This is a genomic window from Pseudomonas sp. P5_109 (assembly GCF_034009455.1).
Classification (GTDB): Bacteria; Pseudomonadota; Gammaproteobacteria; order Pseudomonadales; family Pseudomonadaceae; genus Aquipseudomonas.
The window spans coordinates 6,872,626-6,956,178 of the sequence record NZ_CP125380.1 but is presented as its reverse complement, the minus strand read 5'-3'; the positions used below and the strand labels follow the sequence as shown (position 1 = coordinate 6,956,178).

The following is an 83,553-nucleotide window of genomic DNA, read 5'->3' as shown; positions in this document are numbered from 1 at the left end:
GGATATCCCCTAAGTTAAAAGCCGGTGAGGCAAAAACAAGCGGCCATTGTAGCGACCAGACGCCGACTTATCCACACGAAGGTGGTTCATCGACCAAGAAGAATCATCGTTTTATACGCAAAAAAGACGACCAGTGGTCTGTGCATAAGCTCTGTGGATAACCGGGGTTAAGGTCATTGCACAAGTGGGGGCGAAACTCGGTGGATAACCGGCCTGTGGATAAAGCGGCATTCCACACACAGGTTATCCGACAGTGCAGCACAGGCTGAACACGGTTTTCCACTGTAGTTGTCATTCTCTGTACATCAGGTAAAACAAGGGCTGAATCGACTTATCCACAGATGGAGGCGAGCCTAGCTTTTATAAGCTTTACAGAAAAGCTTTAAATACTTTCCTTTCTTATTTTTATATTTACCGGCGGTTCGATCAGCGCAAAACCTCTGGAGATCTATTTATAAGGAAACGCTGGTTGGAAATTGACCTGAAGGCTTGCTTTCTCTAGAATCCCCGGTCTCTTAAAACGGGGGCCATTCCGGCCCGTTGTGGACGAACCAGGTAACACGACAATGAAACGTACTTTCCAACCAAGCACTATCAAACGCGCTCGTACCCACGGTTTCCGTGCTCGCATGGCTACCAAGAACGGTCGTGCCGTTCTGTCGCGTCGTCGCGCCAAAGGTCGTGCGCGTCTGGCAGTTTGATAAGCCGGCACTGGAGGTGAGTCAGGACTTCAGTCGGGAAAAGCGTCTGCTTACTCCCCGGCATTTCAAGGCAGTCTTTGACTCCCCTACCGGCAAGGTTCCGGGGAAAAATCTCCTGCTCCTTGCGCGCAACAACGATCTTGATCACCCCCGTCTCGGGTTGGTTATCGGGAAAAAGAGCGTAAAGCTCTCCGTCGAGCGCAATCGCCTCAAACGTCTGATGCGCGAATCGTTTCGCCTGAACCAGGATTCTCTGGTCGGATGGGACATTGTTATCGTCGCGCGCAAAGGTTTGGGCGACGTAGAAAACCCCGAATTGATTCAGCATTTCGGCAAACTCTGGAAACGCCTGGCTCGCAGTTCGCCGGTACCAGCAGTCAAAACCGAAACTGTAGGGGTAGACAGTCCAGATGCGTAAACTGGCACTCGTTCCGATCCAGTTTTATCGCTATGCCATTAGTCCCCTGATGGCCAGTCACTGTCGTTTCTACCCCAGTTGTTCCTGCTACGCGTTAGAAGCCATCGAAAATCATGGCCTTCTTCGCGGTGGCTGGCTGACCTTTCGTCGTTTAGGTCGCTGTCATCCGTGGAATCCCGGTGGTTATGACCCGGTTCCACCTATCCCTACCTCCCGTTCTTCTTCGATGGCCGAGTAATCATGGATATCAAACGCACGATCCTGATCGTCGCCCTGGCAATCGTGTCCTACGTTATGGTTCTTAAATGGAACCAGGACTATGGCCAGGCTGCCCTGCCGACTCAGAATGTTGCCACCAATACGACTGCATCGGGCCTGCCGGATACGGCATCTGGCTCCAACGCTTCCGCCAGTGACGACATTCCACGTGCTGCAAGCGACACCAGCGCACCTGCCGAAACGCCGGTGGCTGTGAGCAAGGACCTCATCCAGATCAAAACGGATGTACTGGACCTGGCTATCGACCCACAAGGTGGCGATGTTGCCCAGCTGACCCTGCCGTTGTATCCGCGTCGTCAGGATCACCCGGAAATTCCGTTCCAGCTGTTTGATAACGGTGGCGAACGTACTTATCTGGCGCAAAGCGGTCTGATCGGCACCAACGGTCCGGACGCAAGCCCGGCCGGTCGTCCGGTTTATTCCTCGGAGAAGAAGGTTTATCAACTGGCTGACGGTCAGGACCAATTGGTCGTTGACCTGAAGTTCAGCAAGGACGGCGTCAACTACATCAAGCGTTTCACCCTGAAACGCGGCCTGTATGACGTAACCGTTTCCTACTTGATCGACAACCAGAGCGCCGAGCCCTGGACTGGTGCGATGTTCGCCCAGTTGAAGCGTGACGCCAGCGCCGATCCTTCGTCGACCACGGCTACCGGCACCGCTACTTACCTGGGCGCTGCCCTGTGGACAAGTTCGGAGCCGTACAAGAAAGTGTCCATGAAGGACATGGACAAGGCCGCGCTGAAAGAAACCGTTACTGGCGGTTGGGTTGCCTGGTTGCAGCACTACTTCGTAACGGCGTGGGTTGCACCGAAGGGCGAAAACAACGTCGTCCAGACCCGTAAAGACAGCAAAGGCAACTACATCATCGGCTACACCGGCCCATCGATGAGTGTTGCCCCGGGTGCCAAGGCCGAGACCAGCGCTGTCCTGTACGCCGGTCCGAAAAGCCAGGCCGTGCTGAAAGAGTTGTCCCCAGGTCTGGAACTGACGGTCGACTACGGCATCCTGTGGTTCATCGCCCAACCGATCTTCTGGTTGCTGCAACACATCCACGCCATTGTGGGTAACTGGGGCTGGTCGATCATCTTCCTGACCATGCTGATCAAAGGGATCTTCTTCCCGCTGTCGGCTGCCAGCTACAAATCCATGGCGCGCATGCGTGCAGTGGCACCAAAACTGGCTGCGCTGAAAGAGCAACATGGCGATGACCGGCAGAAAATGTCGCAAGCCATGATGGAGCTGTACAAGAAAGAGAAGATCAATCCGCTGGGTGGTTGCTTGCCAATCCTCGTGCAGATGCCGGTTTTCCTCTCGCTGTACTGGGTTCTGCTGGAAAGCGTCGAGATGCGCCAGGCTCCGTTCATGCTGTGGATTACCGACCTGTCGATCAAGGATCCGTTCTTCATTCTGCCGATCATCATGGGTGCCACCATGTTCATCCAGCAGCAGCTGAACCCGACTCCTCCGGATCCGATGCAGGCCAAGGTGATGAAGCTGATGCCAATCATCTTCACCTTCTTCTTCCTGTGGTTCCCGGCTGGTCTGGTGCTGTACTGGGTAGTGAACAACTGCCTGTCGATCGCCCAACAGTGGTACATCACTCGTAAGATCGAAGCGGCTACCAAAGCAGCTGCCTGATTTACACTGTGGATAACCACTCAAAACGCCCCCTAGTGGGGCGTTTTGCTATCTGTCACTTTTGTCTGGATACCGGTTTATGAGCGTTCCTCGTGAAACCATCGCCGCTGTCGCCACCGCTCAAGGTCGCGGCGGAGTAGGCATCGTGCGTATTTCCGGGCCGTTGGCCAGCGTTGCGGCCAAGGCCTTCAGTGGTCGCGAGCTCAAGCCGCGATTTGCCCACTACGGTCCGTTTTTCAGTGAAAATGACGAAGTATTGGACCAGGGCATCGCGCTGTATTTTCCAGGGCCAAACTCGTTTACCGGCGAAGATGTGCTGGAGCTGCAAGGTCATGGCGGCCCGATCGTTCTGGATATGCTGCTCAAGCGTTGCCTGGAACTGGGTTGCCGGCTCGCCCGACCGGGGGAATTCAGCGAACGCGCGTTCCTCAACGACAAACTGGACCTCGCCCAGGCCGAGGCCATTGCCGACCTGATTGAAGCCAGTTCTGCCCAGGCTGCGCGAAACGCGTTGCGCTCCTTGCAGGGGGCTTTCTCGTCACGTGTGCATAACCTCACCGAGCAACTGATCGGCCTGCGGATCTATGTCGAAGCGGCCATCGATTTCCCGGAAGAGGAAATCGACTTCCTCGCCGATGGCCACGTCCTGAGCATGCTCGACAAAGTGCGCGACGAGTTATCCACCGTCATCCGTGAAGCCGGGCAGGGTGCCTTGCTGCGCGATGGCATGACCGTAGTCATTGCCGGTCGTCCGAATGCCGGTAAATCCAGCCTGCTCAATGCACTGGCCGGGCGTGAAGCGGCAATCGTGACCGAAATTGCCGGCACTACCAGGGACGTCCTGCGTGAACATATCCACATCGATGGCATGCCGCTGCACGTAGTGGATACCGCCGGTCTGCGCGATACCGATGACCATGTGGAAAAAATCGGCGTCGAGCGTGCCTTGAAAGCCATCGGCGAAGCGGATCGGGTATTGCTGGTGGTCGATGCCACGGCACCGGAAGCCCTCGATCCGTTCGCACTCTGGCCGGAATTTCTGGAAATCCGTCCCGATCCGGCAAAAGTCACCCTGATCCGCAACAAGGCTGACCTTACGGGCGAAGCGATTGCCCTGGAAGTCAGCGAAGACGGTCACGTCACGATCAGCCTGAGCGCCAAGTCCGGAGGGGGTGGCCTGGAGCTGCTGCGTGATCACCTCAAGGCCTGCATGGGCTATGAACAAACGTCCGAAAGCAGCTTCAGCGCTCGCCGGCGACACCTTGAGGCGCTGCGGCATGCCAGTGCAGCCCTCGAGCATGGTCGTGCGCAATTGACCCTGGCCGGTGCTGGTGAGCTGCTGGCCGAGGATTTGCGTCAGGCTCAGCACTCGCTGGGAGAAATCACCGGCGCTTTCAGCTCTGACGATCTGTTGGGGCGAATTTTCTCCAGTTTCTGTATCGGTAAATAGCCCTCCTGCTCTTCACAGACAGGCCATTCGCGCCTGTCTGTTCCCTACTTCCTGAATAAACACACCAGTGCCGAGCGGATTTTGTCTGCTTGAGCGGAATTCTCCTGCCTGAATTTCGAGCGAACGGCACTTTTCTGTGGATTAAGCCCTGTGAATAACCGCGGCTAAGGTCAGTTGATAACAGGGCCTGAAAACTGAACATAACTGCCTCTGTGGATAACCAACCCTTTCATCCACAGGCTTACACCGGTTATCCAAGGGCCTCATTGGCACATGACCACAGGGTTTTGAATCTCTGTACACAGCGAATATAAAGGGCTGTGTAGATCTATCCACAGAAAGGCATGCGCATAGAAATAAACATAAAAACAAAGATTTAATAAATTTCTTTCTTTTTAATTTCTATAACTCGGACTTTTCCACAGCTGGTTAAATTTTGTGCAAAGGGTTCTTTAGGAAGGGCGAAGTCCCTATACTTGTCGACCAGGTCCAAAAACCTGAGCTCAAACTATTCCTGAATTACCTACTTAAGCAGGCACGAGGTGCGTGGTGGATTTCCCTTCCCGTTTTGAAGTGATCGTCATCGGCGGCGGTCATGCCGGTACCGAGGCAGCACTGGCCTCAGCACGTATGGGGGTTAAAACCCTGTTGCTGACGCATAACGTGGAAACCCTCGGTGCCATGAGTTGCAACCCTGCCATCGGCGGGATCGGCAAAAGCCACCTGGTCAAGGAAATCGACGCCCTCGGCGGCGCGATGGCCATGGCTACCGATAAAGGCGGCATCCAGTTTCGCGTGTTGAACAGCCGCAAAGGCCCGGCCGTGCGTGCAACCCGCGCTCAGGCAGACCGGGTTCTGTACAAGGCAGCTGTCCGCGAAATCCTGGAGAACCAGCCGAACCTGTGGATATTTCAACAAGCCGCTGACGATCTGATCGTCGAGCAGGAACAAGTCCGTGGTGTTGTCACGCAAATGGGTCTGCGGTTCTTCGCCGATTCCGTGGTGTTGACCACCGGTACGTTCCTCGGTGGACTTATCCACATCGGTTTGCAGAATTTTTCCGGCGGTCGCGCCGGTGATCCACCGTCAATTGCCCTCGCACATCGTTTGCGCGAACTGCCTTTGCGTGTTGGTCGCCTGAAAACCGGTACACCACCGCGCATCGATGGCCGTTCTGTGGATTTCTCGGTGATGTCCGAGCAACCGGGTGATACGCCGATCCCGGTGATGTCGTTCATGGGTTCCAAAGAGCAACATCCGAAGCAGGTCAGTTGCTGGATTACCCACACCAACGCCCGCACCCACGAAATCATTGCCGCGAACCTCGACCGTTCGCCGATGTATTCCGCTGTCGGTGAGATCGAAGGCATCGGCCCGCGCTATTGCCCGTCGATCGAAGACAAGATCCACCGGTTTGCCGACAAGGAAAGCCATCAGGTCTTCATCGAGCCGGAAGGTTTGACCACTCATGAGCTGTATCCGAACGGGATATCCACAAGCTTGCCGTTCGACGTGCAATTGCAGATCGTGCAATCGATCCGCGGCATGGAAAACGCGCATATCGTGCGTCCGGGCTACGCCATCGAATACGACTACTTCGACCCGCGTGACCTGAAGTACAGCCTGGAAACCAAAGTCATTGGCGGCCTGTTTTTCGCCGGACAAATCAACGGCACCACCGGTTACGAAGAAGCCGGCGCCCAGGGTTTGCTCGCCGGCACCAACGCGGCACTGCGCGCCCAAGGCAAAGAGGCCTGGTGTCCGCGTCGCGACGAGGCCTACATCGGTGTGTTGGTCGACGACCTGATTACCCTCGGTACCCAAGAGCCGTACCGGATGTTCACCTCCCGTGCCGAGTACCGTTTGATCCTGCGCGAAGACAACGCCGACCTGCGCTTGACCGAAAAAGGCCGTGAACTCGGCCTGGTCGATGACGTGCGCTGGGCAGCTTTCTGCAAAAAACGCGAAAGCATCGAATTGGAAGAGCAGCGCCTGAAAAGCACCTGGGTCCGCCCGGGCACCGAACAGGGCGATGCAATTGCCGAAAAATTCGGCACGCCGCTGACTCACGAATACAACCTGCTCAATCTCTTGAGCCGTCCGGAAATCGACTACGCTGGTCTGATCGAAGTGACCGGTGGCGGGGCAGAAGATCCACAAGTCGCCGAGCAGGTCGAAATCAAGACCAAATACGCCGGCTACATCGATCGTCAACAGGATGAAATCGCCCGCTTGCGAGCCAGCGAAGACACCAAACTGCCTGTGGATATCGATTACACGAATATTTCCGGTCTCTCCAAAGAGATCCAGAGCAAGCTCGGCGCGACCCGTCCGGAGACTTTGGGCCAGGCCTCGCGTATCCCGGGCGTAACGCCGGCAGCCATTTCGCTGTTGATGATTCATTTGAAAAAACGCGGCGCGGGCCGTCAGTTGGAGCAAAGCGCTTGAGTTCGTTGGTCACTTCGCAACACGCAGAAGAGTTATCCACAGGTGCCGGCCAGCTTGGCGTCACGCTGACCGAAACCCAGCACGCGCAATTGCTGGGTTATCTGGCCCTGTTGATAAAATGGAACAAGGCTTACAACCTCACTGCCGTACGTGATCCGGACGAAATGGTCTCCCGCCATCTGCTCGACAGTCTGAGCGTGATGTCATTCATCGAAAACGGACGCTGGCTTGATGTCGGCAGTGGCGGTGGCATGCCTGGCATTCCACTGGCCATCCTGTTTCCCGAGTCCCAGGTGACTTGCCTGGACAGCAACGGCAAGAAAACCCGCTTCCTGACCCAGGTCAAACTCGAACTCAAACTGGATAACCTGCAAGTTATCCACAGTCGCGTCGAAGCCTTCCAGCCTGCCCAACCGTTCAACGGGATCATTTCCCGGGCGTTCAGCAGCATGGAGAACTTCAGCAACTGGACTCGCCACCTCGGCGATAGCGAAACACGCTGGCTGGCAATGAAGGGCGTTCACCCCGCCGATGAACTGGTAGCATTGCCGGCAGACTTCCACCTCGATAGCGAACACGCCCTGGCCGTACCTGGTTGCCAAGGCCAACGCCATCTGCTGATACTGCGCCGCACGGCATGATTGGGAACACAAGCAAGAATGGCTAAGGTATTCGCGATAGCGAACCAAAAGGGCGGTGTGGGCAAGACCACCACCTGCATCAACCTCGCAGCATCCCTGGTCGCGACCAAGCGCCGGGTGCTGTTGATCGACCTCGATCCACAGGGCAACGCCACCATGGGTAGCGGTGTGGATAAACACGGCCTGGAAAACTCGGTCTACGACCTGCTGATCGGCGAATGTGATCTGGCCCAGGCCATGCACTTCTCCGAACACGGCGGTTACCAGTTGTTGCCGGCCAACCGCGACCTCACCGCGGCCGAAGTGGTGCTGCTGGAAATGCAGATGAAGGAAAGTCGCCTGCGCAGTGCGCTGGCGCCAATCCGGGAAAACTACGATTACATCCTGATCGACTGCCCGCCGTCGCTGTCGATGCTGACCTTGAACGCACTGGTTGCCGCCGACGGGGTCATTATCCCCATGCAGTGCGAGTACTTCGCACTCGAAGGCTTGAGCGACCTTGTGGATAACATCAAGCGCATCGCCGAACTGCTGAACCCGAACCTCAAGGTCGAAGGCCTGCTGCGTACGATGTACGACCCGCGCCTGAGCCTGATGAACGATGTCTCGGCGCAGCTCAAGGAACACTTCGGCGAACAGCTCTACGACACCGTCATTCCGCGCAACATCCGTCTGGCCGAAGCGCCAAGCTACGGCATGCCGGCGCTGGCGTACGACAAATCCTCGCGCGGTGCCGTTGCCTATCTGGCACTGGCGGGCGAAATGGTTCGTCGTCAGCGCAAAAACTCACGCATCGCCGCCGCTCAGGCAACTTAAGGAATCCCCATGGCCGTCAAGAAACGAGGTCTCGGACGAGGACTGGATGCACTGCTGAGTGGTCCGACCGTCAGCTCGCTGGAAGAACAAGCGGCGCAAGCCGATCACCGTGAGCTGCAACACTTGCCACTGGACTTGCTCCAGCGCGGCAAGTACCAGCCGCGTCGTGACATGGATCCGCAGGCGCTCGAAGAGCTGGCGCAGTCGATCAAGGCCCAGGGCGTCATGCAGCCCATCGTGGTTCGCCCGATCGGCGCTGGCCGCTTCGAAATCATTGCCGGCGAACGCCGCTGGCGTGCCAGCCAGCAGGCCGGTCAGGAAACCATCCCGGCGATGGTTCGCGATGTACCCGATGAAACCGCGATCGCCATCGCGCTGATCGAGAACATCCAGCGCGAAGACCTGAATCCGATTGAAGAAGCGGTGGCCCTGCAGCGTTTGCAGCAGGAATTCCAGCTGACCCAGCAACAGGTGGCCGAAGCTGTGGGCAAGTCCCGGGTAACCGTGGCTAACCTGCTGCGCCTGATTTCCTTGCCGGAAGTCATCAAGACCATGTTGTCCCACGGCGACCTGGAAATGGGTCATGCCCGTGCTTTGCTCGGTTTACCGGAAAATCAGCAGGTCGAAGGGGCGCGACATGTTGTCGCACGCGGGCTGACCGTGCGCCAAACCGAGGCACTGGTTCGCCAGTGGTTGAGTGGTAAACCTGAGCCTGTTGAACCGGCAAAACCGGACCCGGATATCGCCCGTCTCGAGCAGCGCCTGGCCGAGCGCCTAGGCTCTGCGGTGCAGATTCGCCACGGTAAGAAGGGTAAAGGGCAGTTGGTAATTGGTTACAACTCCCTGGATGAGCTTCAAGGCGTGCTCGCGCATATCCGCTGAAACATTTCCTCATGTAGCGCGCAGTCGGAAATCACTACCTGACAGTTGAATAGGGGCAGAACCGCCCCTATACTCTGCGCGCATTTTGTCGGCACAAATTATGCCAAGTTATTGAATTTCGGCAGCCGACCATTGGAGAGTAAAAGTGATGGAAACCCGCACGCCAAACCGCCTGCCCTTCCATCGCCTGGCAGTTTTTCCGGTGTTAATGGCTCAATTTGTCGTGTTGCTGATCGCCGCTTTGGCGCTCTGGTACCGATATGGAGTCGTTGCCGGGTACTCGGGACTCTGCGGAGGCCTGATAGCCTTGCTACCCAATGTTTATTTCGCTCACAGGGCATTTCGGTTTTCCGGCGCCCGGGCAGCTCAAGCCATCGTTCGGTCATTTTATGCCGGCGAGGCGGGCAAATTGATTTTGACGGCAGTGCTCTTTGCATTGACGTTTGCAGGTGTGAAGCCATTGGCGCCGCTAGCTGTATTCGGCGTCTTCGTGTTGACCCAACTGGTCAGCTGGTTCGCGCCCCTGCTGATGAGAACAAGACTTTCGAGACCTTAGGGCGTTTGAGGCAACCATGGCAGAAACAACCGCTTCGGGCTATATCCAGCACCACTTGCAGAACCTGACTTTCGGTCAGCTCCCTACCGGCGGCTGGGGCTTTGCCCACACCGCAGCAGAAGCCAAGGAAATGGGCTTCTGGGCTTTCCACGTCGATACTCTCGGCTGGTCGGTCGCATTGGGTCTGATCTTCGTTCTTCTTTTCCGCATGGCGGCAAAGAAGGCGACTTCCGGTCAGCCAGGTGCTTTGCAGAACTTCGTTGAAGTTTTGGTCGAATTCGTCGATGGCAGCGTGAAAGACAGCTTCCATGGCCGTAGCCCGGTGATTGCACCGCTGGCACTGACCATCTTCGTCTGGGTGTTCCTGATGAACGCCGTCGACCTGGTACCGGTCGACTGGATTCCTCAACTGGCCATCCTGATCTCCGGCGACCACCACATCCCGTTCCGTGCCGTGTCGACCACCGACCCGAACGCAACGCTGGGCATGGCGCTCTCGGTTTTCGCACTGATCATTTTCTACAGCATCAAGGTCAAGGGTATCGGCGGCTTCATCGGCGAACTGACCCTGCACCCGTTCGGCAGCAAGAACATCTTCGTTCAAGCGCTGCTGATCCCGGTGAACTTCCTGCTGGAATTCGTGACCCTGATCGCCAAGCCGATCTCCCTGGCTCTGCGTCTGTTCGGCAACATGTACGCCGGCGAGCTGGTCTTCATCCTGATTGCTGTGATGTTTGGCAGCGGTCTGCTCTGGCTTAGTGGCCTGGGCGTTGTTCTGCAGTGGGCGTGGGCTGTGTTCCACATCCTGATCATCACCCTGCAGGCGTTCATCTTCATGATGCTGACCATCGTCTACCTGTCGATGGCACACGAAGAAAACCATTAAGACCAGTCTCGACTAGTCTGATGTCCTTCCCGGTCAAACGGGAAGGGGCTCTTCGGGGCCTCTGAAACGATTTGTTTTACCGCTATAAATTAAAAAAACCTAAACCATACGACGTAAAAGTCGGGAGGAAAGATGGAAACTGTAGTTGGTCTAACCGCTATCGCTGTTGCACTGTTGATCGGCCTGGGCGCACTGGGTACCGCAATTGGTTTCGGCCTGCTGGGCGGCAAGTTCCTGGAAGGCGCAGCGCGTCAGCCAGAAATGGTTCCAATGCTGCAAGTTAAAATGTTCATCGTTGCCGGTCTGCTCGACGCCGTAACCATGATCGGTGTTGGTATCGCTCTGTTCTTCACCTTTGCGAACCCGTTCGTTGGTCAGATCGCTGGCTAATTACTCGGATCTTCCGGGTAATTTGGTGTGATGGACAACGTAACTGCGAGGTGTTGGCGTGAACATTAATGCGACCCTGATTGGCCAGTCCGTTGCGTTCCTGATTTTTGTACTGTTCTGCATGAAGTTCGTATGGCCTCCGGTCATCGCGGCACTGCACGAACGTCAAAAGAAGATCGCTGATGGTCTGGACGCTGCCAGCCGAGCAGCTCGCGACCTGGAGTTGGCCCAAGAGAAAGCGGGTCAACAACTGCGCGAAGCGAAAGCTCAGGCAGCTGAAATCATCGAGCAAGCCAAGAAACGCGGTAACCAGATCGTTGAAGAGGCTGTTGAAAAAGCCCGTATCGACGCTGACCGTGTGAAGGTTCAGGCTCAGGCCGAGATCGAACAGGAACTGAACAGTGTCAAAGACGCGCTGCGTGCCCAAGTGGGCTTGCTGGCAGTCGGCGGCGCCGAGAAGATCCTGGGTGCCACAATCGATCAAAACGCGCACGCAGAGCTGGTTAACCAACTGGCTGCTGAAATCTAAGCGAGGGCGATCATGGCAGAACTGACCACGTTGGCCCGACCTTACGCTAAGGCGGCCTTCGAGCACGCTCAGGCCCACCAGCAACTGGCCAATTGGTCAGCCATGCTCGGCCTGGCTGCAGCGGTGTCGGAAGACGACACCATGCAGCGCGTGCTCAAGGCCCCGCGACTGACGAGCGCAGAAAAGGCCGCCACGTTCATTGACGTGTGCGGCGACAAGTTTGATGCCAAGGCACAGAACTTCATCCACGTCGTTGCCGAAAACGACCGTCTCCCGCTGTTGCCGGAGATCGCCGCTCTGTTCGACCTGTACAAGGCCGAACAAGAGAAATCGGTAGACGTAGAAGTGACCAGTGCTTTTGCATTGAACCAAGAACAGCAAGACAAACTCGCCAAGGTTCTCAGTGCACGACTCAACCGGGAAGTGCGCCTGCAAGTTGCGGAGGACGCTGCCCTTATTGGTGGTGTCGTCATCCGCGCCGGCGACCTGGTTATCGATGGCTCGATTCGCGGCAAAATCGCGAAACTTGCCGAAGCATTGAAATCTTGAGTTTGAAGGGGCAGCAGAGCAATGCAGCAACTCAATCCTTCCGAAATAAGTGAAATTATCAAGGGCCGCATCGACAAGCTCGATGTGACCTCCCAAGCCCGTAACGAAGGCACTGTCGTCAGCGTATCTGACGGTATCGTGCGGATTCACGGTCTGGCCGACGTAATGTACGGCGAGATGATCGAGTTTCCGGGCGGCGTCTTCGGTATGGCCCTCAACCTGGAGCAAGACTCCGTAGGTGCCGTTGTATTGGGCGCATACCAGTCTCTGGCTGAAGGCATGAGCGCCAAGTGCACTGGCCGCATCCTGGAAGTTCCTGTTGGTAAGGAACTGCTGGGTCGCGTAGTCGACGCACTGGGTAACCCTGTTGACGGCAAAGGTCCACTGGGCAACACCGAGACCGACGCGGTCGAGAAAGTTGCTCCAGGCGTGATCTGGCGTAAGTCGGTAGACCAGCCTGTACAGACTGGCTACAAGGCTGTCGATGCCATGATCCCTGTCGGCCGTGGCCAGCGTGAGCTGATCATCGGTGACCGTCAGATCGGTAAAACCGCTCTGGCGATCGACGCGATCATCAACCAGAAGAACAGCGGCATTTTCTGCGTCTACGTAGCCATCGGTCAGAAACAATCGACCATCGCCAACGTTGTTCGCAAGCTGGAAGAAAACGGCGCCCTGGCCAACACGATCATCGTGGCTGCCAGTGCTTCGGAATCTCCTGCGCTGCAATTCCTGGCACCGTACTCCGGTTGCACCATGGGTGAATTCTTCCGCGACCGCGGTGAAGACGCGCTGATCGTTTATGACGATCTGTCCAAGCAAGCAGTGGCTTACCGCCAGATTTCCCTGCTGCTGCGCCGTCCACCAGGCCGTGAAGCTTACCCAGGCGATGTGTTCTATCTCCACTCCCGTCTGCTGGAGCGCGCATCCCGCGTTTCGGAAGAATACGTAGAGAAGTTCACCAACGGCGCAGTGACCGGCAAAACCGGTTCCCTGACTGCACTGCCGATCATCGAAACCCAGGCTGGCGACGTTTCCGCGTTCGTTCCGACCAACGTGATTTCCATCACCGACGGTCAGATCTTCCTGGAATCGGCCATGTTCAACTCGGGCATCCGCCCTGCAGTGAACGCCGGTGTTTCGGTATCCCGTGTGGGTGGTGCCGCTCAGACCAAGATCATCAAGAAGCTGTCCGGTGGCATCCGTACCGCTCTGGCTCAGTACCGTGAACTGGCGGCATTCGCCCAGTTCGCTTCTGACCTGGACGAAGCGACCCGTAAGCAACTTGAGCATGGTCAGCGCGTTACCGAGCTGATGAAGCAGAAGCAATACGCACCAATGTCGATCGCTGACATGGCGCTGTCGCTGTATGCCGCTGAGCGTGGGTTCCTGACTGACGTTGAAATCGCCAAGATCGGCAGCTTCGAGCAAGCGCTGATTGCTTTCTTCAACCGCGATCACGCCGATTTGATGGCGAAGATCAACGTGAAAGGTGACTTCAATGACGAAATCGACGCTGGCATGAAAGCCGGTATCGAGAAGTTCAAGGCCACCCAAACCTGGTAAGCCGCAGCGGGAGCCGCAAGGCTCCCGCTTGCTAACCTGATAGGTGTTACATGGCAGGCGCAAAAGAGATTCGCAGTAAGATTGCGAGCATCAAAAGCACGCAAAAGATTACCAGCGCCATGGAAAAAGTGGCGGTCAGCAAAATGCGCAAGGCACAAATGCGCATGGCTGCTAGCCGTCCTTATGCGGAGCGTATCCGCCAGGTAATTGGGCATCTGGCCAACGCCAACCCGGAATACCGCCACCCGTTCATGATCGACCGCGAAATCAAGCGTGTTGGTTATGTCGTAGTGAGCAGTGACCGTGGTCTGTGCGGCGGCTTGAACACCAACCTGTTCAAGGCCCTGGTCAAGGACATGGCGGTAAACCGCGAAAACGGCGTCGAGATCGATCTGTGTGTCGTTGGTAGCAAGGGTGCGGCCTTTTTCCGCAACTTCGGCGGTAACGTCGTTGCAGCTATCAGCCACCTGGGTGAAGAGCCGTCGATCAATGATCTGATCGGCAGCGTCAAGGTGATGCTGGATGCCTACCTGGACGGCCGTATTGACCGCCTGTCCGTGGTGTCCAACAAGTTCATCAACACCATGACGCAACAGCCTACCGTGGAGCAATTGATTCCACTGGTGGCAACCCCGGATCAAGACCTCAAGCACCACTGGGATTATCTGTACGAACCGGACGCCAAAGAGCTGCTAGACGGCTTGATGGTCCGTTACGTTGAGTCGCAGGTCTACCAGGCGGTGGTCGAGAACAACGCGGCTGAACAAGCTGCGCGGATGATCGCGATGAAGAACGCTACCGACAACGCCGGTGATTTGATCAGCGATTTGCAGCTGGTCTACAACAAGGCGCGTCAGGCTGCGATCACCCAAGAGATCTCGGAAATCGTCGGCGGCGCTGCCGCGGTTTAACGGTTCAAATATTCAGAGGATCCAGCTATGAGTAGCGGACGTATCGTTCAAATCATCGGCGCCGTTATCGACGTGGAATTTCCACGCGACAGCGTACCGAGCATCTACAACGCGCTGACTGTACAAAGCGCGGCCGGGACCACCCTGGAAGTTCAGCAGCAGCTGGGCGACGGCGTGGTTCGTACCATTGCGATGGGTTCCACCGAAGGCTTGAAGCGCGGTCTGGACGTTGTCGACTCTGGCGCAGCCATCTCCGTACCGGTCGGTAAAGCGACTCTGGGCCGGATCATGGACGTTCTGGGCAACCCGATCGACGAAGCAGGTCCAATCGACACCGACGAGCGTTGGGGCATTCACCGTCCAGCGCCTTCGTTCGCTGAACAAGCAGGCGGCAACGACCTGCTGGAAACCGGCATCAAGGTTATCGACCTGGTTTGCCCGTTTGCCAAAGGCGGTAAAGTCGGTCTGTTCGGTGGTGCCGGTGTAGGCAAAACCGTAAACATGATGGAACTGATCCGTAACATCGCCATCGAGCATAGCGGTTATTCCGTGTTCGCAGGTGTGGGTGAGCGTACTCGTGAGGGTAACGACTTCTACCACGAGATGAAGGATTCCAACGTTCTGGACAAAGTGGCACTGGTTTACGGTCAGATGAACGAGCCGCCGGGTAACCGTCTGCGCGTAGCACTGACCGGCCTGACCATGGCCGAGAAGTTCCGTGACGAAGGTAACGACGTTCTGCTGTTCGTCGACAACATCTATCGTTACACCCTGGCCGGTACTGAAGTATCCGCACTGCTGGGCCGTATGCCTTCGGCAGTAGGTTACCAGCCGACCCTGGCTGAAGAGATGGGCGTTCTGCAAGAACGTATCACTTCGACCAAGGAAGGTTCGATCACCTCGATCCAAGCGGTATACGTACCTGCGGACGACTTGACCGACCCGTCGCCAGCGACCACCTTCGCCCACTTGGACGCTACCGTCGTTCTGTCCCGTGACATCGCTTCCCTGGGTATCTACCCAGCGGTCGATCCACTCGACTCGACTTCGCGCCAGCTGGACCCGAACGTAATCGGCCAGGACCACTACGACACCGCTCGCGGCGTCCAGTACGTTCTGCAGCGTTACAAAGAACTGAAGGACATCATTGCGATCCTGGGTATGGACGAGCTGTCGGAAGCCGACAAGCAGTTGGTAAACCGTGCTCGTAAGATCCAGCGTTTCTTGTCGCAGCCGTTCTTCGTGGCTGAAGTCTTCACCGGTGCATCGGGTAAATACGTTTCCCTGAAAGACACCATTGCTGGCTTCAAAGGCATCCTCAACGGTGACTACGACCACCTGCCAGAACAAGCGTTCTACATGGTTGGCGGCATCGAAGAAGCGATCGAGAAAGCCAAGAAACTGTAATCCCGGCGCCCGGCAACGGGCGCTAATTTAGGTTGAGGCAATCAGATGGCTATGACAGTCCATTGCGATATCGTCAGCGCGGAAGGGGAAATCTTTTCCGGTCTGGTCGAGATGGTGATTGCGCACGGTGCACTGGGTGATCTTGGTATCGCTCTGGGTCACGCGCCGCTGATCACTAATCTGAAGCCAGGTCCGATCCGCCTGGTCAAGCAGGGCGGGGAAGAGGAGGTGTATTACATCTCCGGTGGTTTCCTCGAGGTTCAGCCGAACATGGTCAAGGTACTTGCCGACACCGTGCAACGTGCTGCCGACCTGGATGAAGCCTCCGCTCAGGAAGCCGTCAAGGCTGCCGAGAAGGCCTTGCATGAACGTGGCGCTGAATTCGATTACGGTTCCGCTGCCGCACGTCTGGCCGAGGCTGCAGCTCAGCTGCGCACCGTCCAGCAGATCCGCAAGAAGTTCGGCCACTAAGGCAGCGCTTGTTGTGTGATTGATTAAAAAGGGTAGCCTCGGCTACCCTTTTTTCTTTTCCGATTTTTACAACCTGGTCGCAGCCGCTGACCACCCAGGATTGGTAGCCAGTCATGTCTCTTGAAATCGTTATTCTCGCTGCTGGCCAAGGCACGCGCATGCGTTCCGCTTTGCCGAAAGTACTGCACCCGATTGCCGGCAACTCCATGCTCGGCCATGTTATCCACAGCGCCCGACAACTTGATCCGCAGCGCATTCACGTGGTGATCGGCCATGGCGCCGATGCCGTGCGTGAGCGCCTGGCCGCTGACGATCTGAATTTCGTCCTTCAGGACAAACAACTGGGCACCGGTCACGCCGTGGCCCAGGCTGTACCCTTCATCAAAGCCGACACCGTGCTGGTTCTTTACGGTGATGTGCCTTTGATTGAAACAGAAACCCTGCAGCGCCTGCTCAAGCTTGTCGTGCCTGGGCAAATGGGCCTGCTCACTGTCGAACTGGACGACGCGACCGGTTACGGTCGAATTGTTCGCGACACTGATGGCAAGGTCTGCGCGATCGTCGAGCACAAGGACGCCACCGAAGCTCAACGTGCCATCAACGAAGGCAATACCGGCATCCTCGCAGTCCCGGCGGATCGCCTGGCTGACTGGACCAGTCGCCTGTCGAACAACAACGTGCAGGGCGAGTATTACCTGACCGACGTGATCGAAATGGCGGTCAGCGATGGTCTGGTGGTAGCGACCGAACAACCCCACGACGCGATGGAAGTGCAGGGCGCCAACGATCGTAAACAGCTTTCCGAACTTGAGCGTCACTATCAATTGCGCGCGGGTCTGCGCTTGATGGCCCAAGGCGTGACGCTGCGCGACCCGGCGCGTTTCGATGTGCGCGGTGAAGTCACGGTTGGCCGCGACGTGCTGATCGACATCAACGTGATCCTCGAAGGCAAGGTCGTCATTGAAGATGACGTGGTGATCGGCCCGAACTGCGTGATCAAGGACAGCACCCTGCGCAAAGGCGTGGTCATCAAGGCCAACAGCCACATCGAAGGTGCCATTCTCGGTGAAGGCAGCGATGCCGGCCCGTTCGCACGCCTGCGTCCAGGCACCGTGCTGGAAGCCCGCGCACATGTGGGTAACTTCGTCGAGTTGAAAAACGCACACCTGGGCGAAGGCGCCAAGGCCGGTCACCTGGCCTATTTGGGCGATGCCGAGATCGGCGCGCGCACCAACATTGGCGCCGGCACCATCACCTGCAACTACGATGGTGTGAACAAGTGGAAAACCGTGCTGGGTGCGGATGTGTTCATCGGTTCCAACAACTCGTTGGTAGCGCCTGTGGATATCCTGGACGGTGCAACCACGGCAGCCGGATCGACCATTACCTCGACTGTGGATAAATCCCAGTTGGCCATCGGGCGTGCTCGCCAGAAGAACATCGACGGCTGGAAGCGCCCGGAGAAGGTCAAAAAGAGCTGAGTTATCCACAACTCCTTTGTAGGAGCGAGCTTGCTCGCGATGAATTCGAGAGCGGCGCATTTTTCCAGAAGGAATGCGTCATCGTTCACGCCCATCGCGAGCAAGCTCGCTCCTACAAGTTATCCACAGTTCTTTTTATCGCATGACGCTTGACGAAGTTTCGCCGATAGGTTTTGATTGCTTCCGTTATCTTTCGAAACGAAACTTACTAGCTCATGTCGAAGCGCAACACGCCTCAACGCCGCCACAACATCCTCGCCTTGCTCACCGAGCAGGGCGAAGTCAGTGTGGATGAGTTGGCCAAGCGTTTCGAAACGTCGGAAGTTACGATTCGCAAGGATCTGGCGGCACTTGAAAGCAATGGGCTGTTGCTGCGTCGTTATGGCGGAGCGATCACCATGCCTCAGGAGCTAGTGGCCGACCTTGGCCAGCCGGTTTCCAAGTACAAACAAGCCATCGCCCGTGCCGCCGTTGCGCGGATTCGCGAGCATGCGCGCATCATTATCGACAGTGGCAGTACCACCGCCTCGATGATCCCGGAACTCGGCCAGCAACCCGGCCTGGTGGTGATGACCAACTCGCTGCATGTCGCCAATGCCCTGAGCGAACTTGAGCACGAACCGGTGCTGTTGATGACCGGTGGCACCTGGGACCCGCATTCCGAGTCCTTTCAGGGGCAGGTGGCCGAGCAGGTACTACGCTCCTACGATTTCGACCAGCTGTTCATCGGTGCCGATGGCATCGATCTGGTCCGCGGTACAACCACCTTCAACGAACTGCTCGGGCTGAGCCGGGTCATGGCCGAAGTCGCCCGTGAAGTGGTGGTGATGGTGGAGGCCGACAAGATCGGCCGCAAGATTCCCAATCTGGAGCTGCCCTGGAGCAGTGTCCATACCCTTATTACCGATGAACGCCTGCCGCTTGAGGCTCGCGATCAGATTCAGGCCCGCGGCATCACTTTGATATGCGCGGCTGTCAGTCAGGAGAAATAGCATGTGTGGAATTGTCGGCGCAGTCGCAGAACGTAACATCACCGCCATCCTCGTCGAAGGCCTCAAGCGCCTTGAATACCGTGGGTACGACAGCGCTGGCGTGGCGGTCTACACCAACGATGAAAAACTCGAGCGCATGCGTCGTCCGGGCAAGGTCAGCGAGCTGGAACAGGCTCTGACCACCGAACCGCTGGTCGGTCGTCTGGGTATCGCCCACACCCGCTGGGCCACTCACGGTGCGCCGTGCGAGCGCAATGCCCACCCGCATTTCTCCGGCGACCTGGCGGTGGTGCACAACGGCATCATCGAAAACCACGAAGCCCTGCGTGAACAACTCAAGGCCCTGGGTTATGTGTTCACCTCGGACACCGACACCGAAGTCATCGCTCACCTGCTGAACCACAAACTCAAGGATCTGAGCGACCTGACCGTGGCCCTGAAGGCGACCGTCAAAGAGCTGCACGGTGCCTACGGTCTGGCGGTCATCAGTGCAAAGCAACCGGATCGCCTGGTCGCAGCCCGCAGCGGCAGCCCGCTGGTGATCGGCCTGGGCCTGGGGGAAAACTTCCTCGCGTCCGACCAATTGGCCCTGCGTCAGGTCACCGACCGCTTCATGTACCTGGAAGAAGGTGACATCGCCGAAATCCGCCGCGACAGCGTGCAGATCTGGGACGTTGACGGCCAGGCTGTCGAGCGTGAAGCCGTGCAATATCGCGATGGCGCCGAAGCCGCTGATAAAGGCGAGTTCCGCCACTTCATGCTCAAGGAAATCCACGAGCAACCGTCCGTGGTGCAGCGCACCCTGGAAGGTCGCCTGAGCCAGAACCAGGTGCTGGTACAGGCATTCGGTCCACAGGCAGCCGAACTGTTCGCCAAAGTGCGCAACGTACAGATCGTCGCGTGCGGCACCAGCTACCACGCCGGCATGGTCGCGCGTTACTGGCTCGAAGAGCTGGCCGGCATCCCTTGCCAGGTCGAAGTTGCCAGCGAATTCCGCTACCGCAAGGTGGTGGTGCAGCCGGACACCTTGTTCGTGACCATCTCCCAGTCCGGCGAAACCGCCGACACCCTGGCCGCGCTGCGCAACGCCAAGGAACTGGGCTTCCTCGCCAGCCTGGCGATCTGCAACGTCGGCATCAGCTCGCTGGTGCGTGAATCCGATCTGACCCTGCTGACCCAGGCCGGTCGTGAAATCGGTGTGGCTTCGACCAAAGCCTTCACCACGCAACTGGTTGGCCTGTTGTTGCTGACGCTGTCCCTGGGTCAGGTTCGTGGCACCCTGGCCAAAGGCGTCGAAGCGACCCTGGTCGAAGAACTGCGTCGTTTGCCAACCCGTCTGGGCGAAGCGCTGGCGATGGACAGCACCGTGGAAAAAATCTCCGAGCTGTTCGCCGAGAAGAACCACACCCTGTTCCTCGGCCGTGGCGCGCAGTTCCCGGTAGCGATGGAAGGGGCACTCAAGCTCAAGGAAATCTCCTACATCCACGCTGAAGCCTATCCGGCCGGCGAGCTGAAACACGGCCCGTTGGCGCTTGTGGACAACGACATGCCAGTAGTGACCGTTGCGCCGAACAACGAGCTGCTGGAGAAGTTGAAATCCAACCTCCAGGAAGTCCGCGCCCGTGGTGGCCAGTTGATCGTCTTCGCAGACGAGAAGGCCGGCATGACCAACGGTGAAGGCACTCACGTTGTGCACATGCCGCACATTCACGACATCCTGTCGCCGATCCTCTACACCATCCCGCTGCAACTGCTGTCGTACTACGTCGCCGTACTCAAGGGCACCGACGTTGACCAGCCGCGCAACCTGGCGAAATCGGTTACTGTGGAATAAGTTATCCACAGATGAAAAACCCCCTCTTCAGGGGGTTTTTCTGTTTCTAAGTGGTGGTAATTCGCCGCCGCCGCCGCGTATCCAGCAAATGCACCATCACACAGGCGTACAAGGTCACCAGAATGAACAACCCCATGCGGATGGCAAAGGCGGTGTAGACATCCTTCCCCGCTGCGCTGTCCTGCACCGATTGGCCGAGCAGGATGATCAGGGTCGCCAGGCTGTTGAGCCAGAAGCTCGGTGGTTGTCGGGTCTGGGCCAGGCCGTAGAGTTTTCTGGCGCCCAGCAGGCCGAACAGCAACATCCACAGAAAGAACATCCACAGGTTGACGAACAGGCTCAGCGCGCACCAGAACAGGATCGCCATCAGGCCGCCGAGCAGGGTCGAGCCGAGCAATTCCTGGCCGGCGTTGCGGGCGCTGGTTGCGCAGCTTTGTTGGCCGAGGCTGACGGCTTTCATAATGATCGGCAGGTAGCTGGCCGGGTCGACCATGGCCAGCAGGAACGTTGGCAGCACCACCAGCGTGGCACGAAGGGCCAGCCAACTGCTTTCGGTGGGAGACAGGCTAGGGGCAGGTTTGGCTGGTGGGGCGCTGGCGGGGTCGGGGAATAGCCAATGGCTGATGGTCAGTGTCGTGACGGCCAGGAACAGTCCCTTGACCAGGGCCACGATCACCTCCAGTGCCAGGGCGAATTCAGCGGTTCCGGCCGCACTGATCAAGGTCAGGCCCACCACCAGGAACGTCGCCACCAATGGGTTGCCGCCGCGCAGGCCGTAACCAAATGCCATGAACAGGCACAGTCCGACCAGCAGTACGCCACTGAGCGGGTAGTAACGCAGCAGGGGAATGAGCAGCAGGCCGGTCCCGGTGGTCAGCATAAGGATCAGGATCAGGCCCAGGCTGGCCTTGAACGGTAATGGCCGGTTCATCGCTGCCAGCATCATCAGCGCCAGCATCGGCGCGAGGAACGGGATGGGGAGAGCCAGACCGAAGCTCGCTGCCAGGCACAGCGCGGTACCGAAGCTCAGGCGCAGGGCGCGCTGAACCCGGGCCGGGCGCTCAATACGCATAGGACATCCAGCTCATCACGCGCAGGAACAGGCGGCCCAGGATATTCAGCGGGTTGCCTTCACTCGGGAACGCCATGACTTCGGCCTGGCCGCCGGACCGGATGCCTTGCGGGCTGCTCAGCTCACCGGGCTCGAACTCGATGATGACCGGAAAGCGCTGGGCAGGGCGTAGCCAATCGCGGCTGTTCTCCACTTTCGGCAGGCTGCCCGGCTGGGTGGTCTGGCCGATATCGACGCCATAGCCGACGCTGCGCACATGGCCTTGGTAAATTTTCCCTGGCAGGGCGTCGAGGACGATGGACACCGGCGTCCCGGGCTGGACACTGCCCAGGTTGTTTTCGGTCATGTCGGCGCTGATCCACACGTCGTGGATGGCGATCAGGGTCATCACCGGAGCACCGGCGGCGGCGAACTGGCCGACATCGGTGCGCAGATCGGTGATCAGGCCGGCCGAGCGCGCGTGGACCTTGGTATTGCTCAAGTCCAGCTCGGCTTTTTCAAGGTTGCTGGCGGCGCTGAGCAACTGGGCGTTTTCGTCTTCGTTACCGCCCTGTGTTTCCCGCGCACGTTGTACTTCAGCCTTGGCCGCGGCGACCTGGCTGATGGATTCTTGCACGGTGGCGCGGGATATCTCCAGGCGTCGCAGCGAGATGGTGCCCGGGTCTTCGCGGTACAGGCGCTCAAGCCGCTGGATGTCCTGGCGTGCCTTGAGCTCGTTGGCCTGGGCGGCGCGCAGGGAAGCTTGCTTGGAGTCGATGCCGGCGGTGTTGGCGCCCACCTGGCGCCGGGTCGATTCAAGGTCGGCGCGGGCGCGATCGACGGCGATCTGGTACTGCTCCGGGTTGACTTCAAACAGCAGTTCGCCGGCCTTCACGTCCTGGTTGTTGCGTATATGCACCTTGGTCACCCGGCCGGATACCTCGGCCGCCACCGGCACAATGAAGGCCTGCACCCGTGCCTGTTGCGTGTAGGGCGTATAACGGTCGGCCATCAGGTACCAGACCAGGCTCAGGATGATCAGCAGCACGACCCAGTTGATCGCTTTTCTGGCCGGGTCGGCGGCGGGGGCCGAGGCGTTCTCGGCGGCCGGTTGTTGGCTGTCAGTCATGGGCACTTTCCTTCGGTTCGTCGAGCAGATCGCCCCAATCGGTCCGTTCTTGCATTTGTTTGCGGGTGGCCGGGTCGACGATCGGCTGGTCGCTGTACCAGCCACCGCCCAGGGCCTTGTACAGGGCGATCAGGCTGTTGACCGCGGTGCCACGGTTGACCAGGTAGATATCCTGTTGGGCAAACAGGGCCCGCTGGGCATCCAGCACGCGCTGGAAATCCGAATAGCCTTCGCGGTATTGGGCATTGGCCAGGGTCACCGAGCGTTCGGCGGCTACCGAGGCTTCGCTGAGGATCTGGTCGCGCTCCAGCGCCTTGATCAAACCGGTCGCGGCATCGTCAGCCTCGCGTGCCGCCTGACGCACGCTGTCCTGGTAGATGACGATCAGCTGCTGCAGGCGGGCATCCTGCACGCGCACGTTGTTGGTGATCCGGCCGTGGTCGAAGATGTCCCAGCGCAGGCTGGGGCCGGCCACGAAGTCGAGGGTATTGGGCGCGGCGTTGAGCGAGCTGGCGGACCAGACGATGCTGCCCAGCAGGCTGATGGAGGGGTACAGGTCAGTCTCGGCCACACCGATCAATGCCGACTGCGCCGCCACTTGCAGCTCGGCAGCGCGAACATCGGGGCGCCGTACCAGCAGGTTGGCCGGCACATCCTGCAAAACCGCAGTATCGAGCAGCGGCACTAAACCAGTGTTGCGATTGAGGTCAGGGATCGAGCCGGGTGGCTGGCCGATCAGGGTGGACAACGCATTGCGCAAGCTCGCCACCTGGCTCTCGAAATCCGGGATGGTGCTCAGGGTGCCCAGGTACTGGGTCTTGGCTTGTTGCAGATCGAGTTCGGCTTCGGCGCCGCTGTTGAACAGGCGCTCGGTGATCTCGTAGCTGCGTTTTTGCAATTTTGCGTTACTGCGGGCGATGGCCAGGCGCGCCTCGGCGGTGCGCAAGGCGTAGTAGTTTTGCGCCAGCTGCGCGTGCAACAGCACCAAGGCATTTTCGTAGTTGGCCTGGGCGGCAAACCAGGACGCGTCCGCCGACTCGATGGCACGGCTGAAACGCCCCCAGAAATCCAGCTCCCAGCCGATATCGAAGCCGACGCTGTGTTGCCAGAAATTCGTGTCCTGAGGGTTGGCGCCGCCCGATTGCCGGCGGTTCAAGTACAGGCTGTCAGCGCTGGCCTGCTGCAATTGCGGGTAGCGGCCGGCCAGTGCGATGCCCAATTGTGCGCGGGACTCCATGACCCGCAGGCCAGCGACGTGCAGGTCAGGGTTGTGGGCATCGGCTTCGGCCATCAAATGGTCCAGTACCGGGTCGTTGAACACGCGCCACCATTGGCGGCTGTCAGGTTGCGCGTGTTGTCGGCCGGCGATCTCCAGGGCCGGACTGTTCCAGTGGTCGACCCATGGCTGGGCCGGCGACTGGAAATCCGGACCCAGTTGCACGCAGCCCCCCAGGACGACGGTGCCACAGAGCAGAAGCCGGCTGATGCGAGCAGGGCGAGGCATCAAGCGCAAACTCCTCAGAGGGGACGCTGATCGTTCATTGCCTCGATTTGCGGTGTCTCGTTCAACGCCTCGAGATGTGGTGTCTCGCTCAATATCTCGGCAGACGGTTGATCCTGGACCCACTGCCAGAACAGTTGGTAGCCCACCGCCAGTGCAACCGGCCCGATGAACAAACCAATGAAGCCGCCACTCACCATGCCGCCCAGGGCGCCAATCAGAATCACCGGCATGGGCACATCGACGCCGCGGCCAAGCATCAACGGTTTGAGGACGTTGTCGGCCATCCCGGCAATCAGGCTGTAGATGCCAAAAATAACAGTGGCCAGGCTGGTGCCTTCAGTGGCGAAGACATAAGCGATCACCGGAAGCGTCACCAGCAGCACGGGCAACTGCATGATCCCCATCAACAGCGCCACCATGGCCAGCAGGCCGGCACCGGGGACGCCCATGAGCACGAAGCCCACACCGACCAGCAACATCTGAATGAACGCGATACCCACCACACCCTGGGCAACTGCGCGGATGGTGGCAGTGCACAGCTCGGTGATGCGCGGGCCACGTTCTGGCCCGGAAAGGCGCGAGGTGATGGCCAGGGCACTTCTTTCGCCGTTTTCGCCGTAGGCCATGAGCACGCCGGCAATGATCAGGGCGCCGATGAACAACAGAAAGCCCACGCCAACGTCAGCCATTTTGCCCAACAAGGTCAGGCCGACGGACTTGATATAGGGCATCACCTTCATCAGCACGCTGCTCATGTCGGTGGCAGCCTGCATCCAGTAGCCGTAGAGCGGCTTGCCAATGAGCGGCAGGGAAGCGATTTTTTCGCTGGGGAGTGGAATCTGCAACGTATCGGACTTGAGGACCGCCAGGGTGCCCTGGATCGATTCACTGATCGAGGTGCCCAGCAGGTAGATCGGCACCATCAGCAAGGCCAGGGAGACCACCACGATCAGGGTGGCGGCACGACCGTCCTTGTTGACCAGTTTGCGCTTGATGAGCCCATGCAGTGGATACAGGGTGATGGCCAGAATCATTGCCCAGAGCATAAGGTTGAGGAACGGGTGGAAGATCTGGAAGCAGAACAGTACCAGCACCGCAATCAGCCCGGCGCGAATCAGTACGTCGAGCAAACCACCGGTCAGTGCTCTAGCGGAAATGTTAGTGCGCAACATTGTCGAACTCCTTGCTGTGTCACACAGGTTAGCCAGCCAGTGAAGTTGCACTTCCCCTACTAAGCGAATCCTCAAAGAAGGACAGGCACGCAAGCGTTAACAACCCGATAACGCTCTAATTCAACTAGGGAAAATTTCAACGTGGTACCTATCAAAAATCCAATAGGTAACAGGGTGGTTTGTAGTATAGGAGCAGTCGTATATTCCGCCTGTTTATACAGCGCGCAATTGTGCTGCCGTTGAGGGTGCCCGCCGCTGAGCCTTTACCACGCGATGGTTTTGACCCAGTGCGAATGGCTTGTTCTGCTGTCAGATATTAGCCATTGCGGCCGGCGGGTCCGGATAATTACGAACTGGAACACCTGTCGCAAGATAATAATCCTCATTAATTATCAATAATCTCCGGGGGGCTTTTTCGTGAGTCCGTCGGTGTGAGGCAGGTTGTAGTACCGTTCATTCAAGAGACAGGGCGAGCCATAAATAACCTGTGGCGAGGGAGCTTGCTCCCGTCGGGGCGCGAAGCGACCCCAAAAATGGAACGGCTACGGAGTTCAGCGGGAGCAAGCTCCCTCGCCACGGAAAGCGTTTGCGTCTTGCGACTTTAATTTATCCGAAAGAAGGACATGCCCATGGACCGCTTCCAGGAAATGCAGGTCTTCGCTGCCGTCGCCCAGGAACAGGGTTTTTCGGCGGCGGCGCGGCGTTTGGGCCTGTCGGCGGCCAGTGTTACCCGGGCAGTAGCGGCGCTGGAGCAGCGTATTGGCACGCAGTTGCTTACGCGGACCACGCGCAGCGTGCATTTGAGCGAGGCCGGTCAGCGCTATCTGGAGGACTGTCGGAGAATTCTCGCCGAGGTGCAGGAAGCCGAGGATTCGGCAGCGGGCAGCCATATCCATCCTCGTGGGCAACTGACCATCACCGCACCGGTTTTGTTTGGCGAGCTGTTTGTCACGCCGCTGATGGTCAGCTACCTGACGCAATACCCCGAGGTCTGCATCAATGCGCTGCTGGTCGACCGGGTGGTGAGCGTGGTCGAGGAAGGCGTCGATGTGGCCATTCGCATCGGCGAGTTGCCCGACAGCAATCAGCATGCGATCCGCGTGGGTGAGGTACGGCGGGTGATCTGCGCATCGCCACAGTATCTGGCCAGCCATGGTCGGCCCAGGCATCCACAGGAACTGGCTCAGGCGCCGATAATCGCGACCTCTGCTATCGGCCAGCTCAGGAGTTGGCCATTCATTGAGGACGGTGAAACCTTGAGTGTCCGGGCCGAGCCGCGACTGGTGGTGACCGCGAATCAGGCCGCCATTACGGCAGCTTGCCTTGGGTTGGGCTTCACGCGGGTGCTGTCTTATCAAGTGGCGAGCAAGGTGGCCGCCGGTGAGTTGGAGATCATTCTGGCCGACTTCGAACTGCCGCCGTTGCCCATCCATGTGGTCTACCAGGGCGGGCGCAAGGCACCGGCCCGGGTGCGCAGTTTTGTTGATTTCGCGGTGAAGACGCTGCGCGAGCATCCCGCGCTCGAGGGTTGAACTATTTCACCCACTGAAATAATGGATTGCGTTTGCTGGTGATTCTGTTGTTTTGGTTGTCGGTGGAAGATACGACCCATCGGCGCTGGTCACTCCTGAGCAGCACCACTGACCCAAGGTGTCGACCATGCAAGCGATCAAACTCTACAACTTCCCACGTTCCGGCCACGCTCATCGCGTCGAGTTGATGCTGTCCCTGCTGAAATTGCCGACCGAATTGATCTTCGTTGACCTCGCCAAGGGCGAACACAAGCAGCCGGCGTTCCTGGCGCTCAATGCGTTCGGTCAGGTGCCGGTGATTGATGACCAGGGCGTGGTGTTGGCCGACTCCAACGCGATTCTGGTTTATCTGGCGCAAAAGTACGGCAACGGCCGCTGGCTGCCGGCTGATCCGGTGGGGGCGGCCAAGGTTCAGCGCTGGTTGTCGGCGGCTGCGGGCCCGATTGCCTTCGGCCCTGCCCGGGCAAGATTGATCACCGTGTTTGGCGCGCCTTACAACGCTGACGACGTGATTGCCTACGCCCATTCCGTGCTCAAAGTGATCGATCACGAATTGGCCAGTACGCCCTATCTGGCAGGCACTGAACCGACGATTGCCGACGTCGCCGCCTACAGTTACATCGCCCATGCGCCCGAGGGCAATGTGTCGCTGGACGAGTACGCCAATATTCGCGCCTGGCTGTCCCGCATTGAAGCCCTGCCAGGTTTTGTCGGCATGCCGCGTACGGTCGCCGGTCTGCAAAAAACTGCCTGATGCTGGCGGCCCGGAGTTGCCGGGCCGCCCCGTTCTGCGCCACTGGCGCAGGGGAGAAACCCTATGGACCGTTCACCCTGGCATGCCGGCGAGAAACAACTGCAGGCGCATGTGGGCGTTGCCGAGCGCATGGAGGTGTTCGGTCGCAAGGTGATTCGCAGCGAGATGCCGGACCAGCACCGCACGTTCTATCAGCAATTGCCGTTCATGCTGTACGGGGCGGTGGATGCCGACGGTCATCCCTGGGCCAGCATCCTTGAAGGCCAGCCCGGTTTCGCCCACTCACCAGAACCTGGCCTGCTGCAATTTCGCAGCTTGCCTGCCCTTGATGATCCAGCGCAGTTGCACGACGACTCGGCCATCGGCCTGTTGGGCATCGAGTTGCATACCCGCCGTCGCAACCGCATCAATGGCCATGTCCGCGCCATGACGGCGGAGGGGTTCGCGGTGACGGTGGATCAGTCCTTCGGCAATTGCCCGCAGTACATTCAGTTGCGCCAGTTTCGCTCGGTGCCGCTGAGCGATCCTTCGACGCGTGCTGCCCAGCATTTCGCCGAACTGGATGACGCGGCCAAAGCCATGATCGCCGAGGCGGACACGTTCTTCGTTGCCAGTTATGTAGATGTCGACGGTGAGCGTTCGGTGGATGTGTCTCACCGTGGCGGCCAGGCCGGTTTCGTACAAGTGGAAGGCAATCGCCTGACCATTCCGGACTTCGCCGGCAACCTGCATTTCAACACCTTGGGCAACTTGCTGCTCAATCCCCGGGCCGGATTGTTGTTCATCGACTTCAATACCGGTGATTTGCTGCAGCTCAGCGGGCGCACCGAAATCATTCTGGAGGGCCCTCAGATCGACGCGTTCCAGGGCGCCGAGCGTCTGTGGACAATCGATGTCGAGCACGTCGTACGTCGCCCGGCCGCGCTGGCATTGCGCTGGCGCTTCGACGGCGTGTCGCCCACCAGTTTGCTCACCGGCACATGGGAGCAGGCCCAGGCGCGTTTGCAGGCCAAAGCCTTGGGCGATCAATGGCGACCGTTGCGGGTGGCGCGGATTGAAGCGCAAAGCCACAACATTCGCTCGATTTACCTGGAGCCCGCTGATGGAGCCGGGTTGCCACTGTTTCAGGCCGGGCAGCATTTGCCCCTGCGCTTCGACATTGACGGTGAAGTGCACATCCGCACGTACAGTTTATCGAGCGCACCGTCCGATGATTTTTTCCGCATCAGCGTGAAGCGTGACGGGCGGGTGTCGACGCATTTGCATGAGCAGATTCGTGTCGGCGATCTGCTGGAGGCGCGAGCGCCGCAAGGGCATTTCACCGTGGTGCCCCACGAGCGTCGGCCATTGGTGTTGCTGGCAGCCGGGGTGGGCATCACGCCGCTGTTGTCGATGGTGCGGGAGGTGGTTTACCAGGGGCTGCGCACCCGCCGTATCCGCCCGACTTTGTTTATCCAGAGTTCGCGCACGTTGGCCGACCAGCCGTTTCGCCAGGAACTGGACCGCTTGCTCGAAGTTGCCGGTGACGCGGTGCGGGTGGTGCGTTTGCTCAGCCAACCGGAAGCCGAGGCGATGCAAGGAGAGGACTTCGACCTTCAGGGCCGGATCGACGTCGCGCTGCTCAAGGATCTGCTGACCGTCGAGGACTACGACCAGCTGGACTTTGTCGTCTGTGGCCCGGGGAGTTTTACCCAGGCGCTGTACGACGGCTTGCGCGAACTGGACATTCGCGATTCGCGGATTCACGCCGAAACCTTCGGCCCGTCGACCTTGCGTCGACGTCCGGATCCCGATGCCGTGGTCATCGAACAACCGCCAGCCGCCACCACGTCCGTGCCCGTGGTGTTCCAGCGCTCGGCCAAGGAAGCGCGCTGGCAGCCGGAGGGCGGCAGTTTGCTGGAGTTGGCGGAAAGCCGTGGCCTGCGCCCTGAGTTCAGTTGTCGCGGCGGCTCCTGCGGCACCTGCAAGACGCGCTTGATCAGCGGCCAGGTGCATTACCCGTTGCCGCCAGCGGAGGTGCCGGATGACGGACAGGTGCTGATTTGCTGTGCGATTCCGGCGCAGGGAGCGCAGCCGCTGGTGCTCGATATCTGAAGGAAGATTGCAGGCCAACATTGCCCGCCGGTCGACGGCTGGGTAGGGTGGGGAGCCCAGGACCCTGTGGGAGCGGGCTTGCTCGCGAAAGCAATGTGTCAGCAACGTTGATGTCGACTGACACGACGCCTTCGCGAGCAAGCCCGCTCTCACAGGGTTTGTGGTAAAGCCTTTACTGCATTTCAGGAACAAGCGTTTCCATGGTTTTTTTCATTCGTTCCATTGTCTTGTTGATGGCGCTGGCGCTGACCGCCGGTTGCGAAAAACAGGAAGCACCGCCGCTGGATCAGCAACTTTACGTCTGGCAGCGGCAGTGGACGCCGGCCCACGACGCGGCCCTCAGCGACAGCCGTGCAGATTTTTCGACGTTGCGGGTACTGGCCTTGCAGGCCTTCCCCAACGCCGGCTGGAATCGGGCCCGGATTGACCTGGCACTGCTCACACGCGACGGCCGGCCGGTGATTGCGGTGGTGCGCCTGGACGGGCAGCTCAAGTCGCTGGATCAGGAAGAGGTCACCGCGCAAATCCGCCAAGTGATCAGCGATTGGCAGAAACAGGGGGTGAACCTCGCCGGGGTGGAAATCGACCACGATGCGGGTAATGCCCGGCTACCGGCGTACCGCGAATTTCTCGCGCATTTGCGCGAAGCGTTGCCGACTTCGCTGCCGTTGAGCATCACCGCGTTGCCGTCCTGGCTCGACAGTCGCGAACTGCCGGCGCTGTTATCCACAGTCGACAGCAGCGTGTTGCAGGTGCACGCCGTGAGCGATCCGCGTCGGGGCTTGTTCGATGCCGATCAGGCCCGGCAATGGGCAAAGGCCTGGAGCCGTATCACGCCGAAGCCTTTCTATCTGGCGCTGCCGGCCTACGGCGTGGCATTGCTGCCGTCGGCGGATGGCGCGCCGATCGTGGAAAGCGAAGTCACGCTGGAGCGCGAAGGCCTGCGCCGGGAATTACTCGCCGATCCGCAGTCATTGCGCACTCTCGGCACCGAGCTGCGCGCCGATCCACCGAAACATCTGGCGGGCCTGATCTGGTTTCGCCTGCCATTGGCCAACGACCGTCGCGCCTGGAGCTTGACCACCTTGCGCGCGGTGGCGCGGGGTGATGTCCTCGACAGTCAATTACAACTGAAACTATCGGCCGACGATGGCCTCTATGACATCGGCATCAGCAACCAGGGCAATCTCGACCGCGCCTGGCCCGAACGCCTGACCCTCGCGGTCAGCGGCTGTGAAGGGGCCGATGCCTTGGCCGGTTACGCGTTGCAACAGAGCCCGGATCTGCTTACCTTCACCCGCCTGCGTGATGGCCGACTACCGGCTGGCGGGCAGCGTGCCATTGGTTGGGCTCGCTGCGCACACATTGATCAAGGAGGTTCGAATGTTCACCCGTAACTGGCCGCGTCATTTGCTTTGCCTGAGCCTCAGCCTGCCGCTGGGTTCGGCGCTGGCCTGCGGCCCGGACTTCCCCATGCGCCTGCTGGATAACCGTGGCCAGTCGCTGGCGGAACTGCCCGAGGGCAACTTCAGCTTCGAAGTCAGCCGCCTCGGCCACGCCATCAACGGCTTGAAGAACGTCACCGCTGGCGCCGACTACAGCGATGAGCCCGACCTTGTAACGCTGCGGGATCAGGCTGAGCAGGCCGGACTTTCCGCTGAGCAACAGGTGTTGGTGAAACACCTGCGCAGCCTGACGGATGCCCGTCAGGTTGAAACCGAAGGCGCGCAACTGGCGCCCGAGCTCAGGTTGTACCTGGCCGGTGCCGTGGCATTTGGCGCGGGTGATCCTGCCTTGGCCGCCGGGTATTTCAAGAAAGTGCTGGCGTTGCCCGCTGAGCAACGGGCCTCGCGCAGCACCTGGGCGGCTTACTCGCTGGGGCGCGCGTTGTTCGCCATGAGCGCTGAAGCCAATGCAGCCCCGGATCTGCTCGAACAATCTGCCAAGGCTTTTGAGCAAACCCGGCAACTGAGCATCGACGGCTTCAGCGACCCGCTGGAACTGGGTGTTGCCAGCCTCGGCGAAGAAGCTCGTGTGGTGCGCACCGCTGGCGACTGGAACCGCGCCATCGAGCTGTACGCCACGCAAAATCTGCACGGCTCCGTGGTGGGCTACGAATCGCTGAAGTTGTTGATGGCGGACCTGATGACGCTGCCGGAGGATCAAGTGGCCGAATTGCTCAAGGGCCAGCCCGTGCAGCAGTTGGTGACGGCATCGCTGATCAGCCGCTTGGGCTGGTCGTTCGGTGATCAACCCGCCAACGAACAAAAAATGATCAAGCTCCTGCAAAACAGCACCCGTGGCAGTCTCGAAAACGCCGACCGCCTGGCAGCGATGAATTATCAACAGGGTGATTACGCCAGCGCCAAGGCCTTCCTCGAACATGCCGGCGATGGCGGTTTGGCCTGGTGGCTGCGGGCAAAACTGGCAGTGCGCGAGGGCGATAAAAAGGCAGCCGCCGCAGCCTACGCCAAAGCGGCCCAGGCCTTCCCGCAGAACGAATCCTGGGGCGAGCGCCGGACCCCGGACTACGATTACGAAACGCTCCAGCCCAAATGCCGGGTCGAGGGTGAAAGTGCGATCCTGGCGTTGCAACGCGGGGATTACCTGCAAGCCTTCGATCAGTTGTATCGCAGCCAAAGCATTTACTGGTTCGACGCCGCCACCGTTGCCGAGCGCGTGTTGACCCTCGAAGAACTCAAGCACTACGTCGACACACAAGTGCCAGCCCCGCCAGCGCTTACCCAGCAGGACCGCGACAACTACGTGCCCTTGCCGGTAGCGGCGAGCCTGCGCAATCTGCTGGGCCGGCGTTTGTTGCGCGAGGGGCATTACGAGGAGGCACCGGCATACTTCGATAATGACGGCTTGAGACACAAGGCGAAATTGTATGGCGAGCAACGTCTGGCGGCTGATTCAGCCTGGTGGCCAACCCGTCGCGCCGCTGCGCTGTTCAATGCGGCCTGGACGGCGCGCGAGTGGGGCATGGACATTCTGGGCTACGAGATGGCGCCGGACTACGCCACCTTCGGCGGTAACTTCACCCTGGCAAACGACGAGCTCAAGGTCGGGCCATTGGTGGCCGAGGACGAAATAAAGCGCCAGCAGGCCAGCGCTGCCCAGCCAGATCAGCGTTATCACTATCGCTTCATGGCCACCGCGCTGGCGAGCAAGGCAGCGGATAACTTGCCTCACACCAGTCAGGCGTTTGCGGCGGTGCTGTGCGAGGCGTCGGGGTGGAACAGCAGTCCCGAAGAGCAAAGTGCGATTTATCAGCGTTATGTCAAACAAGGACCTTACGTGGAATGGGCCGCCGACTTTGGCCACCAGTGCCCGTATCCCGACTTCGAGAACGCAGACAAACGCTACGTGACCCAGGTCACCGACGCGGCGCGCTCGGCCTTGCGCCCGTACAAGACGCCGTTGCAGGCCGGTAGCGTATTGGCGTTCGCGGCAGCCGCGCTGTTGATGTTCAAGCGTCGCCGCGCCAAGGCTCAGTAAAGGCTCAAGCCTGTTGCACAAAGGTCAGCCGTACGGCGAAACCGATCAACAGGCTGCCGAACAACCATTGTTGCAGGCGTTGGGCTGAAGGGCTGCGTTGCAACCACCGGCCGAGTGCCGCGCCGACCAGGGCGTAAGCGCTGTCGAACAGCAAACCGACGCCGACCAGCACCGCGCCCAAGGTCGCAAATTGTCCGAGCACCGCTCCGGCCTCTGGGTTGATGAATTGCGGTAGCAGCACTGAGCAGAACAGCAGCGCCTTGGGGTTGAGCAGGTTGGTCAGCAGTCCGCGTCGGATGGCTGCGCCCCAGCGCGGTTTTTCGCCGGTTGTATCAGCGCTGGTGAGGCTCGGCAGCATCGTGGTCCGCAGGCACTGAATACCGATCCACAGCAGATACGCAGCGCCTGCCAGGCGCACGACATCGAAAGTCCAGGGCGCTGCCTTGAACAGTGCGGCCAAACCCAGCGCCGCCAACGCCACGTGACAACCCCGGGCGATGCCCAACCCCACGGCCGTGGCCAGCGCGGCGCTTTTGCCCTGGCGGGCACCGGTCTGCAACAGCAGGATCATGTCAGGCCCCGGCAGAAGATAGACCACTGCCAGTGCCATGAAAAACAGCCAGAGCCCCTGCATGTTGCACCCCATTCGTTGTCGATTCGGTGGTGCCAGTCTAGGGCGGAAGGGCGGGGCAGGTGCTTGCGTTGTCAGCTTCTATCGGCTTCTGAATTGGCATAATCTGCCACTTTCTTTCGTGTGAACCATCTGGATCTGCCAAACCATGAAACTCGACGCCTACGACCGCAAGATTCTCGCCGCGCTGCAACGGGATGGCCGCCTGAGCAATGTGCAACTGGCGGACGAGATAGGTCTGTCGGCATCGCCTTGTTTGCGCCGGGTGCGGATGTTGGAAGAGGCCGGGGTCATTCGCGGCTACCAGGCCAATCTGGATCGCGATGAGGTGGGGTTGGGGCTGACGGTGTTTGTCGGGGTCAAGGTCGAGCGTCATAACGATGAACAAGCCGAAAGTTTTCGCCTGGCGGTGACGGCATTGCCCGAGGTGATTTCGGCGTTTCTGGTGTCAGGGGAATCGGATTTCCTGTTGCAGGTGGTGGTGCCGGATTTGCGTGCCTATGACCGGTTTCTCACCGGGCGTTTGTTGAAGCTGCCGGGTGTGAGCGACATCCGCAGCAACTTTGCGATTCACACGGTGAAGGCGCCGGGGTCGTTGCCGTTGGAGCATTTGCCGCTTTAGACCGAGTCGCCTGATTCGCGATCAAGCCCGCTCCCACAGGGTTTTCGCTGTACCTGTGGGAGCGGGCTTGCTCGCGAAGGCGATAGTTCAATCACTGCAACTCTTCAAGCCTCACATCTGCGTCGCCATCCCCTCCACATCCATCGCCGCCTGGCGCAAGGCCTCGGAGCGGGTCGGGTGCGGGTGGCAAGTCAGGGCGATGTCTTCGGCCGAGGCGCTGAACTCCATGGCCACGCAATACTCGCCAATCATTTCGCTGACGCTCGGGCCGACCAGGTGCACGCCGAGGACTTCATCCGTGCGCTCGTCGGCCAGCACTTTGGCAAAGCCTTCGGTTTCATGGTTGATCTTCGCCCGGCTGTTGGCGGTGAAGGGAAACTTGCCGACCTTGTACGCCCGCCCTTCAGCCTTGAGCTGCTCTTCGGTCTTGCCGACGCTGGCCAGTTCCGGTCTGGTGTAGACCACGCTGGGGATCAGGTCGTAGTTGACCTCGCCGGCCTTGCCGACGATCTGCTCGACGCAGGCCATGGCTTCGTCCTCGGCCTTGTGGGCGAGCATGGGGCCCGAGGTCACATCACCAATCACCCAGACCCCGGCGGCTTCCGTGCGATGCCCCTTGTTGGCGAGCATGCCGCGTTTGTCTGTGGCTAAGCCGACGTTCTCCAGGCCCAGGCCCTGTGTATACGGTCGGCGCCCGATGGCCACCAGTACGTAATCCGCTTCCAGCAGCTCGGCAGTACCGCCCGCGGCAGGCTCGATGCTCAGCTGAACGCCGTGGGTGGAGCGGGTGGCGCTGGTCACTTTCGAACTCAACTTGAAACTCAAGCCTTGCTTGCTCAGGGAGCGCTGCAGGGTTTTGCCGGCTTCGATGTCCACGCCTGGGCAGATCCGGTCGAGAAACTCGACCACCGTTACCTGCGCCCCGAGACGTCGCCATACCGAACCCAGCTCCAGGCCGATCACGCCAGCGCCGATCACCACCAGATGCTTGGGCACCTCGGTCAGCGCAAGGGCGCCGGTGGAATCGAGGATGCGTTTGTTATCGATGTCCACGCCAGGCAGGGGAGTGGGTTCGGAACCGGTGGCGATGATGATGTCCTTGGCGCTCAGTTCGGTCTTGCCGCCGGCGCTGTCGGTCACCGTGACTTTGCCCGGCCCGTCGATGTGGCCCCAACCCTTGATCCAGTCGACTTTGTTCTTGCGGAAAAGAAACTCGATGCCCTTGGTCAGCCCGGTAACGCTTTCATCCTTTTGCTTCATCATCTGGGCAAGGTTGAGACTGGGTTTGACGTCGATCCCCAGGTTGGCGAATTCCGCACCCATGGCCGCGTCGTACAGTTCGGAGGCATGCAGCAATGCCTTGGATGGCATGCAACCGACGTTCAGGCAGGTGCCGCCGAGTGTGGCGCGTCCTTCCACGCAGGCTGCCTTCAGACCCAGTTGTCCGGCGCGGATCGCCGCGTTGTAACCGCCGGGGCCACCGCCGAGGATCACGACGTCATAAGTGCTCATGGATGTACTCCTGGATCGAATGGGAAAGGGATCGTTAAAAGTAGTTCCTGAAGAAAATTACGAACGTAATATGTGCGTTATGCAGCATTTCGGTCAAGGCTTCAGGTAAGCGACAGGTTGGGCATCTTTAGATAGCGCGCTTGAGAACGGAAATTTCACCACTTTCGTTATATCGTAACGAATTGCCATTTAAGCGAAGACTCTCTGGAGTGGTATGCAAGTCGATCTCGATACTGATGAAACGCCGTTAGCCGGGTTGCCGCGCTTTCAGCAGGCGTTCATTCAAGGGCGGCGTTTGCGCCGGTTCGCCATCGGTGCGGGCGTACTCACGACAGTGGGTGTGCTGCTGGCGTTTTTTGCCGGGCTGTTTGCGTCGCAAACACTGTGGCCAGCGTTGCTGTTGAACTTGAGCGCGGCGTTGCTGGTGTTGATGGCGGGTTTGCAATCGGCCTGGGGGGTGTCCCGGTGGCGGGCCCGCGCCATGAATCCGGTCGTGTCCGAGGTCGTTGTCGACGAATCTGTCGCGCCTTCGGGATGGTATGAACGTTTGCTGGACCGCATCAGCCAGAAATCGCAGTACCTGCTCGGGCAAATCGGCGCGCCGACGCTGTGGCTTGGCGGCTGGGCATTGTTGGCGTTGTTGGGTGTCGAACAGGTCTGGAACCTCGCGTTACCCCCGGCGGCACTGGGCCTGACGGCCACTGTCGGTGCCGCGTGTTCCTTACTGCTGGCCTTCGCACTGTTGGTGATGGAGCGTCATCTGGCGCAGGAAAACCCCGCTCAATGGCCGGAAGCCACCGCGTTGGCGCAATTGACACGCGTGGCGATCATCAGCCTGGTCCTCGGTGCCTTTTGCCTGCTGTTTGCCAATGAAACATCGGTTTGGCCCGTACGCCTGGCGGTGTTGATCGGGCTGCTGCCGGGGCTGGTGGCGGCCGAACTGTTGCTGCGTGCAGTGTTGTCTTTGTTCAGCCCGCGCCGCGAGCGTGTTGAGCCCGAGTTGTTGGCGCGCAGTTTTGTCGCCGACATGCTGCGCTGGCCACCCCAGCCATTGCTGGCGTTGCAGCACGAATTGCATAACCGTTTCGGCATCGATCTTCGGCAGATCTGGGCCTTTACTTACATGCGTCGGGCATTGCTGCCGGTGTTGGCGGTGGTTTCGCTGGTTGGCTGGTCCCTGACCGGCATTCACGAAATTGCCCTGCAAGGCCGTGGTATCTACGAGCGATTCGGCAAGCCGGTGGAGGTGTTTGGCCCCGGTTTGCATGTTGGCTTGCCGTGGCCTTTGGGCCGGGTGTTGAGCGTCGAGAATGGCGTGGTACATGAGTTGGCCACCAGTGTTGGCGAAACCACGGCTCCCGCCCAGGCCGACCCCGCCGAAGGCCCGGCCCCGGCGATTGCCAATCGCCTGTGGGACGCCAGCCATGTGAACGACAAATCCCAGGTTATCGCCAGCAGCCGAGCCGACAAGCAGAGCTTTCAGATCGTCAACATGGATGTGCGCTTCGTCTATCGCATCGGTCTGAGCGATCAGGCAGCGCTGGCCGCGACCTATAACAGTGCCGATGTGCCGATGTTGATTCGCAGCACCGCCAGCCGAATCCTGGTTCACGATTTCGCTTCGCGCACCCTCGACGGCTTGCTGGGCGAGGACAGGGTAGGGCTGGCCGACGAAATCGGCCGCGCCGTCCAGGCTGACTTGCAAAAACTCGACAGCGGCGTGGAAATTCTCGCCACGGTGGTCGAGGCGATTCATCCCCCGGCCGGTGCGGCCAACGCCTATCACGGTGTACAAGCGGCGCAGATTGGTGCGCAAGCCTTGATCGCCCGGGAACGCGGCGCCGCTGCCGAGGCCACCAACCAGGCGCAGCTGCAGGCTAGCATCGCCCGCGATCAGGCGACGGCCAGCGCCCGTGAAATCACTGCTGGCGCCGACGCGGCGGACCTGAAATTCAACGCCGAGCAGAAAGCCTATGCCAGCGCTGGCCAGGCCTTCGTGCTGGAGCAGTATTTCAGCCAGTTGTCCCAGGGTTTGGCCAACGCCAAATTGCTGGTTCTCGATCATCGACTGGGCGGCAGCAGCAATGCGCCGACCATCGATCTCCGTACGTTCACGCTGCCGGTTGACCCTGCGCCGTCGCGTAAAACCGCTCAGCCAGGAGCCGCCAATTGAGCCAGTCCCATATTCACGATCACGATGACCACGCTGGCCACGATCACGGCCATGGTGGGCATCACCACGGCCATCACCATCATCACCACGGCGATCCTCAGGAGGCCGGTCCATTTCCATGGCGTCGGATGGGGTGGGCGGCATTGCTGGTGGCGTTTGCGGTTGCCGCCGCGAGCCTGGTGCAGGTGCGTTCGGGGGAAGCCACGGTGATCACGCGCTTCGGCAACCCTTCACGAGTCTTGCTGGAACCGGGACTGGGCTGGCGCTGGCCGGCACCGTTCGAAGCGGCGATCCCGGTGGATCTACGACTGCGCACCACGTCCAGCGGTTTGCAGGATGTGGGCACGCGGGACGGTTTGCGCATCATCGTTCAGGCCTACGTGGCGTGGCAGGTGCAAGGCGACCCGGACAATGTGCAACGTTTCATGCGCGCGGTGCAGAACCAACCTGATGAAGCCGCGCGGCAGATTCGTACCTTTGTCGGCTCCGCACTGGAAACCACCGCCAGCAGTTTTGATCTGGCGAACCTGGTGAATACCGATGCCAGCCAGGTACGCATTGCCGATTTCGAAGCACAACTGCGCAAGCAAATTGATCAGCAGTTGCTCACCACTTATGGCGTGCGCGTGTTGCAGGTCGGCATCGAACGACTGACGCTGCCTTCGGTGACACTCACCGCGACCGTCGACCGGATGCGCGCCGAGCGTGAAACCATCGCCACTGAGCGCACGGCCATCGGCAAGCGTGAAGCCGCGCAAATTCGTTCTGCCGCCGAACGTGATGCGCGAATTGTGCAGGCCGATGCCACGGTGAAAGCGGCAGATATCGAAGCGCAATCGCGCGTCGAAGCCGCGCAGATTTACGGTCGCGCCTACGCGGGATCACCGCAGCTCTACAACCTGTTGCGCTCCCTCGACACCTTGGGCACGGTGGTGACGCCGGGCACCAAGCTGATTTTGCGCACCGACGCGGCACCGTTCCGGGTGTTGGTTGACGGTCCGCCGAGCCTCGACAACAAGTCCGGATCGCAGCCATGAGTTTGGTTCCACGTGGAACAAATGAGTTGAGCAGCCCTTGGATTCAGGCCGGGCGCTTGGCGTTTATTGCCCTGTACGCAGTGACAGTACTGGCGGCGTTGGCGTGGGCGTTTTCCAATGTGCGGCAGATCGATCCACAAAATCGCGCGGTGGTTTTGCATTTCGGTGCGCTGGATCGCATTCAGAATGCCGGGCTGTTACTGGCCTGGCCGCAACCTTTTGAACAGGTGATTTTGTTGCCGGCCGCGGACCGGGTCATCGAGCGTCGGGTGGAAAGTCTGTTACGCAGCGATGCTGCAATACAGGCCGATCGCGTGGCCAGTTTTGCCACGCCCATCAGCGATGCCCTTGCCGGCTCCGGCTATCTGTTAACCGGTGATGCCGGTGTGGTGCAACTCGATGTTCGGGTTTTCTACAAAGTCACCGAACCTTACGCATTCGTGCTTCAAGGCGAACATGTGTTGCCGGCACTGGATCGCTTAGTCACTCGCAGCGCAGTGGCACTCACCGCCGCACGGGATCTGGACACTATCCTGGTCGCTCGCCCGGAATTGATCGGCGCTGACAGTCAGGCGGCGGAACGACGCGAGCGCTTGCGAGGCGATCTGGTGCAGGGCATCAACCAGCGTCTTGCTGAACTCACGGCGACGGGGCAGGGACTGGGGATCGAAGTGGCGCGGGTCGATGTGCAATCGAGCTTGCCCAGTCCGGCGGTGAACGCTTTCAACGCGGTACTGACGGCCAGCCAGCAAGCCGATAAATCCGTCGCCAATGCGCGCACTGAAGCCGAGAAGCTGACGCAGACTGCCAACGAACAAGCCGACCGCACGCTGCAGGTAGCCCATGCCCAGGCGAGTGAACGACTGGCCAAAGCGTCAGCTGACACGGCCACGGTGTTGAGCCTGGCCAAGGCACAACAGCAAGGCACTGATCCGCAAATGTTGCTGCGGATTTACCGTGAGCGCATGCCGAAAATTCTCGGCCAGGCCGGATCGGTCACTACGGTCGATCCCAAAGACGATTCCCGCCTGATCATTCAGGGAGCTGCACAATGACTGCTCAAACCGCCGCTGCACCGAGCCTGTTGTCTTCGGCCGAACAGCGCCGCGCCGCGCGTCAACTGACACTGGCCATGCTCGCGTTGGGCCTTCTTGCGCTCGGCTTGATCTGGCGATGGCTGGCGCCGGAGCAAACGGGTGTCAGTCAATTGTTGCTTGGGTTTGCCTCGTTGCTGGTCGCTGTGCCAGTCATGCGTTCGGCCTGGTACAGCCTGCGTTATCCGAGCCTGCACGGCATTACCGATCAATTGATTGCCCTGGCCATGCTGGGTGCGTGGGCTACCGGGGACCTGCTGACGGCGGCGCTGTTGCCGATCATCATGATCTTCGGCCACGTGCTGGAGGAGCGCAGCGTGATCGGCTCCCAGGAAGCCATTCACGCCCTCGGCAAACTGACCCGCAGTCACGCACGCAAGGTGCAGGCGGACGGCTCCATCATCGAAGTCGACAACGGCACGCTCAAGGCCGGCGATCTGGTCGAGGTGCGGGCCGGTGACCGGGTGCCGGCGGATGGCCGGGTGTTGTCCGGTCAGGCAAGTCTGGACACCGCCTCCATAACCGGCGAATCGGTACCGATGGAGGCGGGCGTCGGCATGTCGGTGTTTGGCGGGGCGATCAACCTCGACGGTCTGCTGCGAATCGAAGTGACCCGCACAGGCCAGGAATCGACCCTCGGCAAAGTCATCGCGCTGATGCAGAACGCCGAACGTTCGAAGCCGCCAATCACTCGTCTGCTGGAGCGTTACGCCGGCAGCTATATGGTGCTGGTGTTGCTGCTGGCGGCCGTAACCTGGTTCATCACCAACAACGCGCAGGCGATGCTCGCGGTGTTGGTGGCGGCCTGTCCTTGTGCACTGGTGTTGTCGGCACCGGCCACGGCAATTGCCGGGGTGGCGGTAGCGGCACGCCACGGGATTCTGATCCGCAGCTCTGCCTTCCTCGAAGAGTTGGCGGACCTGACTTCGCTGGTGGTCGACAAGACCGGAACGCTGACCTTCGGCACCCTGCGCCTGCAATCCATCGACAGTCCGCTGGAGGATCGCAGCCATGTCCTGGCGCTCGCTGCCAGCCTTGGTTCGGCCAGCAGTCACCCGGTCAGCCGAGCGCTCGCGGGGTTGGTGACCCAGGAGCATTTCCTGCTGCTGTCTGACATTCATGAGCGCCAGGGTCTGGGTGTGGTGGCGATGACCGGGCAGGGCGAAGCGGCGCTTGGCCGGCCGGAGTTGTTCGCGCAATTGGGCATCAGCACAACGGCGGTTCCCGATCACGACGGTCCGATTGCCGGGCTCGCGCTCAATGGTGAATTCCTCGCGTGGCTGTTGTTGGCCGACAGCGTCAAACCCGAAGCGCAGTTTGCCTTGGGTGAATTGCGCGACCTCGGATTGGGTCGTCAGTTGTTGCTCACCGGTGACCGGCACAGCGTTGCGCAAACGCTCGCCCGGGATGTCGGGATCAGCGACGTCGAAGCGCAAGCCCTGCCCGAAGACAAGCTGAACCGCGTGCTCAAGGAAATCGACAGCGGCTTCCGGCCGATGGTGGTCGGCGATGGCATCAACGACTCCCTGGCCCTCAAGGCTGGCGTGGTCGGTGTGGCCATGGGCGCAGGCGGTGCAGACATCGCCCTGGCATCGGCAGACATCGTGTTGATCGGCAGCGACCTGCGCCGCCTCGGCACCTGCGTGCGCCTGAGTCGGCAGTGCCGCCAGACATTGCAGGTCAACGTGATCATCGGCCTGGGCTGGACCCTGGCCATTGTGGCCTTCGCCGCGTTCGGCTGGCTCGGTGCTGCCGGGGCGATGATTGCGGCATTGCTGCATAACCTCAGCACCTTGTTGGTGTTGGGTAATGCCGGTCGTTTGCTGCGGTTTCAGGAGCCGTTGCTCAAGCTCAAGGACGAAGTTTGAAGGCGAATGCTCTAAATCGGGCAATCACGGGGTTTCAAATTTTTAGAACTGTGCGCCCGGTTCGTAGTCATTGGAAATGAGGGCACATCATTTTGTGCATTCGCGGCGGCAAGTCTAGGCGTCGCGAATCATTGAAAATGGCTATTAATTCGATAGCCAGCTATTTTTCAAAGATGGTCTACCCTCTGTTCAGACGTCTGAAACAAGGGGGTTATCCATGCTCGCGCAACTACCACCGGCCTTACAGAATCTGCAATTACCGCTTCGCTTGAGACTCTGGGACGGCCATGAATTCAATCTGGGGCCGACGCCTAGCGTCACGATTGTGGTCAAGGACCCGCAAATGGTCACCCAGTTTACCCACCCAAGCTTGGATGCCCTCGGCGCTGCATTTGTCGAAGGCAAGCTGGAACTTGAAGGCTCCATCAGCGACGTGATCCGCGTCTGTGATGAATGGAGCCAGGCGTTGCTGAATGAGGACGACGACAATCAGCCTGTTCGCAGCGCCCACGATAAAGAGATGGACGCCAAGGCGATTTCCTACCACTACGACCTGTCCAACGAGTTCTATCAACTGTGGCTCGACAGCGACATGGCGTACTCCTGCGCTTACTTCGAGACTGGCAGTGAAAGCCTTGAACAGGCCCAGCAAGCCAAGTTCCGTCATCTGTGCCGCAAGCTGCGCCTGCAGCCCGGCGAGTATTTGCTGGATGTGGGTTGCGGTTGGGGTGGATTGGCGCGTTTTGCGGCGCGCGAGTTTGGCGCGAAAGTGTTCGGTATCACCCTCAGCAAAGAGCAGTTGGCCCTGGCCCGGGAACGCGTTAAAGCGGAGGGCCTGGAGGACCTGATCGAACTGCAACTGCTCGACTATCGCGACCTGCCGCAGGATGGTCGTTTTGACAAAGTAGTCAGCGTCGGCATGTTCGAACACGTCGGCCACGCCAATCTGGCCGAGTACTGCAAGACCCTGTTCGGCGCGGTGAAAGAGGGCGGCCTGGTGATGAACCACGGGATTACGGCCAAGTACACCGACGGCCGTCCGGTGGGACGCGGTGCCGGTGACTTCATCGAGAAATACGTGTTCCCCAACGGCGAACTGCCGCACCTGTCGATGATCTCTGCGGAGATCAGTGAGGCCGGGCTGGAAATCGTCGACGTCGAAAGCTTGCGCCTGCACTACGCGCGCACCCTCGATCACTGGAGCGAACGCCTGGAAGACAATCTGGAAGCGGCTTCCAAACTGGTACCGGAACAAGCCCTGCGCATCTGGCGGCTGTACCTGGCCGGTTGCGCCTACGCGTTCGCGCGCGGCTGGATCAACCTGCACCAGATTCTCGCGGTGAAGGCCCACGCCGATGGCAGTCATGAACTGCCTTGGACCCGCGACGATATCTATCTCTAAAGAATCGGTGAAATAAGCCGGGCGACCCGCATGCCGACCTGTTGGACGCGGCGGGTGTCCCGGCCTTCTTCTTTGGCGATTTCGTGGGCATTGGCGAAGTCATCGTTGAGCATCTGTTCCACCTCGGCGGCGAACGCGCTGTCGACGGTCAGCAACATCACTTCGAAATTCAGCCGGAACGAACGGTTGTCCATATTGGCGCTGCCGATGGCGCTGATTTCGCTATCGATCAACACCACTTTCTGGTGCAGGAAGCCGGGTTGGTAACGGAATACCCGTACACCCGCGCGCACCGCCTCGAAGGCATAGAGGCTGGAGGCGGCGTAGACGATTCGATGGTCGGGCCGTGACGGCAACAACAGGCGCACATCTACACCGCGCAATACCGCCAGGCGCAACGCAGCGAATACGGCTTCGTCGGGGATGAAATACGGGCTGGTTATCCACACCCGTTCGGTCGCTGCATGGATGGCTTCGACAAAGAACAATGAACAGGTTTCGTAGGCATCGGCCGGTCCGCTGGCGAGGAGTTGGCACAGCACGCCGTCCTCCGGATAAACCTCGGGCAGGATCAGCGGCGGCAGTGCACGAGCGACCCAGAACCAGTCTTCGGCGAAAGACTCCTGCATGCACGCCACCACTGGCCCGCGTACTTGTACGTGGGTATCGCGCCAGGGGGCCAGGGGTGGTTTCTCGCCCATGTATTCGTCACCGACGTTGTGCCCGCCGACGAAGCCGATAATGCCGTCCACCACCACTATCTTGCGGTGGTTGCGGAAGTTCACCTGAAAGCGATTGAGCCAGCCACTGCGAGTGGCAAAGGCTTTGACCTCGACTCCGCCATCGCGCAAGGCCTGCACGTAGCCGTGGGGCAGGGAGTGGCTGCCAATTCGGTCATACAACAGGTAAATCGCCACGCCTTCGGCGGCTTTCTTCAACAGCAGGGTTTGCAGGCGTTGGCCGAGGCGGTCGTCGTGAACGATGAAAAACTGGATCAGTACGGCTTCTTTCGCCTGGCTGATGGCCTCGAAAATGGCCTCGAACGTCGACTGGCCGTTGATCAACAGCCGCATCTCGTTATTGGCCAGGCACGGCATGCGTCCGAGCTTGGGCATCGCCCTGAGTGAGGCATACGCCGAGGAGGCGCGGGCAGTGAGTGCTTCTTCCACCCAGGGTCGCCAGTTGAGTTCGGAAACGGCCTTGCGCATCTCCTCGTTCGCCTGCCGCCGGGCCTTGATGTAGCCATCGAATGTGCTGCGGCCGAACACCAGGTAGGGGATCAGCGTGAAATAAGGGATGAAAAACAGCGACAGGGCCCAGGCGATAGAGCCTTGGGCGGTACGGACGGTCAACACGGCGTGTATGGCCGCGATCATGCCCAGCGAGTGCAACAGGGCGATGGTATAACCGAAAATATGCGGTCCGAAGTAATCCATGGGGGCTGCCTTGCTCCTGAAGATTCAGTGCTTAACAGACCATGTTCCGTGCAGAATGTCGCTAATTAATTGGCCCATGAACCGAAGCCTGCGGCTGACGTCTAACGGCCACTACTGATCAGGAGTTACTCGATGAACGTTCGTCTGCTGGGTTTGGCCATGGCACTGGGTTTGGCACTTCCTGTGGCGGCTCATGCGCAAATGCTGCAACCGGGATTGTGGGAGCTGACCACGAGCAACATGAAGGTCGATGAGCAGAATATGCCCGACCTGCAATTGATCCTCGGGCAGCTCCAGAGCCAGATGACCCCTGAGCAGCGTGCAATGCTGGAAAAACAGGGCATCACCATGGGCGGCAAAGGGATCCGGGCGTGCCTGACCCCGGAGCAGGTCAAGACCGACAACATTCCGCTGACCGATCCGCAGTCGGGCTGCAAACAGGAAATCACCGATCGCTCCGGCAATCAGTGGAAGTTCCGCTTCAGCTGCCCGAAAGCCCAGGGTGCGGGCGTGGCGACATTCCTCAGCGATCGTGAATTCACCACCAAGGTCAACGGGACGTTCAATGCTACCGGCATTCAGCAGAAGGGCAGCCTCGAATCCCGTGCGGTCTGGTTGGGGCAGGATTGCGGCACTGTGAAGCCGCGAGCCTAAAATTTTAAAAGCTTCGCGAGCCAGCCCGCTCCCACACTGGATCTATGGCGTTCACAAAACCAGTGTGTGGGCTTGCTCGCGAAGGCGTCCTTCCAGCCGTCCTAGATCCCCGGCTGACTCAACCACTCACAAGCCGCCTCGACAGCCATCCGGCCAAAATCCTCCCCCGTGCGACTGCGCACACTGACAAACCCCCCAGCCTGTTCTTTTTCGCCAACCACCACTAGGTAAGGCACCGTCTGGCTGTGCTGGCGAATCTTGTAGCGGACTTTTTCGTTACGCAGGTCGGCCTTGGCGCGCACGCCTCGTTGGCGCAAGGAATCGGTCACCGCTTGCGCATAAGTCGCCTGACGGTCATCCATGCTCACGACGACCACGTGGGGCGGAACGCTCCATTGTTGCAGTTCCTGGTGGCTGGACCAGCAGGTGCCGTAGATCCGTTGTTGCAGTGTGCCGCTGATGTGATCGAGGGCAAACGCCTGCAAGACCTTGGTGGTGGGGACATGCGGTCCATGGCTCTGGTACTCGGTGTCCCCCAGTCGATACAGCGGAATCTCTTCACGATGAGGTCGGCGGCGGATCGAGTGATTGGTCGCAGCCAGTGATTGCATGCGCGCTTCGATGAGGGGCAAGTCAGCCGGAGTCAGGGGGCGCTCGACGGAAAACTCGTAAAAGAAACCATCGCCCAACTCCTTGCCCGCGCGCATTTGTGCATGCGGGTGGAGTTGCTTGACCGCCATGGCCAGCATCAAGGCACAGGAGCGGCGAAGGATCTCCAGGCCGTCCGGCTCCCGGGGGGTGACAATGCTGACCCGGGCATCCGCCTCGATCATGTATTCGCAGTCCACCAGTACACCATTGACCCGGCCCGCTACGGCAGCGCTGGCCAGGTCAGGGCCGATGCTGGCGGCCACTTCATGTACGGACAGCGGTTGGTCGTACTCACGCAATGAACCATCGGGCAAGGTGATCTGGATCATGGTCGGCGTACTCATGTGCTTCTAACGAGCTTTATCGCATAAACCGTAGGGGCAAACCTTGGCAGCTGTCATTTAGACGTTTGTCGTGCCAGGCAATTTGCCCCGACACGATCGTGGTGCTGACGCTGTGTCGAAAGCTGCGGCGGGCGAAGGGTGTCCAGCCGCACTGCGACAGGATCGGTTGCGTGGAAACGGCAACGCCGCCAGGTTCAGGTTTGATCAGCACCAGATCTGCCCAATAGCCCTCTCGAAGATAACCGCGATCGGGAATGGCGAACAGGTCTGCGACACGGTGACTGGTTTTTGCCACCAGCGTAGTGATCGGCAAAATCTGCTCCGCGACCAGTTCCAACAGCGCGGGCAGCGCGTGTTGTACCAGCGGCAGACCGGACGGTGCCTGCCAGTAGGGTTGCTGCTTTTCCGACCAGGTGTGCGGCGCGTGGTCGCTGCCGATGATGTCCAGCCGGTTGCTCGACAGGGCCTGGCGCAGGGCATCGCGGTCAGCTTGTGTCTTGATCGCCGGGTTGCATTTGATCTGGTTGCCAAGGTCAGGGTAGTCGCGATCATCGAACAGCAAATGATGCAGGCAGACTTCAGCGGTGATGCGTTTATGAGGCAGTGGCTTGTCCTCGAACAAGGCCAGTTCCCGAGCCGTTGTCTGGTGCAGCACGTGCAGGCGAGTGCCATGTGTTCTCGCCAGGTCGACCGCCATTGACGATGAGCGAAAGCACGCTTGGGCATCGCGGATCAGTGGATGAGCGGCCGGAGGGGGGGAGTCGCCAAAGTGCTCTCTGAATTTGGCCGCGTTGGATTCGATGCTGGGCGTGTGCTCGCAGTGGGCAAGTAGCAAGGTCGGCACTTCGGCGAAGAGCCGCTCGAGAATGCGTGGGTCGTCCACCAGCATGTTGCCGGTGGAGGCGCCCATGAACACTTTTACCCCGGCCACTTCACAAGGCTTGAGCGCGGCGACGGTGTCGAGGTTGTCGTTGCTCACGCCAAAATGAAAGCCGTAGTTGGCCACGGAATTGATCGCCGCGCGGCGCTTCTTGTCCGCCAGTGCATCGAGGGTCAGGGTCGGCGGGCTGGTGTTCGGCATGTCCATGAAGCTGGTGATGCCACCCGCCACCGCGGCCCGGGATTCGGTGTAGATGCTGCCCTTGTCGGGCGCGCCAGGATCGCGAAAATGCACCTGGTCGTCGATCATGCCGGGCAGCAGCCACTGGCCCTTGGCATCGAGCTCCACCTTGGCATTTTCATCGTGAATGCTGCGTGCGATTTTCACGATACGGCCGTTGCTCACCAGCAGATCGCCCTCGAACACACGGCCTTCGTTCACCAGCCGGGCATTGCGAATCAGCACGCTACTCATGGTCAGAACTCGTTTTGCTGGGCTTTGTAGCCGCGCACCAGATCGACGTTGGTGCGCGCCACATCTTCGGAAAACTCCGAGGCACTGACGCTCACCGGCGGGTATTGCGAGAGGTCGGTGTTGGGGCCGATCCGTGTGGTGGAGGGCACGTAGAACGCCTCAGGCAGATCGCGCCCGTCGACCACCGAGTTGTGCCGCACCACGCAACCGTCACCGACCACGCAGTTGAATAGCACGCTGTTGAAACCGATGAACACCCGATTGCCCACGGTGCAGGGGCCGTGGACGATCGAGCGGTGGGCGATGGAACTGAATTCGCCGATGGTCACCGCGGCACCCGATTTGGAGTGGATCACCACACCGTCCTGGATGTTCGAGTTGGCACCGATGGTGATCGGCTGCATGTCACCTGAGTCATCGACTTCGTCAGCGCGGATCACCGCGTAGGGCCCGACGAACACGTTCTCGCCAATCACCACTTTGCCGCAGATGATCGCCGTCTTGTCGACATAGGCCGACTCGGCAATCAGCGGTATATCTCCGGAAGGATTCTTGCGGATCATGGCTGGCTCAACGCGTTGTACAGGGTGTTGAGGTTGTACTCGAACAACCCGGTGAAGGTGCTGGCCGGACCGCTCGCCGCGAGCGCATCGGAGTACAAAGTGCCGCCGATCTGCGCGCCGCTTTCATCGGCGATCTGCTTGAGCAGGCGCGCGTCCTTGATGTTTTCCATGAACACCGCCTTGACCTTGGCCTGGCGAATCTGGGTGATCAGGGCGGCTACTTCCCCGGCTGAAGGTTCGCGCTCGGTGGACAGGCCTTGAGGCGCCATGAACTCGATGCCGTAGGCTTGGCCGAGATAACCGAAGGCGTCATGGGACGTCACTATCTTGCGGTTGCCCGGTGGCAGCGAGCCGAGTTTGGCCTTGGCTTCGGCGAGCAGGGCGTAGACCTGTTTCAGATACGCCTTGCTGTTGCGCTCGTAGTCGGCGGTGTTCGCCGGGTCAGCGGCGATCAGCGCCTTGGTGATGTTGGCGATGTACAACTCGGTGTTCGCCAGGTTATGCCAGGCATGCGGGTCGGGAACGTTTTCGCCGTCTTCATCCAGGCTACGCGGTATGACACCGTGGCTCGCGCTGATGACCGGCGCACGGGTCTCTGTGCTCGTCACCAGGCGATCGAGCCAGGGCTCGAAACCCAGGCCGTTCTTGATGATGAGCCTGGCTTTGAGCAGTGCCTTGGCGTCGTCCGGTGTCGGCTCGTAGGTGTGGGCATCCGCGTCCGGGCCGACCATGTTGGTGATCTGGACATGATCCTTGCCGACCTGTCGGGTCATGTCGGCCAAGATGCTGAAGCTGGTGACCACCTGAAGTTTTTCGGCGGCAGACAGCGACATCGACACCATCAAGCTGAACAGCACGAGTAAAGCGCGCATCGGGTAACACCTCATTGGGATGTGAGCAAAGGCGGGCGGCGCAGCAAGCCGTGTACCGGCCCGAACACCACGGACAACAAATATCCAGCACCGGCCACCAGCACGATTGCCGGGCCACTGGGCAGCGAGAAGTAGAACGAGATCAATAGACCGAGCCATACCGAGAGGCTGCCGAGCAAGGCGGCAATGACGATCAGCACAGGCAAGCGGCGACTCCAGAAGCGCGCTGCAGCCGCCGGCAACATCATCAGGCCGACTACCATCAACGCGCCGATCGCCTGGAAACCGATGACCAGGTTCATCACCACCAGCGTCAGGAACACGCCGTGGGCCAGTGGGCCGAGGCGGCTGACGGTTTGCAGAAAGAGCGGGTCGAGGGTGTCGAGCAACAGTGGTTTGTAGATCAATACCATGGCAATCAGGCTCAGGCCCGAGACCCAGAGCATGCCGGTCAAGGTCGGGCCGTCTACTGCCAGCGCCGAGCCAAACAGCAGGTGCAACAGGTCCAGGCGCTTGCCGGCGATGCCGAGAATCAGCACGCCGATGGCCAGGGAAATCGGGTAGATCGCTGCAAGGCTGGCGTCCTCTCGCAGGCCGGTGCGTCGGGTAATCCAGGCCGCGAGGCCGGCCATACTCAGGCCGGCACCGAGGCCGCCGATGGTCAATGCCGGGAGGCTCAATCCGGCAAACCAGAAACCCAAGGCCGCACCGGGGAGGATGCCGTGGGCGACGGCATCGCCAATCAGGCTCATGCGCCGCAGGATCAGAAACACGCCCAGGGGCGCCGTGCTGCACGCCAGGACCAAGCCACCGAGCAACGCCCGCCGCATGAAGACGAATTCGTGGAAGGGTTGCCAGAGATGCACGGCAGCGATCATCAGGCCACCTGCGCTCGTGGTTGTTGGCGGATCAGTTCGAAGCTCGAACCGAGTACGCAACCGCTGCTTTTGATCAGCAACGTGTGGGGGATGTGGTCGCGGACAGCGGCGAGGTCATGGCACACGACCATCAGTGTCCGGCCTTCGTGGTGCCACTCGTGCAGGTGCTTCCAGAGCAACTCTTGACCCCATTCATCGAGGGCCGCGTGGGGTTCATCGAGTAGCAGCAAAGGTGCGTCGGTCAGGCTCAAACGGGCGAGCAGGGCACGTTGCAATTCACCGCCGGAGAGGGCCATCAAGGGCCGATCTTCCAGACCCTTCAGGCACCAGTTTTCGAGGACGGTATTCAGTCGTTGGCTACGGATCTCCGGGGATTGTATGTTGCCCCAGAAACCGGCGGCGACCAATGCCTGAAGGCTGATCGGAAATTGCCTGTCCAAGTGTTGTTGCTGGGGCAGGAACGACACGCCGCCCTTGAATGGAACATTCAGTCGCACTTTTCCGGCCAACGGTTTTTGCAAGCCGGCGATGACTTTCAGCAGGCTGCTTTTGCCAGAACCGTTCGCACCGATGATGGCGGTCAGGCTGCCCCTCGGCAGTTCGAGGTTCAGCGCTGGGGTGAGTGGTTGGCCCGGTGCGCCCCAGCGCAAAGCGTGGCAAGCAATCATGCGACCTCCCAGTTGAATCGGCTTTCGGCTACGGCGTCATGGGCGTGCAGGCTTTCGGCGTGGATCACACGAATGTGGAAGGCATTGATGCCGGTGGAGCGTTTCAGGGCCTGATTCAAACGGCGTGCGGCGTCTTCGCAGAACATCAGGTTCTGACCATTGGCCAGGGCGAAGGCTTGTTCGTCGGCGCGTTTTACTGCTGTTTGAACAGCTGTACCGAGTGCGGCTTCGGCGTCGTTGATGACGGCGATCAGAGGCAACTCGTCCAAAAAATCAGCCAGCCGCACGCGCAACTTTGCGTTGCTGCGTTGACTGTGAGGTGTAGCGACGATGCCGTTCGTGGTCCCAAGCCACGCTAAAACGTCAGCGTGTTGCAGTGACTTGTTGGCGAAATCGTCGACGAATTGCTGCTGAATCAACTGTCGAGAAAGGGCCGCAGAGCATGGACAGGTTGAGGAATAAGGCAGGTCGATTTTTAGTTCCACGTGGAACATTGCGTTTTTCAAGCGCGCTTCGATGCTGACCGGATAGCTTTTCCAACCTGCCAATGGACTGATCAGAGCCGGCCTTTTCAGCAACACATCGGCGTGAATGGTTAAGTGAGCGCTGCTGGATAGCCCCTCATGGCTCTCAAGAAAACGCTGCAAAACCCGTCGCAATAAAGCCGGAGAGAGGCGTTCCTGCTCCAACAACTCAAGCGCCAGATAGAGCCGTGACATATGAATGCCGCGCGCATTGCCATCGTCGAGGCTCACGCCGGCATCGGCCTTTGCATTCAGTCGTTGGCCATCAAACAAAACAGGAAGAGCAATGCCGCACATGCCCACCCACTCCAGTGGCAGGGCTTGGCGTGAGGCCTGCGCGGCGATATCCGGCAGAGTCAGCGCATTCATGAGCAGGTCCATCGTGGGAGTTGAATTGCCATGTTATAGTATAACAATACAATCGACGATGCCTTTTTCATGAACAGGCTTTCATCATGCACAGACGCCACCTGCTCAACTTGATTCTCGCCAGCGCGGCCTTCGCTTTACCCTTCGGCGCGGCGGCTTCGCAAATTCGTAACGCAAGGCTTTGGCACACGGACGGGAAGCTCAGACTGGTGTTCGATCTGAGCGGACCGGTGCAGTACAAGACCTTCTCGTTGAGTGCCCCAGAGCGACTGATCATCGACCTCTGTAGCGCCGGCCTCAGCGGCGACTTCAGTCAGTTGGCCCTGGGCGATGGTGTGATCCGTTCGATTCGCTCCGGGCATTTCGGCAAGGGCGATACGCGGGTCGTCCTCGACCTCCGTGAGCCGGTGCAGCTCGACAGCTTCCTGTTGCCACCCCAGGATGGGCAGGGACATCGGCTGGTGCTCGACCTGAAGGCTACCGCTGCGTTGCCATCAGCGACGCCAGCAGCGCCCGCAGTGATCACAACCAAGGCCCACCCCAAGCGCGACATCATCGTGGTGGTCGATCCCGGCCATGGCGGCAAGGATCCGGGAGCGATCGGGGCCAAAGGCGAGCGAGAAAAAGACGTGGTGCTGTCCATCGCTCAGTTGCTGGCCAGGCGCCTGAAGCGCGAAAAAGGATTCGACGTGAAACTGGTGCGCAATGACGATTTCTTCGTGCCGTTGCGCAAGCGCGTGGACATCGCCCGCAAGCACAATGCCGACATGTTCATCTCGGTACACGCCGATGCGGCGCCGCGTCTCACGGCATCAGGCGCGTCGGTGTACTGCCTGTCTGAAGGCGGCGCAACCTCCGCCACTGCGCGTTTCATGGCGCAACGAGAGAACGGCGCGGACCTGCTGGGTGCGACGAGCCTGCTCAATCTCAAGGACAAGGATCCGATGCTCGCCGGGGTCATCCTCGACATGTCGATGAACGCCACCCTCGCCGCCAGTCTGGAGCTGGGCAGCACCGTACTCGGTAGCCTGGCGGGTATCACCACCTTGCATCAGAAGCGCGTGGAACAGGCAGGCTTCGCGGTGTTGAAGTCGCCGGATGTGCCGTCGATCCTGGTCGAAACCGGCTTCATTTCCAATGCCCGCGACAGTCAGCGGCTGGTGACCGCACGCCATCAGCAAGCGGTGGCGGACGGCCTGTTCGAAGGGTTGCAGCGCTACTTCCAGAAAAATCCGCCGATCAACAGCTACCTCGCCTGGCAGCAGGAGCAGAAAAATACGCAGGCCTAACAGCCAGCGATCCGGCTGCAGGTGAACTTGGCGCTGCTGCCGCCGGAGCTGGAAAACCGGTTGATCGTGGTCCAGCCGATGCGCTGGTTGTAGCCAACCCAGGCCTCGCCATCGGAAGCGATGCCGGTGAAAAACGTAAATTGACCGTAGCGGCTGTTGGTCTGCACCCAATAGCGTTTTCCGGCTGTCTCGAAACCCCGCAGATAGAGGGTGCTGCCAGCGGTATTGACGCTGTAGGCGTTGCCATCCGCATCCACGCAGGCCAGCAGATTGGCGCTGCGGGTGCACTTGGCCAGGCTCGGGATCTGGGCCATCGCGTCGGCAGCCACCAGCAGGGACAGCATGATCAATGCAGGTTTCAGGGCGTTGCGCATGGGGAATCTCACAAAGGGAGCGACGTTCAGCATCCTGTCCTTTGCCCTGTTGAGCAAGGGGATGGTTAATTTGTATAGTTATGCTATAACATTGCCTAAAGCCCGACGCAGCGACAGGGCATCCCTGTGAGGAATATGCAGATGTCCAATCGACTCCCCGTGACCGTTCTCTCCGGCTTTCTTGGTGCCGGGAAAAGTACACTTCTTAATTACATACTACGTAATCGCGATGGTTTACGGGTTGCGGTAATCGTCAACGATATGAGCGAAATCAACGTCGATGGCACCGAAGTTCAGCGTGATGTCAGCCTTAATCGCGCTGAAGAACGGTTGGTTGAGATGAGTAACGGGTGTATTTGCTGTACGTTACGTGAAGATTTGCTCAAGGAAGTGAGTCAACTCGCCAAGGAAGGTCGCTTCGACTACCTGCTGATCGAGTCCACAGGTATTTCCGAACCCCTGCCAGTGGCGGAAACCTTCACCTTTCGCGATGAAAACGGGCAGAGCCTCAACGACATCGCACGCCTGGACACCATGGTCACGGTGGTCGATGGCATGAACTTCCTGCTCGATTACCAGGCTGCCGAAAGCCTGGCCTCCCGGGGAGAAACACTGGGGGAAGAGGACGAGCGTTCGATCACCGACCTGTTGATCGAGCAAGTCGAGTTCGCCGATGTGATTTTGCTCAGCAAGATCGATTTGATCAGCAGCCACCAACGCGAGGAACTGATCGCCATACTGGAACGGCTCAACGCCCGGGCGGAAATCATTCCGATGGCGATGGGCGAAATCCCCTTGGATAAAATTCTCAACACCGGTCGTTTTGACTTTGAAAAGGCTGCCCAGGCACCGGGATGGTTGCAGGAGCTGCACGGCGAACACGTGCCGGAAACCGACGAGTACGGTATCGCTTCCAGTGCTTACCGGGCACGCCGGCCGTTCCATCCGCAGCGTTTCTTCAACTTCATCGATGGCCCCTGGGACAACGGCAAGCTGCTGCGCTCCAAGGGTTTTTTCTGGCTGGCGAGCAAGCACAGGGACGCTGGCAGTTGGTCCCAGGCCGGCGGTTTGATGCGCTATGGTTTTGCCGGGCGCTGGTGGCGTTACGTACCGAAAAACCAATGGCCGCAGGATCCGGAAAGTACCACCGGGATCATGAAGCACTGGACCGCCGACAGCGGGGACTGTCGCCAGGAGTTGGTATTCATCGGCCAGAACATCGACTTCACGTTACTCACGGCCGAACTGGATGCCTGCCTGCTGACCGATGAGGAAATGGCGTTGGGCGTAGAGGGCTGGCGTTTGCTCCCTGATCCATTCGGCCCTTGGTATGAAGAAGCCGCCTGATCCACTACTGGCGCTTCAAGGCTTGAGCCAGGTGCCCTGGCTCTGGGCCTCGCAGTACGGCTGCAAATACGCCGCGTCGGTGGCAACGCCGTAATAGTGAATATCCTGGCGGTAGGGCATATTGGCGACTTGGGCGTTGCTGCAGATACCAAATGCGCCGACGGGACATTGATCGACATACCGCACATCGACTTTCTGCCCCGCCAGGTTCGGCTGGCAGAAACCATCGGTGAAGAGTTTTGGCGGGATGGTGCGGTTCTGCTGGCAAACCTGGACATCCAGCCGCTCGGCCTGGCTGTGAACCACACAAGCCTGGGCCAGCGCCTCGCCCGAAACGAGTGCCAGGAGCAACGACAAGCCAATCAACCGCATCCATTACCTCCTCAGAAATCATCGACCATGCTGCAGAATATCCCCACTCATGTCATTGCCGGCCCGTTGGGTGCAGGCAAGACCAGCCTGATCAAGCACCTGCTGGCCCAGCGCCCGGCCGGTGAGCGGTGGGCAGTGTTGATCAACGAGTTTGGCCAGATCGGTCTCGATGCTGCGCTACTGACCCGGGACGCCGATGGTATCGCACTGGGGGAAGTGGCCGGGGGCTGCCTGTGTTGCGTCAACGGTGCGCCGTTTCAGATTGGTCTTGGGCGTTTATTGCGCAAGGCGCGTCCGGATCGGTTATTTATCGAACCCTCGGGGCTGGGCCATCCTGCGCAGCTGCTCAGGCAATTGAGCGAAGCGCCGTGGCAAGGCGTCTTGGCTGTGCAGCCATGCGTGCTGGTGTTGGACGCCCAGTCGCTTGCCGCTGGAAAACCGTTGCCGCAGGCGCAGCAGCAAGCGCTGAGCCATGCGGGATTGTTACTGCTGAACAAATCTGAAGGTCTTGAAGAAGAAGGCCGCCAGCGAATCGCCGGGCAATTGCCGCCGCTCCCCCTGTGCTGGACGCAGCAGGCGGCTTTACCCTTGAGCGAGTTGCCGGGGCTGAATGCCAAAGCGCGGGCAGGTGTGGATAACTTCGTTTTGCCCAAGGGATTGGCGCAGCTGCCGGCAGTCTGGAGCGATCCCGCGCTGCCCATTTGCTTGAGTCAGGAACAGGACGGAGGCTGGAGCATCGGATGGCGTTGGCACCCAAGCCAGGTGTTTGATGCTGCTCTGGTTGGCCGCTGGCTTGAAAGCCTTGCCTGGAGGCGGGCGAAGCTGGTTATCCACAGCGCCCACGGCTGGGTCTCGGTGAACGCGGTGGATAACTCGGCGCTGGACTGGAAGCCCAGTGAATGGCGGCAGGATTCACGTATCGAGCTGATTTTCAGTGAGGCGCAGGATGCAGAAAGACTGCGCAGTGGGCTGGCAGCGTGCCGATCCGGATCGGGTTAACGGCTCAAGGCCGCCACTTGGTATGGTCCTGACGCCACTGGCTCAGCTCGATCACTTCCGCGCGTGGCTTCACCATATCGACCACTGGTTCGGTTTCATCGAACGGGACCGGGTAGGGCGCAAGTTCAATCTGTGCGCTGTGGGCGCCGAACTGAGTGATGGTGCCGTTGTGGCGGGTTTCACCGGTCACGGTGAATTCGAAGTTGTACACGCGGGCCAGGCGTCGGCGACCACTGGCATCTTTGATGAAGGCGATTCTTTTCAAGGCCACGTTGCCATCCAGCAACTCGATCCCGAGCTTGCCGCAATGCTGCTTGACCCGCTCCAGCGCGCGCTCGCGCAAGCCGTGGTTGTGCCATAACCATGCGCCAGCAGTGGCGAACAGCATCAGCACGAATATATTTCCAAGGGTCAGCATCAACAGGGTGCTCCAACAAGATAGTGTCAGCTTAACTGCGTCGCTGGTCTGTCGTACAGGCTGCGTTTAGTCGCATACTGCGCGGCTAGAATTTCAATCGTTTTACGGAAATCCACCGCATGAAACGTACACCGCATTTGCTCGCTATCCAGTCCCACGTGGTATTCGGTCACGCCGGCAACAGTGCCGCGGTTTTCCCGATGCAACGGGTCGGGGTGAATGTCTGGCCGCTCAACACCGTGCAGTTCTCCAATCACACCCAGTACGGCCAGTGGGCCGGTGAAGTGCTGGCGCCGCAGCAGATTCCCGACCTGGTCGAAGGTATCGCGGCGATTGGCGAGCTGGGCAACTGCGATGCGGTGCTCTCCGGTTACCTCGGCAGCGCGGCCCAGGGCCGAGCGATTTTGACGGGTGTGGCGCGGATCAAGTCGATGAATCCCAAGGCGCTGTACCTGTGTGATCCGGTCATGGGACATCCGGAGAAGGGCTGCAGTGTTCCGGCGGAGGTCAGTGATTTCCTGTTGGAAGAGGCCGCCGCCGTGGCGGACTTCATGTGCCCGAACCAGCTGGAACTAGACAGTTTTTCCGGGCGCAAGCCGCAATCGCTGTTCGATTGCCTGGCAATGGCGCGTGCATTGCTGGTGCGCGGCCCGAAAGCAGTGCTGGTCAAGCATCTGGACTACCCAGGCAAATCGGCAGAGGTTTTCGAGATGCTGCTGGTGACGGCCGAAGGCAGCTGGCATTTGCAGCGCCCGTTGCTGGCGTTCCCGCGTCAGCCGGTGGGTGTGGGCGATCTGACGTCGGGGCTGTTCCTGGCGCGCGTTTTGTTAGGCGATAGCCTGGTGGCCGCGTTCGAGTTCACGGCGTCGGCGGTGCATGAAGTGCTGCTGGAAACCCAGGCGTGTGCCAGCTACGAGTTGGAACTGGTTCGGGCTCAGGACCGGATTGCCCATCCGCGGGTGCGGTTCGAAGCGACCCCGATCAGCCTCTGATTGAGCGTTGGACCCATTCGCGAGCAAGCCCGCTCCCACATTTGATCTTTGGTGTTGCACAGATCCAGTGTGGGAGCGGGCTTGCTCGCGAAAGCTATCTAGAGAACACCATCAGCCTGCCTGAATAACTCAGGCGTCGCCCTTGATCTCCTGATAACGCTTTTCCAGTTCCTGACGAATCTGCCGACGCTGTTGAGCCTGGATGAAGCGGCGCTTGCTCTCGCTGTTGTCCGGTTGCAGCGGCGGTACCTGGGCAGGTTTGCGCTGGTCATCCACCGCGACCATGGTGAAGAAGCAACTGTTGGTGTGACGCACCGAGCGTTCGCGGATGTTCTCGGTCACCACTTTGATGCCAACCTCCATGGAGGTGTTGCCGGTGTAGTTCACCGAGGCGAGAAAGGTCACCAGTTCGCCGACATGGATCGGCTCGCGGAAAATGACCTGGTCCACCGACAGGGTCACCACATAGCGACCGGCATAACGGCTCGCGCATGCGTAGGCCACTTCGTCGAGGTATTTGAGCAGGGTGCCGCCGTGAACATTGCCAGAGAAGTTGGCCATGTCAGGGGTCATCAATACCGTCATCGACAGCTGGGCGTTTCCGGGTTCCATAGCATTCTCACGGGTCAAGGCCAGGTTTGAGGGATGCACCTCTGCGGGTGCCTCGGCGGTTTTTTCAAACCAACAGTTATCGGGACGCCGGGTGCAGGGTCGCCGTCACGCCGGATCGATCTGTTTCCATATATTGCACCGCCTTTCTGCCAGAAGTCGCGGTGTTACCCTGCAAAAAGCCCTGCCACAAGGGCATTTCCTACGCGCAATTCCGATTCTTGTTCTGCTCGATCAGACTTTTCCTACGTCCGCGGATCGAGCCATGTCATCCAGGGAGTCTCACGCCATGCATGCCATCAGTTTCATTCAGGATCTGGCAGTGATCATGTTGATCGCAGGCGTGGTAACCGTGGTATTCCATCGCCTGAAACAACCGGTGGTGCTGGGCTACATCGTCGCCGGTTTCATCATTGGCCCGCACACTCCGCCATTCGGCCTGATCCATGACGAAGAGACCATCAAGACCCTGGCCGAACTCGGGGTGATTTTCCTGATGTTCTGCCTCGGCCTGGAGTTCAGCCTGCGCAAGTTGTTCAAGGTGGGGGCCACGGCATTCATCGCGGCGTTCCTGGAAATCGTGCTGATGATCTGGATCGGCTACGAAATCGGTCGCTGGTTCGACTGGAACACCATGGACTCGCTATTCCTCGGCGCGATCCTGGCGATTTCCTCGACCACCATCATCGTCAAGGCACTCAATGATCTGAAGTTGAAGAACGAGCGATTTGCACAGCTGATATTCGGTGTGCTGATCGTCGAAGATATCCTGGGCATCGGCATTATCGCGTTACTGTCCAGCATCGCCGTCAGCGGTACGGTCAGCTCCGGCGAAGTGTTTTCCACGGTCGGCAAACTGTCGCTGTTCATGATCGTTGCGTTGGTCATTGGCATCCTGATGGTGCCGCGCCTGCTGGCCTACGTCGCCAGGTTCGAAAGCAACGAAATGCTGCTGATTACCGTGCTGGGCCTGTGTTTTGGCTTCTGCCTGCTGGTGGTCAAGCTTGAGTACAGCATGGTCCTGGGGGCGTTCCTGATCGGCGCGATCATGGCTGAGTCCCGGCAACTGCTGAAAATCGAGCGTTTGATTGAGCCGGTTCGTGATCTCTTCAGTGCGATTTTCTTTGTGGCCATCGGGCTCATGCTCGATCCGGCGATCCTGCTTCAGTACGCGTGGCCAATCGCCGTAATCACCGTAGCCGTGGTGCTCGGCAAGATGCTGTCCTGTGGCCTCGGTGCGTTTATCGCCGGCAACGACGGACGCACCTCACTGCGGGTCGGGATGGGGCTTTCACAGATTGGCGAATTTTCTTTCATCATCGCGGCGCTGGGCATGACGTTGCAGGTCACCAGTAATTTTCTCTACCCGGTTGCCGTGGCGGTATCGGTGATTACCACGTTACTGACGCCCTATCTGATTCGCGCAGCGGATCCTCTGTCGATCAAGCTTGGCGAGATCATGCCCGAACGTCTGGGGCGAGTGCTGGGGATGTACGGCGAATGGTTGCGCAGCATTCAGCCACAGGGCGAGGGGGCCTTGCTGGCGTCGATGATCAGAAGAATTTTGCTGCAGGTTGGGGTCAATCTGGCGCTGGTGATCGCGATCTTTTTCTCGGGGGCGTTCTTCGCCGAGCGCATGTCGGCTTACTTGCAAGGCTGGATCAGCGACCCAAGCTGGCAGAAGGCATTGATCTGGGGTGGGGCCCTGTTGTTGTCGCTGCCTTTTTTGATTGCGGCGTACCGCAAGCTCAAGGCACTGTCGATGTTACTGGCGGAGATGGGCGTTAAGCCGGAGATGGCCGGGCGTCACACGCAGCGAGTGCGTAGGGTCATCGCCGAAGTGATCCCGATCCTGTCGTTGCTGGTGATCTTTTTGCTGTTGGCAGCCTTGTCGGCCAGTATTCTGCCGACCAACAAGTTGCTGGTACTGATCGCCGTGGTCGCGGCCGCCGTGGCGGCGCTGTTGTGGCGCTGGTTCATTCGTGTGCACACGCGGATGCAGGTGGCGTTGCTGGAAACCCTCGATAACCACAAGGAGTCGTCCGGGCATTGACCACCCTTGCGGCACTGGCTGGATCAGCTTTCCAGCCAGACGTCCCGTGCCCAGTGCCACACCGATTCCCAGGTTTCTTCGGCGATCAGCTCTTCTTCGGCCTGCCAAAGCACCACGGTGCCGTCTTCTTCGACCAGATAGTAGTCGTCACCGTCCTGGCAAATCGGAATCATGCTGCGATCGACACCGGCGTCCCAGGCGTTGGCGGCAACGTCGGGCAGGTAGGTGTGGGATTGCGGGTCGGTCACGGTGACCGGTTCCAGGCTGCCGTAGACCACGTCGCTGACGGTCAGCAGAAACTCTCTGAAGACAAACGGAATGTCGATGAACAGTTGTTCTTCGATTTCCACCAGCTGGTCTTCGTCAGGCAATTCCAAGGGGACCGGTACCGGTTCGTTGGCTTCACGCAATTGTTCGATGATTTCTTCCACGTCCGGGATCCTCTTGCTTGTATGGCGCGGTTTATATGGGGCGGTTTATACAGTAGCTCGCTATAGATGCAACCGCGAAATAGAAAACCCCGGCCTGAGCCGGGGTTTTTATTGCAGCAAGTGAAACGTGGAGGGTAATCAGCCGTTCTGGCGGATACCTGCCACCAGCCAAGGCTGGTTTTCGCCCTGTGCACGTTCCATGTTCCAGCTTTCACTGAAGACTTCGCCCTGGTCGAAACGCGAGGTTTTCGACAGGCCAGTGAAGGTCAGGGTGGCAATGGTCTTGTCGGCGCGATCGTCCACGCCATCCAGTTGTACATTGAGGTTATCAATGTAGGTGGACTGGAAGCCGTCACCCAGGTCGGCACGCTCACGCTTGAGGAACTCCAGCATTTGCGGAGTCACGAACTCGGCGATCTTGTCCATTTCATTGGCGTCCCAGTGCTGTTGCAGGGACTGGAAGTGATTGCGCGCCGCTTCGACGAAGTTTCTTTCGTTGAACCAGGCTGGAGCGTTGATCACTGGACGAGCGGCAACAGGCGCTGCCGAACCACCGAAGATCGAACCGCCGGCAGGCTTTTGTTCGAACGCCTCACGTTGCATCGGCGCGTGGCCGGCTGGAGCGTAATGCTCCTGCTGCTTGCGACGACGGGCGGCGATAAAGCGGAAGACCAGGAACGCAATGACCGCCATGATCAGGATGTCGAAGATCTGCATGCCCTGGAAGCCGTCACCCATGAACATGGAGGCCAGCAGGCCACCGGCGGCGATACCGGCCAGAGGGCCGAGCCAGCGCGAAGCACCACCGGCCTTGGCGGCGGCGCCAGCGGCACCGGCAGCACCAGCGGTCGCCGCGGCGCCGCCCATGCCTGGAGAAGAAGGAGCCATCTGGCTGGTCTGGTGCGTCGGCGCAGCGCCTGCGCTTTTGCCACCACCGAAGCGCTTGGCGGCATTGACGTCGAGACTCATCGTCAGGCCGATGCACAACGCCATGGCGATGCTAAGAAAACGTTTCATAAAGGGAATTCCCATTTGTGGAAGGCACGCGCGCCATGTTGCACAGCTGAAGTGTTACTGGCTAGCGGCAGAGTGTTTCGGGCTTTTGCCTGACAGGTCGTGTTCAGCTTCAGTCAGTGCAAGAAGGCCTTTTGACTTTTATCTGTCAGATGAGTGGACAGGGTTTGTAGGGCGGTCGCCTAGCGTCGTAGCGCCAGCATGACCACCCCGGCCGTGATCAGGCCGATTCCGCCCCATTGGCGCAGGTCGAGTTTTTCACCCAGCAGGACAACGCCAAGAACAGCCACCAGCACCACGCTGAGTTTGTCCACTGGGGCAACCAGTGACGCCGGACCGACCTTGAGGGCGCGGAAATAGCAGATCCACGATGCACCGGTGGCCAGGCCAGACAACAGCAGGAACAGGTAGCTCTTTGCAGAGATCGATCCCAATGACTGATATTGGCCCGTGGCGTACAAAATCAAGGCCAGGCTGACCAATACCACTATCGTGCGTAGCAGGGTGGCGAAGTCGGAATTGACGTTTTCGATGCCGACTTTCGCGAAAATGGCGGTCATTGCGGCGAATGCCGCCGATAACAGGGCCCAGAATGTCCAGGAAGAAAAGAAACCTGAGCCCATGCTTTTTGCACCTTGTTCAGATCAATGTCTGTAAGTCCACACGCAACCCTGTGGGAGCGGGCTTGCTCGCGAATGGGCGCACCGCGGTCATCCAGTCATACCGCGTTATCGTTTTTCGCGAGCAAGCCCGGTCCCATAAAGGTCCTGTATCGGGTGATCAGATCGCTTCCAGCTTGGCATACCCCAGCATCAGCCACTTGCTGCCTTCGCTGAAGTTCACCTGCACCCGGGCCTGGGCCCCGGCGCCTTCGAAGTTGAGGATCACTCCGTCACCGAAGATCGAGTGGCGCACAGTCTGGCCCAAGCTGAAGCCGGTTTCCGGAATCTCGCTGCCGCTGAACAGGTTGCTGCCGCTCATCGACTGGTTGCCACCGAACGGACGGCTGACGCTGTTGGACAGCCGCACCTCCTGAATCAGGCCTTTCGGAACTTCGCGTACGAAACGCGACACCTTGTTGTAGGTCTCGCTGCCATAAAGGCGTCGGGTTTCAGCATAGGTCATCACCAGGTTCTGCATGGCCCGGGTGATGCCGACGTAGGCCAGGCGACGTTCTTCCTCAAGGCGGCCGGGTTCTTCCAGGCTCATCTTGTGCGGGAACAGGCCTTCTTCCATGCCCACCAGGAACACGTAGGGGAACTCCAGGCCCTTGGCGCTGTGCAGGGTCATCAGCTGGATGCTGTCTTCGTGCTCGTCGGCCTGGGTGTCGCCGGCCTCCAGCGATGCGTGACCGAGGAACGCTGCCAGTGGCGTCAGTTCTTCGTCTTCTTCGGTGTTTTCGAAGTTGCGCGCGGCGCTGACCAGTTCCTCAAGGTTTTCTACCCGGGCCTGGCCTTTCTCGCCTTTTTCCGCTTCGTGATAGGCGATCAGCCCCGACTGCTCGATGACGGTCTGGGTCATCAGGTGCAGGGGCATTTCCATGCACTTGGCGGCGAGATTCTCGATCAGCTCGATAAACGCGCCAAGGGCACCGGCCGCACGCCCGGTCAGGCCTTTGTTGGCCACCAGTTGGCGCATCGCCTCCCACATCGACACATCGCTGTGGCGTGCATGGTCGCGGATCGCTTCGACGGTTTTCTCGCCAATGCCACGGGCCGGCACGTTGATCACCCGTTCCAGCGCGGCATCGTTACCGCGGCCTTCGAGCAAGCGCAGGTAGGCCATGGCGTTCTTGATTTCGGCGCGTTCGAAGAAGCGCTGGCCGCCATAGATGCGGTATGGAATGCGCTCGCGTAGCAAGGCTTCTTCAAGAACCCGCGATTGGGCGTTGGAGCGGTACAGAATCGCGATATCGCTGCGAGACAAGCCGGTTTTCAGCGCACTTTCGATGGTTTCGACAACGTAGCGTGCTTCGTCGTGTTCGTTGAACGCGGCGTACAGATTGATCGCTTCGCCTTCGCCGCCGTCTGTCCACAGCTCTTTGCCCAGGCGTCCGGTGTTGTTGGCGATCAAGGCGTTGGCGGCCTTCAGGATGCCGGCGGTGGAGCGATAGTTCTGCTCCAGGCGGATGGTTACGGCGTCCGGGAAGTCTTCGGAATACTGGTAGATGTTTTCGATTTTCGCGCCACGCCAGCCGTAGATCGACTGGTCATCGTCGCCTACGACCATCAGGCTGTCACCGCCCTTGGCCAGCAGGCGCAACCAGGCGTACTGCACGGCGTTGGTGTCCTGGAACTCGTCCACCAGAATGTGCCGGAAGCGTTTTTGGTAATGAGCCAGCAGGCCTGGGTGATCGCGCCACAAATCGAGGGCGCGTAGCAGCAATTCGGAGAAGTCGATGACGCCCGCACGCAGGCAGGCAGCCTCGTAGGCTTCATAGATGCCGCGCATGGTCGCCAGGAACAGGTCACCGCTGGCTTGAATGTGCTGCGGGCGCAGACCTTCGTCTTTCTGGCCATTGATGAACCATTGTGCCTGACGGGCCGGCCAACGCTGTTCGTCCAGGCCGAGTTCGCGGATCACCCGCTTGACCAGCCGTTGCTGGTCATCGCTGTCGAGAATCTGGAACGTCTGGCTCAAGCCCGCTTCCTGCCAGTGCGCCCGCAACAAGCGGTGCGCCAGGCCGTGGAAGGTGCCGACCCACATGCCGGCCGGGTTGATACCCATCAACTGCTCGATGCGCTGGCGCATCTCGGCAGCAGCCTTGTTGGTGAAAGTCACCGACAGTATGGAGTGGGGCGAGGCGTTTTCGACCTGGATCAACCAGGCGATACGGTGCACCAGCACTCGGGTTTTACCGGAACCAGCACCGGCCAGGACCAACTGACGACCCACGGAGGCAGCTACGGCCTGGCGTTGGGCATCGTTGAGGGAGTTCAGCAGAAGGGAGAGATCATCGCGCATCGGGGCATTCTAGGGGGCCGCGACACACCGGGCAAACCCCGCTTCGCTTTAACCGATGAAAGTTATGCGAAGGACGACCGGTCAGTCATCGGCTGCAGGCGCTGGCGGGGCGTGCCTTGAGCATTTTCAGTGGCGTCGGCGGCTGAAAAATTTGGCGATTTATTGATCAGCAGCAGTTTGGTCCGGGCAATTGCTTGTGTATGCTCCGAGCAGTTTCGGGCACAAGCTCACCATTATAAGAACAAGAACATCGCCTATGACCCTCAGCTTCGACCTGTCGGGCCCCACTGTGGAGCCACGGGTGATCCGTAAACAGTACGCCATGGAAATGGCGGTCGAACGCACGCGCCTGTTGTATCAGGGCTCGCTGCTGCCCACGTTGTTCATGCTGATCAATGGCCTGGTCTGTGCCGGTTTGCTCTGGAGCCCGCAGCGCTATTTCCTGGTCAGTGTCTGGCTGGTGTGGTTGTTGTCTTTGGTGGCATTGCGGGTGATTCAGGTCGCAGCCTTCGATTCGGCCATCCCCAATCGTCAGGCCCACCCCATTTGGCAACGGATGTTTTGGCTGGGCTCCGGCCTCACCGGCCTGACCCTGGCCGGTGCCGGCATCGCCCTGGTTCCCGCCGATAACTTCATTCAGCAAGCCTGGGTCTTCGGCCTCATCGGTGCCGCCGCGCTTTCGGCCAGCGTGGCCTATGCGGTCAGCTTGCCGGCCTTTCTGTCATTCACCTTGCCCTGCCTGTTGCCCGCCATCGCCTATATGTTTTGGGGGGCTGACGAACAGCAGCAAGGTTGGGGCTGGTTCGGGCTGATCCTGCTCGGTGCGTTGAGCGTGGTTGCCTGGCAAGTCAATCGATTGATCGATCGGGGCTTGATGCGACGCTTTCAGAACCAGGCACTGATCGAGCATCTGCAGCAGGCGCAAAGCTGCAGTGATCAGCTCAATCAGAAGCTGGCCAAGGAGATTGAGCAGCGCCGACGCGCCGACAACGAATTGCGAGAGATACAGGTCGACCTGGAAAACCGCGTCGCTCAACGCAGCCTGGAACTGGACGCCGCCAACCAGGCGCTGAGCAAGAGCGAAGCACGCCTGGCGCTGGCATTGAAGGCCAGTGAGCTGGGGTTGTGGGACTGGAATCTGCAAACCGACGAAGTCCATCACACGCAGATTCAGGAACTGTTCGGCCTGGAGCCGGAGCAGGTCACGGCACTACTGCGCCACCTCAAGCCGCGCCTTCACCCTGATGATCTTCCTGCACTGAAAAGGGCGTTGGTCGAGCATTTGAAGGGCCGCACCGAGGACTATCAAATCGAGTATCGCGTGCGCCATGGCGACGGCCACTGGGTCTGGATCGAGGACCGTGGGCGGGCGGTCGAGCGTGCCGAGAACGGCCGGGTGATTCGCATGGTCGGCACTCGCCGTGACATCAGCGCCAGCAAAGGCCTGGAAGAGCAGCGGCAACTGGCGGCGACCGTGTTCGAGGCGGCCAGCGAAGGGATCGTGATTTTCGATCCTAACTACGTCCTGATCGCGATCAATCAAGCCTTCAGTCGGGTGACCGGCTATGACATCGACGACATGATCGGACGTAATGTCGTTGAGTTGCCATGCAGTCGCGATGCACGTCGGCATTACGCCGCAATACATCAGGCGCTGGAGCAGGAAGGCAGTTGGCAGGGCGAATTGGTGGAGACCCGCAAGAACGGCGAGATGTATCCGCAATGGCTGCAACTGAATGCTGTGCGCGATACTCGGGGAAATGTGAGCCATATTGTGGGCTTCTTCGCTGATCTTTCAGCTCGTCGAGAGTCTGAAGAGCGCATGCGCTATCTGACTCATTACGACGAGCTTACCGGACTGGCCAACCGCGCGATGTTCCGCGAACGCCTTAGTGAGGCTCATCAGCGAGTGCGGCAGGGCGGGTATCGCAGCCTGGCGTTGCTGCACATCAATCTTGATCGATTCAAGCAACTCAACGACAGTCTGGGGCATGAAGTCGCCGACCAGTTGTTGCAGAAGATGGCTCGGCGCCTGGTCAATGCATTGCCTGAAGCAGACACCATTGCGCGCCTTTCCGGTGACGAGTTTGCCGTGCTGTTCAACTCCTACGGCAACCTTTCGAGCCTGGCCCGGGTGGCGACTCGCCTGGCGAGCAAGTTGCGTTTGCCGGTGACGATTGACGGGCATGAGTTGGTGGTCAGCGCGTCGATGGGCATCAGCTTGTTGCCGGACAGCGCCCGGGAAATATCGGCATTGGTCAGTCAGTCGAACATGGCCATGCAGCACGCCAAGCATCTGGGCGGAAATAATTTCCAGTTTTACACCGACAGTTTGCAAGCCAGCACGCTGGAGCGGTTACAGCTGGAAAACCATTTGCGCAAGGCAGTCGAAGAGAAACAGCTGAAGGTGTTTTACCAACCCAAGCTGTGCCTTGCCACGGGCAAGCTCAATGCCGCCGAGGCGTTGGTGCGCTGGGATCATCCGACCATGGGCCGCGTGCCGCCGGGGGATTTCATCGGCCTGGCGGAAGAAACCGGATTGATCGGCCCGATCGGTGAGTTCGTGCTGCGTCAGGCCTGCTGGCAAGCCTGTGAGTGGCAGCGGCAGGGGCTCGAAGCGATTCGGGTGTCGGTCAACCTGTCGGTGCATCAATTGCGCCAGGGCAAGTTGGTCAGTCTGGTGCGCCAAGTGTTGGAAGAAACCGGGCTGGAGCCTCGCTACCTGGAGCTGGAACTCACCGAAAGCCAGTTGCTGGACAGCGTCGAACACATCATCGCCACCTTCCAGCAGTTGCGTGATCTCGGGGTGAAACTGGCCATTGACGATTTTGGCACCGGGTATTCGTCTTTGAGCTACCTCAAACGCATTCCGGTGGACTACGTGAAGATCGACCAGGCGTTTATCCGCGGATTGGGCGAGGGCACCGAGGATGCTGCGATCACCCGGGCGATCATTGCCATGGCCCATGGCTTGTCATTGAAGGTCGTCGCGGAAGGGGTGGAGCGGCAGGAGCAGCTTGAGTTTCTCAAGGCATCGCGCTGCGATGAGGTGCAAGGCTATCTGATCAGTCGGCCGGTGGAGGCGCAAGACCTGGCCGTTCTGCTGCGAGAGAATCATGTGGATTGACTGGAATTGCTTCCCGTCAGGCCATGGCGGTCTGACGGGAAGTTTGAATCAGGAGTTTTTAATCGGTGATCAATACATTATTAATGTGGGCCAGTAATTTACCTTCGTGAAAGATACTGACGCTAGTGACACTGGAAACTCCGGCAGACTTATACTTGACGGGCTTCTCTGTTAGAACGGTAAGTCCAGTTCCGCTGGTATCAATTTGCAGGTCAAGTCGTAGATCACAAGACTTGTCCTGAATTTCACTTCTTACCAGCGTTGGTGTATGGGCGGAATTTGTTACGGTTACGTTGCCTGAGACACGGAGGGAGGCCGCGCCGGGCATGCGGTCATTTTGAGCGGTCCAAGCGCCGCTGACAATTCTATTGGTCATTGTATGTAACTCCTGTAATTAAGTTAATTGCGTCCTGCATGTTTAATATATCCAGCTTTATTTAATTTGTGGGTGATGGCGATTAACATGTTTGTAAGTTGATATTGGGGGCGTGTTGTTGGCCAAGTAACTAATAGTGCTGTGTGCAACGAGAGGCGCATTTTTGCCGCAACGCCAAAAAGCGAACGCAGAGGAGCGCCTGAAAAACCGGCAATGAACGCTACATGGAGCGCACGTGCCCGAATGTCGAGGGATGTGGTTACGCATTGAGGAGGCAAAAAGCCGATTCATGTAGTATAACTACAAGCGTGCTACATCCCCGGCGCCTGCCAATAACAAAGAGTCCAGCCCTTTGAATCTGCTGCAACACATCGCCCAGTCTCGCCACCTGTTACGCAAGTCGGAGCTCAAGGTCGCCGACCACGTGCTGCTTGATCCTGCGGCCGTGATGCACAGCTCCATGGCCGACCTGGCCCACAGCGTGGGCATCAGCGAACCGACCATCGTGCGTTTTTGCCGTGCCATTGGTTGTTCCGGGTTCCAGGACCTGAAGCTGAAGCTGGCCCAGAGCCTGGCGGCCGGTGCGAGTTTTGGCCAGTTTGCGATCCATGAAGACGATTCGGTCGCCGACTACAGCCTGAAAATCTTCGACACCACCCTGCATACCCTGATGGAGGTTCGCGAGAAGCTCGATCCTCTGGAGCTGCAGCGGGCGGTGACGCTGATGTCCCAGGCCCAGCGCGTCGAGTTCTATGGCTTTGGCGCCTCGGGTGCGGTCGCGGCGGACGCCCAGCACAAGTTTTTCCGCTTGCTGCTCACCGCAGCGGCGTACTCCGACCCGCACATGCAGGCGATGTCGGCGGTGACATTGAAGCCGACTGACGTGGCCATCTGCATTTCCCAGTCGGGTCGCTCCAAGGACTTGCTGATCACCGCCAACCTGGTGCGCGAAAGCGGCGCCTCGTTGATCACCTTGTGCCCGAGCCAGACGCCATTGGCCGAGCTGTCTACGGTCAACCTGGCGATCGATGTGCATGAAGACACTGAAATCTATACGCCGCTGACTTCACGTATCGCTCATCTGGTGGTGATCGATGTGCTGGCGATGGGCGTGGCCATGGCGCGTGGCCCGAGCCTGGTCAACCACCTCAAGAGCGTCAAGCGCAGCCTGCGCAGCTTGCGGTTGTCGCCCAAGTCGGTGAAAGCCCTGGACGACTGACCCCTGTGGCGAGGGGGCTTGCCTCCGTTCGGCTGCGCAGCAGTCGTAAATCCGGCAGACGCGATTTAATGGATGTACGCGGTTAACTGGTTTGGGGCCGCTGCGCGGCCCAACGGGGGCAAGCCCCCTCGCCACAGGTATGGCGTCGCCGAACAAACATTCATCAGTCTGTAACGCCCGAGCCGCCAAACCGTCATCCCTCGCGCCTATCTTGAAACTCCCGTACTCGCCTTGGGAGACTCGAAATGGCCATGCCCTACGAAGAACGCAACAGCGTTGTCAAAACCCGTCGTCAGCAAGAAGATCAGCGCCGCATGGAATTCCGTCGCGCCATCGAAGATCGCTGCGAACGCCGTCAGCTTCTGGCCGAAATTGGCGATTTCCCGGAGTTGGAACTCAACTTCTGGCAGACGTCTCCCGTAGCTTCCCGTCGAAACGCTCAACCAGCGCGCTGATCTGAATCCGTTCGCTACGGATAAACGCCAGGAAGGCGTGAGCCACCGGTGACAGGCGTTTCGCCTTGGCCTGCACCAGGCACCAACTGCGAAACAGTGGCAGTTCTTCGACCGGTAGCTCGATCAGGCCACCGGTTGCCAGCTCAAGGCTCAGGGCGTGGCGCGTCAACAGCGCAACGCCCAGGCCTGCCAGTACACATTCACGCTGGGCTTCGGCAGACGAGACCTCCTGAGTCTGGTTGAAGTGCACGCGTTTCTCTTTGAAATACTCTTCGCACGCCAGCCGCGTCCCGGAGCCCGGCTCACGCAGCAGCAGTGTGTAGGGTTCGAGGTCCTGCAAGCGCAGCGCCCCCATATGACACAGCGGGTGATCCGGTGGCGCTACGGCGACGATCGGGTTGTTCAGGAACGGCAGGAATTCCAGGCCCATGTCCTGCGGCACCATGGACATGATCACCAGGTCGTCACGGTTGTCCGACAGGCGCCGAATAACCTGACCGCGATTGACCACCGTCAGTTGCAGGTTCACTTCCGGATGCTGGCGTTTGAAGGCGGCAAACAGATGCGGCACGAAATACTTGGCGCTGGATTCGATCGCCAGTTTCAGCTGCCCTTGCAATGAGCCCTGCATGTCCGACAGCTGCATGTCGAGGTTTTCCAAGCGTCCGAAAATGTCCCGGCTGGCTCGCTGTAACGCTTCAGCCGCTTCGGTCATGTAGAGTTTTTTGCCGACGTAATCGAACAAAGGCTGGCCAATCAGCTCTTCAAGTTGACGAATCTGCAGGCTGACGGCAGGTTGAGTGAGCGACATTTCCTCGGCCGCGCGGCTGTAGGAGCGCAAATCACAGACCTCGTTGAAGATCTGCAATTGCCGCAAAGTCATACGCATCAATGACTTACGCATTATCTTGTCGCTCTCGTCGCTGGCTGGTAAATCAACTATAAGTCTTTACTTATGCACGGCCCAATTTTTATTCATTTTTGTTAATCCCTTGTGGGCGCTAGTGTGGAGCTGCGACTAAATTGAAACATTTAGTCACTCGTCGATCTGGTCTAGCAGGTCGTGGGTACACCGGCTCAAGGGAAACTCCAAGTGATAACAAAGATCCTGATCGCCAACCGTGGTGAGATTGCCGTACGAATCGTACGTGCCTGCGCCGAAATGGGCATTCGTTCGGTCGCGATCTATTCCGACGCCGACCGCCATGCCTTGCATGTGAAGCGCGCGGACGAGGCCCACAGCATTGGCGCCGAGCCGCTGGCCGGTTACCTGAACCCGCGCAAGCTGGTGAACCTGGCCGTGGAAACCGGTTGCGATGCATTGCACCCCGGTTATGGTTTCCTTTCGGAGAACGCCGAACTGGCGGAGATCTGCGCCGAACGCGGGATCAAATTCATTGGCCCGTCGGCCGAAGTCATTCGCCGCATGGGCGACAAGACCGAAGCCCGCCGCAGCATGATCAAGGCTGGCGTACCGGTTACCCCGGGCACCGAAGGCAACGTGTCGGGCATCGAAGAAGCCCTGACCGAAGGCGATCGCATCGGTTACCCGGTGATGCTCAAGGCCACGTCCGGTGGTGGCGGCCGTGGTATCCGTCGCTGCAACAGCCGCGAAGAACTCGAACAGGCTTTCCCGCGGGTCATTTCCGAAGCCACCAAGGCCTTCGGTTCCGCGGAAGTATTCCTGGAAAAGTGCATCGTCAACCCGAAGCACATCGAAGCGCAGATCCTTGGCGACAGCTTCGGCAACGTAGTGCACCTGTTCGAGCGTGACTGCTCGATCCAGCGCCGCAACCAGAAGCTGATCGAAATTGCCCCGAGCCCGCAACTGACCCCGGAACAGCGCGCCTACATCGGCGACCTGTCGGTGCGTGCAGCCAAGGCCGTGGGTTACGAGAACGCCGGCACCGTGGAGTTCCTGCTCGCCGAGGGCGAGGTGTACTTCATGGAGATGAACACCCGGGTGCAGGTGGAACACACCATCACCGAAGAAATCACCGGCATCGACATTGTCCGCGAGCAGATTCGCATTGCCTCCGGCTTGCCGCTTTCGGTGAAACAGGAAGACATCCAGCACCGTGGTTTCGCCCTGCAATTCCGGATCAACGCCGAAGACCCGAAAAACAACTTCCTGCCGAGCTTTGGCAAGATCACCCGTTACTACGCTCCCGGCGGTCCCGGCGTGCGTACCGACACGGCGATCTACACCGGCTACACCATCCCGCCGTACTACGACTCGATGTGCCTGAAACTGGTGGTGTGGGCGCTGACCTGGGAAGAGGCGATGGACCGTGGCTTGCGTGCCCTCGACGACATGCGTCTGCAAGGGGTCAAGACCACCGCCGCGTACTACCAGGAAATCCTGCGTAACCCGGAATTCCGTAGCGGCCAGTTCAACACCAGCTTCGTTGAAAGCCACCCTGAACTGACCAACTACTCGATCAAGCGCAAACCCGAAGAGCTGGCCCTGGCCATCGCCGCCGCCATCGCCGCCCACGCAGGCCTGTGAGGAATAGAACAATGAGCAAACAAATCCACGTTACCGACACTATCCTGCGCGACGCCCACCAATCGCTGCTCGCCACCCGCATGCGCACCGAAGACATGCTGCCGATCTGCGACAAGCTCGACAAAGTCGGCTACTGGTCGCTGGAATGCTGGGGCGGCGCGACCTTCGACGCCTGCGTACGTTTTCTCAAAGAAGATCCGTGGGAGCGTCTGCGCCAGTTGCGCGCCGCGCTGCCTAACACCCGCCTGCAAATGCTGTTGCGCGGCCAGAACCTGCTGGGCTATCGCCACTACAGCGACGACGTGGTCAAAGCCTTCGTCGCCAAGGCCGCGGTCAATGGCATCGACGTGTTCCGTATCTTCGATGCCATGAACGACGTGCGTAACCTGCGCGTGGCCATCGAAGCGGTGAAAGCCGCCGGCAAACACGCCCAGGGCACCATCGCCTACACCACCAGCCCGGTGCACACCATCGAGGCCTTCGTGAACCAGGCCAAGCAAATGGAAGCCATGGGTTGCGACTCGGTGGCGATCAAGGACATGGCCGGCCTGCTGACCCCGTACGCCACCGGCGAACTGGTCAAGGCACTGAAAGCCGAGCAGTCGCTGCCTGTGTTCATCCACTCCCACGACACCGCTGGCCTGGCCGCGATGTGCCAGATGAAGGCCATCGAAAACGGTGCCGACCACATCGACACCGCGATCTCCAGCTTCGCCTGGGGCACCAGCCACCCGGGTACCGAGTCGATGGTCGCCGCCCTTAAAGGCAGCGAGTTCGACACCGGCCTGAACCTGGAGCTGCTGCAGGAGATCGGTCTGTACTTCTACGCCGTGCGCAAGAAGTACCACCAGTTCGAAAGCGAATTCACCGCCGTCGACACCCGTGTTCAAGTCAACCAGGTACCGGGCGGGATGATTTCCAACCTGGCCAACCAGTTGAAAGAGCAGGGCGCACTCAATCGCATGAGCGAAGTGCTGGCAGAAATCCCGCGCGTGCGTGAAGACCTCGGCTTCCCACCGCTGGTGACCCCGACGTCGCAGATCGTCGGCACCCAGGCGTTCTTCAACGTGCTGGCCGGCGAGCGCTACAAGACCATCACCAACGAAGTGAAGCTGTACCTGCAAGGCGGCTACGGCAAGGCGCCGGGCACCGTGAACGAACAACTGCGTCGCCAGGCCATCGGCAGCGAAGAAGTGATCGACGTTCGTCCGGCTGATTTGCTCAAGCCGGAAATGACCAAGCTGCGCGCCGACATCGGTGCACTGGCCAAGTCTGAAGAAGACGTGCTGACCTTCGCCATGTTCCCGGACATCGGCCGCAAGTTCCTCGAAGAGCGCGCGGCTGGAACCCTGACACCTGAAGTGCTGTTGCCGATTCCGGAAGCAGGCAAGGTGGCTTCGGCGGGCGGCGAAGGTGTGCCGACCGAGTTCGTCATCGACGTTCACGGCGAAACCTACCGCGTCGACATCACCGGCGTGGGCGTCAAGGCTGAAGGCAAGCGTCACTTCTACCTGTCCATCGACGGCATGCCGGAAGAAGTGGTGTTCGAGCCGCTCAACGAGTTCGTCGGTGGTGGCAGCAGCAAGCGCAAGCAAGCCTCTGCACCGGGTCACGTCAGCACCACCATGCCGGGCAACATCGTCGACGTGCTGGTCAAGGAGGGTGACACCGTCAAGGCCGGCCAGGCCGTGTTGATCACCGAAGCGATGAAGATGGAAACCGAAGTCCAGGCGGCCATCGCCGGTAAAGTCACCGCCATTCACGTGGCCAAGGGCGACCGGGTGAACCCGGGCGAGATCCTGATCGAGATCGAAGGCTGAGTTAACAGCCTCGATACAACGCTTTATACCTCGGGGGAGCATGTGCTCCCCTTTTTTTCGGGTTTTCACGGGTTTGGACGGCGCGGTTCTTGTAGGAGCTGGCTTGCCAGCGATGGTCGTTAACGATGACGCGTGTAAGCAGGATATACGCGGCGTACTTGAGTCCATCGCCAGCAAGCCGGCTCCTACGGGTTTTGCGGGTTCAGGATTGTTGGGTTCTGCACTCGACCAGGTTTTTTATTTGCCCCGAATCCGTTTGATTCTCATCGCTCAGCCACTGTTCGAACCCCGCCCCAATCGCCGGCCATTCCGAGTCCAGGATCGAGTACCACGCGGTGTCCCGATTTTGCCCCTTGACCACCATGTGCTGGCGGAACACGCCCTCAAAACTGAAGCCCAATCGTTCGGCCGCGTATTTGGAGCGGGCGTTGGCGTTGTTGCATTTCCATTCCAGGCGACGGTAACCCAGGGCAAAGGATTCCTTGGCCAGCAGGTACACCGCTTCAGTGCTTTTTGGCGAGCGCTGCATCGGCGCTCCGAAGGTGACGTGGCCGATCTCGATACGGCCCTGGGCCGGAACGATGGACATCAGGCTCAAAATGCCCTGGACCTCGCCGCTGGCACGGTCGATCACGCTGAAGAAATACGGGTCGCTGTTGGCCGCATGGTTGTTCAGCCAGTCGTTGAAGACGCTGCGCTCCGGGAAGGGGCCGTAAGGCAGGTAGTCCCACAGTTTCGGGTCGGCACCCGGACCTTGCAGGGCTTTGAACAGGTCGTCGCCATGGCGCGCCGGGTCGAGTTTTTCCAGGCGGATGTAACGCCCTTCGATCAGTTGAGTCGTGGGGGCCGGGACGCCTTTCCAGTCTACGAGTGAAGTCGACATGCTGTTCTCCTTGAACTTAAATGGCTTTGCGAAACTGGATGAAACCCGGACGTTCGGCGATGCGCTCGTAGAGCTGGATCGCGGTGGCGTTGGATTCGTGGGTCAGCCAGTGAACCTTGTTGCATCCATCGGCCTTGGCCGTGGCGTAGACGAATTCGATCAACTGACGGCCGACGCCGGTGCCACGAGTTTCCGGGACCACCAGCAAGTCCTGCAGGTAGCAGGAGTTTTCGATGGCCCAGTTCGAACGATGGTAGATGAAATGCACCATGCCCACCGCTTTGCCGTCGGCCCAGGCAAGAGCGGCGTGGGTTGGCTCGTTCGGATCGAGCATGCGCTGCCAGGTGCTTTGGCTGACGGCATCCGCCAGTTCGGTGTTGTAGAAGCGCAGGTAGGCTTGCCACAACGGCAACCAGGCCGCGTGATCAGCGGCGGTGACTTGGCGAATGTCGATCTGACTCATGGTGATTTCCTTAGCGCATCAATTGGGCGAGGGTCTGGTCGTTGGCGTCGGGGCTGGCGGCCAGGCCTTCGCGTACGCCGGCGATGTCGGCGGCGCTGCGGTTCTGGCTGAGCTTGCGCTTGCCTTCCAGACGGTCGATGGGAATGGCGAAACCGACGATGGCCTTGAGCATGCCGTCGATGTAATCGGCGGGAGCATCGGCCACGGACCACGGTTGGGCGCGGCCCGCTTCATGACGGTCGGTGAGGGTGCTGACGATGTCGAGCAGCCTCCCGCCATCGCTGAAGGTTTCGGCTCGGCCATAGGCGTGTACGGCGACGTAGTTCCAGGTGGGCACGACTTTGCCGTGCTCGGCCTTGCTCGGGTAGAAGCCCGGGCTGACGTAGGCGTCGGCACCGGCAAAAATCAGCAGGGCTTCGGCACCGTCGCGCAGGTCTTTCCACTGGGGATTGGCTTTGGCCAGATGCCCGTACAACGTGCCGTTGGTGCCTTGCTCGCAATGCAGCAGCACCGGTACATGGCTGGCTTGCAGGCCGCTTTCGCCGTGGGTCACCAATATGGCGAGGCGGGTGGCGAGGATCAGTTCATGCAGTTGGGCCAACTCGTCGATGGCAAAAGCGCGTGGCGTGTACATGGAGATATTTTCCTTGGCGAATGTCTGCATCCTAGGCAGGCTATTGGTCTGTTGTAAGAGCCATTAACGACCAATTTCATAGGTCCATTGCCATGACGGATGCGCCGCTTTCCTTGTCGTTCAACCCGGCCGGTATCGAACTCGACCGTCGCCAGGGGCTGAGCCGTCAGCTCTATCAGGCTTTGCGCCTGCGCGTGCTTGATGGACGATTGGCCAGCGGTACGCGCCTGCCGGCCAGTCGTGACCTGGCCGGGGCGCTGGCGATTTCTCGTAACAGCGTGGTGCGCGCCTATGATCAGCTGTACGCCGAAGGCTTCATCGAGGGGCGCGTCGGGGATGGCACGTATGTCGCGCAACTGCCTCAAGCAGCGTTGCCGGCAAAAAAACTATCCACAAAAGTATCCACAGGCTTTTCAACAGGGTTACCCACAGCCTTATCCACAAATTGGCTCGATTTACCTGTAGATCCATCCAGCAAAGTTATCCACAACGATCCATTGTCACGCGTCAAAAACAACCATTTACCCAGCCCGCCAAGCGGTCCGCCCCGGGCATTTCGGGTCGGTGTTCCGGCGTTCGATCTGTTTCCGTTCGAGGTTTGGGCCAAGCTGAATGCGGCTTTCTGGCGTAAACCGGATTTACAGCAGCTGTGTTACGGCGACCCGGCCGGTGATGCGCGCTTACGCGGGATGATTGCTGCGTATTTGCGCAGTTCGCGAGGCATGCAGTGCACCGCTGAACAAATTGTGATCACCAGTGGCGCACAGCAGGGAATAAGCCTTTGTGCACAGTTGCTGGTGGAGCCCGGTGACGGGGTGGCGATTGAGAATCCGGGGTATCGGGCGGCCGGTCATGCGTTCGCGGTGGCGGGTGCGAGATTGCATGGCGTGGCGGTGGACAGCGAGGGCATCGACTGCAGTGAGCTAGCGAGGCTCGCTGATTGTCGGCTGACCTACGTGACGCCGTCACACCAGTATCCCACCGGAGTGGTCATGAGTCTGGCGCGACGCCTGGAGCTACTGGCCTGGGCCGAGCGCACTCAGGGCTGGATCGTCGAGGACGATTACGACGGTGAGTACCGTTACAGCGGTGCGCCGCTGGCGCCTTTGGCCGCGCTCGATCGGCAAGGCCGGGTGCTCTACGTCGGCACGTTCGGCAAAGTGGCGTTTCCGGCGTTGCGCCTGGGTTACCTGGTGTTGCCGCCGGGGCTGGTGCAGGCGTTTGCGCAACGGCGCGCGGTGGATGTGCGGCATTCCGAGGTCAGCACCCAAGCGGTGATGGCTGAGTTCATGGCAGCGGGGCACTTTCAACGGCACATTCGTCGCATGCGGCGGGCGGCGTTGAGTCGGCGCAATACGTTGCTCAATGGTTGGCCGACGGATATTCCGGGTGTCGGTCCGTTACCCACCGTCGCTGCCGGTTTGCACATGACGGTGCCGGTCGACAGCGTGGCGCGTGAACGCGAGCTGATCGACCTGGCGAGCAGTGTCGACGTCGAGATCAATGGCTTGAGCAGCTATTGGCTACCCGATTCCATGACGCCGATGGATCAACGATCGGGGTTGGTGTTGGGGTTTGCAGCGGTGCCTGAACAAGCTATCGAGGAAGCGCTGCAACGATTGCGTTCGGTGTGGCGGGACCGCTGAAGCGGGCGGGTTGTCAGTCCGCCCGCACAGGTATTAGCGCTTCGGTTCGAGATTCAGGAACAGCGCCGAATCGCTGATGCGCCGCAGCACATAGTCGATCGGCGCCAGGGTAGTCAGTGCCTGGCGACGTTCGGCAGTGAATGTCTGCAGATGATTGTCGGCGATTTTCAAATGTGCAGCAGTGAACTGCTCCGGCGGTGCGTCCAGCGAATCGTAGTGAAAGTGCGCCAGCCACAGCGGCTGATCTTTGTTGCCAATATCGAGAATCCGGTACTCCTGAAAATAATCCCGACGCTGTTTGGTCCTGATCCGACCTTGTTCGTTCCTGTCGATCCGGACCTGGCCGTTGTCCAGCAACCATTGCAAATAGGCTTGTCGGGGCTGGCGCTCCTTGAGCAGGCTGGCTCTGGTCGTCACACCCTGGGCGCGTAACCGGGTAGCGGCCTCATTGAGTTCCAGACTCAGTGTGGCCACTGGAAGCTGCGTCCCACTGCGCGCCATGACCTGATCGACATTGATCGCTACCTGTTCCAGCCGTCGGGCCTGTTGATCGAACAAGTCTTGCATGTCCGCAGGGATACGATTGGGTTTGAAGGCGTCCTTGCGCGTACGCGTAATGAAGCCTTCAACGTCTTCATTCAGTCTCAAAGCATTGGCAATCGTGTCGATGTCGTCCAGCGTTCGCACGGGGGCGGTGTGCGGCGCGACAGGGCGCATCTGGTCGAGAGCCGGTTCCTCGGAGGTCGACGCCTTGGCAGGCGCCGGATCACGGGGACGACTCTTGGTGACTTTACCTGTCGGGCGTGAAGGGCCGGCAACCGCAGGTTTCGGCGTTTCAGGCAGGGCGATGCTTGCGCTTTCGGGTAACAGCAGATCCAGTTGTTGGCGAGCCAATTGCTGAAACTCGCTGATCACGCCGCGCACCCGCTCAAGTTGGGCAGGTTCAACGTCATCCGGATACTCACCGAGAAGATCGTGCAGGCGCTGATGGGTGTCGGCATAGACATCGATCAGCCGGCTCAGGCGTTCAATGCGCAGTGCGACAGCTTCATTGCTGTTGGGATTTCTGATCATCGCGGCGTGGCGGTGGGTGGCGGTCGCCGCCTCAATGATCAACGTCCCGACTGCGTCTCGCGCAGGATTTACGTGCGTGATTTCGGCACCGCGCAGACACATTTCATGGGACATGCCGATTTCGTTGGATTTCAGGTCCCACTCATTGAACGCCGGGAGCAGTTCGCGCATACGTTGCGCGCTGGCCATGCCGGCACCCCCAAGGATTTCCAGCGGTATCAGTGATGTCTGGGACAGTTGCAGCCGAGCAATCATGTCCTGGCTCAACGCCAATACCTCTTTGACACCTTCTCTGTGCTTCTGCAACGCAACGTTTGAATCAATGACGGTATTGCCGCCGAGCTGCCGGGTAAGCGTTGCGTAGGTGTTGCGCTTGAGCAAGAACCATATGCTGAGATTTTTCTGCAACTGGGTGGTCATGGCTCGCAGATCATCGAAATAGCCTGCGCTCCCACCCTTGAGACGCCATTGCTGCAGATTTTTCAACGCCTGGTCGTACTCACCAACCAGCGTTTCCACCTGCGTGAGGTAACGCCGGTTCGCTTCTTCGAGTGCCGGCCCGGTGACGCCGACCATGGCTTCCAGGGCCTGCTTCAGCGCGGCCGCACCAGCCGCTTCCTGACGCTTGAAGGTTTCCAGAACCGTGGTCAGTTGTTTTAGCTGTTGCGCCTTTTCCTTGCGCTGCGCCTTGAGTTGGCTTTGCAGGCTCTGGCCACCTGCGCCGCCACGCAAGCGCAGCCGCGTGTCCACAAACCATTGGCCTTGTTTGTTGTGGGTCAACAGTGGGCCGGTTTTCGAGGGCGTATCCGGGTAAACGATCTGGACCTGTTGATCGTCGTTTTCCATCACCCGGAACCAGCGCTCGCCGACGCGAGCGTAGGTCTTGTCTGCGAGGCGATAAAGAGGCGCGGTATCGCGCAGGAGGGTCTCCAGGGTTGGGGCCTGCAGATCGAGTGCCGGTACTGTCAGGTTCTGCAGATACTCGGCCAGTGCATTGGCGGATCGATGGGGCACGGACCCGTTGGCCTCGAGCGAGGAGTAATGACTGGACGGCAGTTCACCGGTCAATGGTGTGGGCAGCAGTGTCACTGTGGGCGTTGCCGGTTTGACCGGAGCGCCGCTTGGCAGGGAGGGCACGCTAACGACTATGGGTGCAGCCTCGCGCCGGCCAGTCTTGCGCCGTACGGCGGCGTGGTGGGCGAGGAGGATGCCCAGGGTCAGCAGCAAATCCCCGACCGCGTTCCACTCAGTGAGCTTGTCGCCGTGCTGGTGGGCAGCCACTGCCTGCTCGACTTCATTGATGCTTTGCCAGACCCAGACCGCGGCGCCGGCCGGCCCACTGAGAAAATTCGCGGCGACGTTGAACAGTGCCCAGCCACTGTCGCGCAGCAATGCCCAGCGTCGCTCCGCATTGGATTGTGATTGGCGATCCGCGAGTTCGGCCATGGTCCTGGCATGGGTCTGGAACAGGGTGGCGAATACATCGCCGGTCAGTTCGGTTGATGACAATTCGACCGGCCCGGCCCAGTCCACGTCTGTCCAGGGTTCGGAGAGTAACTGTGCCCCCAGCCATGGGCTGGGTAGGCCGACGGGGAAGGTGTATTGGGCGTATTTGAAGCTGGTGCTCGAGTCAGGCAGCCACGCCAGCACCGAGTCCCTCAAATCGCCCGGTTGATGCAGGGCATACAGCAGGTTTTGCGCTGAGGGGAACTGCAGCAACGGCTGTTCGAGCAGTGGACGATAGAGCAGGCAAGGCCCGACGTCCGGGTGGCGCGGGGCGATGATGAACATGTTGTCCACGGTGTCGCCGTCAGTGTTGGCGGCGTGGACGAAGCACAAGGGGCGGATGACGATCGGTTGCGGGTGGCCGGGTGTCGGGTTGAGCCATTCGTTTACATAGCGGCAACCCAACTCATCCACGCCGCCGATGTGGCGGACCTTGCACTCCAGGGCAATCAGCGGCAGCAGCGCGCGCAACTGGCTGATGTAAAAGTGCTCTTGCAGGCGGGCCTGCACCGGATCATCGATCAGCTTGTCCTTGATCAGTCTGGGATACTTCTGGCCAATATCGACCTCGCTCGCGATCTTCGTCAGATACGTCACGTTCAGCCATTCGGGCACAGGTTGCGGCGGATTGAAGCGAATGGTTGCCTGATACGGCGCGGCGTTTTGCAGGGCGTACTCGCCCAGGGTTTCGGTGTGGATGTCGAGGGGGTTGGGCAGCGTCAATCCGCCGGATTCAAAACTGTTGGTGATCGTGATCTCAAGGTTATCGAGGGGCAGTCCGGCGGCAGATGTCTTGTCGGCAAATATCGCTTCGCGCATGCGCTGCTGGGCGAAGGCATCAATCGAAGGGATCTGGAAAAGGTCTTTGTTGGCCTGCTTGTACAGTTTGCCCAATGCGTTGACGGATCGACTGTACTGATCCAGATCAGCGGCCGACGCGTCGAGCAGCCAGGCGGGTATTGAGTTCTCCAGATCATTGCGGGTGTTTTTCTCTTGAACGGTGGTGTGTTCAGGGAGAGCGGACAGCCCGGTACTGTCATCCACATCAGCAGCGAGGCTTTCGCGGGTGATCGCTGCGATAGCGTCCAGTTGGGTGGTAATCAGGGCCCAGGCCATATGGTCGAAAAAATCACCCTCGGGCTCGAACAACTGCCACTGCAGGTTCCGACCGGCCACTTGTTCCTGGATGCGCGCCGGTAATGACGCCCCCAATGCCTCTAGTGAATCGAACGATTCATAGCCAGTTTCCACGGTGTACATCATCACCAGATCGCGTTGTTTATAGCGCCCTGTGAGTACGGCAGCGCCACCGAGGACCAGGTGTTGTTTTTTTCCTTTTTCATCGACGGTGTCGATATCAATCAGGCTGGCCCGGATATCCGCCATCGTCGGTGCATGTTTTTGCCGCTCGGGTTTGTCCGGGTGAAGTGAGACAGCCCGGGCCACATGGCACTGATCGTCATCCCAGCCGTCGACGCGTTGAACATCGAGGGTTTTGCGCAGCGCTTGCGACAGTTCTTGCCAGTGCGGTGCCTGGTGTCCGCTGCCGTTCCAGAAGGCGAGTTGACGTTCCCTGAAGGCAACGAAAAGCAAGGGGGTGTAGTCGTTGAGCAACCTGGCGATGGCCTCGATGTCGAGGTCCAGATGCACAACCGGTGTGGCCTGCGGGTTCAACGTCAGGAAGTGTTCACCCTCCAGGTAGTTGGCGTTGGCAGCGGTGTAGAACTGACGCACCAGCACCTGGGTCAGTGATTCGAACCGCGTAGGCATTGCCACGAGCGAACCGTCGAGCCATTGCCATTGAGGTGTGGCGAGCATCGTGTGTTCGGGGGCGATATCGCGCTCGGGATACAGCGCCTTGAGGCCCTGGCGCAGCATCTGCGTGGCGACTTCATCGACAGTCGGTCCCTGACTTGTCTGATGGATGACCAGGCTTTTTTTCAGCAGTACCGGTGGCTCGGTAGTCTCGGGGTGTTCAATCATCGTCATTTTCCTTTTTGACGGTTCAGGCTTGAGTGAAGAACAACTCGCGCGCCAGTTGCGGGCTGATTTCGCTGCGATAAATAGCGATCACTTGCGGGTTGGTCGAGGCCGAATGCAGGTCGAATGCACCTGCCAGCAGTCGTTGTTCACGCAGTTTCAAATGGGCGGCGGTGAATGCATCGGCCGGCGCATCCAGGCTGGTGTAGTGGAAGTGGGCATACCACAGTGTTTTCTGGGTACGGCGCTCGCGAAGTTCATACTCTTGCAGGTAATCCTTGCGCGGGCCCTTCAGGCGTCGTCGCTTGGCATTGCTCACAATGTCGATTTCGTCCTTGCTCAACAGCCATTGGACGCGGGCCGCAGTTGGAGGTTGGGCTTTGGTCATTTCGATGCGTATCCGGTTACCTTCGGCGTACAGTCGCTCGCGTGCCTCGTTCAGTTCCTTGGTCAAGGTTGACGCGGTACCCGACGGGCCGTCGGTTGTGTTCGAGCGCAATACGGCTTGTTCCAGGGATCGGGCCGCTTGGCCAAGTTGATCGGCTTTGTGCTGGAACAACTCTTCGATTTCCACCGGGATACGGCCTGGCTTTTTCGCGTTTGCTTCGGTTTGCCGGATGAAGTTTTCCAGGTCATCGAGCATGGTCCGGCCGTGGGTGATTTGTTCGGTGAGTACCGGTGGTGGAGCTTGCAGTCGGCGACGTCTGGCCGGTACCCGTTCAAGCCAGACACCGGGTGTTTTTTCGTGAAAGGTGGCGATGA

73 protein-coding genes (1 of these 73 only partly in view) are annotated in these 83,553 nt (G+C 59.6%); 44 read left to right on the top strand and 29 right to left on the bottom strand.

Translation table 11 applies throughout. The annotated features are described in order from the left end of the window. Positions 1-566 precede the first annotated feature (566 nt). The 21 genes from rpmH (at position 567) to glmS (ending at position 20,848) form a co-directional block, all read left to right on the top strand. Positions 567-701, top strand: a complete 135-nt coding sequence (gene rpmH / locus QMK54_RS31110) for a 50S ribosomal protein L34 (RefSeq protein ID WP_003213577.1) — start codon at positions 567-569, stop codon at positions 699-701. 16 nt (positions 702-717) lie between these two features. Next, complete coding sequence (gene rnpA, locus QMK54_RS31105) at positions 718-1,119, top strand: ribonuclease P protein component (protein WP_015097448.1); 402 nt, start codon at positions 718-720, stop codon at positions 1,117-1,119. Then, positions 1,112-1,357 (top strand): membrane protein insertion efficiency factor YidD, encoded by a 246-nt coding sequence (gene yidD / locus QMK54_RS31100; protein WP_010207715.1) that lies wholly within the window; start codon positions 1,112-1,114, stop codon positions 1,355-1,357. The genes rnpA and yidD overlap by 8 nt, the downstream gene beginning before the upstream one ends. Before the next feature lie 2 nt (positions 1,358-1,359). Then, the gene (yidC, locus tag QMK54_RS31095; RefSeq protein ID WP_110660406.1) at positions 1,360-3,039 is read left to right on the top strand and encodes a membrane protein insertase YidC; all 1,680 of its coding nucleotides are present in this window, start codon (positions 1,360-1,362) and stop codon (positions 3,037-3,039) included. Between the two features lie 79 nt (positions 3,040-3,118). Continuing rightward, on the top strand, positions 3,119-4,489 hold the full coding sequence (gene mnmE, locus QMK54_RS31090) for a tRNA uridine-5-carboxymethylaminomethyl(34) synthesis GTPase MnmE (RefSeq protein ID WP_110660405.1): 1,371 nt from the start codon (positions 3,119-3,121) through the stop codon (positions 4,487-4,489). Between the two features lie 549 nt (positions 4,490-5,038). Continuing rightward, positions 5,039-6,937 carry a tRNA uridine-5-carboxymethylaminomethyl(34) synthesis enzyme MnmG gene (gene mnmG, locus QMK54_RS31085; protein ID WP_223590161.1) on the top strand — a complete coding sequence of 633 codons (1,899 nt, stop codon included), beginning with the start codon at positions 5,039-5,041 and terminating at the stop codon, positions 6,935-6,937. Then, complete coding sequence (rsmG, locus tag QMK54_RS31080) at positions 6,934-7,578, top strand: 16S rRNA (guanine(527)-N(7))-methyltransferase RsmG (protein ID WP_320401829.1); 645 nt, start codon at positions 6,934-6,936, stop codon at positions 7,576-7,578. Before mnmG ends, rsmG begins: the two co-directional genes overlap by 4 nt. 18 nt (positions 7,579-7,596) lie before the next feature. Next, entirely contained in the window at positions 7,597-8,394 is a 798-nt protein-coding gene (locus QMK54_RS31075) for a ParA family protein (protein ID WP_008002319.1), read from the top strand. Positions 8,395-8,403: 9 nt separating this feature from the next. Next, entirely contained in the window at positions 8,404-9,276 is an 873-nt protein-coding gene (locus tag QMK54_RS31070; RefSeq protein ID WP_110659406.1) for a ParB/RepB/Spo0J family partition protein, read from the top strand. A 148-nt stretch (positions 9,277-9,424) separates the two neighbouring features. Continuing rightward, the gene (locus QMK54_RS31065; protein ID WP_110659407.1) at positions 9,425-9,832 is read left to right on the top strand and encodes a F0F1 ATP synthase subunit I; all 408 of its coding nucleotides are present in this window, start codon (positions 9,425-9,427) and stop codon (positions 9,830-9,832) included. A gap of 16 nt (positions 9,833-9,848) precedes the next feature. After that, positions 9,849-10,718: a F0F1 ATP synthase subunit A gene (atpB, locus tag QMK54_RS31060; protein ID WP_110659408.1), complete on the top strand. Its 870-nt coding sequence runs from the start codon at positions 9,849-9,851 to the stop codon at positions 10,716-10,718. A 132-nt stretch (positions 10,719-10,850) separates the two neighbouring features. Further along, entirely contained in the window at positions 10,851-11,108 is a 258-nt protein-coding gene (gene atpE, locus QMK54_RS31055; RefSeq protein ID WP_003097235.1) for a F0F1 ATP synthase subunit C, read from the top strand. Positions 11,109-11,166: 58 nt separating this feature from the next. Then, positions 11,167-11,637 carry a F0F1 ATP synthase subunit B gene (locus QMK54_RS31050; protein WP_008064601.1) on the top strand — a complete coding sequence of 157 codons (471 nt, stop codon included), beginning with the start codon at positions 11,167-11,169 and terminating at the stop codon, positions 11,635-11,637. Between the two features lie 12 nt (positions 11,638-11,649). Continuing rightward, complete coding sequence (locus QMK54_RS31045; protein ID WP_008045680.1) at positions 11,650-12,186, top strand: F0F1 ATP synthase subunit delta; 537 nt, start codon at positions 11,650-11,652, stop codon at positions 12,184-12,186. 21 nt (positions 12,187-12,207) lie between these two features. Beyond that, positions 12,208-13,752 (top strand): F0F1 ATP synthase subunit alpha, encoded by a 1,545-nt coding sequence (gene atpA, locus QMK54_RS31040; RefSeq protein ID WP_030132553.1) that lies wholly within the window; start codon positions 12,208-12,210, stop codon positions 13,750-13,752. A 50-nt stretch (positions 13,753-13,802) separates the two neighbouring features. Then, entirely contained in the window at positions 13,803-14,663 is an 861-nt protein-coding gene (atpG, locus tag QMK54_RS31035) for a F0F1 ATP synthase subunit gamma (protein WP_008045673.1), read from the top strand. A 27-nt stretch (positions 14,664-14,690) separates the two neighbouring features. Continuing rightward, the gene (gene atpD / locus QMK54_RS31030) at positions 14,691-16,070 is read left to right on the top strand and encodes a F0F1 ATP synthase subunit beta (protein ID WP_060540274.1); all 1,380 of its coding nucleotides are present in this window, start codon (positions 14,691-14,693) and stop codon (positions 16,068-16,070) included. A gap of 45 nt (positions 16,071-16,115) precedes the next feature. Further along, on the top strand, positions 16,116-16,541 hold the full coding sequence (locus QMK54_RS31025; RefSeq protein WP_007969909.1) for a F0F1 ATP synthase subunit epsilon: 426 nt from the start codon (positions 16,116-16,118) through the stop codon (positions 16,539-16,541). A gap of 113 nt (positions 16,542-16,654) precedes the next feature. After that, positions 16,655-18,022, top strand: a complete 1,368-nt coding sequence (gene glmU / locus QMK54_RS31020; RefSeq protein WP_320401828.1) for a bifunctional UDP-N-acetylglucosamine diphosphorylase/glucosamine-1-phosphate N-acetyltransferase GlmU — start codon at positions 16,655-16,657, stop codon at positions 18,020-18,022. Positions 18,023-18,237: 215 nt separating this feature from the next. Beyond that, positions 18,238-19,014 carry a DeoR family transcriptional regulator gene (locus tag QMK54_RS31015; RefSeq protein ID WP_110659410.1) on the top strand — a complete coding sequence of 259 codons (777 nt, stop codon included), beginning with the start codon at positions 18,238-18,240 and terminating at the stop codon, positions 19,012-19,014. 1 nt (position 19,015) lies between these two features. Then, positions 19,016-20,848, top strand: coding sequence for a glutamine--fructose-6-phosphate transaminase (isomerizing) (glmS, locus tag QMK54_RS31010; RefSeq protein ID WP_110659411.1), 1,833 nt, complete (start codon positions 19,016-19,018; stop codon positions 20,846-20,848). A gap of 46 nt (positions 20,849-20,894) precedes the next feature. Here glmS and QMK54_RS31005 read toward each other — a convergent pair whose 3' ends face one another. From QMK54_RS31005 to QMK54_RS30990, 4 genes are read right to left on the bottom strand one after another with little or no spacing between them, the layout of a single operon-like run. Further along, the gene (locus QMK54_RS31005) at positions 20,895-21,920 is read right to left on the bottom strand and encodes a DUF2955 domain-containing protein (protein ID WP_320401827.1); all 1,026 of its coding nucleotides are present in this window, start codon (positions 21,918-21,920) and stop codon (positions 20,895-20,897) included. Then, positions 21,910-23,028, bottom strand: coding sequence for an HlyD family secretion protein (locus tag QMK54_RS31000; RefSeq protein ID WP_110662036.1), 1,119 nt, complete (start codon positions 23,026-23,028; stop codon positions 21,910-21,912). The genes QMK54_RS31005 and QMK54_RS31000 overlap by 11 nt, the downstream gene beginning before the upstream one ends. Then, a complete protein-coding gene (locus tag QMK54_RS30995; protein WP_110662035.1) occupies positions 23,021-24,532 on the bottom strand; it encodes an efflux transporter outer membrane subunit in 1,512 nt (503 codons plus the stop codon). Before QMK54_RS30995 ends, QMK54_RS31000 begins: the two co-directional genes overlap by 8 nt. Positions 24,533-24,546: 14 nt before the next feature. Further along, positions 24,547-25,704: an AI-2E family transporter gene (locus QMK54_RS30990; protein WP_110662034.1), complete on the bottom strand. Its 1,158-nt coding sequence runs from the start codon at positions 25,702-25,704 to the stop codon at positions 24,547-24,549. A 629-nt stretch (positions 25,705-26,333) separates the two neighbouring features. Between QMK54_RS30990 and QMK54_RS30985 the strand changes: the two genes are divergently transcribed. The 5 genes from QMK54_RS30985 (at position 26,334) to QMK54_RS30965 (ending at position 33,585) form a co-directional block, all read left to right on the top strand. After that, positions 26,334-27,236, top strand: coding sequence for a LysR family transcriptional regulator (locus QMK54_RS30985; RefSeq protein ID WP_110662015.1), 903 nt, complete (start codon positions 26,334-26,336; stop codon positions 27,234-27,236). A gap of 127 nt (positions 27,237-27,363) precedes the next feature. Beyond that, the gene (locus QMK54_RS30980) at positions 27,364-27,990 is read left to right on the top strand and encodes a glutathione S-transferase family protein (RefSeq protein WP_110662016.1); all 627 of its coding nucleotides are present in this window, start codon (positions 27,364-27,366) and stop codon (positions 27,988-27,990) included. 63 nt (positions 27,991-28,053) lie between these two features. Then, positions 28,054-30,084, top strand: coding sequence for a pyridoxamine 5'-phosphate oxidase family protein (locus QMK54_RS30975; RefSeq protein WP_320401826.1), 2,031 nt, complete (start codon positions 28,054-28,056; stop codon positions 30,082-30,084). 200 nt (positions 30,085-30,284) lie between these two features. Then, complete coding sequence (locus tag QMK54_RS30970; protein WP_320401825.1) at positions 30,285-31,481, top strand: DUF3142 domain-containing protein; 1,197 nt, start codon at positions 30,285-30,287, stop codon at positions 31,479-31,481. Beyond that, a complete protein-coding gene (locus tag QMK54_RS30965; protein ID WP_110657729.1) occupies positions 31,468-33,585 on the top strand; it encodes a hypothetical protein in 2,118 nt (705 codons plus the stop codon). The genes QMK54_RS30970 and QMK54_RS30965 overlap by 14 nt, the downstream gene beginning before the upstream one ends. A 4-nt stretch (positions 33,586-33,589) precedes the next feature. Here QMK54_RS30965 and QMK54_RS30960 read toward each other — a convergent pair whose 3' ends face one another. Continuing rightward, positions 33,590-34,219, bottom strand: coding sequence for a LysE family translocator (locus QMK54_RS30960; RefSeq protein ID WP_320401824.1), 630 nt, complete (start codon positions 34,217-34,219; stop codon positions 33,590-33,592). Positions 34,220-34,364: 145 nt separating this feature from the next. Here QMK54_RS30960 and QMK54_RS30955 point away from each other — a divergent pair, with 145 nt between their 5' ends. Beyond that, positions 34,365-34,838 (top strand): Lrp/AsnC family transcriptional regulator, encoded by a 474-nt coding sequence (locus QMK54_RS30955; RefSeq protein WP_110657725.1) that lies wholly within the window; start codon positions 34,365-34,367, stop codon positions 34,836-34,838. 111 nt (positions 34,839-34,949) lie between these two features. Here the strand turns inward: QMK54_RS30955 and lpdA are convergent, their stop codons facing one another. Continuing rightward, complete coding sequence (gene lpdA / locus QMK54_RS30950; protein ID WP_110657723.1) at positions 34,950-36,350, bottom strand: dihydrolipoyl dehydrogenase; 1,401 nt, start codon at positions 36,348-36,350, stop codon at positions 34,950-34,952. 214 nt (positions 36,351-36,564) lie between these two features. Between lpdA and hflK (QMK54_RS30945) the strand changes: the two genes are divergently transcribed. The 5 genes from hflK (QMK54_RS30945) to cfaB all read left to right on the top strand — a co-directional run bounded on the left by hflK (QMK54_RS30945) (position 36,565) and on the right by cfaB (position 43,924). Further along, positions 36,565-38,523, top strand: a complete 1,959-nt coding sequence (hflK, locus tag QMK54_RS30945; protein WP_223590136.1) for a protease modulator HflK — start codon at positions 36,565-36,567, stop codon at positions 38,521-38,523. Then, positions 38,520-39,560, top strand: coding sequence for a protease modulator HflC (gene hflC / locus QMK54_RS30940; protein WP_413787355.1), 1,041 nt, complete (start codon positions 38,520-38,522; stop codon positions 39,558-39,560). The genes hflK (QMK54_RS30945) and hflC overlap by 4 nt, the downstream gene beginning before the upstream one ends. Next, positions 39,557-40,615: a protease modulator HflK gene (hflK, locus tag QMK54_RS30935; RefSeq protein WP_223590131.1), complete on the top strand. Its 1,059-nt coding sequence runs from the start codon at positions 39,557-39,559 to the stop codon at positions 40,613-40,615. Before hflC ends, hflK (QMK54_RS30935) begins: the two co-directional genes overlap by 4 nt. After that, positions 40,612-42,522: a heavy metal translocating P-type ATPase gene (locus tag QMK54_RS30930; RefSeq protein WP_110657715.1), complete on the top strand. Its 1,911-nt coding sequence runs from the start codon at positions 40,612-40,614 to the stop codon at positions 42,520-42,522. The genes hflK (QMK54_RS30935) and QMK54_RS30930 overlap by 4 nt, the downstream gene beginning before the upstream one ends. Positions 42,523-42,739: 217 nt before the next feature. Further along, positions 42,740-43,924, top strand: a complete 1,185-nt coding sequence (cfaB, locus tag QMK54_RS30925; RefSeq protein WP_110657713.1) for a C17 cyclopropane fatty acid synthase CfaB — start codon at positions 42,740-42,742, stop codon at positions 43,922-43,924. Here the strand turns inward: cfaB and cls are convergent. Continuing rightward, the gene (cls, locus tag QMK54_RS30920; protein WP_110657711.1) at positions 43,921-45,360 is read right to left on the bottom strand and encodes a cardiolipin synthase; all 1,440 of its coding nucleotides are present in this window, start codon (positions 45,358-45,360) and stop codon (positions 43,921-43,923) included. The two genes, cfaB and cls, sit on opposite strands and share 4 nt — an antisense overlap. Positions 45,361-45,492: 132 nt before the next feature. Between cls and QMK54_RS30915 the strand changes: the two genes are divergently transcribed. Continuing rightward, complete coding sequence (locus QMK54_RS30915) at positions 45,493-46,014, top strand: DUF3617 domain-containing protein (protein ID WP_103396008.1); 522 nt, start codon at positions 45,493-45,495, stop codon at positions 46,012-46,014. A 101-nt stretch (positions 46,015-46,115) separates the two neighbouring features. On the opposite strand, the gene QMK54_RS30910 is transcribed toward QMK54_RS30915, so the two are convergent. Genes QMK54_RS30910 through folE2 form a run of 7 tightly spaced genes read right to left on the bottom strand, consistent with a single transcriptional unit; the run spans position 46,116 to position 52,237 of the window. After that, positions 46,116-46,994, bottom strand: a complete 879-nt coding sequence (locus QMK54_RS30910; protein ID WP_110657709.1) for a His/Gly/Thr/Pro-type tRNA ligase C-terminal domain-containing protein — start codon at positions 46,992-46,994, stop codon at positions 46,116-46,118. Between the two features lie 31 nt (positions 46,995-47,025). Next, the gene (locus QMK54_RS30905; protein ID WP_320401823.1) at positions 47,026-48,363 is read right to left on the bottom strand and encodes a dihydroorotase; all 1,338 of its coding nucleotides are present in this window, start codon (positions 48,361-48,363) and stop codon (positions 47,026-47,028) included. 2 nt (positions 48,364-48,365) lie between these two features. Then, positions 48,366-48,926, bottom strand: a complete 561-nt coding sequence (locus QMK54_RS30900) for a carbonate dehydratase (RefSeq protein WP_320401822.1) — start codon at positions 48,924-48,926, stop codon at positions 48,366-48,368. Continuing rightward, positions 48,923-49,798 carry a metal ABC transporter substrate-binding protein gene (locus tag QMK54_RS30895; protein ID WP_320401821.1) on the bottom strand — a complete coding sequence of 292 codons (876 nt, stop codon included), beginning with the start codon at positions 49,796-49,798 and terminating at the stop codon, positions 48,923-48,925. Before QMK54_RS30895 ends, QMK54_RS30900 begins: the two co-directional genes overlap by 4 nt. 11 nt (positions 49,799-49,809) lie before the next feature. Next, positions 49,810-50,676 (bottom strand): metal ABC transporter permease, encoded by an 867-nt coding sequence (locus tag QMK54_RS30890; RefSeq protein ID WP_320401820.1) that lies wholly within the window; start codon positions 50,674-50,676, stop codon positions 49,810-49,812. Then, positions 50,676-51,344: a metal ABC transporter ATP-binding protein gene (locus tag QMK54_RS30885; RefSeq protein WP_223594454.1), complete on the bottom strand. Its 669-nt coding sequence runs from the start codon at positions 51,342-51,344 to the stop codon at positions 50,676-50,678. The genes QMK54_RS30890 and QMK54_RS30885 overlap by 1 nt, the downstream gene beginning before the upstream one ends. Next, positions 51,341-52,237, bottom strand: a complete 897-nt coding sequence (gene folE2, locus QMK54_RS30880; RefSeq protein WP_223594452.1) for a GTP cyclohydrolase FolE2 — start codon at positions 52,235-52,237, stop codon at positions 51,341-51,343. The genes QMK54_RS30885 and folE2 overlap by 4 nt, the downstream gene beginning before the upstream one ends. 86 nt (positions 52,238-52,323) lie before the next feature. Between folE2 and QMK54_RS30875 the strand changes: the two genes are divergently transcribed. Further along, entirely contained in the window at positions 52,324-53,526 is a 1,203-nt protein-coding gene (locus QMK54_RS30875; RefSeq protein WP_223594450.1) for an N-acetylmuramoyl-L-alanine amidase, read from the top strand. Here QMK54_RS30875 and QMK54_RS30870 read toward each other — a convergent pair. Next, the gene (locus QMK54_RS30870) at positions 53,523-53,900 is read right to left on the bottom strand and encodes a glutamine synthetase (protein WP_110657695.1); all 378 of its coding nucleotides are present in this window, start codon (positions 53,898-53,900) and stop codon (positions 53,523-53,525) included. The two genes, QMK54_RS30875 and QMK54_RS30870, sit on opposite strands and share 4 nt — an antisense overlap. A 141-nt stretch (positions 53,901-54,041) precedes the next feature. Between QMK54_RS30870 and zigA the strand changes: the two genes are divergently transcribed. Further along, positions 54,042-55,247: a zinc metallochaperone GTPase ZigA gene (gene zigA / locus QMK54_RS30865; RefSeq protein ID WP_320401819.1), complete on the top strand. Its 1,206-nt coding sequence runs from the start codon at positions 54,042-54,044 to the stop codon at positions 55,245-55,247. 15 nt (positions 55,248-55,262) lie between these two features. Here zigA and QMK54_RS30860 read toward each other — a convergent pair whose 3' ends face one another. Continuing rightward, positions 55,263-55,619, bottom strand: a complete 357-nt coding sequence (locus QMK54_RS30860; protein ID WP_320401818.1) for an NADH:ubiquinone oxidoreductase — start codon at positions 55,617-55,619, stop codon at positions 55,263-55,265. Between the two features lie 27 nt (positions 55,620-55,646). Between QMK54_RS30860 and QMK54_RS30855 the strand changes: the two genes are divergently transcribed. Then, positions 55,647-56,618 (top strand): CobW family GTP-binding protein, encoded by a 972-nt coding sequence (locus tag QMK54_RS30855; RefSeq protein WP_320401817.1) that lies wholly within the window; start codon positions 55,647-55,649, stop codon positions 56,616-56,618. A gap of 4 nt (positions 56,619-56,622) precedes the next feature. Here the strand turns inward: QMK54_RS30855 and QMK54_RS30850 are convergent, their stop codons facing one another. Beyond that, positions 56,623-57,036 carry a DUF3301 domain-containing protein gene (locus QMK54_RS30850; protein ID WP_320401816.1) on the bottom strand — a complete coding sequence of 138 codons (414 nt, stop codon included), beginning with the start codon at positions 57,034-57,036 and terminating at the stop codon, positions 56,623-56,625. Between the two features lie 119 nt (positions 57,037-57,155). Here QMK54_RS30850 and pdxY point away from each other — a divergent pair, with 119 nt between their 5' ends. Next, a complete protein-coding gene (gene pdxY / locus QMK54_RS30845) occupies positions 57,156-58,028 on the top strand; it encodes a pyridoxal kinase PdxY (protein ID WP_110657685.1) in 873 nt (290 codons plus the stop codon). Positions 58,029-58,157: 129 nt separating this feature from the next. Here the strand turns inward: pdxY and QMK54_RS30840 are convergent, their stop codons facing one another. Beyond that, a complete protein-coding gene (locus tag QMK54_RS30840; protein WP_007971685.1) occupies positions 58,158-58,640 on the bottom strand; it encodes an acyl-CoA thioesterase in 483 nt (160 codons plus the stop codon). Positions 58,641-58,926: 286 nt separating this feature from the next. On the opposite strand from QMK54_RS30840, the gene QMK54_RS30835 reads away from it, so the two are divergent. Next, positions 58,927-60,690, top strand: coding sequence for a cation:proton antiporter (locus QMK54_RS30835; protein ID WP_110657683.1), 1,764 nt, complete (start codon positions 58,927-58,929; stop codon positions 60,688-60,690). Positions 60,691-60,713: 23 nt separating this feature from the next. Here QMK54_RS30835 and QMK54_RS30830 read toward each other — a convergent pair whose 3' ends face one another. The 4 genes from QMK54_RS30830 to uvrD all read right to left on the bottom strand — a co-directional run bounded on the left by QMK54_RS30830 (position 60,714) and on the right by uvrD (position 65,099). Then, positions 60,714-61,121, bottom strand: a complete 408-nt coding sequence (locus QMK54_RS30830) for an SMI1/KNR4 family protein (protein WP_110657681.1) — start codon at positions 61,119-61,121, stop codon at positions 60,714-60,716. Positions 61,122-61,259: 138 nt separating this feature from the next. Then, complete coding sequence (locus QMK54_RS30825; RefSeq protein WP_103395993.1) at positions 61,260-62,138, bottom strand: Tim44 domain-containing protein; 879 nt, start codon at positions 62,136-62,138, stop codon at positions 61,260-61,262. Between the two features lie 179 nt (positions 62,139-62,317). After that, on the bottom strand, positions 62,318-62,758 hold the full coding sequence (locus QMK54_RS30820; protein WP_007971691.1) for an EamA family transporter: 441 nt from the start codon (positions 62,756-62,758) through the stop codon (positions 62,318-62,320). A gap of 157 nt (positions 62,759-62,915) precedes the next feature. Continuing rightward, the gene (gene uvrD / locus QMK54_RS30815) at positions 62,916-65,099 is read right to left on the bottom strand and encodes a DNA helicase II (RefSeq protein WP_320401815.1); all 2,184 of its coding nucleotides are present in this window, start codon (positions 65,097-65,099) and stop codon (positions 62,916-62,918) included. A 256-nt stretch (positions 65,100-65,355) separates the two neighbouring features. Between uvrD and QMK54_RS30810 the strand changes: the two genes are divergently transcribed. Beyond that, positions 65,356-68,226 carry an EAL domain-containing protein gene (locus tag QMK54_RS30810; RefSeq protein WP_110661206.1) on the top strand — a complete coding sequence of 957 codons (2,871 nt, stop codon included), beginning with the start codon at positions 65,356-65,358 and terminating at the stop codon, positions 68,224-68,226. A gap of 58 nt (positions 68,227-68,284) precedes the next feature. On the opposite strand, the gene QMK54_RS30805 is transcribed toward QMK54_RS30810, so the two are convergent. Then, positions 68,285-68,602 (bottom strand): hypothetical protein, encoded by a 318-nt coding sequence (locus QMK54_RS30805; RefSeq protein ID WP_110661207.1) that lies wholly within the window; start codon positions 68,600-68,602, stop codon positions 68,285-68,287. A 352-nt stretch (positions 68,603-68,954) separates the two neighbouring features. Here QMK54_RS30805 and hexR point away from each other — a divergent pair, with 352 nt between their 5' ends. Both hexR and QMK54_RS30795 read left to right on the top strand, forming a co-directional pair. Continuing rightward, positions 68,955-69,821 carry a transcriptional regulator HexR gene (gene hexR / locus QMK54_RS30800; RefSeq protein WP_007954250.1) on the top strand — a complete coding sequence of 289 codons (867 nt, stop codon included), beginning with the start codon at positions 68,955-68,957 and terminating at the stop codon, positions 69,819-69,821. 245 nt (positions 69,822-70,066) lie between these two features. After that, complete coding sequence (locus QMK54_RS30795) at positions 70,067-70,276, top strand: PA3496 family putative envelope integrity protein (RefSeq protein ID WP_110662045.1); 210 nt, start codon at positions 70,067-70,069, stop codon at positions 70,274-70,276. Here the strand turns inward: QMK54_RS30795 and QMK54_RS30790 are convergent. Continuing rightward, positions 70,218-71,180, bottom strand: coding sequence for a LysR family transcriptional regulator (locus tag QMK54_RS30790; RefSeq protein ID WP_110662046.1), 963 nt, complete (start codon positions 71,178-71,180; stop codon positions 70,218-70,220). The genes QMK54_RS30795 and QMK54_RS30790 overlap by 59 nt on opposite strands. A 189-nt stretch (positions 71,181-71,369) precedes the next feature. Between QMK54_RS30790 and QMK54_RS30785 the strand changes: the two genes are divergently transcribed. Beyond that, positions 71,370-72,785, top strand: coding sequence for an acetyl-CoA carboxylase biotin carboxylase subunit (locus tag QMK54_RS30785; protein ID WP_046038868.1), 1,416 nt, complete (start codon positions 71,370-71,372; stop codon positions 72,783-72,785). Between the two features lie 11 nt (positions 72,786-72,796). Further along, complete coding sequence (gene oadA, locus QMK54_RS30780; protein WP_223594435.1) at positions 72,797-74,605, top strand: sodium-extruding oxaloacetate decarboxylase subunit alpha; 1,809 nt, start codon at positions 72,797-72,799, stop codon at positions 74,603-74,605. A 202-nt stretch (positions 74,606-74,807) separates the two neighbouring features. On the opposite strand, the gene QMK54_RS30775 is transcribed toward oadA, so the two are convergent. The 3 genes from QMK54_RS30775 to QMK54_RS30765 are packed head-to-tail and all read right to left on the bottom strand — an operon-like array spanning position 74,808 to position 76,585. Then, positions 74,808-75,488, bottom strand: coding sequence for a GNAT family N-acetyltransferase (locus tag QMK54_RS30775; protein WP_223594431.1), 681 nt, complete (start codon positions 75,486-75,488; stop codon positions 74,808-74,810). Positions 75,489-75,504: 16 nt separating this feature from the next. Next, complete coding sequence (locus QMK54_RS30770) at positions 75,505-75,951, bottom strand: GNAT family N-acetyltransferase (protein WP_110658599.1); 447 nt, start codon at positions 75,949-75,951, stop codon at positions 75,505-75,507. A 10-nt stretch (positions 75,952-75,961) separates the two neighbouring features. Continuing rightward, entirely contained in the window at positions 75,962-76,585 is a 624-nt protein-coding gene (locus QMK54_RS30765; RefSeq protein WP_320401814.1) for an FMN-binding negative transcriptional regulator, read from the bottom strand. Positions 76,586-76,677: 92 nt separating this feature from the next. Here QMK54_RS30765 and QMK54_RS30760 point away from each other — a divergent pair, with 92 nt between their 5' ends. Continuing rightward, positions 76,678-78,231, top strand: coding sequence for a PLP-dependent aminotransferase family protein (locus tag QMK54_RS30760; protein WP_320401813.1), 1,554 nt, complete (start codon positions 76,678-76,680; stop codon positions 78,229-78,231). A gap of 33 nt (positions 78,232-78,264) precedes the next feature. Here the strand turns inward: QMK54_RS30760 and QMK54_RS30755 are convergent, their stop codons facing one another. Next, complete coding sequence (locus tag QMK54_RS30755; RefSeq protein ID WP_320401812.1) at positions 78,265-82,794, bottom strand: dermonecrotic toxin domain-containing protein; 4,530 nt, start codon at positions 82,792-82,794, stop codon at positions 78,265-78,267. A 22-nt stretch (positions 82,795-82,816) separates the two neighbouring features. Then, positions 82,817-83,553 carry the 3' portion of a dermonecrotic toxin domain-containing protein gene (locus QMK54_RS30750; RefSeq protein ID WP_320401811.1) on the bottom strand. 3,868 nt of this gene lie beyond the right edge of the window, so only the last 737 of its 4,605 coding nucleotides appear in the window; the start codon falls outside the window, past its right edge; its stop codon occupies positions 82,817-82,819.

Bases quoted from the DNA above. Each gene is read 5' to 3' on its own strand.
- rpmH (WP_003213577.1), top strand. From the start codon at position 567: ATGAAACGTACTTTCCAACCAAGCACTATCAAACGCGCTCGTACCCAC.
- yidD (WP_010207715.1), top strand. From the start codon at position 1,112: ATGCGTAAACTGGCACTCGTTCCGATCCAGTTTTATCGCTATGCCATT.
- yidC (WP_110660406.1), top strand. From the start codon at position 1,360: ATGGATATCAAACGCACGATCCTGATCGTCGCCCTGGCAATCGTGTCC.
- mnmE (WP_110660405.1), top strand. From the start codon at position 3,119: ATGAGCGTTCCTCGTGAAACCATCGCCGCTGTCGCCACCGCTCAAGGT.
- QMK54_RS31075 (WP_008002319.1), top strand. From the start codon at position 7,597: ATGGCTAAGGTATTCGCGATAGCGAACCAAAAGGGCGGTGTGGGCAAG.
- QMK54_RS31070 (WP_110659406.1), top strand. From the start codon at position 8,404: ATGGCCGTCAAGAAACGAGGTCTCGGACGAGGACTGGATGCACTGCTG.
- QMK54_RS31065 (WP_110659407.1), top strand. From the start codon at position 9,425: ATGGAAACCCGCACGCCAAACCGCCTGCCCTTCCATCGCCTGGCAGTT.
- atpB (WP_110659408.1), top strand. From the start codon at position 9,849: ATGGCAGAAACAACCGCTTCGGGCTATATCCAGCACCACTTGCAGAAC.
- atpE (WP_003097235.1), top strand. From the start codon at position 10,851: ATGGAAACTGTAGTTGGTCTAACCGCTATCGCTGTTGCACTGTTGATC.
- QMK54_RS31045 (WP_008045680.1), top strand. From the start codon at position 11,650: ATGGCAGAACTGACCACGTTGGCCCGACCTTACGCTAAGGCGGCCTTC.
- atpA (WP_030132553.1), top strand. From the start codon at position 12,208: ATGCAGCAACTCAATCCTTCCGAAATAAGTGAAATTATCAAGGGCCGC.
- atpG (WP_008045673.1), top strand. From the start codon at position 13,803: ATGGCAGGCGCAAAAGAGATTCGCAGTAAGATTGCGAGCATCAAAAGC.
- atpD (WP_060540274.1), top strand. From the start codon at position 14,691: ATGAGTAGCGGACGTATCGTTCAAATCATCGGCGCCGTTATCGACGTG.
- QMK54_RS31025 (WP_007969909.1), top strand. From the start codon at position 16,116: ATGGCTATGACAGTCCATTGCGATATCGTCAGCGCGGAAGGGGAAATC.
- glmU (WP_320401828.1), top strand. From the start codon at position 16,655: ATGTCTCTTGAAATCGTTATTCTCGCTGCTGGCCAAGGCACGCGCATG.
- QMK54_RS31015 (WP_110659410.1), top strand. From the start codon at position 18,238: ATGTCGAAGCGCAACACGCCTCAACGCCGCCACAACATCCTCGCCTTG.
- glmS (WP_110659411.1), top strand. From the start codon at position 19,016: ATGTGTGGAATTGTCGGCGCAGTCGCAGAACGTAACATCACCGCCATC.
- QMK54_RS31005 (WP_320401827.1), bottom strand. From the start codon at position 21,920: ATGCGTATTGAGCGCCCGGCCCGGGTTCAGCGCGCCCTGCGCCTGAGC.
- QMK54_RS31000 (WP_110662036.1), bottom strand. From the start codon at position 23,028: ATGACTGACAGCCAACAACCGGCCGCCGAGAACGCCTCGGCCCCCGCC.
- QMK54_RS30995 (WP_110662035.1), bottom strand. From the start codon at position 24,532: ATGCCTCGCCCTGCTCGCATCAGCCGGCTTCTGCTCTGTGGCACCGTC.
- QMK54_RS30990 (WP_110662034.1), bottom strand. From the start codon at position 25,704: ATGTTGCGCACTAACATTTCCGCTAGAGCACTGACCGGTGGTTTGCTC.
- QMK54_RS30985 (WP_110662015.1), top strand. From the start codon at position 26,334: ATGGACCGCTTCCAGGAAATGCAGGTCTTCGCTGCCGTCGCCCAGGAA.
- QMK54_RS30980 (WP_110662016.1), top strand. From the start codon at position 27,364: ATGCAAGCGATCAAACTCTACAACTTCCCACGTTCCGGCCACGCTCAT.
- QMK54_RS30975 (WP_320401826.1), top strand. From the start codon at position 28,054: ATGGACCGTTCACCCTGGCATGCCGGCGAGAAACAACTGCAGGCGCAT.
- QMK54_RS30970 (WP_320401825.1), top strand. From the start codon at position 30,285: ATGGTTTTTTTCATTCGTTCCATTGTCTTGTTGATGGCGCTGGCGCTG.
- QMK54_RS30965 (WP_110657729.1), top strand. From the start codon at position 31,468: ATGTTCACCCGTAACTGGCCGCGTCATTTGCTTTGCCTGAGCCTCAGC.
- QMK54_RS30960 (WP_320401824.1), bottom strand. From the start codon at position 34,219: ATGCAGGGGCTCTGGCTGTTTTTCATGGCACTGGCAGTGGTCTATCTT.
- QMK54_RS30955 (WP_110657725.1), top strand. From the start codon at position 34,365: ATGAAACTCGACGCCTACGACCGCAAGATTCTCGCCGCGCTGCAACGG.
- lpdA (WP_110657723.1), bottom strand. From the start codon at position 36,350: ATGAGCACTTATGACGTCGTGATCCTCGGCGGTGGCCCCGGCGGTTAC.
- hflK (WP_223590136.1), top strand. From the start codon at position 36,565: ATGCAAGTCGATCTCGATACTGATGAAACGCCGTTAGCCGGGTTGCCG.
- hflK (WP_223590131.1), top strand. From the start codon at position 39,557: ATGAGTTTGGTTCCACGTGGAACAAATGAGTTGAGCAGCCCTTGGATT.
- QMK54_RS30930 (WP_110657715.1), top strand. From the start codon at position 40,612: ATGACTGCTCAAACCGCCGCTGCACCGAGCCTGTTGTCTTCGGCCGAA.
- cfaB (WP_110657713.1), top strand. From the start codon at position 42,740: ATGCTCGCGCAACTACCACCGGCCTTACAGAATCTGCAATTACCGCTT.
- cls (WP_110657711.1), bottom strand. From the start codon at position 45,360: ATGGATTACTTCGGACCGCATATTTTCGGTTATACCATCGCCCTGTTG.
- QMK54_RS30915 (WP_103396008.1), top strand. From the start codon at position 45,493: ATGAACGTTCGTCTGCTGGGTTTGGCCATGGCACTGGGTTTGGCACTT.
- QMK54_RS30910 (WP_110657709.1), bottom strand. From the start codon at position 46,994: ATGATCCAGATCACCTTGCCCGATGGTTCATTGCGTGAGTACGACCAA.
- QMK54_RS30905 (WP_320401823.1), bottom strand. From the start codon at position 48,363: ATGAGTAGCGTGCTGATTCGCAATGCCCGGCTGGTGAACGAAGGCCGT.
- QMK54_RS30900 (WP_320401822.1), bottom strand. From the start codon at position 48,926: ATGATCCGCAAGAATCCTTCCGGAGATATACCGCTGATTGCCGAGTCG.
- QMK54_RS30895 (WP_320401821.1), bottom strand. From the start codon at position 49,798: ATGCGCGCTTTACTCGTGCTGTTCAGCTTGATGGTGTCGATGTCGCTG.
- QMK54_RS30890 (WP_320401820.1), bottom strand. From the start codon at position 50,676: ATGATCGCTGCCGTGCATCTCTGGCAACCCTTCCACGAATTCGTCTTC.
- QMK54_RS30885 (WP_223594454.1), bottom strand. From the start codon at position 51,344: ATGATTGCTTGCCACGCTTTGCGCTGGGGCGCACCGGGCCAACCACTC.
- folE2 (WP_223594452.1), bottom strand. From the start codon at position 52,237: ATGAATGCGCTGACTCTGCCGGATATCGCCGCGCAGGCCTCACGCCAA.
- QMK54_RS30875 (WP_223594450.1), top strand. From the start codon at position 52,324: ATGCACAGACGCCACCTGCTCAACTTGATTCTCGCCAGCGCGGCCTTC.
- QMK54_RS30870 (WP_110657695.1), bottom strand. From the start codon at position 53,900: ATGCGCAACGCCCTGAAACCTGCATTGATCATGCTGTCCCTGCTGGTG.
- zigA (WP_320401819.1), top strand. From the start codon at position 54,042: ATGTCCAATCGACTCCCCGTGACCGTTCTCTCCGGCTTTCTTGGTGCC.
- QMK54_RS30860 (WP_320401818.1), bottom strand. From the start codon at position 55,619: ATGCGGTTGATTGGCTTGTCGTTGCTCCTGGCACTCGTTTCGGGCGAG.
- QMK54_RS30855 (WP_320401817.1), top strand. From the start codon at position 55,647: ATGCTGCAGAATATCCCCACTCATGTCATTGCCGGCCCGTTGGGTGCA.
- QMK54_RS30850 (WP_320401816.1), bottom strand. From the start codon at position 57,036: ATGCTGACCCTTGGAAATATATTCGTGCTGATGCTGTTCGCCACTGCT.
- pdxY (WP_110657685.1), top strand. From the start codon at position 57,156: ATGAAACGTACACCGCATTTGCTCGCTATCCAGTCCCACGTGGTATTC.
- QMK54_RS30840 (WP_007971685.1), bottom strand. From the start codon at position 58,640: ATGGAACCCGGAAACGCCCAGCTGTCGATGACGGTATTGATGACCCCT.
- QMK54_RS30835 (WP_110657683.1), top strand. From the start codon at position 58,927: ATGCATGCCATCAGTTTCATTCAGGATCTGGCAGTGATCATGTTGATC.
- QMK54_RS30825 (WP_103395993.1), bottom strand. From the start codon at position 62,138: ATGAAACGTTTTCTTAGCATCGCCATGGCGTTGTGCATCGGCCTGACG.
- QMK54_RS30820 (WP_007971691.1), bottom strand. From the start codon at position 62,758: ATGGGCTCAGGTTTCTTTTCTTCCTGGACATTCTGGGCCCTGTTATCG.
- uvrD (WP_320401815.1), bottom strand. From the start codon at position 65,099: ATGCGCGATGATCTCTCCCTTCTGCTGAACTCCCTCAACGATGCCCAA.
- QMK54_RS30810 (WP_110661206.1), top strand. From the start codon at position 65,356: ATGACCCTCAGCTTCGACCTGTCGGGCCCCACTGTGGAGCCACGGGTG.
- QMK54_RS30805 (WP_110661207.1), bottom strand. From the start codon at position 68,602: ATGACCAATAGAATTGTCAGCGGCGCTTGGACCGCTCAAAATGACCGC.
- QMK54_RS30795 (WP_110662045.1), top strand. From the start codon at position 70,067: ATGGCCATGCCCTACGAAGAACGCAACAGCGTTGTCAAAACCCGTCGT.
- QMK54_RS30790 (WP_110662046.1), bottom strand. From the start codon at position 71,180: ATGCGTAAGTCATTGATGCGTATGACTTTGCGGCAATTGCAGATCTTC.
- oadA (WP_223594435.1), top strand. From the start codon at position 72,797: ATGAGCAAACAAATCCACGTTACCGACACTATCCTGCGCGACGCCCAC.
- QMK54_RS30775 (WP_223594431.1), bottom strand. From the start codon at position 75,488: ATGTCGACTTCACTCGTAGACTGGAAAGGCGTCCCGGCCCCCACGACT.
- QMK54_RS30770 (WP_110658599.1), bottom strand. From the start codon at position 75,951: ATGAGTCAGATCGACATTCGCCAAGTCACCGCCGCTGATCACGCGGCC.
- QMK54_RS30765 (WP_320401814.1), bottom strand. From the start codon at position 76,585: ATGTACACGCCACGCGCTTTTGCCATCGACGAGTTGGCCCAACTGCAT.
- QMK54_RS30760 (WP_320401813.1), top strand. From the start codon at position 76,678: ATGACGGATGCGCCGCTTTCCTTGTCGTTCAACCCGGCCGGTATCGAA.
- QMK54_RS30755 (WP_320401812.1), bottom strand. From the start codon at position 82,794: ATGATTGAACACCCCGAGACTACCGAGCCACCGGTACTGCTGAAAAAA.